Origin of the sequence: Pseudomonas sichuanensis (genome assembly GCF_003231305.1) — a bacterium.
GTDB classification, from domain to species: domain Bacteria; phylum Pseudomonadota; class Gammaproteobacteria; order Pseudomonadales; family Pseudomonadaceae; genus Aquipseudomonas; species Aquipseudomonas sichuanensis.
In genome coordinates, this window is record NZ_QKVM01000018.1 from 1 (window position 1) to 100,212 (window position 100,212).

88 protein-coding genes and 1 tRNA gene are annotated in these 100,212 nt (G+C 64.4%); 41 read left to right on the forward strand and 48 right to left on the reverse strand.

Annotated features, from left to right (window positions below; translation table 11 throughout):
• Positions 1–207 precede the first annotated feature (207 nt).
• The 9 genes from DM373_RS11595 to DM373_RS11635 all read right to left on the reverse strand — a co-directional run bounded on the left by DM373_RS11595 (position 208) and on the right by DM373_RS11635 (position 13,753).
• Positions 208–3,243 (reverse strand): multidrug efflux RND transporter permease subunit, encoded by a 3,036-nt coding sequence (locus DM373_RS11595; RefSeq protein WP_110993713.1) that lies wholly within the window; start codon positions 3,241–3,243, stop codon positions 208–210.
• 13 nt (positions 3,244–3,256) lie between these two features.
• On the reverse strand, positions 3,257–4,399 hold the full coding sequence (locus DM373_RS11600; protein ID WP_110993714.1) for an efflux RND transporter periplasmic adaptor subunit: 1,143 nt from the start codon (positions 4,397–4,399) through the stop codon (positions 3,257–3,259).
• 262 nt (positions 4,400–4,661) lie between these two features.
• The gene (locus tag DM373_RS11605; protein WP_110993715.1) at positions 4,662–5,759 is read right to left on the reverse strand and encodes a DUF1513 domain-containing protein; all 1,098 of its coding nucleotides are present in this window, start codon (positions 5,757–5,759) and stop codon (positions 4,662–4,664) included.
• Between the two features lie 2 nt (positions 5,760–5,761).
• A complete protein-coding gene (locus DM373_RS11610) occupies positions 5,762–6,826 on the reverse strand; it encodes an imelysin family protein (protein WP_110993716.1) in 1,065 nt (354 codons plus the stop codon).
• A gap of 20 nt (positions 6,827–6,846) precedes the next feature.
• Positions 6,847–8,274 (reverse strand): di-heme oxidoreductase family protein, encoded by a 1,428-nt coding sequence (locus DM373_RS11615; RefSeq protein ID WP_110993717.1) that lies wholly within the window; start codon positions 8,272–8,274, stop codon positions 6,847–6,849.
• 252 nt (positions 8,275–8,526) lie between these two features.
• Complete coding sequence (locus DM373_RS11620) at positions 8,527–9,864, reverse strand: imelysin family protein (RefSeq protein WP_110993718.1); 1,338 nt, start codon at positions 9,862–9,864, stop codon at positions 8,527–8,529.
• A gap of 148 nt (positions 9,865–10,012) precedes the next feature.
• Positions 10,013–12,064 carry a putative bifunctional diguanylate cyclase/phosphodiesterase gene (locus tag DM373_RS11625; RefSeq protein ID WP_110993719.1) on the reverse strand — a complete coding sequence of 684 codons (2,052 nt, stop codon included), beginning with the start codon at positions 12,062–12,064 and terminating at the stop codon, positions 10,013–10,015.
• 269 nt (positions 12,065–12,333) lie between these two features.
• Positions 12,334–12,930 carry a superoxide dismutase gene (locus DM373_RS11630; protein WP_110993720.1) on the reverse strand — a complete coding sequence of 199 codons (597 nt, stop codon included), beginning with the start codon at positions 12,928–12,930 and terminating at the stop codon, positions 12,334–12,336.
• Positions 12,931–13,153: 223 nt separating this feature from the next.
• Entirely contained in the window at positions 13,154–13,753 is a 600-nt protein-coding gene (locus tag DM373_RS11635; protein ID WP_110993721.1) for a LysE/ArgO family amino acid transporter, read from the reverse strand.
• Positions 13,754–13,878: 125 nt separating this feature from the next.
• On the opposite strand from DM373_RS11635, the gene DM373_RS11640 reads away from it, so the two are divergent.
• The 3 genes from DM373_RS11640 to DM373_RS11650 all read left to right on the forward strand — a co-directional run bounded on the left by DM373_RS11640 (position 13,879) and on the right by DM373_RS11650 (position 16,723).
• On the forward strand, positions 13,879–14,769 hold the full coding sequence (locus DM373_RS11640) for a LysR family transcriptional regulator ArgP (RefSeq protein ID WP_110993722.1): 891 nt from the start codon (positions 13,879–13,881) through the stop codon (positions 14,767–14,769).
• A 49-nt stretch (positions 14,770–14,818) separates the two neighbouring features.
• Positions 14,819–15,814: an NAD-dependent epimerase/dehydratase family protein gene (locus DM373_RS11645; RefSeq protein WP_110993723.1), complete on the forward strand. Its 996-nt coding sequence runs from the start codon at positions 14,819–14,821 to the stop codon at positions 15,812–15,814.
• Positions 15,815–15,901: 87 nt separating this feature from the next.
• Positions 15,902–16,723 carry an ATPase gene (locus tag DM373_RS11650; protein ID WP_110993724.1) on the forward strand — a complete coding sequence of 274 codons (822 nt, stop codon included), beginning with the start codon at positions 15,902–15,904 and terminating at the stop codon, positions 16,721–16,723.
• 82 nt (positions 16,724–16,805) lie between these two features.
• Here the strand turns inward: DM373_RS11650 and DM373_RS11655 are convergent, their stop codons facing one another.
• Both DM373_RS11655 and DM373_RS11660 read right to left on the reverse strand, forming a co-directional pair.
• On the reverse strand, positions 16,806–18,278 hold the full coding sequence (locus DM373_RS11655) for an inorganic phosphate transporter (protein ID WP_110993725.1): 1,473 nt from the start codon (positions 18,276–18,278) through the stop codon (positions 16,806–16,808).
• 307 nt (positions 18,279–18,585) lie between these two features.
• Positions 18,586–18,792, reverse strand: coding sequence for a hypothetical protein (locus DM373_RS11660; RefSeq protein WP_110993726.1), 207 nt, complete (start codon positions 18,790–18,792; stop codon positions 18,586–18,588).
• Between the two features lie 580 nt (positions 18,793–19,372).
• Between DM373_RS11660 and pcaR the strand changes: the two genes are divergently transcribed.
• The 9 genes from pcaR (at position 19,373) to pcaC (ending at position 29,146) form a co-directional block, all read left to right on the forward strand.
• Positions 19,373–20,242, forward strand: a complete 870-nt coding sequence (gene pcaR / locus DM373_RS11665; RefSeq protein ID WP_110993727.1) for a pca regulon transcriptional regulator PcaR — start codon at positions 19,373–19,375, stop codon at positions 20,240–20,242.
• 384 nt (positions 20,243–20,626) lie between these two features.
• The gene (pcaK, locus tag DM373_RS11670; RefSeq protein WP_110993728.1) at positions 20,627–21,973 is read left to right on the forward strand and encodes a 4-hydroxybenzoate transporter PcaK; all 1,347 of its coding nucleotides are present in this window, start codon (positions 20,627–20,629) and stop codon (positions 21,971–21,973) included.
• A gap of 320 nt (positions 21,974–22,293) precedes the next feature.
• Positions 22,294–23,154 carry a CoA transferase subunit A gene (locus DM373_RS11680; protein WP_110993729.1) on the forward strand — a complete coding sequence of 287 codons (861 nt, stop codon included), beginning with the start codon at positions 22,294–22,296 and terminating at the stop codon, positions 23,152–23,154.
• Positions 23,151–23,930, forward strand: coding sequence for a CoA-transferase subunit beta (locus tag DM373_RS11685; protein WP_110993730.1), 780 nt, complete (start codon positions 23,151–23,153; stop codon positions 23,928–23,930). The genes DM373_RS11680 and DM373_RS11685 overlap by 4 nt, the downstream gene beginning before the upstream one ends.
• Positions 23,927–25,132 (forward strand): 3-oxoadipyl-CoA thiolase, encoded by a 1,206-nt coding sequence (gene pcaF, locus DM373_RS11690; protein WP_208642793.1) that lies wholly within the window; start codon positions 23,927–23,929, stop codon positions 25,130–25,132. Before DM373_RS11685 ends, pcaF begins: the two co-directional genes overlap by 4 nt.
• A gap of 155 nt (positions 25,133–25,287) precedes the next feature.
• Positions 25,288–26,577, forward strand: a complete 1,290-nt coding sequence (locus DM373_RS11695) for an MFS family transporter (protein WP_110993732.1) — start codon at positions 25,288–25,290, stop codon at positions 26,575–26,577.
• A 9-nt stretch (positions 26,578–26,586) separates the two neighbouring features.
• Positions 26,587–27,939, forward strand: a complete 1,353-nt coding sequence (locus DM373_RS11700) for a 3-carboxy-cis,cis-muconate cycloisomerase (RefSeq protein WP_110993733.1) — start codon at positions 26,587–26,589, stop codon at positions 27,937–27,939.
• Between the two features lie 11 nt (positions 27,940–27,950).
• Positions 27,951–28,742 (forward strand): 3-oxoadipate enol-lactonase, encoded by a 792-nt coding sequence (pcaD, locus tag DM373_RS11705; RefSeq protein ID WP_110993734.1) that lies wholly within the window; start codon positions 27,951–27,953, stop codon positions 28,740–28,742.
• 11 nt (positions 28,743–28,753) lie between these two features.
• Positions 28,754–29,146, forward strand: a complete 393-nt coding sequence (pcaC, locus tag DM373_RS11710; protein WP_070093782.1) for a 4-carboxymuconolactone decarboxylase — start codon at positions 28,754–28,756, stop codon at positions 29,144–29,146.
• Positions 29,147–29,226: 80 nt separating this feature from the next.
• Here the strand turns inward: pcaC and DM373_RS11715 are convergent, their stop codons facing one another.
• The gene (locus DM373_RS11715; protein ID WP_110993735.1) at positions 29,227–29,751 is read right to left on the reverse strand and encodes an Mpo1 family 2-hydroxy fatty acid dioxygenase; all 525 of its coding nucleotides are present in this window, start codon (positions 29,749–29,751) and stop codon (positions 29,227–29,229) included.
• Positions 29,752–29,842: 91 nt separating this feature from the next.
• Here DM373_RS11715 and DM373_RS11720 point away from each other — a divergent pair, with 91 nt between their 5' ends.
• On the forward strand, positions 29,843–30,529 hold the full coding sequence (locus DM373_RS11720; RefSeq protein WP_110993736.1) for a Crp/Fnr family transcriptional regulator: 687 nt from the start codon (positions 29,843–29,845) through the stop codon (positions 30,527–30,529).
• Here the strand turns inward: DM373_RS11720 and DM373_RS11725 are convergent.
• The 5 genes from DM373_RS11725 to ttgA all read right to left on the reverse strand — a co-directional run bounded on the left by DM373_RS11725 (position 30,429) and on the right by ttgA (position 38,851).
• Positions 30,429–31,412 carry a LysR family transcriptional regulator gene (locus tag DM373_RS11725; protein ID WP_110993737.1) on the reverse strand — a complete coding sequence of 328 codons (984 nt, stop codon included), beginning with the start codon at positions 31,410–31,412 and terminating at the stop codon, positions 30,429–30,431. The two genes, DM373_RS11720 and DM373_RS11725, sit on opposite strands and share 101 nt — an antisense overlap.
• Positions 31,413–31,594: 182 nt before the next feature.
• Positions 31,595–32,848, reverse strand: coding sequence for an OprD family porin (locus tag DM373_RS11730; RefSeq protein WP_110993738.1), 1,254 nt, complete (start codon positions 32,846–32,848; stop codon positions 31,595–31,597).
• Between the two features lie 250 nt (positions 32,849–33,098).
• A complete protein-coding gene (locus DM373_RS11735; protein ID WP_110993739.1) occupies positions 33,099–34,544 on the reverse strand; it encodes an AdeC/AdeK/OprM family multidrug efflux complex outer membrane factor in 1,446 nt (481 codons plus the stop codon).
• The gene (gene ttgB, locus DM373_RS11740; protein ID WP_110993740.1) at positions 34,541–37,693 is read right to left on the reverse strand and encodes a multidrug efflux RND transporter permease subunit TtgB; all 3,153 of its coding nucleotides are present in this window, start codon (positions 37,691–37,693) and stop codon (positions 34,541–34,543) included. The genes DM373_RS11735 and ttgB overlap by 4 nt, the downstream gene beginning before the upstream one ends.
• Positions 37,694–37,696: 3 nt before the next feature.
• The gene (gene ttgA / locus DM373_RS11745; RefSeq protein ID WP_110993741.1) at positions 37,697–38,851 is read right to left on the reverse strand and encodes a toluene efflux RND transporter periplasmic adaptor subunit TtgA; all 1,155 of its coding nucleotides are present in this window, start codon (positions 38,849–38,851) and stop codon (positions 37,697–37,699) included.
• Positions 38,852–39,107: 256 nt separating this feature from the next.
• Between ttgA and DM373_RS11750 the strand changes: the two genes are divergently transcribed.
• Positions 39,108–39,740, forward strand: a complete 633-nt coding sequence (locus DM373_RS11750) for a TetR family transcriptional regulator (protein ID WP_110993742.1) — start codon at positions 39,108–39,110, stop codon at positions 39,738–39,740.
• A 172-nt stretch (positions 39,741–39,912) separates the two neighbouring features.
• Here DM373_RS11750 and DM373_RS11755 read toward each other — a convergent pair whose 3' ends face one another.
• Positions 39,913–41,364, reverse strand: a complete 1,452-nt coding sequence (locus DM373_RS11755; protein ID WP_110993743.1) for an MDR family MFS transporter — start codon at positions 41,362–41,364, stop codon at positions 39,913–39,915.
• A 488-nt stretch (positions 41,365–41,852) separates the two neighbouring features.
• Here DM373_RS11755 and DM373_RS11760 point away from each other — a divergent pair, with 488 nt between their 5' ends.
• Positions 41,853–42,722 (forward strand): isocitrate lyase/PEP mutase family protein, encoded by an 870-nt coding sequence (locus tag DM373_RS11760; RefSeq protein ID WP_110993744.1) that lies wholly within the window; start codon positions 41,853–41,855, stop codon positions 42,720–42,722.
• Positions 42,723–42,743: 21 nt separating this feature from the next.
• On the opposite strand, the gene DM373_RS28945 is transcribed toward DM373_RS11760, so the two are convergent.
• Together DM373_RS28945 and DM373_RS11765 are read right to left on the reverse strand one after the other, a co-directional pair.
• Entirely contained in the window at positions 42,744–42,917 is a 174-nt protein-coding gene (locus DM373_RS28945) for a hypothetical protein (RefSeq protein WP_167409830.1), read from the reverse strand.
• A gap of 463 nt (positions 42,918–43,380) precedes the next feature.
• On the reverse strand, positions 43,381–44,292 hold the full coding sequence (locus DM373_RS11765; RefSeq protein ID WP_110993745.1) for a LysR family transcriptional regulator: 912 nt from the start codon (positions 44,290–44,292) through the stop codon (positions 43,381–43,383).
• A gap of 104 nt (positions 44,293–44,396) precedes the next feature.
• On the opposite strand from DM373_RS11765, the gene DM373_RS11770 reads away from it, so the two are divergent.
• Together DM373_RS11770 and DM373_RS11775 are read left to right on the forward strand one after the other, a co-directional pair.
• A complete protein-coding gene (locus DM373_RS11770) occupies positions 44,397–45,272 on the forward strand; it encodes an MBL fold metallo-hydrolase (RefSeq protein ID WP_110993746.1) in 876 nt (291 codons plus the stop codon).
• Between the two features lie 28 nt (positions 45,273–45,300).
• Positions 45,301–45,915, forward strand: a complete 615-nt coding sequence (locus tag DM373_RS11775) for an NAD(P)-dependent oxidoreductase (RefSeq protein ID WP_110993747.1) — start codon at positions 45,301–45,303, stop codon at positions 45,913–45,915.
• Positions 45,916–46,102: 187 nt separating this feature from the next.
• On the opposite strand, the gene DM373_RS11780 is transcribed toward DM373_RS11775, so the two are convergent.
• A complete protein-coding gene (locus tag DM373_RS11780; protein WP_110993748.1) occupies positions 46,103–46,978 on the reverse strand; it encodes a LysR substrate-binding domain-containing protein in 876 nt (291 codons plus the stop codon).
• Between the two features lie 112 nt (positions 46,979–47,090).
• Here DM373_RS11780 and DM373_RS11785 point away from each other — a divergent pair, with 112 nt between their 5' ends.
• Positions 47,091–48,728 (forward strand): 5-guanidino-2-oxopentanoate decarboxylase, encoded by a 1,638-nt coding sequence (locus DM373_RS11785; protein ID WP_110993749.1) that lies wholly within the window; start codon positions 47,091–47,093, stop codon positions 48,726–48,728.
• A gap of 97 nt (positions 48,729–48,825) precedes the next feature.
• Here DM373_RS11785 and DM373_RS11790 read toward each other — a convergent pair whose 3' ends face one another.
• Positions 48,826–49,746 carry an AraC family transcriptional regulator gene (locus tag DM373_RS11790; protein WP_110993750.1) on the reverse strand — a complete coding sequence of 307 codons (921 nt, stop codon included), beginning with the start codon at positions 49,744–49,746 and terminating at the stop codon, positions 48,826–48,828.
• A 198-nt stretch (positions 49,747–49,944) separates the two neighbouring features.
• On the opposite strand from DM373_RS11790, the gene DM373_RS11795 reads away from it, so the two are divergent.
• Both DM373_RS11795 and DM373_RS11800 read left to right on the forward strand, forming a co-directional pair.
• On the forward strand, positions 49,945–50,238 hold the full coding sequence (locus DM373_RS11795) for an antibiotic biosynthesis monooxygenase family protein (RefSeq protein WP_110993751.1): 294 nt from the start codon (positions 49,945–49,947) through the stop codon (positions 50,236–50,238).
• Between the two features lie 142 nt (positions 50,239–50,380).
• Positions 50,381–50,614, forward strand: coding sequence for a hypothetical protein (locus DM373_RS11800; RefSeq protein WP_110993798.1), 234 nt, complete (start codon positions 50,381–50,383; stop codon positions 50,612–50,614).
• On the opposite strand, the gene DM373_RS11805 is transcribed toward DM373_RS11800, so the two are convergent.
• Together DM373_RS11805 and DM373_RS11810 are read right to left on the reverse strand one after the other, a co-directional pair.
• Positions 50,615–51,220: a flavin reductase family protein gene (locus DM373_RS11805; RefSeq protein ID WP_110993752.1), complete on the reverse strand. Its 606-nt coding sequence runs from the start codon at positions 51,218–51,220 to the stop codon at positions 50,615–50,617.
• Between the two features lie 119 nt (positions 51,221–51,339).
• Positions 51,340–51,705, reverse strand: a complete 366-nt coding sequence (locus tag DM373_RS11810; RefSeq protein ID WP_110993753.1) for a heme utilization protein — start codon at positions 51,703–51,705, stop codon at positions 51,340–51,342.
• Between the two features lie 341 nt (positions 51,706–52,046).
• On the opposite strand from DM373_RS11810, the gene DM373_RS11815 reads away from it, so the two are divergent.
• The gene (locus tag DM373_RS11815) at positions 52,047–52,799 is read left to right on the forward strand and encodes a COG4705 family protein (RefSeq protein WP_110993754.1); all 753 of its coding nucleotides are present in this window, start codon (positions 52,047–52,049) and stop codon (positions 52,797–52,799) included.
• Between the two features lie 16 nt (positions 52,800–52,815).
• Here the strand turns inward: DM373_RS11815 and DM373_RS11820 are convergent, their stop codons facing one another.
• From DM373_RS11820 to bglX, 5 genes are all read right to left on the reverse strand, one after another.
• A complete protein-coding gene (locus DM373_RS11820) occupies positions 52,816–53,952 on the reverse strand; it encodes a Fic family protein (protein ID WP_110993755.1) in 1,137 nt (378 codons plus the stop codon).
• Between the two features lie 124 nt (positions 53,953–54,076).
• Positions 54,077–55,396: an MFS transporter gene (locus tag DM373_RS11825; protein WP_110993756.1), complete on the reverse strand. Its 1,320-nt coding sequence runs from the start codon at positions 55,394–55,396 to the stop codon at positions 54,077–54,079.
• Between the two features lie 258 nt (positions 55,397–55,654).
• Positions 55,655–56,989, reverse strand: coding sequence for a sigma-54-dependent transcriptional regulator (locus tag DM373_RS11830; protein WP_110993757.1), 1,335 nt, complete (start codon positions 56,987–56,989; stop codon positions 55,655–55,657).
• Positions 56,983–58,740 (reverse strand): sensor histidine kinase, encoded by a 1,758-nt coding sequence (locus DM373_RS11835; RefSeq protein WP_110993758.1) that lies wholly within the window; start codon positions 58,738–58,740, stop codon positions 56,983–56,985. Before DM373_RS11835 ends, DM373_RS11830 begins: the two co-directional genes overlap by 7 nt.
• A 116-nt stretch (positions 58,741–58,856) precedes the next feature.
• Positions 58,857–61,148, reverse strand: coding sequence for a beta-glucosidase BglX (gene bglX, locus DM373_RS11840; protein WP_110993759.1), 2,292 nt, complete (start codon positions 61,146–61,148; stop codon positions 58,857–58,859).
• 200 nt (positions 61,149–61,348) lie between these two features.
• Here bglX and DM373_RS11845 point away from each other — a divergent pair, with 200 nt between their 5' ends.
• The 4 genes from DM373_RS11845 to DM373_RS11860 all read left to right on the forward strand — a co-directional run bounded on the left by DM373_RS11845 (position 61,349) and on the right by DM373_RS11860 (position 64,207).
• Positions 61,349–61,957 (forward strand): TPM domain-containing protein, encoded by a 609-nt coding sequence (locus DM373_RS11845; RefSeq protein WP_110993760.1) that lies wholly within the window; start codon positions 61,349–61,351, stop codon positions 61,955–61,957.
• Between the two features lie 99 nt (positions 61,958–62,056).
• Positions 62,057–63,277 carry a class I SAM-dependent methyltransferase gene (locus DM373_RS11850; RefSeq protein ID WP_110993761.1) on the forward strand — a complete coding sequence of 407 codons (1,221 nt, stop codon included), beginning with the start codon at positions 62,057–62,059 and terminating at the stop codon, positions 63,275–63,277.
• 169 nt (positions 63,278–63,446) lie between these two features.
• Positions 63,447–63,719 (forward strand): hypothetical protein, encoded by a 273-nt coding sequence (locus tag DM373_RS11855; RefSeq protein WP_110993762.1) that lies wholly within the window; start codon positions 63,447–63,449, stop codon positions 63,717–63,719.
• Positions 63,719–64,207 carry a helix-turn-helix transcriptional regulator gene (locus DM373_RS11860; protein WP_110993763.1) on the forward strand — a complete coding sequence of 163 codons (489 nt, stop codon included), beginning with the start codon at positions 63,719–63,721 and terminating at the stop codon, positions 64,205–64,207. Before DM373_RS11855 ends, DM373_RS11860 begins: the two co-directional genes overlap by 1 nt.
• 45 nt (positions 64,208–64,252) lie before the next feature.
• Here the strand turns inward: DM373_RS11860 and DM373_RS11865 are convergent, their stop codons facing one another.
• From DM373_RS11865 to DM373_RS11880, 4 genes are all read right to left on the reverse strand, one after another.
• Entirely contained in the window at positions 64,253–66,805 is a 2,553-nt protein-coding gene (locus DM373_RS11865; protein WP_110993764.1) for a TonB-dependent receptor, read from the reverse strand.
• Positions 66,806–66,922: 117 nt separating this feature from the next.
• Positions 66,923–67,870, reverse strand: a complete 948-nt coding sequence (locus DM373_RS11870; RefSeq protein WP_110993765.1) for a FecR family protein — start codon at positions 67,868–67,870, stop codon at positions 66,923–66,925.
• A complete protein-coding gene (locus DM373_RS11875) occupies positions 67,867–68,400 on the reverse strand; it encodes an RNA polymerase sigma factor (RefSeq protein WP_110993766.1) in 534 nt (177 codons plus the stop codon). The genes DM373_RS11870 and DM373_RS11875 overlap by 4 nt, the downstream gene beginning before the upstream one ends.
• Before the next feature lie 86 nt (positions 68,401–68,486).
• Positions 68,487–69,506 (reverse strand): DUF4917 family protein, encoded by a 1,020-nt coding sequence (locus DM373_RS11880; RefSeq protein WP_110993767.1) that lies wholly within the window; start codon positions 69,504–69,506, stop codon positions 68,487–68,489.
• 164 nt (positions 69,507–69,670) lie between these two features.
• Here DM373_RS11880 and DM373_RS11885 point away from each other — a divergent pair, with 164 nt between their 5' ends.
• Positions 69,671–70,042, forward strand: a complete 372-nt coding sequence (locus DM373_RS11885; RefSeq protein WP_110993768.1) for a hypothetical protein — start codon at positions 69,671–69,673, stop codon at positions 70,040–70,042.
• A 14-nt stretch (positions 70,043–70,056) separates the two neighbouring features.
• Entirely contained in the window at positions 70,057–70,539 is a 483-nt protein-coding gene (locus tag DM373_RS11890) for a hypothetical protein (protein WP_110993769.1), read from the forward strand.
• 90 nt (positions 70,540–70,629) lie between these two features.
• Here the strand turns inward: DM373_RS11890 and DM373_RS11895 are convergent, their stop codons facing one another.
• From DM373_RS11895 to DM373_RS11920, 6 genes are all read right to left on the reverse strand, one after another.
• Positions 70,630–72,345 (reverse strand): SulP family inorganic anion transporter, encoded by a 1,716-nt coding sequence (locus tag DM373_RS11895; RefSeq protein ID WP_110993770.1) that lies wholly within the window; start codon positions 72,343–72,345, stop codon positions 70,630–70,632.
• Between the two features lie 204 nt (positions 72,346–72,549).
• Positions 72,550–72,623, reverse strand: a tRNA-Gly gene (locus tag DM373_RS11900).
• 113 nt (positions 72,624–72,736) lie between these two features.
• Positions 72,737–73,621, reverse strand: a complete 885-nt coding sequence (locus DM373_RS11905) for an alpha/beta fold hydrolase (RefSeq protein WP_110993771.1) — start codon at positions 73,619–73,621, stop codon at positions 72,737–72,739.
• A gap of 447 nt (positions 73,622–74,068) precedes the next feature.
• Complete coding sequence (locus DM373_RS11910; protein WP_110993772.1) at positions 74,069–74,761, reverse strand: pseudouridine synthase; 693 nt, start codon at positions 74,759–74,761, stop codon at positions 74,069–74,071.
• 31 nt (positions 74,762–74,792) lie between these two features.
• Positions 74,793–75,014 (reverse strand): cysteine-rich CWC family protein, encoded by a 222-nt coding sequence (locus DM373_RS11915; protein ID WP_110993773.1) that lies wholly within the window; start codon positions 75,012–75,014, stop codon positions 74,793–74,795.
• Positions 75,004–76,497: a sensor domain-containing diguanylate cyclase gene (locus tag DM373_RS11920; protein ID WP_110993774.1), complete on the reverse strand. Its 1,494-nt coding sequence runs from the start codon at positions 76,495–76,497 to the stop codon at positions 75,004–75,006. The genes DM373_RS11915 and DM373_RS11920 overlap by 11 nt, the downstream gene beginning before the upstream one ends.
• A gap of 212 nt (positions 76,498–76,709) precedes the next feature.
• Here DM373_RS11920 and DM373_RS11925 point away from each other — a divergent pair, with 212 nt between their 5' ends.
• Positions 76,710–77,153, forward strand: coding sequence for a hypothetical protein (locus DM373_RS11925; protein WP_110993775.1), 444 nt, complete (start codon positions 76,710–76,712; stop codon positions 77,151–77,153).
• Between the two features lie 60 nt (positions 77,154–77,213).
• On the opposite strand, the gene DM373_RS11930 is transcribed toward DM373_RS11925, so the two are convergent.
• Entirely contained in the window at positions 77,214–78,320 is a 1,107-nt protein-coding gene (locus DM373_RS11930) for an enoyl-CoA hydratase/isomerase family protein (protein WP_110993776.1), read from the reverse strand.
• A gap of 128 nt (positions 78,321–78,448) precedes the next feature.
• Here DM373_RS11930 and ung point away from each other — a divergent pair, with 128 nt between their 5' ends.
• Complete coding sequence (gene ung, locus DM373_RS11935; protein WP_110993777.1) at positions 78,449–79,141, forward strand: uracil-DNA glycosylase; 693 nt, start codon at positions 78,449–78,451, stop codon at positions 79,139–79,141.
• Positions 79,142–79,252: 111 nt separating this feature from the next.
• Here ung and DM373_RS11940 read toward each other — a convergent pair whose 3' ends face one another.
• The 5 genes from DM373_RS11940 to DM373_RS11965 form a co-directional block, all read right to left on the reverse strand.
• A complete protein-coding gene (locus DM373_RS11940) occupies positions 79,253–80,284 on the reverse strand; it encodes an AbrB family transcriptional regulator (RefSeq protein WP_110993778.1) in 1,032 nt (343 codons plus the stop codon).
• The gene (locus tag DM373_RS11945) at positions 80,277–81,791 is read right to left on the reverse strand and encodes a tripartite tricarboxylate transporter permease (RefSeq protein WP_110993779.1); all 1,515 of its coding nucleotides are present in this window, start codon (positions 81,789–81,791) and stop codon (positions 80,277–80,279) included. The genes DM373_RS11940 and DM373_RS11945 overlap by 8 nt, the downstream gene beginning before the upstream one ends.
• Before the next feature lie 3 nt (positions 81,792–81,794).
• Positions 81,795–82,253 (reverse strand): tripartite tricarboxylate transporter TctB family protein, encoded by a 459-nt coding sequence (locus tag DM373_RS11950; RefSeq protein ID WP_110993780.1) that lies wholly within the window; start codon positions 82,251–82,253, stop codon positions 81,795–81,797.
• Positions 82,254–82,429: 176 nt separating this feature from the next.
• Positions 82,430–83,410, reverse strand: coding sequence for a Bug family tripartite tricarboxylate transporter substrate binding protein (locus tag DM373_RS11960; RefSeq protein WP_110993782.1), 981 nt, complete (start codon positions 83,408–83,410; stop codon positions 82,430–82,432).
• Positions 83,411–83,441: 31 nt separating this feature from the next.
• Entirely contained in the window at positions 83,442–84,731 is a 1,290-nt protein-coding gene (locus tag DM373_RS11965; protein WP_110993783.1) for an OprD family porin, read from the reverse strand.
• Positions 84,732–84,943: 212 nt separating this feature from the next.
• On the opposite strand from DM373_RS11965, the gene DM373_RS11970 reads away from it, so the two are divergent.
• Together DM373_RS11970 and DM373_RS11975 are read left to right on the forward strand one after the other, a co-directional pair.
• Entirely contained in the window at positions 84,944–85,615 is a 672-nt protein-coding gene (locus tag DM373_RS11970; protein WP_110993784.1) for a response regulator, read from the forward strand.
• A complete protein-coding gene (locus DM373_RS11975; protein WP_110993785.1) occupies positions 85,608–86,987 on the forward strand; it encodes a sensor histidine kinase in 1,380 nt (459 codons plus the stop codon). The genes DM373_RS11970 and DM373_RS11975 overlap by 8 nt, the downstream gene beginning before the upstream one ends.
• 105 nt (positions 86,988–87,092) lie before the next feature.
• On the opposite strand, the gene DM373_RS11980 is transcribed toward DM373_RS11975, so the two are convergent.
• Together DM373_RS11980 and ygfZ are read right to left on the reverse strand one after the other, a co-directional pair.
• Entirely contained in the window at positions 87,093–87,899 is an 807-nt protein-coding gene (locus DM373_RS11980; RefSeq protein ID WP_110993786.1) for an HDOD domain-containing protein, read from the reverse strand.
• A gap of 55 nt (positions 87,900–87,954) precedes the next feature.
• Positions 87,955–88,896 (reverse strand): CAF17-like 4Fe-4S cluster assembly/insertion protein YgfZ, encoded by a 942-nt coding sequence (gene ygfZ / locus DM373_RS11985; protein WP_110993787.1) that lies wholly within the window; start codon positions 88,894–88,896, stop codon positions 87,955–87,957.
• A 133-nt stretch (positions 88,897–89,029) separates the two neighbouring features.
• On the opposite strand from ygfZ, the gene DM373_RS11990 reads away from it, so the two are divergent.
• Complete coding sequence (locus DM373_RS11990; RefSeq protein WP_110993788.1) at positions 89,030–89,284, forward strand: FAD assembly factor SdhE; 255 nt, start codon at positions 89,030–89,032, stop codon at positions 89,282–89,284.
• A complete protein-coding gene (locus DM373_RS11995; RefSeq protein WP_110993789.1) occupies positions 89,268–89,720 on the forward strand; it encodes a protein YgfX in 453 nt (150 codons plus the stop codon). Before DM373_RS11990 ends, DM373_RS11995 begins: the two co-directional genes overlap by 17 nt.
• Here DM373_RS11995 and nadB read toward each other — a convergent pair.
• Positions 89,689–91,305 (reverse strand): L-aspartate oxidase, encoded by a 1,617-nt coding sequence (nadB, locus tag DM373_RS12000; RefSeq protein ID WP_110993790.1) that lies wholly within the window; start codon positions 91,303–91,305, stop codon positions 89,689–89,691. The genes DM373_RS11995 and nadB overlap by 32 nt on opposite strands.
• 437 nt (positions 91,306–91,742) lie before the next feature.
• On the opposite strand from nadB, the gene rpoE reads away from it, so the two are divergent.
• The 8 genes from rpoE to era all read left to right on the forward strand — a co-directional run bounded on the left by rpoE (position 91,743) and on the right by era (position 100,200).
• Positions 91,743–92,324: an RNA polymerase sigma factor RpoE/AlgU gene (gene rpoE, locus DM373_RS12005; RefSeq protein WP_010220971.1), complete on the forward strand. Its 582-nt coding sequence runs from the start codon at positions 91,743–91,745 to the stop codon at positions 92,322–92,324.
• A gap of 31 nt (positions 92,325–92,355) precedes the next feature.
• Positions 92,356–92,946 carry a sigma-E factor negative regulatory protein gene (locus DM373_RS12010; RefSeq protein ID WP_110993791.1) on the forward strand — a complete coding sequence of 197 codons (591 nt, stop codon included), beginning with the start codon at positions 92,356–92,358 and terminating at the stop codon, positions 92,944–92,946.
• Positions 92,947–92,957: 11 nt separating this feature from the next.
• On the forward strand, positions 92,958–93,923 hold the full coding sequence (locus DM373_RS12015) for a MucB/RseB C-terminal domain-containing protein (RefSeq protein ID WP_110993792.1): 966 nt from the start codon (positions 92,958–92,960) through the stop codon (positions 93,921–93,923).
• Positions 93,924–94,122: 199 nt separating this feature from the next.
• Entirely contained in the window at positions 94,123–95,523 is a 1,401-nt protein-coding gene (locus tag DM373_RS12020) for a DegQ family serine endoprotease (RefSeq protein WP_425272577.1), read from the forward strand.
• Positions 95,524–95,795: 272 nt separating this feature from the next.
• On the forward strand, positions 95,796–97,595 hold the full coding sequence (lepA, locus tag DM373_RS12025) for a translation elongation factor 4 (protein ID WP_110993794.1): 1,800 nt from the start codon (positions 95,796–95,798) through the stop codon (positions 97,593–97,595).
• Between the two features lie 5 nt (positions 97,596–97,600).
• On the forward strand, positions 97,601–98,455 hold the full coding sequence (gene lepB, locus DM373_RS12030) for a signal peptidase I (RefSeq protein WP_110993795.1): 855 nt from the start codon (positions 97,601–97,603) through the stop codon (positions 98,453–98,455).
• A gap of 160 nt (positions 98,456–98,615) precedes the next feature.
• A complete protein-coding gene (gene rnc / locus DM373_RS12035) occupies positions 98,616–99,305 on the forward strand; it encodes a ribonuclease III (protein ID WP_110993796.1) in 690 nt (229 codons plus the stop codon).
• Positions 99,298–100,200 carry a GTPase Era gene (era, locus tag DM373_RS12040; protein ID WP_110993797.1) on the forward strand — a complete coding sequence of 301 codons (903 nt, stop codon included), beginning with the start codon at positions 99,298–99,300 and terminating at the stop codon, positions 100,198–100,200. Before rnc ends, era begins: the two co-directional genes overlap by 8 nt.
• The last annotated feature ends 12 nt before the right edge of the window (positions 100,201–100,212 follow it).

The window sequence follows — 100,212 nt, forward strand, 5'->3', positions numbered from 1 at the left end:
GAGGCCGCGCGGGCCCGGAAGGCACCGGAGCGAGGGGACCCCGGAGCGCAGCGCAGGGGCCGTATGATGGGAGCGGGCGGCTTTGGTTACTTTGGCCAAGACCAAAGTAACCCGCCGTAAGGGCGGAAAGGTGACTACGCGTCGACATCACAAATGAATGCGCATACATCTATCAAAACAAACACTCCGAATGCCAAAGCCAAAAACTCACCCAGCCAAACCCCGCCCCTTATGCGCCAGCACCGTATAAATACAAGGCAACACAAACAACGTAAACAACGTCCCAATCGACATCCCCGTAGCAATCACCAACCCGATATCGAACCGACTGACCGCCCCAGCCCCGGTCGCCAGAATCAACGGCACCATCCCAAACACCATGGCCGCCGTGGTCATCAGCACCGGCCGCAGACGAATCGCCGCCGCCTCCTCGATCGCCTCACGCACCCCCAGGCCCTTTTCCTCACGCAACTGATTGGCAAACTCGACGATCAGAATGCCGTGCTTGGTAATCAGCCCGATCAAGGTCACCAGCCCCACCTGGGTGTAGATGTTCATGCTCGACACCCCAAGGAACAGCGGCAACAACGCTCCACAGATCGACAACGGCACCGTCACCAAAATCACCAACGGATCACGGAAACTCTCGAACTGCGCCGCCAGCACCAGGAAGATTATCGCCAGGGCCAGGCCAAAGGTCATCCACAGCGCGCTGCCTTCCTGCACGAACTGCCGCGCCGTACCGGCATAGTCGATCGAGAAGCCTTCAGGCGCTTCCTCGCGGGCGATGGCCCGCACGGTGTCCAGCGCCTCGCCCATGCTCACCATCGGCACCCCCTGGATGATCGCCGAATTGAGCTGCTGGAACTGGTTGAGCTGACGCGGCCGGGCGCGGTCGCTGAGGGTGATCAGCGTCGATAGCGGCAACAACTGGCCATGGTCGTTCTTCACGTAGTAGTTGTTCAGCCAGCCGGGGTTGGCACGGTAGGGCCGCTCCACCTGGGCGATCACCTTGTAGCTGCGGCCTTCGAGGGTGAAGCGGTTGATCTCCGCCTCGCCGAGCAGGGTGGCAAGCGTGCCGCCCAGGGCGTCCATCGACACGCCCATCTGCGCCGCCTTGGCACGGTCGATGTCGATCAGCACTTCAGGCTTGTCGAAGGCCAGGTCGATATCGAGGAACGCGAACTTGCCCGAGGCCTCGGCGCGGGCCTTGATGCGCTGGGCCACATCCAGCAAGGCAGGGTAGTCACCGGCGGTGTTGATCACGAACTGGAACGGCAACCCTTCACCGGTGCCGGGCAGCGAGGGCAGGTTGAAGCCGAAGATCTGCAGGCCGCCGATCTGTGAAAGCTCGGCCTGCACCAGCGGCAGCAACGCCATCTGCGTGCGTTTGCGTTCGCTCCACGGCTTGAGCAGGAAGCCGCCAATGCCGGTTTGCACACCATTGAAACCGTTGATCTGGAACGACGAGTAATACTCGGGGAAGGTCCTGAACAACGGCGTGAACTTATCGGTGTAGGCATTGAGGTAGTCGAGGTTGGCGGTCTGCGGCGAGCTGCTCATCATGAAGATCACCCCCTGGTCCTCGTCCGGCGCCAGTTCGTTGCGGGTGAACATCAGCAGCACCGGGATCAGGCACAGGATCAGCACGGCGAACACCAGCACCACCGGGCGGCTGTCGAGGGTGCCGTGCAACAGACGCTGGTAACGCAGCTTGAGGCTCTCGAAGATCAGGTCCAGGCGATGGGCCAGGCCACTGGGATTCTGCTCGTGGCGCAACAGCAGGGCGCACATCATCGGCGACAGGGTCAGGGCGACGATGCCGGAAATGATCACCGCACCCGCCAGCGTCAGGGCGAACTCCTTGAACAAGGCACCGGTCAACCCGGTGAGAAAACCGATAGGCGCATACACGGCCGCCAAGGTGATGGTCATCGACACCACCGGCAAGGCGATCTCCCGCGCGCCTTCCAGCGCCGCCTCGAACGGGGTCTTGCCTTCTTCGATATGGCGATGGATGTTCTCCACCACCACGATGGCATCGTCCACCACCAGTCCGATGGCCAGGACCATGGCCAGCAATGTCAGCAGGTTCAGCGAGTAGCCCATCATCTGCATGAAGAACAGCACGCCGATCATCGACAGCGGGATGGTCACCACCGGGATCACCACCGAGCGCAGGGCGCCGAGGAACAGGAACACCACGACAATGACGATCAACACCGCCTCGCCCAGGGTCTTGATCACTTCATTGATCGAGGCCTGGATGAACAGCGTGGCGTCGTAGGCGATCGACACCTTCAGGCTCGACGGCAGTTCTTCCTCCAGTTGCGGCATGAGCTTGCGCACTTCCTTGATCACGTCCAGCGGGTTGGCCGCCGGGGTGGCCTTGATGCCGATGTACACCGACGGCGTGCCATCGAACGAACTGACCGTGTCGTAGTTCTCGGCGCCCATCTCGATGCGCGCCACATCGCCCAGCAGCACCCGGCTGTCGCCGGCGGTCTTGACCGGCAGGGCGGCGAAGGCATCGGCGGTCTTGAGCTCGGTGCTGGCGTTGATGCTGGTCACCACGTACTCGCCCTTCACCTCCCCGGCGGCGGCGAGGAAGTTGTAACGGCGCACCGCGCTGGTCACGTCCACCGCCGACAGGCCGAAGCCGGCCAGCTTCACCGGGTCGATCCAGATGCGCATGGCGAACACCTGGTTGCCGAGGATCTGCGCTTCGGCCATGCCGGGCAAGGTAGCCAGCTTGGGCTGGATCACCCGCGACAGGTAGTCGGTGATCTGCGGGTTGCTCATCTGGGTGCTGTAGAAACTGATGTACATCAGCGCCGAGGCGTCGGCGGCTTCCTTGCTCAGCACCGGGTCTTCCGAGTCCTGCGGCAGCTTGTTGCGCACCTCGTTGGCCTTGGCCAGCAGTTGGGTGAACAGGCGGTCGGTGTCGGCGCCGATGCGTGCGTAGACCGAGATCACCGAAAAGTTCTGCCGGCTCACCGAGGTCATGTAGTCGATGCCATCGGCGCTGGCCAGGCTCTGTTGCAGCGGTTGGGTGATATAGCCCTGGATGGTCTCGGCGTTGGCCCCGGGGTAGGCGGTGGTCACCGTGATCAGGGCGTTTTCCATGGCCGGGTACTGGCGGATCTGCAGTTTGTTCCAGGCTTGCAGGCCCAGCAGCAGGATCAGCAGGCTGACCACGCTGGCCAACACCGGGCGACGGATGAACGGGTCGGTGAATGCCATGGCCGCCTCCCGTTCAGTCCGCGCCAGGCGCGGCAGGTTTCAGGGCCTGGTCGTCGCTGATACGGACTGCCGCGCCGGGGCTCAGCTTGAGCTGGCCGGCGGTCACCACCTGGTCGCCGGCCTGCAGGCCCTTGCTCACCACCACCCAGCCATCGCGCCGTTCGCCGGTCTGCACCGTGCGCTGTTCGGCAATCAACTGCGGTTGGCCGTCGGCACCGGGCACAGGCTGACCCTCCTCGGTCTTCTTCGGGCTGATGACATAGACCGAATTGCCATACAGCGTGAAGGTGATGGCGTTTTCCGGCACCACCACCTGCGGTTGCGGGTTGGGCAGCAGCAGCTGCAGGCTGGCGAACATGCCCGGCAGCAGCTTGCCGTCGGGGTTGGCCAGGGTGGCGCGGGCCAGCAGGTTGCGCGTGCTTTCCTCGACCTTCGGGTTGATCGCACTGAGGCTGGCGGGGAACGTCTGGCCCGGGTAGGCAGCCACCTGCACCAGCACCTGCTGGCCCAGGCTCAGGTGCGGCAGGGCCTGTTCGGGCACGTTGAAGTCGACGTAGAGGCTGGAAAGGTCCTGCAGGGTGGCGATCACCGTGCCACTGGCGAGGTAGGCGCCGACATCCACTTGGCGAATGCCGATGGTGCCGCTGAACGGCGCGCTGATGCTTTTTTTCGCCAGCGATGCCTTGAGTTGATCGACCACTGCCTGGTTGCGCCGGTACTGGGTGGTCAGGCGGTCGTATTCACCGCGGGAGATGGCCGAGTCGCCGACCAGCTGGCTGCCGCGGCCGAAGTCGACCTTGGCCAGGTTGAGGTCGGCCTGGGCGGTGCCGAGCAGCGCGGTTTCCTGGTCGTGGTCCAGTTGCAGCAGCAGTTGCCCGGCCTTGACCTGCTGGCCCGACTCGAAGTGCAGCGACTTGACCGTGCCGGCTACCTCCAGGCTCAGTTCCACGCCCTGGTAGGCCTTGAGGCTGCCGACCGCCGGCAGGCGCTGCTGCCACTGGCGCAGTTCGGCCTGGGCCGCGGCAACGCTGACCGGCGGCTTGGGTTGGCTGAACATCTGCACCTGCTTGTAGATGGAGAAGGCCTTGATGCCCCCCAGGATCAGCACGATCAGCAAGACAACGGCCAACATGATCAGCATGCGGCGGCGCAACATGGTCCGGTTCCCTGGATGCGAGGTTGTTATGGATTACGCGCGACCACGGGCGATCCTGCCCACGTGCGATGGGGCAAGTATTGTCGGTTTTTCGGAAAAGGGGAGGATTAGGCCGGTGTCGGACCTGTAGGAGCGGCCTTGTGTCGCGAAAGGGCTGCGAGCAGCCCCGACGATTGATGCATCAACTCTGAAGCCCTGGGGCCGCGCTGCGGCCCTTTCGCGACACAAGGCCGCTCCTACACGGATAGCAATGGCTGAAGCTTCAGGCCAGGTGCAGGTGATTGTCCCAGAACGCGGACGGCAGGTTCATCGGTTGCCCGACCAGCTCGGCCTTGCGGCAGTCGTAGTAGCGGCAACGCCCCTGCCCGGAGGTGACGACGAAACCATCCTGCACCGCACCCACCCCGGCACAATCGGGCATCGGCGCATCGAGTTTCACCGCGCCGCTGTCCAGGTCCCAGATGAACAACCGGTTGGCCCGTGGCGCGGTCAGCGCCACCAGGCGAAGGTCGCTGTGGATGGCGACGCTGGCGGTGTACTGGGCCATCGACTGCAGCTGCCGCTCGGGCACCGGGAAGGCCTTGAACGGCTCGCCGGGGCGTTTGATCGCCAGCAGCTCGGCAGTCTCCTCCGAGCCGCCCATGAACTGCTGGCAGGCCGCGATGGTGCCGTCGTCGCCCACCGCCAGGTGGCGCACGCTGTTCATCTGCTGGGCCAGGGTCTCCTTGCTCAGCAGGGTGCCGTCGCGCTGCATCAGCACCAGGCTCGGCTGCATGGCGTCGAGGTTCATCTCTACCCGGCTTTCGGCCTCGGTGCGGATGCCGCCGTTGGCCACCACCAGCGTCTCGCCGTCGGGCAGCCAGGCCACTTCGTGGGGGCCGATGCCGTGGGTCGAGAGCTCGCCGGTGTGCACCAGGCGTTCACCTTCGAAGCGGTACACACCGAGCACGCCACGGCCTGGATCGGTGGTGTCGTTCTCGGTGGTGTACAGCCATTCGCCGCCCTTGTGGATCACCGCATGGCCGTAGAAGTGGCGCTGCGGCTGCGAGCTGACGGTTTGCAGCAGGCGCCCGTCGCGCAGGTCGATCAGGTAGCTTTCGGTGCCGGGCCGGCGGGCGACGAACAGGGCGATGGGCCGTTCGGGGTGGTTGATGATCGCGTGGCAACGCTGGGCCACCTGGGTGCTGAACACCTGGGTGCCGTCCAGGCGAAAGCCGACGGCGTAGTGCTTGCCGTCGCCATCGTCGCGCGCCGAGAGCAGCAAGGGCTCGCTGCCTTTGTTGCGCAGCAGGCTCAAGCCGCCCAGGGTCAGGGCGCTGAGCAGTACGCTACCGAGTTTGATCGCCTGGCGTCGCAGCATGATCAGTCACCGTCGTTGGCGTTGAAGCCCAGCTGAATGTTAAGCGCCTTGGCCAGTTCGCCTTCATGCAGGCGATGGAGGGTGTTCAGGCTGTCGTAGATCTGGTTCAGCGCTTGCTGCCCGGCGTCGTCGGCCAGCAGCTCGCCGAGGGTCTTCTGGTTGTCGGCCAGCAGCTTGAGGGTGGCTGCGTAGGCGTCGTCGATCTTCTGTGCCAGCGCCGCCTGGTCTTTGCCCAGCAGGCCGCGCAGGCCTTGGTTGTCGACCCCGACCCAGACGGTCTGGGCGGCCTTGAGCGACGCTTCCAGGCTCTTGAGCGAAGAATGGCTGCGCCAGGCTTCGGCCTGCAGCGGTTGCGGGATGCCCTTGCTCTGGCGGCCCATTGGCGCACCGAGTTTCTTCTTCAGGGTGTCCAGGCCGGTGACCTGGGCGCGCAGCAGGTCGGCGATCGCTTCGTGGGAGTCGGCATAGCGCTGGTTGGGGAACTTGGTCATCTGCGACAGCATGCCGTCGGTGCTGTTCCAGGTCTTGAGGATGTCCTCGGCCAGGACCTTCTGGTGTTCGCCGATCGCCACCAGCAGTGGGCAGTAACGCGCCTTCTGTTCGGCCGTGGCCATGTCCGGCTTGCTGTCGAACAGGATGTACTCGTAGGCGGACAGGCCGCGCACCACGACGCTGGCCTTGCCCAGTGCCTCGGCATCGACCGGCTTGTCGCCATTGACCAGTTGCTCGACCTGGCGGCCCACCAGGTTTTTCTTGTCTGGCCAGAACTGCACCTGCCAGGCGCGGTTGCCTTCGGCCAGCGGGCCGACCAGCAGCGGTTGCAGTTCGGCCCAGGCTTTCTGCGCGTTGAGGAAGTCGGCGCGGGCGCTGTCCAGCGAGGTCTTGCCTTCGCAGTAGGCCAGGGCGCTGGCGGCCAGAACGCGGTCGGCCTCGACCCAGCGGCTGTAGGTCGGCAGGATCACTTGCTTGGCGATGGCGGCGGAGGTCACGGCTTGCGGGTCCTGCGGCGAGCAGGCGCCGAGGGCGAGTGCGGCGAGGCTGGTGAACAACAGTTTGGGTCGGAACATGCCCGGCTCCTTAGCGCGTTTTAAAGTGAATTCAGGAAGGCCAGCAGCGCGGCGCGCTGCTCGGCGTTGAAGGTCAGTACCTGGTCGCGCGCCGCCTGGGCCTCGCCGCCGTGCCAGAGCACGGCTTCGAGCAGGTCGCGGGCACGGCCATCGTGGAGGAAGCGGGCGTCGCTGCTGACGGTCTGGCTCAGGCCGATACCCCACAGTGGCGGGGTGCGCCAGTCCTGGCCGTTGGCGGCGAACTCGGTGCGCTCGTCGCTCAGGCCCGGGCCCATGTCGTGCAGCAGCAGGTCGCTGTAAGGGCGTATCACCTGGTTGGCCAGTTCGGGCTCGGCGGCATCGGCGGCGGTGGTGAACTGCGGGGTGTGGCAGCTTTGGCAACCGGCCTGGTAGAACAGGTTCTTGCCGGCCAGTACCTGGGGGGCCGCGACGTCGCGGCGGGCCGGCACGCCCAGGTTGCGGGTGTAGAAGGTGACCAGGCGCAGGAGGTTGTCGCTGACCTCTTTTTCGCCATCGGCACCATCGCCATTGGGCGCGGCCAGGCAGTCGAGCTGGGCCGGGGTGCAGTCGTCCTTGGGCAGCAGCGTGCTGGTCAGGCCCATGTCACCGGCGAAGGCATGCACGTTCTGCTGGTTGACGTTGGGTTGCCCGGCCTTCCAGCCGAAGCGGCCGACCACCGTCTTGCCCTGGGCGTCGTCCCAGACCCGGTTGGCACGGCCGCGGATGCCGTCGCGGTTGCGGTCATCCGGGTCTTCGTTGGCCAGGATGTCGGCTTCGGCGATGGCTTCGAGCAGGCCGAGGCCGATCATCGGTGGGGCGATGCGCGCCGAGAAGCGGGTATCGGGATGCATCGGGCCGTAGCCGAGCTGGGTGATCTGCAGGGTCGGGCGGCGCAACTCGACCTGGTGGCCGTCCTTGAAGGTGACGGTCTGGCTGTCGTAGCTCACCCGTACCTTGCCCTCCGGCGCCACGCCGGGCACGGCCATGTCCTGAAGCTGAGTGCCATACACAGGCTCAGGCACCACGCCCAGGCGTTCGATGACATGGGCGTAGTAGGGCTGATCGGGGATCGACAGGCGTACCAGCATCGACACCGCGTTGCTGTCGCCGGGTTCCGGCGGGTGGCCGCGGCCGTCACGCACGTGGCAGTTCTGGCAGGCGTTGGTGTTGAACAGTGGGCCCAGGCCATCACGGGCGGTGGTGGTGGACGGGGCGATTACCCAGGGGCTGCGAAAGAAGCTGTTGCCCACGGCGAAGTCCAGGCGTCGCTCGGGGCTGAGGTTGGCCGAGGGCAGGGAGAAGGCGTTGCGGTCACTGCGCTGCACCGTTGCCTGGCCGCCGGAGAGGGCTTCACCGGGCTCGGCCTGGGTGAAACGCGGGGCGTCGTCACAGGCGGCAAGGGCGAGGGCCAGCAGCAGGGGGCTTAGGCGGAGCAAGGACATCGACAATCCTGGGCGTGGGCGAAAAACCGGCGTGCAAGCTTATCAGGCCGGCTGTTTTTGAATAAGAGCAATTTGCAATTACACGGATGAAAAGAATGTGAAAACTCATCGTTTTCATTACTTTTCTGGCCTTATCGCGGGGCAAGCCCGCTCCCACGCACCCCGCTTGCGTGGGAGCGGGCTTGCCCCGCGATAAGGCCCGCAAACAAAAAAGGCGACCCGAAGGCCGCCTCTTTGCATGAACCGTCAACGCGTCGATCAGAACTCGTGATCAGCGGTGTCCGGGTTCAGGTTGTCGATGCCCAGCTTGCCTGCGGCCTGCTCGATCGCGCCGGTCTGCTTGACCAGCGAGGCGATGGCGTCACGCACGATCTGGTTGCCGGCAGCGTTGTCGGCAGCGATCAACTGGTCGTAGTGCTCGCCTTTGAGCGCGTGGTCGACGATCACCTGCAGCTTGGCTTCGGTGGCTTCCAGGTCGGCCTTGAGGGTGGCGTCGGCGGCCGGGTCGGCCTTGGCCACCAGCGACGACAGGCTCGGGCCGCTCAGCTTGGTGCCGTCGGTGCGGGTGTACTCGCCCAGGTAGACGTTGCGGATGCCCTTGGCGTCATAGAAGTGCGAGTAGTGGGTGTTGTCGCTGAAGCAGTCCTGCTCGTCTTCCGGCGAGTTGGCTTCCAGCGAGACCTTCATGCGCTCGCCGGCCAGTTCGCCCAGCGACAGGCTGCCCATGCCGAACAGCATCTTGCGCAGGCCGTCGTTGACAGGTTCCGCCTCCAGGGTGGCGCGGTAGTTGTCGGCAACGTTGGGTGCCCAGTTGCCGACCATCTCTTCGAGGTCCTTGACCAGCAGCTGGGTGACCGATTTCAGGTAGGCACGGCGGCGATCGTTGTGGCCGCCGGTGGCGCCTTTGCCTTCCAGGTAGTCCGACGCCGGGCGGTTGCCCGCGCCAGGGCCGGTACCGTTGAGGTCCTGGCCCCAGAGCAGGAATTCGATGGCGTGGTAGCCAGTGGCGACGTTGGCTTCGGAACCGCCCAGCTCGTTCAGGCTGGCCAGTTTCTCGGGGGTGATGTCCTTGACGTCGACCTTGTCTTCGCCAACCTGGATTTCGGTGTTGGCGATGATGTTGGCGCTGGCGGCCGGGTTGCCCAGGGCGTGCTCGTAGCTCTTGTCGACGTAGTCGATCAGGCCTTCGTCCAGGGGCCAGGCGTTCACCTGGCCTTCCCAGTCGTCGATGATGGTGTTGCCGAAGCGGAACGCCTCGCTCTGCAGGTACGGTACGCGGGCGGCGGCCCAGGCTTCTTTCGCGGCCTTCAGGGTCTGGTCGTTGGGGCTGGCGAGGAACGCGTCCACTGCGGTTTGCAGCTGCTTGGCGGTGCTCAGCGAGTCGCTGTACACGGCGTAGACCATCTCGGTGTAATGCTTGACCACGGCCTTGCCGGCGGCTTCGTCGACAGCGCCCGGTGCGGCGGCGGCGGTGCTGGCGGCGGCAGGTGCCTGGGCTTGCGGCGCGGCGGCCTTGTCGTTCTTGCCTTCACCGCAACCGGCGAGGGCGATGGCGATGGCGAGCAGACTGGCGGAGGCCAGAGGCATACGAATCATTATTGGTTTCCTGCGTCGTGTGGTTGGACCGTGCGGCGTGGCACGCGAAACCGCAAGATCATGCGAAAGATTTGCATTTGCTGTAAAGGGGCGGGCGCGCATTTCATGCAAACGCCCGTTTGCGGTGCATCGGCAAGTGTGGCGAGGGTTACAGCACCGAGACCTGGTTGCGTTGTGCCTGCTTGAGGAACGCGGTGAGCTCGCGCGACGACAGCGGCTTGCTGTAGTGGTAGCCCTGACCTTCGTGGCAGCCCTGGGCGATGATGTAGCTCTCCTGCTCGGCGGTTTCCACGCCTTCGGCGATGACCTGCATCCCCAGGCTCTTGCCCAGCTGGATGATGGCCCGGACGATGGTGGCGTCGTCGTCGTCGTCGAGCAGGTCCTGGACGAAGCTCTTGTCGATCTTGATCTTGTCCAGCGGCAGCGACTTCAGGTAGCTGAGCGAGGAATAGCCGGTGCCGAAGTCGTCGATGGCAATCAGCGCGCCTGAGCGGCGCAGGCTCAGCAGGTGCTGGGCGGCGGTGCTGATGTCTTCCATCAGGCCGGTCTCGGTGACTTCCAGCTCCAGGCTGCGCGGCGGCAGGCGGTAGGCCTGCAGCAGGTTGTTGACCACCCGCGGCAGCTCGTTATGGTGCAACTGCACGGTGGACAGGTTGACCGCCATGCGCAGTTCGCTGAAGCCCAGGTCGTGCCACTCGCGCAACTGGCGGCAGGCCTGGTCGAGTACCCATTCGCCAATGCTGATGATGTTGCCGTTCTGTTCGGCCAGCGGGATGAATTGGTCCGGCGGCACCATGCCCAGCTCCGGGTGCTGCCAGCGCAGCAGTGCCTCGACGCCGACCACGCGGTGATCGCGGTAGCTGATCTGCGGTTGGTAGACCAGGTACAACTGGTTGCGCGGCAGGGCTTCGCGCAGGTCTTTTTCCAGTTCGCGGCGCCGGCGCATCTCGCTGTCGACGCTGGCGATGTAGAACTGGTAGCGGTTGCGCGAGCGGGCCTTGGCCAGGGTCATGGTCTGTTCGGCTTTTTGCAGCAGCTTCTCGGTGCTGTCGCCGTCCTCGGGGAACAGGGTGATGCCGATGGTGGCGCGCAGGCGGATCTGCTGGTGATCGAGGTCGAATGGCGCTTCGAGGTCGTCGAGGATGCTCTGGGCCAGCTCGGCGGCTTCATAGGGTTGTTCGATGTTGGCCTGGACCAGGGCGAACTGGTCGCCCCCCAGGCGGGCCAGGGCGCCAAGGCGGCCGCTGTGGGCGCGCAGGCGGTCGGCCAGGGCCAGCAGCAGCTGGTCGCCAACCTGGTAGCTGAACTGCTCGTTGATGCCCTTGAAGTCGTCCAGGCCCACGCACAGCACGGCCACGCGCCGTTGCAGGCGGCCGCCGTCGTCGAGGATTTTGTCCAGCTGCTGCTGCAACTGCTGGCGGTTGGGCAGGCCGGTGAGGAAGTCGTACTGGGCCATGCGTTGCAGGCTGTTCTCGGCTTCGTGGCGCAGGTGGGTGTTGCGCTCGATGGACGCCAGCAACTGGTTGGCGGTGTTGACCCAGATGCCCAGTTCGTTCTTCTCGTGGCCCTTGAGCAACGGAATCTGGTGCTGGCTGGGGCGGTCGGGGTTGATCTGGGTGAGGTGCTCGATGATCTTCGACAGCGGCTTGGTCAGCAGCCAGTGGTACACCAGGTACAGCACCAGGCCCATGGCCAGGGCGCGCAATACCCCGGAAATGAAGATGATCACGGCGTTGATCAAAAAGCCTTCGCCGTAGCTGGAGGTGTCGAGGGTGATGCTCAGGTCGCCGTAGTATTCGCTATACGGGCCGCGGCCGACCAGTTGCGTGGTATAGGTGCGTTCCTGGCCAAGGATCGGGTCGGTCAGCCAGCGCATGGACATGTCCTGCAGCGGCCTGGATTTTTCCGCGAGCATGGTTTCGTTGGGGTGGCCGATGGAGGCCATGCGCACCGATTCGTCCTGGAACAGGCCTTCCATCACCTGCATGCCCATTTCCCGGTCGAGGCTGTACACCGCCTGGGTGGAAGGGTCGCGGAACATGTCGAGAATGCGCTGGGCGTCGCTGTTCACGGCCTGGCGGGTCTTGTAGACGTCATAGACGATCTGCGCGCAGCTGAGCACGACACCGACCGCCAACGCCGAGAGCAGCACCACCCTGAGCAACTTCACCGACAAGCTGTTGCGAAATTCCAGCTTCAAAGGGGTTTCCTTAATCCATGCGCATGCCATTATTTTGCCATCAATCCTGGCAACAAGACTATCGACCGATTGCCCGCCCATCGACGGAATTGCCCTTGGCTCTATATCGGTTGAACGGCCATGCGACTTGAGTGCGCTGCATCAACTTTCCAGAAAATTGATGTTAGCGCGCTCTGCGTGCTGAGCAAGAGCACAAAGGCAGACAACGGGCGAAAAAAAGGCGAAAAAAAACCCGGCGGCTGCCGGGTTTTTTCGCAGGGCTTGGCTGATCAGGCCGTGAAGACCTTGCCTTCGAGCTGCTCGGCAACGAACTTCCAGTTGACCAGGTTCCAGAACGCCTCGACGTACTTCGGACGCAGGTTGCGATAGTCGATGTAGTAGGCGTGCTCCCAGACGTCGCAGGTCAGCAGCGGGGTGTCGCCGCTGGTCAGCGGGCAGCCGGCGCCGATGGTGCTGGCCAGGGCCAGGGAGCCGTCAGCCTTCTTCACCAGCCAGCCCCAGCCGGAACCGAAGGTGCCGACCGAAGTCTTGGTGAACTCTTCCTTGAACTTGTCGAAGGAACCGAAAGCGGCATTGATGGCATCAGCCAGGGCGCCGGTCGGCTGGCCGCCGCCGTTTGGCGACAGGCATTCCCAGTAGAAGGAGTGGTTCCAGATCTGAGCGGCGTTGTTGAAGATGCCACCCGAAGAGGTCTTGACGATCTCTTCCAGGGTCTTGCCTTCGAATTCGGTGCCTGGGACCAGGTTGTTCAGGTTCACGACATAGGTGTTGTGGTGCTTGTCGTGGTGAAACTCCAGGGTTTCCTTGGAGATGTGCGGCTGCAGGGCATCGTGGGCGTACGGCAGCGGCGGCAATTCAAAAGCCATGGTGGATCTCCTGATTCAGGTCTGTTCGCGGTTTGCGCAAGGCCGATCACGGGCGGCCCGGTGAGCGTCGGCGAGTTTGTACTCTTTGCGACGCAAGGGCTGGATCATAGCACCCGGTCTTGCGCATAACCACGCAACAACTATAGGGAATAGAGGTTCCAGAGCGGTTGGCGCGGCTGACCGGCGGGCTTTGGCCGCTGTGTGGCTCCCACATTGTGAGCCGTCAGTTGAAGATCAACTGCGCCGCTACCGCGAACATCATCACCGCCACCATCAGGTCCAGCATCCGCCAGGTCGCCGGCCGTGCCAGCCATGGCGCCAGCCACGCAGCGCCCACGGCCAGGGTAGTGAACCACAGCAGCGACGCGCTGGCGGCACCGGCCACGTAGGCGCCAGGCACGGTCTGCTGGGCGCCGAGCGAGCCGATCAGCAGCACCGTGTCCAGGTAAACGTGCGGGTTGAGCAAGGTCACCGCCAGCGCACTGAGCAGCACCGCGCGGCGCGAGCGCACGCCCTGGTTCTGCTGATGCTGCAGGCTCTGCTTGGAGCAGGCGCTGCGCAAAGCCTTGGCGCCGTACCAGATCAGGAACACCGCGCCGCCCCAGCGGGCCACCGCCAGCAACGTCGGGTTATGCGCCAGCACCGTGGCCAGGCCGAACACCCCGGCGGCCACCAGCAGCGCATCGCAGACGATGCACAGCGCCGCCACCGGCAGGTGATGTTCGCGGCGCAGGCTCTGGGCCAGGACGAAGGCGTTCTGCGCGCCGATGGCCATGATCAGGCCGAAGGCCACCAGCATGCCGTTCAGATAGCTTTGCCACATAGCGCCAACACTCCACTGACACCGACGCAGGGGCCGGTGTTGATTGCCAAGAAAGATGTGGCCATTGTGGCGCCCTCGGCTGTATAAGAAAAACAAATAGAGCTGATCACTCATTAGAGAAATCGATGTTCGACTATAAGCTGCTCGCCGCCCTCGCCGCGGTGATCGAACAAGCGGGCTTCGAGCGCGCCGCCCAAGTGCTGGGGCTGTCGCAATCGGCCATCTCCCAGCGCATCAAGCTGCTCGAGGCCAGGGTCGGCCAGCCGGTGCTGGTGCGGGCCACGCCGCCCAGCCCCACCGAGGTCGGCCGCCAGTTGCTCAACCATGTGCAGCAGGTGCGCCTGCTGGAGCGCGACCTGCAGCGCCAGGTGCCGGCGCTGGACGAGGAGGGGATGCCAGAGCGCCTGCGCATCGCGCTCAATGCCGACAGCCTGGCGACCTGGTGGGCGGGGGCGGTGGGGGCGTTCTGTGCCGAGCAGCAGGTGCTGCTGGACTTGGTGGTGGAAGACCAGGATGTCGGCCTCAAGCGCATGCGCGCCGGTGAAGTGGCGGCCTGCCTGTGCGGCAGCGAACGGCCGGTGGCCGGGGCGCGGAGCATGCCGTTGGGGGCGATGCGCTACCGGGCGCTGGCCAGCCCCGCGTTCATGGCGCGTTACTTCCCCAACGGCTTCGAGGTGGCACGGCTGGCGCGCACGCCGGCGGTGGTGTTCGGCCCGGACGATTTCCTGCAGCATCGCTACCTGGCATCGTTGGGCATCCAGGACGGTTTCCTGCACCACCTGTGCCCCTCGTCCGAAGGTTTCCTGCGCATGACCGAGGCGGGCCTGGGCTGGGGGCTTGTGCCGGAGCGCCAGGTGGCCGAGCAGTTGGGCCGTGGCGAACTGGTGGAAATCTGCAGCGATACCCCCATCGATGTGCCGCTGTACTGGCATCATTGGCGTAACGGCGGGCAACTGCTCGCCCAGCTGACCGAGCACCTGCGCCATTCGGCGCGGGACTGGCTGGTGCCCTTGTAGGCCTGGCCGGCGTCTGCTGCATCTGAAATCTGGCAAGGCGGAGTGTTACATGCGAATTCTGGTCACCGGCGCGAGCGGCTTCATCGGCGGGCGTTTTGCGCGCTTTGCCCTGGAGCAGGGTCTTGAGGTACGGGTCAATGGCCGGCGGGCGGAGGGCGTGGAACACCTGGTCAAGCGCGGCGCGCAGTTCATCCCCGGCGACCTGGGCGACGCCGAATTGGCCCGGCGGCTTTGCCAGGGCGTCGATACGGTGGTGCACTGCGCCGGTGCGGTGGGCAACTGGGGGCGTTACCAGGACTTCTACCAGGGCAACGTGGTGCTGACCGAGAACGTGGTCGAAGGTTGCATCAAGGAGCATGTGCGGCGCCTGGTGCACCTGTCGTCGCCGTCGATCTACTTCAATGGCCGTGCCCAGCGTGATATCCGCGAAGAGCAGGTGCCACGGCGCTTTCACGATCACTACGGTTTGACCAAGCACCTGGCCGAGCAGAAGGTATTCGGTGCCCAGGAGTTCGGCCTGGAGGTACTGGCCCTGCGGCCTCGCTTCGTTACCGGGGCTGGCGATGCCAGTATTTTCCCGCGGCTGATGCGCATGCAGCGCAAGGGGCGCGTGGCGATCATCGGCAATGGCCTGAACAAGGTCGATTTCACCAGCGTGCACAACCTCAACGAAGCGTTGCTCAGCGCGCTGTTTGCCGAGGCGCCAGCGCTGGGGCAGGCCTATAACATCAGCAACGGCCACCCATTGCCGTTGTGGGATGTGGTGAATTACGTCATGCGCCAGATGCAGCTGCCGCAGGTCACCCGCTATCGCAGTTTCGGCCTGGCCTACAGCCTGGCGGCGGTCAACGAGGCCGCCTGCCTGCTCTGGCCAGGGCGCCCGCAGCCGACTCTGACGCGTACCGCGATGCAGGTGATGAGCAAGGACTTCACCCTCGACATCAGCCGTGCCCGTCAGTATCTGGACTACCGCCCGAAGACCGACACCTGGGCCGCGCTGGATGAATTCTGTCATTGGTGGAAAGCGCAACCGGGCAATCAGTGAACCTGCTGCCGGGATGATGGTCTGCAGTGCGCCGCCTTGGCGGTTTATACTCATGCCTCTTTGCTACCACAGTGGTTGAATGCACCCATGCGTAACGACGCCCACGACGATTTCGACGACGTGCCCGCCCTGCGCGCCGGCACCCAGGATGACGATGAGCTGTTGCCCGCCCATGTCGCGCGCAGCCGCCAGAAGGCCGCGCAGCCGCGCAGCAATGGCCCGCTATGGGCGTTGCTTGGGGCCTCGTTCATTGGCCTGGCCGGGTTGGGCTGGTGGAGCTTTCAGCAGATATCGCTGTTGGAGCAGCAACTGGTAGCGACCCAGGAAAGCTTTGCCCGTATCAGCGAAGAAGCGGCCGGGCGCCTGCAGGCGATCAGCGGCAAGGTCGACGCGAGCGAGTCGACCAGCACCACCGGCAGCGAAGCGTTGAAGCTGCAGATCCGTCAGTTGCAAGCCAACCTGGCCGAGCAGGGCAAGCAGCAGCAAGGCGTTGCCGGCCAGGCAGGCGACTTGGGCAAGCGCCTGGAGCAGGTACTGGCCGATACCCGTGAGCAGCAGAAAGCAGTGACCGAGTTGCAGGGGCAACTGCAAGCGCAATTGAAGGCCGTGAATACGGAGCTGGCGGCGTTGAAGTCGGGCCAGCTCGACGGTGGCAAGCTCGATGGTCAGTTGAAAAGCCTGGGCAGCGAGGTGGAGGCCCTTAAGAAGCGCAACCCGAGTGCGGCGATCGAGAGCCTGGAGCAGGATGTGCTGGTGCTCAAGAGCCAGGTCGACAACCGCTCGGCGCAATCGGCCGGGGGCGCCTCGGTGCAGGAGTTCGATGCGTTCCGCGGGCAGACCACCCGCAGCATCAATACCCTGCAGAGCCAGATCCAGAACCTGCAGCAGCAGATCAACGCTCGCCCCTGATACTTGTGCTGCCGGGCGCTTGCCCCGCGATTGGACCATGAAAAAAGGCGCCCGAAGGCGCCTTTTTTCATGACTACGGTGTTCAGCTCATGGCTTTGATAGCAAGCCAGAACAGGCCGGCGGACAGGCCCACCGTCGCCGGCAGGGTCAGTACCCAGGCCAGCAGGATGGTCTTCACGGTACCGCCTTGCAGGCCGCTCTTGTTGGCGACCATGGTACCGGCCACGCCTGACGACAGTACGTGGGTGGTCGACACCGGCAGGCTGAAGATGTTGGCCATGCCGATGGCGCAGGCGGCGGTGATCTGTGCCGACATGCCCTGGGCATAGGTCATGCCCTGCTTGCCGATCTTCTCGCCGACGGTCAGTACCACGCGCTTCCAGCCGACCATGGTACCCAGGCCCAGGGCCAGGGCGACGGCGACGATCACCCAGAACGGCGCGTACTCGGTGGTGGCGGTGAGGTCTTTGCGCAGCTTCTCGAGGTCGGCCTTTTCGCGCGGCTCGAGGCCTGGCAGCTTGCCGACCTTCTTCGCCGTGTCGTCCAGGCACAGCAGGTAGCGGCGTACTTCAACGCGCTTTTCGGCGCTCAGTGCGCGGTAGTCGGTCACACCTTGCAGCGACGATTGCAGCGCGGCGATGGTCGGTTCGGTCTGCTGCGGGTTGCAGCTGAACTGCTCCGGCAGGTCGGCCGACTTGGCCTTGCCCAAGGCCAGGTACTCGCCCAGCGTCGCTGCATTGCGCTCGTAGAACTGGCTCAAGTGCATGGTGGCGTCGCGGGTGCGTTCGATCTGGTAGGTGGTGCTGTTCAGGTCGAGCACGAACTTGGCCGGGACGATACCGATCAGTACCAGCATGATCAGGCCGATGCCCTTCTGGCCGTCGTTGGAGCCGTGCACGAAGCTCACGCCCATGGCCGAGATCACCAGCACCAGGCGGTTCCAGAACGGCGGGTGCTTCTTGTCGTCGAGCTTGCGGCGCTGATCCGGGGTCTTGTGCATCTTCGACAGCGGGCGCCACCATTTCAGGCCAAGCAGCACCAGCGCGGCAACGGCGAAGCCGGCCATGGGCGAAAGCACCAGCGACATGCCGATATCGATCGCTTTCTGCCAGTTGACGCCATCGCCCAGCGGGATATCGCTGATCAGCGCATTGGCCAGGCCCACGCCGAGGATCGAACCGATCAGGGTGTGCGAGCTGGACGCGGGGATGCCGAAGTACCAGGTGCCCAGGTTCCAGGTGATGGCCGCGGCCAGCAACGAGAAGACCATGGCCAGGCCGTGGCCGGTGTTCACGTTGATCAGCAACTCCACCGGCAACAGGTGGACGATGGCATAGGCCACGCCGACGCCGCCGAGCAGCACCCCGAGGAAGTTGAACACCCCGGAGAAGAATACGGCCAGGTGCGGTGGCATGGCTTTGGTATAGATGACAGTGGCTACCGCGTTGGCGGTGTCATGAAAGCCATTGATGAACTCGAAGGCGAGAACGAAGGTCAGAGCGAGCATCAGGCTCACGACGACCCAGGCATCCAGTCCGCTGAATAAATCGATCATGAAGGTTGTCTGGCGGTCTTTAGGGGGGCGGGATTATGCCAGAAAACCCTGCAAATCGATGCACCTGCCACAGAACGATGACGGATGACCGCGGGTTCAGGGCCGTGCTCGTTTGCGGAATGCTAGCCGCGAACAGGCAGGAAAAAATCGCTAAATGCCCTAAAAATCAACGATTTGAGTGAAAATCGTTGTGTGGGAATTGGCTCAAACGGCCGTATGAAATTTGTGAAAATCCATTTCACCCACGGTGTTTCGGTAAAGATGCCGCCGCGCCGACGGTCGCTGACTGATGGCGCGGTGATGTCGCTCAGCTGCGTTCGCCGTCGCTGTGCAGATCCTTCTCCATCTTTTCCAGCTCCTGGGCGAACGCCTGGTCGCGAATGCTTGCGCGCTTGCGCCAGGGTTTACGTTCCGGGTCGGGTTGTGCGGCATAGGTGGTGACTTCGCCACCGTATACATCCTTGTAACGTTCAGCCTGTCGCTCGAGTTCCGCGCGCAGTTCTTCTTTCGTCACAGTCATACCTGAAGAGTTTGAAGTTTGGCATTGGCAGAGGCCTGCACATTGGATGTACCGGCGTAGGCGGCCAATGCGAAATGTCCGTCGCAGCGATGCTGGGGGTGGCAAGTTCAAGGCACGCTGAAAGTGCCGTTGTTCAACACCGGGCAAGCCAAACCGGGGCGGTGGCTTGAAGGTCATCCAGCGACGAAAGTTAGCTGATGGATCCACAGTACTGGCGGACAATCAACAGTAGCGATTATAGCAACAGCCCGAACGAAGGCCATCGTTCTTTTCCGCCGGCTGACAATGCGATGCCCTGCAAGTTGTTATCGTCAGCGGCAGGTGAGTCTGCGGGCAAGCACTATAAGTTCAATCCGCCGGGTTTAAAGTTCAGCTCGGGGCGGTTGAAATAAAAACGGCCTCGCGGGTGGGCGAGGCCGTTGCCTGGGACTTCTACGGTGGGTACCTGACCAGTCTCTCCAAAGAAGCCACATGTGGCAGAGGAAAGGTATAAGCAAAAGTGTCAGCGGTCAATTGCGATTATCGGCCGTTCGTTCGATAATCGCACGAACCAGCGATTCTATGAGGTAGCTCCATGAGCGATGAAACCAGCGGCCCGGTGGCCAACGACCCCGCGCGCAGCACCACGCCGGCCATGGCTCCGCCGATCGTGGCGTCGGCGGCCAAGCGCATCCAGGCCTTCACCGGTGACCCGGACTTCATGACTTCTCTGGCCCGCGGCCTGGCGGTGATCCAGGCGTTCCAGGAGCGCAAGCGCCACCTCACCATCGCCCAGATCAGCCACCGCACGGAGATCCCCCGGGCTGCCGTGCGCCGTTGCCTGCACACCCTGATGAAGCTCGGCTACGCGACGACCGACGGCCGTACCTATTCACTGCTGCCCAAGGTGCTCACCCTCGGCCACGCCTATCTATCCTCGACGCCGCTGGCGGTTTCGGCGCAGCCGTACCTGGACCGCATCAGCGACCAGTTGCACGAAGCGGCCAACATGGCCACGCTCGAAGGCGACGACATTCTCTACATCGCGCGCTCGGCCACCGTCGAGCGGCTGATTTCGGTCGACCTGTCGGTTGGCGGGCGCCTGCCGGCCTACTGCACGTCGATGGGGCGCATTCTCCTGGCCGCGCTGGACGATGCCAGCCTGCACGAGTATCTGGAGCGCGCCGACCTCAAGGCCCGCACCAGCCGTACCCTGCACGATGCGCAGTCGCTGCTCGCCTGTATCCAGCAGGTGCGCGAGCAGGGCTGGTGCGTGGTCGACCAGGAGCTGGAGCAGGGCCTGCGCTCGATTGCCGTGCCTATCTATGACGCCTCCGGCCAGGTGCTGGCGGCGCTGAACGTCAGTACCCATGTCGGGCGGGTCAGCCGCAGTGAACTGGAGCAACGCTTCCTGCCGATCTTGCTGGCGGCCAGCCGGGATCTTTGCCATCAACTGTTTGGCTGAGTGCGCAGTCATCCGTGGGAGCGGCACACGGCCGCTCCTACAAGAAGACAGTTGCTCTCACGGCAAGCCTTCGAATGCACCAGAATCGAACAGTACGAAAGTTTCCTGTGCGATAAACGCACAATGTCGTCTTCGACGAATTGCGCAGGCCCGGCCCGCTGATTAATGTCTGTCGCACAAGTCGGCTGTGCCGACCTGACAATAACAACAGGCCAAAAAGGGCTTCTTCGATGAATACGCATCTTTTGCTGTCGCGGCCGCACCCGCGCACGCTACCGCTCAACTCCGGCTGAACCCCGTCCGCTGTTTCCCTGCGAAACTTATCGTTCCTGCGCTTTTGCTGTGCGCAGTAGCCTGCCTGCGCCCATCTTCCGGATAACAACAATGAACAAACCGCAATCAACCGTCGGCAACTGCCTCGACGTTCAGTCGTTCATCAACGACCAGCCACTGTCCCGGTATCAATGGCGCGTGGTGATTCTGTGCTTCTTGATTGTCTTCCTCGACGGCCTGGACACTGCCGCGATGGGCTTCATTGCCCCGGCGCTGTCCCAGGAGTGGGGGATCGACCGCGCCAGCCTCGGCCCGGTCATGAGTGCCGCGCTGATCGGCATGGTGTTCGGTGCGCTGGGCTCCGGGCCGCTGGCCGACCGTTTCGGGCGCAAGGGCGTGCTGGTAGGCGCGGTGCTGGTATTCGGTGGCTTCAGCCTGGCCTCTGCCTACGCAACCAATGTCGACCAGTTGCTGGTGCTGCGTTTCCTCACTGGACTGGGCCTGGGCGCGGGAATGCCCAACGCCACGACGCTGCTCTCCGAGTACACCCCCGAGCGCCTCAAATCGTTGTTGGTGACCAGCATGTTCTGCGGCTTCAACCTGGGCATGGCCGGCGGTGGCTTCATCTCCGCCAAGCTGATCCCGGCCTACGGCTGGCACAGCCTGCTGGTGATCGGTGGCGTGCTGCCGCTGTTGCTGGCCGTGGTGCTGTTGGTCTGGCTGCCGGAGTCGGCGCGGTTCCTGGTCGTGCGCAACCGTGGTACCGACAAAGTGCGCAAGACCCTGGCGCCGATCGCACCCCAGGTGGTTGCCCAGGCGGCGAGCTTCAGTGTGCCGGAGCAGAAGGCGGTGGCAGCACGCAACGTGTTCGCGGTGATCTTCTCCGGCACTTACGGCCTGGGCACCGTGCTGCTGTGGCTGACCTATTTCATGGGCCTGGTGATCGTCTATCTGCTGACCAGCTGGCTGCCGACGCTGATGCGCGACAGCGGCGCGAGCATGGAACAGGCTGCGTTCATCGGCGCGCTGTTCCAGTTCGGTGGCGTGCTCAGCGCGGTGGGCGTAGGTTGGGCCATGGACCGTTTCAACCCGCACAAGGTGATCGGCATCTTCTACCTGCTGGCCGGCGTGTTCGCCTACGCGGTGGGGCAGAGCCTGGGCAACATCACCCTGTTGGCGACCCTGGTGCTGGTGGCGGGCATGTGCGTCAACGGTGCGCAGTCGGCCATGCCGTCGCTGGCGGCGCGCTTCTACCCCACCCAAGGGCGTGCCACCGGTGTGTCGTGGATGCTCGGCATCGGCCGTTTCGGCGCGATCCTCGGTGCCTGGAGCGGGGCGACCTTGCTGGGGCTGGGCTGGAACTTCGAGCAGGTGCTCACCGCACTGCTGGTGCCGGCGGCGTTGGCGACCGTGGGGGTGGTGGTCAAGGGGCTGGTGAGCCACGCCGACGCGACCTGAGGGACTTCTGGTGCAGCACCTTTCGCCGGCAAGCCCTGCGCAGAGGCGGAGGGCGCCGTCTGTAGGAGCGGCTTTAGCCGCGAAGCAAGCGACGCGGTAAATGGCACCGGCTTTGCCGGTGTTCGCGGCTGAAGCCGCTCCTACAGGAATCCTGCCGGCTTGAGACATATGGATAGCAGGATAACAAACGGTTCGATAATCGCACGAAAGTGCGATTATCGGATTGTAACCGCCCCGCCAGTCTCCTTAATCTGGGCCCATCGCAGCGACGCATGGGCCCGCTGCTCACCGACCCGGCTCGTCCTGACCAGGAGTCTCCAATGGCAGCAATCCTCTCGCTTCACGATGCCGTGAAGCAGTTCATCCAGGATGGCGACAGCGTCGCCCTCGAAGGCTTCACCCACCTGATCCCGACCGCCGCCGGCCACGAGATCATCCGCCAGGGCAAGCGCGACCTGACCCTGGTGCGCATGACCCCGGACCTGATCTACGACCAGCTGATCGGTGCCGGCTGCGCGCGCAAGCTGATCTTCTCCTGGGGCGGTAACCCGGGGGTGGGTTCGCTGCACCGCCTGCGCGATGCGGTGGAAAAGCAGTGGCCGCATGCCATCGAGATCGAAGAGCACAGCCACGCCGACCTGGCCAATGCCTATGTCGCCGGCGCCTCCGGCCTGCCGTTCGCGGTGCTGCGCGCCTACGCCGGCTCCGACCTGCCCAAGGTCAACCCGTTGATCAAGAGCGTCACTTGCCCGTTCACCGGCGAAGTGCTCGCCGCCGTGCCGTCGGTACGCCCGGACGTCACCGTGATCCACGCGCAAAAGGCCGACCGCAAGGGCAACGTGCTGCTGTGGGGCATCCTTGGCGTGCAGAAGGAAGCGGCCCTGGCGGCCAAGCGCTGCATCGTCACTGTCGAAGAGATCGTCGACGACCTCAACGCACCGATGAACGCCTGCGTGCTGCCGACCTGGGCCTTGAGCGCGGTGTGCCTGGTACCGGGCGGCGCCCATCCGTCTTACGCCCACGGTTACTACGAACGCGACAACCGCTTCTACCAGGCCTGGGACCCGATTGCCCGCAACCGCGAAACCTTCAGCGCCTGGATCGACACCTACATCCGTGGCACCACCGACTTCACCGACTTCAAGGCCAAGCTGGCCAGCACCGCGGAGGCCGCGCAATGAGCTACTCCACTTCCGAAATGATGACCGTCGCCGCTGCCCGTCGCCTGCGCAACGGTGCGGTCTGCTTCGTCGGCATCGGCCTGCCGTCCAAGGCCGCCAATCTGGCGCGCCTGACCTCGTCGCCCGACGTGGTGCTGATCTACGAATCCGGCCCGATCGGTGCCAAGCCCAGCGTGCTGCCGCTGTCGATCGGTGACGGTGAACTGGCGGAAACCGCCGACACCGTGGTGCCGACCGGCGAGATTTTCCGCTACTGGCTGCAGGGCGGGCGTATCGACGTCGGCTTCCTCGGCGCCGCCCAGGTCGACCGCTTCGGCAACATCAACACCACCGTGGTCGGTGATTACCACGCGCCGAAAACCCGCCTGCCGGGTGCCGGTGGTGCGCCGGAGATCGCCGGTTCCGCCAAGCAGGTGCTGATCATCCTCAAACAGTCGCCACGGGCGTTCGTCGACAAGCTCGACTTCATCACCTCGGTCGGCCACGGCGAAGGCGGCGACTCGCGCAAGCGCTTGGGCCTGCCGGGCGAAGGGCCGGTCGGCATCATCACCGACCTGTGCATCATGGAGCCGGAAGCCGGCACCCACGAGTTTGTCGTGACCTCGATCCACCCGGGCGTGACCCGCGAGCAGATCATCAACGCCACCGGCTGGGCGATCCGCTTTGCCGACAACGCCCAGGAGACCGCGGCGCCGAGCGAAGTCGAGCTGACCGCGCTGCGCGACCTCGAAGCCCGCACCGCCGCCGCCCATGGGCAAGTGGCAGGAGAAGCCTGATGCGTGACGTATTCATCTGTGACGCCATCCGCACCCCCATCGGCCGTTTTGGCGGTGCCCTGGCCGGCGTGCGCGCCGATGACCTGGCGGCAGTGCCGCTAAAGGCGTTGATCGAGCGTAACCCGAGCGTGCAGTGGGACCAGCTCGACGAAGTGTTCCTCGGCTGTGCCAACCAGGCCGGTGAAGACAACCGCAACGTCGCGCGCATGGCCCTGCTGCTGGCCGGCTTGCCACAGAGCGTGCCGGGCGTGACCCTCAACCGCCTGTGCGCTTCCGGCATGGATGCCATCGGCACCGCCTTTCGCGCCATCGCCAGCGGCGAGATGGAGCTGGCCATCGCCGGCGGCGTCGAGTCGATGTCGCGCGCGCCGTTCGTCATGGGCAAGGCCGAGAGCGGTTACTCGCGCAACATGAAACTGGAAGACACCACCATCGGCTGGCGCTTCATCAACCCGCTGATGAAAGCCCAGTACGGCGTCGACGCCATGCCCGAGACGGCCGACAACGTCGCCGACGATCATCAGGTTTCACGCGCCGACCAGGACGCCTTCGCCCTGCGCAGCCAGCAGAAGGCGGGTGCTGCACAGGCCGCCGGTTTCTTCGCCGAAGAGATCGTGCCGGTGCGCATTGCCCATAAAAAGGGCGAGACCGTGGTCGAGCAGGACGAGCACCTGCGCCCGGACACCACGCTCGAAGCGCTGGCCCGGCTCAAGCCGGTCAATGGCCCGGACAAGACCGTCACCGCCGGCAATGCCTCGGGCGTCAACGACGGTGCCGCCGCGCTGATCCTGGCCTCGGCCGAAGCCGTGAAGAAACACGGCCTGACCCCGCGTGCCCGGGTGCTGGGCATGGCCAGCGCCGGTGTGGCGCCACGGGTGATGGGCATCGGCCCGGTGCCGGCGGTGCGCAAGCTGACCGAGCGCCTGGGTGTGGCCGTGGCCGACTTCGACGTCATCGAGCTCAATGAAGCCTTCGCCAGCCAGGGCCTGGCGGTGCTGCGCGAACTGGGTGTGGCGGACGATGCGCCGCAGGTGAACCCCAATGGCGGTGCCATCGCCCTCGGCCACCCGCTGGGCATGAGTGGGGCGCGGCTGGTGCTGACGGCGTTGCACCAGTTGGAGAAGACGGGTGGGCGTAAAGGCCTGGCGACCATGTGTGTGGGGGTTGGCCAAGGGCTGGCGTTGGCCATCGAGCGGGTTTGACCTGTACCGGCCCTATCGCGGGGCAAGCCCGCTCCCACGAAAACACCAATCAGGCTGCGTGGGAGCGGGCTTGCCCCGCGATGGGGTCGAGGCGGAACGAGTGTGTAACCAGGTATGTCTAGAATTACCTGTGACCCTCCAGGAGTAAACGCACCATGACCTCAACCTATTACACCGGCGAAGAACGCAGCAAACGCATCTTCGCCATCGTCGGTGCCTCCTCGGGCAACCTGGTGGAATGGTTCGACTTCTATGTCTACGCCTTTTGCGCCATCTATTTTGCCCCGGCCTTCTTCCCCTCCGACGACCCCACGGTGCAGTTGCTCAACACGGCCGGCGTGTTCGCCGCGGGCTTCCTGATGCGGCCCATCGGCGGCTGGATCTTCGGCCGCCTGGCCGACCGGCACGGGCGCAAGAATTCGTTGATGACCTCGGTGCTGATGATGTGTTTCGGCTCCTTGATCATTGCCTGCCTGCCGACCTATGCCAGCATCGGTGCCTGGGCGCCGGCGCTGCTGCTGTTGGCGCGGCTGATCCAGGGCCTGTCGGTGGGCGGCGAGTACGGCACCACCGCCACCTACATGAGCGAAGTGGCCCTGCGCGGCCAGCGCGGCTTCTTCGCCTCGTTCCAGTACGTCACCCTGATCGGCGGCCAGTTGCTGGCGGTGCTGGTGGTGGTGATCCTGCAGCAGTTGCTGAGCGAAGAAGAGCTGCGCGCCTACGGCTGGCGCATCCCGTTCGTGGTCGGCGCGGTTGCCGCGCTGATCTCGCTGGTGCTGCGCCGCTCCCTGGAAGAAACCAGCAGCGCCGAGACCCGCCAGGACAAGGACGCCGGCTCGGTCAGTGGCCTGTTCCGCAATCACGCCGCCGCCTTCATCACCGTGCTGGGGTACACCGCCGGCGGCTCGCTGATCTTCTACACCTTCACCACCTACATGCAGAAGTACCTGGTCAACACCGCCGGCATGAACGCCAAGAGCGCCAGTTTCGTGATGACCGGCGCACTGTTCCTGTTCATGATCCTGCAGCCGGTGTTCGGCATGCTCTCCGACCGCATCGGCCGGCGTAACTCGATGCTGCTGTTCGGCGCCCTGGGCACGCTGTTCACCGTGCCGCTGCTGATGGCGTTGAAGACCGTGAGCAGCCCGTTCATGGCCTTCGTGCTGGTGACCCTGGCACTGTGCATCGTCAGTTTCTACACCTCGATCAGCGGCCTGGTGAAGGCCGAGATGTTCCCGCCGCAGGTGCGGGCGCTGGGGGTAGGGCTGGCCTATGCGGTCGCCAACGCGGTGTTCGGCGGTTCGGCCGAGTACGTGGCCCTGGGCTTGAAGACCCTGGGCATGGAGAACACCTTCTACTGGTACGTGACCGCCATGATGGCGGTGGCCTTCCTGTTCAGCCTGCGCCTGCCCAAGCAGGCGCAGTACCTGCACGATGATCACTAAGGACGTTGCATGAGCAACCAACTGTTCGACGCCTACTTCACCGCCCCGGCCATGCGCGAGGTTTTCTCTGACCGAGGCCGGCTGCAGGGCATGCTCGATTTCGAGGCGGCCCTGGCCCGTGCCGAAGCCGCCGCCGGGCTGGTGCCGCACGCCGTGGTGCCGGCGATCGAGGCCGCCTGCAAGGCCGAGCGCTACGACGTGCGGGCATTGGCCGATGCCATCGCCACCGCCGGCAACTCGGCGATCCCGCTGGTCAAGGCATTGGGCAAGGTGATCGCCAGTGGCGTGCCCGAGGCCGAGCGCTATGTACACCTGGGCGCCACCAGCCAGGACGCCATGGACACTGGCCTGGTGCTGCAACTGCGTGCGGCGCTGACGCTGATCGAAAGCGACCTCGGCAGCTTGGCCGACACCTTGGCCCGCCAGGCCCTGCAGCATGCCGACACGCCACTGGTGGGCCGCACCTGGTTGCAGCACGCCACGCCGGTGACCCTGGGAATGAAGCTGGCTGGCGTGCTCGGCGCCCTGACCCGTCATCGCCAACGCTTGAAGGAGCTGCGCCCGCGCTTGCTGGTGCTGCAGTTCGGTGGTGCCTCCGGCAGCCTCGCGGCGCTGGGCAGCAAGGCGTTGCCGGTGGCCGAGGCCTTGGCCGAACAGCTGCAACTGACATTGCCCGAGCAACCCTGGCACACCCAGCGCGACCGCCTGGTGGAGTTTGCCTCGGTGCTGGGCCTGATCGCCGGCAGCCTGGGCAAGTTCGGCCGTGATGTCAGCCTGTTGATGCAGACCGAGGCGGGCGAGCTGTTCGAACCCGCAGCGCCAGGCAAGGGCGGCTCCTCGACCATGCCGCACAAGCGCAACCCGGTGGGGGCGGCGGTGCTAATCGGCGCCGCCACCCGTGTGCCGGGGCTGGTTTCGACGCTGTTCAGCGCCATGCCCCAGGAGCACGAACGCAGCCTGGGGCTGTGGCACGCCGAATGGGAAACCCTGCCGGAAATCTGCTGCCTGGTGTCCGGCGCCCTGCGCCAGGCCCAGGTGATCGCCGAGGGCATGGAAGTGGACGCCCCACGCATGCGCCGCAACCTCGACCTCACCCAGGGGCTGGTGCTGGCCGAAGCCGTCAGCATCGTCCTGGCCCAGCGCCTGGGCCGTGATCGCGCCCATCATCTGCTGGAGCACTGCTGCCAGCGCGCGGTGGCCGAGCAACGCCACCTGCGCGCCGTGCTCGGTGACGAACCACAGGTCAGCGCCGAGTTGTCCGCCGACGAACTCGATCGCCTGCTCGACCCTGCCCATTACCTCGGCCAGGCGCGTGTCTGGGTGGCGCGTGCCGTGGCCGAACATCAACGTTTCATTGCCTGAAGGAGACCGCTGTGGCGCACGTGCAACTGGCCGATGGCGTACTGCATTACCAACTCGACGGCCCGGCGCATGCCCCGGTGCTGGTGTTGTCCAACTCGCTGGGTACCGACCTTGGCATGTGGGACACGCAGATCCCGGCCTGGAGCGAGCACTTTCGCGTGCTGCGTTACGACACCCGTGGCCACGGTGCCTCGGTGGTCAGCGAAGGGCCCTACAGCATCGAACAACTGGGTAACGATGTGCTGGCGCTGCTCGACGCGCTGGATATCCCCAAGGCCCACTTCGTCGGCCTGTCCATGGGCGGCCTGATCGGCCAGTGGCTGGGTATCAACGCAGGCTCGCGCCTGCTCAGCCTGACCCTGTGCAACACGGCGGCGAAAATCGCCAATGACGAGGTGTGGAACACCCGTATCGACACCGTGCTCAAGGGCGGCCAGCAGGCCATGCGCGACCTGCGTGATGCCTCCATTGCGCGCTGGTTCACCCCGGCGTTCGCCGCGGCCGAGCCGGCGATTGCCCAACGCATCACCGAGATGCTGGCGCACACCTCGCCTGCCGGTTACGCCGGTAACTGCGCCGCTGTGCGCGATGCCGATTTCCGTGACCAGCTCCAGCGCATCCAGGTGCCGACCCTGATCGTCGCCGGTAGCGCCGATGTGGTCACCACGCCGGAGCATGGCCGGTTCATGCAGGCTGGCATACTGGGTGCCGATTACGCCGAGTTCCCGGCGGCGCACCTGTCCAACGTCGAGGTCGGTGCGCCGTTCAGTGACCGCGTGCTCGATTTCCTGCTGGCTCGCTGAGGACATGCGCCATGGATGAGAAACAACGCTACGACGCTGGCATGCAGGTGCGCCGCGCGGTGCTGGGCGATGCCCATGTCGACCGCAGCCTGGAGAAACTCAACGACTTCAACGGCGAGTTCCAGGAAATGATCACCCGCCATGCCTGGGGTGATATCTGGACCCGCCCGGGGCTGCCACGGCATACCCGCAGCCTGATCACCATCGCCATGCTGATCGGCATGAACCGCAACGACGAGCTCAAGCTGCACCTGCGTGCGGCGGCCAACAACGGCGTGACGCGCGAAGAGATCAAGGAAGTGATCATGCAGAGTGCGATCTATTGCGGCATTCCGGCGGCCAACGCCACCTTCCACCTGGCGGAGTCGGTGTGGGATGAGTTGGGGGTTGAGTCGCGACAATAACGCCATCGCGGGGCAAGCCCGCTCCCACGCTAGATCTCGTGGGAGCGGCGGTGCGCCGCTGCGACTTGCCCCGCGATTTGCTAGACGGCTGCTTTCTTCTGGCGGATGGCCACCGGCCCGGCATTGGCTTCCACGGCCTTCTTCAGGTCGCCACACAATCCGGCCATGAACGCCAGCTCCGCCACCACGAACAACGGCCCGATGATCAGCCCGCTGACATCATCGACAAACGCCGGCTTGCGCCCTTCGTAAGCATGCCCGACAAACTGGATGATCCAGCCCACCACAAAAGCCCCCAGCCCGGCGCTCAGCCACAGCCCGGTGGCCTGCACGGCCAAGGCCTGGCCGGCCCACAGGCACAGCCCCAGCAACAACCCCATCACCAGGCCGAAACGCAGGTCCAGGCGCAGGTAGAACCACACCGACCAGGTGGCCAGCAGCAATGCCGGCGACAGCCACAAACCTGCCAGGTCCCAGCCCGGCCGCGACAGCAGGATGCTCACCGCCAGCACGATCAACGGAATACCGACGAAGTGGGTGGTGATATTGCGTGGGTCGCGATGATAGGCGGCGTATTGACTCAGGTGTTCGACGAGGTTTTTCATTGTTGTTCCTCCATCAGGGGTAGGCGCAGCTTGCCCCGTCCATTCGTCGTCGTCTGTCGCCTGGCCGACAGAGTCCGCTTTGCGAGGTGCCATGCACGATCTGCGTACCCAGTTGCTGCACGGGCAATGGTTCCGGCAGTTGCCCACCAAGGTTCAGGATAGCCTGCTGGCCCTGGCTCGAATCCGCGAGCTGGCGCCGGGGCAATGCCTGTTCCAGCGCGGCGATGCGCCGTGCGGGCTGTATGCGGTGCTCGACGGGGCGATGCGGGTGGGGGCGGTGAGCAGCGAGGGCAAGGAGGCGCTGTTGACCTTGGTCGAAGCGCCGTACTGGTTCGGCGAGATCAGCCTGTTCGATGGCCAGCCACGCACCCATGACGCCTTCGCGGAAGGGGCTACGCGATTACTGTGGCTCCCCCAGGCGCCTCTGCTCGAGTGGTTGGCGCGTGAACCGCAGCACTGGCGCGAGTTGGCGTTGCTGATGAGCCACAAGCTGCGCTGGGTATTCGTCGCCCTGGAGCAGCAGAGCCTGCTGGCCGCAGCGCCCCGGGTCGCCCACCGCCTGCTGCAGATCGCCGAGGGCTATGGCGAGCGCGATATCGCCCAGTGGCGCCTGCAACTGTCCCAGGAGCAGTTGGCGCTGATGCTGTCGCTGTCGCGCCAGACCATCAATCAGATCCTCAGGAACCTCGAACAATCCGGCGTGGTACGCCTGGGCTATGGCGAGGTGGAGATTGTCGATGCGCCGCGGCTGCGGGCAATGGCTCAGCATCCAGGCTGACCAGGGTCTCGATCATCGCCCGCGCCGCCGGCGACAGGCGATAGCCGCTGCGGCTGACCACCCCGCAACGCACGCTCAGCACCTCCAGCCCCGGTGGCAGGTTGCGCCAGTGCAGGCGCACCAGGGTACCGGCGGCCAGGTCCTCGGCCACCGCCTCTTCGCTGGCGCTGCCGACCGCGTCGCTGGCCAGCACCACGCTGCGCAGCACCGCCAGGTGCTCGGTTTGCAGGTGCGGGGTGAAGTCGTTGCGCCCGCTGAGGTTGGCCAGGCGCTTGCGTACCCCGGGGGCGAGCAGGGCGCAGGCCAGGGGGTAGGCGAACAGGTCGTTGGTCGACAGGCTGTCCTTGGCCAGCAGCGGGTGCCCGGGGCGGCAGAAGAACAGGCCGGGGCGTGGGTTGAGCGGTTCGGTGTGAAAGTTCGGGTCGGCCTCGAACGGGCGAATGTCATCGACGAAGAACTCGATCTGCTCGCGGCGCAGGGCCTGGCCCAGGCGCTCGGCGTTGTCCACCAGCAGTTGCGTGCGGATGCCAGGGTGGCGCTCGATGAACTGCTGCAAAGCCTCGGGCACCAGGCGTACCGCCAGGGCCGGGCCACTGCCGAAGTGCAGTTCGCCGGCGTCGAGCTTGGTCATCTGCAACACCTCGTTGTTCAGCTGGGCGGCGCCTTGCACGAGGCGTCGGGCGTGTTGCAGCACCACCTGGCCTTCGGGGGTGGGGGGCAGGGCTTTGTTGCCCCGGTCGACCAGGGTGCAGCCGAGGGTCTGTTCGAGGTTCTGGATGGCCCGGCTGAATGCCGGTTGGGTGATGCCCATGGCTTCGGCGGCGCGGACGAAACTGCGGTACTCGGTGAGGGCGATGAAATAGCGCAGTTGGCGGAGGTCCATGCTCGGGCTCTGGTGCGGGGATCAGGGCTCGGTTTTAGCTTTTGTTACATATAACGTCAAAGAATGTTATTTGATTTAAATATTCCTTTTTGTTCTTTTTAAGGCTGCCGGCCTCATCGCGGGGCAAGCCCGCTCCCACGATGTGGAAAGGGCGTGGGAGCGGGCTTGCCCCGCGATGGGCTTTACAGCAGATTCAACGGGTAGCTCACGATCAACCGGTTCTCATCGAATGCATTGGTGCTGTAGTCCCTGCGCATGGTGGAGTTGCGCCATTTCACCGACAGGTCCTTGAGGGCACCGGACTGCACCACATAAGCCAGCTCGGTCTCCCGCGCCCATTCCTTGCCGTCGTTCACCGTGCTGGTATGCACGTTGTCACCCTTGATGTAGCGGTTCATCAAGGTCAGCCCAGGGACACCGACGCTGACGAAGTTGAAGTCGTGACGCACCTGCCAGGAGCGTTCCTTGGCGTTGTCGAAGCTCGAGTTGTAGCTGTCGTTGGCCAGGGTACCGCCGCTGGTGCCGTTGACCCGCATCCAGGCGTCGTCGCCGCTGACCTTTTGCAGGCCAACATAGAAGGTATGCCCTTTGTAGCGTGCCGAGAGCAGGGCCGAAGCGGTGCGGTTGTCCAGCTCGCCGGCGCGTTCGCTGCCATCTTCCTTGCCGATGAAGTAACCGAGGTTGGCGCCCAGGGTCCAGTCACCCAATGGCTGGCTGTGCACCAGGTTGAGGTACTGCTGGCGGTAGATGTCTTTGAGTTGCGCATCCCACAGCCCAATCATCGTGCGCTTGTCGTTGAAGGTGTATTCACCACCCGCGAAGTTGAAGCGGTCGGAGGTAGCGGCGGCGCGGCCCTGCATGAACATGTCTTCCATGCTCGCGTCGTTGCGCGGGCTGTTGCCACGGAACTGGCCGCCATACAAGGTGAGGCCATCGATCTCCTTGGAGGTGAGCTGGCCGCCACGGAAAGTCTGAGGCAGCGAACGGCCATCGTCGGAACGCAGGATCGGCAGCACCGGCATCCATTCGCCGACCTTCAGTTCGGTCTGCGACAGGCGCGCCTTGAACGCCACGCCCAGGCGGCCGAAGTCATCGGCCGGGCGGCCATCGTCGTGCACCGGCAGCAGGTGCGTGCCGGCGGTGCCTTTGCCGCCGTCGAGCTTCTGCGAATACAGGCCCAGCACATCCAGGCCGAAACCGACGGTGCCCTGGGTAAAGCCGGAGCGGGCGTCGAGGATGAAGCTCTGGGTCCATTCCTCGGCCTTGCCCTGGGGGTAGGCCGGGTCGACGAAGTTGCGGTTGATGTAGAAGTTGCGCAGGTTGAGGCTGGCCTTGGCGTCCTCGAAAAAGCCGCTTTCGGCGGCCAGGGCGGGAAGGGCGCAGGACATGGCCAACAGGCCGGGCAGCAGCTGGCGTGCGGGGTGCAAAGTGCTCATCTGTCGTGGATCTCTTGTTTTTATTGGGCGAGCCGGGGCGCTGCGGGTGCGGGCCGCAGGGGACGGGCGTCTTTGTGAGAACTTGTGCAACGTTGCGTGGGCGATGGTGCGGGGGAGGGTGGGGGCGAGGCAATTCGCCGCAAGCGGAACGGGGCGATTATCGAACGTAATGTTGGTTGCCCCGCGATTGGCCGGTTCAGGCAACAAAAAGCCCACCGCGAGGGTGGGCTTGATGCTGTTGCCGGTGTGATCAGCCTTTTGGCGACTGTACCGACGCTTGCTGGTTGGTCTGCTCGTACCAGCCACCACCGAGGGCCTTGTACAGGTTGACCTCGCTGACCAGCTGCGACAGGCGATCGCCGATCAGCGACTGCTGGGCGCTGAACAGGTTGCGCTGGGCATCGAGGAAGGTCAGGTTGCTGTCGATGCCGATGCGGTAGCGGCGCTCGGCCAGGCGGTAGTAATCCTGGTTGGCGGCCACCAGGTCACGTTGCGCCTGCAACTGCTCTTCGAACGTCTTGCGTGCGGCCAGGCCATCGGCGACTTCCTGGAAGGCAGTCTGGATGGTCTTTTCGTACTTGGCGACGTTGATGTCCTTCTGGATCTTCGAGTAGTCCAGGCTCGCCTTCAGGCTGCCGGCGTTGAAGATCGGCAGGTTGATCTGCGGCTGGAACAGCCAGGTGCCAGAGCCACCCTTGAACAGGCCGCCCATGTCCGGGCTCAGGGTCCCGGCGTTGGCGGTCAGGCTGATGCTCGGGAAGAACGCCGCGCGGGCGGCGCCGATGTTGGCGTTGGCGGCCTTGAGCAGGTGCTCGGCCTCCTGGATGTCCGGACGGCGTTGCAGCAGGTCGGACGGCAGGCCCGCCGGCACTTCGGCCAGCTGGTCGGCGTTGAGCTCCAGCGGCTGGGGCAGGGTGGCCGGCACGCCGGTACCCACCAGCACGGTCAGGCTGTTGAGGTCCTGGGCGACCAGTCGCTGGTACTGCGCGTACTTGACCCGGGCGCCTTCCACGGCGGTGCGTGCCTGGCTGACGTCGAGCGCCGACGCCACACCCACCTCGTTGCTGCGGCGGGTGAGGTTGTAGCTCTCTTCGTAGGTTTTCAGGGTTTCCTGGGTCAGCTTGAGCAGCGCCTGGTCGGCCTGCCAGGTGTAATAGGCGTTGGCCACGCTGGCCACCAGGCTGATCTGCGTGGAGCGGCGCGCCTGTTCGCTGGACAGGTAGGTTTCCAGGGCCTGCTGGCTCAGGCTGCGCACGCGGCCGAACAGGTCCAGCTCGTAGGCACTGACGCCGATCGTTGCCGAGTACTGGCTGGTGATGTCTGCCTCACCGGTTTGCGACACGTTCCCCGGTACCCGCTGACGGCTGCCGCTGCCATTGGCAGAAACAGCCGGGTACAGGTCGGCACGGGCGATGCGGTACTGGGCGCGGTAGGCATCGATGTTCAACGCTGCCACGCGCAGGTCGCGGTTGTTTTCCAGCGAGCTCTGGATCAGCTGCTGCAGCGCCGGGTCGTGGAAGAACTGGCGCCAGCCCTGTTCGGCAGCGGCGACGTTGGCGGTTTCGGTCGGCGAGTACGCAGGGCCTTGCGGCCACTGCGCGGCGACCGGCGCTTCCGGCGTCTGGTAGTCGGGGATCAGCGAGCAGCCGCCGAGAATGAAGGCGGTAACCGCCAGGGACAGCAAAGACTTGGTCATTGCCCAGCCTCATAACGTGGAGTTTCAGGGGTGGCGTCGGCTTTCGGCTCTTTGCTGCCGAACAGCGACGACACTGCTACGAAGAACAGCGGTACCCAGAAGATGGCCAGCACGGTCGCACTGATCATGCCGCCGATCACCCCGGTGCCGATGGCATGCTGGCTGCCGGCGCCCGCGCCGCTGGCGATGGTCAACGGTACCACGCCGAGGATGAACGCCAGGGAGGTCATGATGATCGGGCGCAGACGCATGCGGCACGCCTCGATGGCGGCGTCGTACAGGCTGCGGCCCTGCTCGTGCAGTTCCTTGGCGAATTCGACGATCAGGATCGCGTTCTTGGCCGCCAGGCCGATGGTGGTCAACAGGCCGACCAGGAAGTACACGTCGTTGGACAGCCCGCGCATGCTGGTGGCGATCAGCGCACCGATGATACCCAGGGGCACGACCAGTACCACGGCGATCGGGATCGACCAGCTTTCGTACAGCGCTGCCAGGCAGAGGAACACGAACAGGACCGAGAGGGCGAACAGCGCCGGCATTTGCGAGCCGGAGAGTTTTTCCTCGTAGGACATGCCGGTCCAGGAGTAGCCGATACCGGCTGGCAGTTCGCCGGCGATGCGCTCGACTTCGGCCATGGCTTCACCGGTGGAGTAGCCCGGGGCCGGGGCACCGAGGATCTCGACCGCTTCAACGCCGTTGTAGCGCGACAGTTTCGGCGAGCCGTAGGTCCATTCGCCCTTGGCGAACGAGGAGAACGGCACCATCTCGCCGGCGCCATTGCGCACGTACCATTTCTGCAGGTCTTCCGGGCTCATCCGCGCGTTGGGCGCGCCCTGGATGTAGACCTTCTTGACCCGGCCACGGTCGATGAAGTCGTTGACGTAGTTGCCGCCGAGGGCGATCGACAGGGTGCTGTTGATGTCGGCGATGGTCACGCCCAGGGCGCTGGCACGTTCGTCATCGATGGTCAGCTGGTACTGCGGTTCGTCGTTCAGGCCGTTCGGGCGCACTGCGCTGAGGATCTTGCTCTGCGCGGCCTTGGCCAGGAACTGGTTGCGCGCTTCCATCAGCTTGACGTGGCCGACACCGGCGCGGTCCTGCAGGAACACGTCGAAGCCGGTGGCGTTACCCAGTTCCAGCACCGCAGGCGGGGCGAAGGCGAACACCATCGCGTCACGGAAGCTGAAGAAGTGCTGCTGGGCGCGTTGCGACAGCTTGAACACGCTGTTCTCGGCCGAACGTTCGCCCCACGGCTTGAGCATGATGAACGCCATGCCCGAGCTCTGGCCGCGGCCGGCGAAGTTGAAGCCGTTCACGGTGAACACAGAAGCCACGGTGTCGGCTTCTTCCTTGAGCAGGTATTCGCGCATCTGGTCGACCACCACCTGGGTGCGCTCGGCACTGGAGCCGGCCGGGGTCTGCACCTGGGCGAACAGCACGCCCTGGTCTTCCTCGGGCAGGAACGCGGTGGGGATGCGGGCGAACAGCCAGATCATGCCGACCACGATCAGCGCGTAGGCCAGCAGGAACGGCACCTTGTTGCGCAGGATGGTACCGACGCTGCGCTCGTAGCCGACCACGCTGCGGTCGAAGTTGCGGTTGAACCAGCCGAAGAAGCCGCGCTTGGCCACATGGTGCTCGCCCTTTTTCAGCGGCTTGAGCATGGTGGCGCACAGGGCCGGGGTGAAGATCAGCGCGACCAGTACCGACAGGCCCATGGCCGAGACGATGGTGATCGAGAACTGACGGTAGATCACACCGGTGGAGCCGCCGAAGAAGGCCATGGGCAGCAGTACCGCCGACAGCACCAGGGCAATACCCACCAGCGCGCCCTGGATCTGCTCCATCGAGCGCTTGGTCGCCTCCTTGGGCGGCAAGCCTTCCTCGGACATGACCCGTTCGACGTTCTCCACCACGACGATGGCATCGTCCACCAGCAAGCCGATGGCCAACACCATGGCGAACATGGTCAGGGTGTTGATGCTGAAGCCGGCCGCCGCCAGGATGCCGAAGGTACCCAGCAACACCACGGGTACGGTCATGGTGGTGATGATGGTGGCGCGGAAGTTCTGCAGGAACAGGTACATCACCAGGAACACCAGGACCACGGCTTCGATCAGGGTGTGGATAACCCCGCTGATCGATTCGGTGACCACCGGGGTGGTGTCATACGGGAACACGGCCTTCACGCCAGGCGGGAAGAAGGGTTCCAGGTCGCTGATGGTCTTGCGCAGCGCCTTGGCGGTATCCAGGGCGTTGGCGCCGGTGGCCAGCTTCACGGCCAGGCCGGAGGCGGGTTTACCGTTGAACTGGGCGCTGACGGCGTAGTTCTCGCCGCCCAGACCGACCTGGGCGACATCGCCCAGGCGCACCTGGGAGCCGTCGCTGTTGACCTTGAGCAGGATCTTTTCGAACTGCTCGGCGGTCTGCAGGCGGGTCTTGCCGATGATGGTGGCGTTGAGCTGGGTACCTGGCAGGGCCGGCAGGCCGCCGAGCTGGCCGGACGACACCTGCACGTTCTGCGCGGCAACCGCGGTGCGCACGTCGACCGGGGTCAGCTGGAACTTGTTGAGCTTGGCCGGATCGAGCCAGATACGCATGGCGTACTGTGCACCGAACACCTGGAAGTCACCCACGCCTGCGGTCCGCGAGATCGGGTCCTGCATGTTGGAGACGATGTAGTTGGCCAGGTCGTCCTTGGTCATGCCGCCGTCTTCGGACACCAGGCCGATCACCAGCAGGAAGTTCTTCACAGCCTTGGTGACGCGGATACCTTGCTGCTGTACCTCTTGCGGCAGCAGCGGGGTGGCCAGGTTGAGCTTGTTCTGCACCTGCACCTGCGCGGTGTCGGCGTTGGTGCCCTGCTCGAAGGTGGCAGTAATGGTCATGCTGCCGTCGGAGTTACTTTCCGACGACACATAACGCAGGTTGTCGATACCGTTGAGCTGCTGCTCGATCACCTGCACCACGGTGTCCTGCACCGTCTGCGCCGAGGCGCCCGGGTAGGTCACGGCGATGGCGATGGCCGGCGGCGCGATGCTCGGGTACTGGTTGATCGGCAGCTTCAGGATCGACAAGGCGCCGACCAGCATGATCACCAGGGCGATCACCCAGGCGAAGATCGGGCGATCGATAAAGAACTTCGACATGGTTTACTCCGCTTTGGCGTCTGCTTTCGCCGCGTTGGCCTGATCGGGGCCGGCCGGCTTCTTGACGTTGGTGGCTTCGCTGACCTTGACCTCGACGCCTGGGCGTACGTATTGCAGGCCTTCGGTAATCAGGCGGTCACCCGGGTTCAGGCCTTCCTCGATCAGCCAGTCGCTGCCCAGGGTACGGCTGGCCTTGAGCTGGCGCAGTTCGACCTTGTTTTCCTGGTTGACCACCAGTGCGGTCGGCGCGCCCTTGAGGTCGCGGGTCACGCCCTGTTGCGGGGCCAGGATGGCGTTGGCATTGACCCCGGCCTTGAGGCGGGCGTGCACGAACATGCCCGGCAACAGGGTGTGGTCGGGGTTGGGGAAGATCGCGCGCAGGGTCACGGAGCCGGTGGTTTCGTCGACTGCAACTTCCGAGAACTCCAGGCGGCCCTGCTGCTTGAACAGGCTGCCGTCTTCGAGCACCAGCTGCACTTGCGCGGCGTTGTCACCGGCCTTCTGCAACTGGCCGCTTTCCAGGTCACGGCGCAGCTTGAGCAGCTCGGCGGTGGACTGGGTGACGTCGACATAGACCGGGTCGAGTTGCTGGATGGTGGCCATGGCGTTGGTCTGGCCATTGCTCACCAGCGCGCCTTCGGTGACCGAGGAACGGCCGACGCGGCCGCTGATCGGTGCCAGAACCTTGGTGTAGCGCAGGTCGATCTGGGCGCTCTTGAGCGCGGCTTCTGCCTGCAATCGTTTGGCATTGGCATCGTCGTATTCCTGCTTGGAGACGGCCTGCTCGTCGATCAGTTGCTTGTAGCGTTCGGCCAGCGAGCGGGTAGCCTGCAGGTTGGCCTGGGCGTTGGCCAGGTTGGCCTCGTAGACGGCGGGGTCGATCTGGTAGAGCTGCTGCCCTTCCTTGACGTCGCTGCCTTCCTTGAACAGGCGCTTGAGGATGATGCCATTGACCTGCGGGCGGACTTCGGCGATGCGGTAGGCCGTGGTGCGCCCCGGCAGTTCCGAGGTCAGGGTGAAGGACTGGGGTTGAACGGTGACGACGCCGACCAGAGGAGCCTGCGGCGCAGGCGCGGCTTCTTCTTTCTTACAGCCACTGAGCAGGGTTGCCAGGGCCACGGCGGAAACCAGGGCGGTTACGGCTGGCTTGAATTGCATGAGGATCCTCGGGTCGCTGGAGCAAGGGAGCTCAAGAATAGTGGAAGTGTCTTGTCAGAAAAACGCTATCCGGTGGATTAATAGCTTGCTACCGAATATACTTACATTCATGCTTGTTTGTAAATACCGCCGGTGGATTGCATACCCCCCCACCGCGAACCGCTCAATTACCCCGGGAACGGCCCCTGAAGAGGCGACCCCGGCCTGATTCCCGCCCGCCAGAAGTGCGTGCGGGGCCTGAAGAGGTTGTGTTGCCATGGTCCGTCGAACCAAAGAAGAAGCCCAGGAAACCCGCGCCCAGATTATCGAGGCGGCGGAAAAGGCCTTCTACAAGCGCGGGGTTGCGCGAACCACACTGGCCGATATCGCTGAGCTCGCGGGGGTGACCCGTGGCGCGATCTACTGGCATTTCAGCAACAAGGCCGACCTGGTCCAGGCGCTGCTCGACTGCCTGCACGAAACCCACGACCACCTGGCCCGGGCCAGTGAGAGCGAGGATGAACTCGACCCGCTGGGTTGCATGCGCAAATTGTTACTGCAAGTGTTCAACCAACTGGTGCTGGATGCCCGAACCCGGCGTATCAATGAAATCCTGCACCACAAGTGCGAGTTCACCGACGACATGTGTGAGATTCGCCAGCAACGGCAGAACGCGGTACTCGACTGCCACGTAGGTATAGCCCTGACCCTGACCAACGCCGTGCGGCGTGGGCAATTGCCTGCCGACCTCGATTGCGATCGCGCTGCCGTGGCGATGTTTGCCTATGTTGATGGCCTGATTGGGCGCTGGTTGCTGCTGCCGGACAGTTTCGACCTGCTGCGCGATGCCGAAAAGTGGGTGGACACCGGGCTGGATATGCTGCGCTTGAGCCCAAGCCTGCGCAAATGACACTTTGTGAAGGATTGTGAGGAAGTGTGGGTTGCTCGGCATTAAATAGGGATTAACAACCGGGGCTGCCGCGCAGCCCATTCGCGGCACAAGGCCGCTCCTACAAGGGATCGCGCACTTCTGTAGGAGCGGCCTTGTGCCGCGAAAGGGGGGCGAAGCGCCCCCGGCGATCTCAGCGCCCGCGCAGTTGCCGATCCGGCAACGCCAGCGCAGCCAGCAACCCAAGCAGCGAAGCCCCTGCACTGGCCAGCAACAGATTCCTGAACGTTTCCAGCAAGCGCGCCTGGGTCTCAGGGTCTGCCTCACCTGCCTTGAGGCTGCCCAGCAGGGGATTGCCCAGCAGCTCGAAACCACCCTGCTGCAACAACGCCAGCAGCAGGCTGGACATGCACGCCACCCCCATCGCCCCGCCTAGCGAACGGAACAGGTTGGTGGTGCTGGTGGCCACGCCGATGTCCTTCGCCTCCACTGCACTCTGGGTACCCACCAGCGAGGTGGGGAACTGCAACCCGCAGGCGATCCCGGTCAGCAGCATGAACAATGCGCTGAGCCAACCCGATTGCGGCGGTGTCAGGGCCATGGCGGCGATGGCAGCCGGCATCAGCAGCGCGCCGGTCAGGATCTGTGGCTTGAAACGCCCGGTGCGGCTGGTCATGCGGCCACCGGTGAACGCGCCGAGCGGCAGCCCCATGGCCAGCGGCAGCAGGTGCAGTGCGGCGCTGTCGGCGCCGGCCCCGGTGATGCCCTGGTAACGCAGGGGCATGAGCATGGTCAGCGATATCGACTGAAAGCTGGCGAAGAAGATCACGCACCAGCACAGCACCGCGACCCGGTTGCCGAACAGGCTCATCGGCAGCAGTGGCTCACGGCAGCGTCGCTCATGGGTGACGAACACCAGCAGCCCGAGCAGCGCGCCGCCCAGCAGTACCAGTACCGGTGTCGACTGCCAGGCATGCCCCTGGCCGACCAGGGTGATGCCCAGCAGCAGGCTGCCCAGGCCAATGATCATCAACACCGCGCCCAGGTAGTCCACCTGAACCTCGCGGCGTTTCACCGACAACCCGTCGAGGGCACGGTGGATCGCCCACAGCGCCACCAGCCCCAGCGGCAGGTTGATCCAGAACACCCAGCGCCACGACAGGTACTCGGTCAGCCAGCCGCCCAGCACCGGCCCGGCGACACTGGCCAGGGCGTACATGCTGCTGAAATAGCCCTGGTAGCGGCCGCGTTCGCGCGGCGGCACGAAGTCGCCGATGATCGCCTGGCTCACCGACACCATGCCGCCTGCGCCGATGCCCTGCAGCACCCGCGCCAGCACCAGCTGCGGCATGTCCTGGGCCAGGCCGCAGGCGATCGAGGCGAGGGTGAACAGCGCGGTGCCGGTGAGGATCATGCGTCGCCGGCCATACAGGTCGCCGAGCTTGCCGTAGATCGGCACGGCAATGGTCATGGCCACCATGTAGCCGGAGATGACCCAGGCCAGCAGGCCGACATCGTTGAACTGGGCGGAGATCGCCGGCAGCGACACGGCGACGATGGTCTGGTCGAGGGCACCGAGGAAGATCGCCAGCATCAGGGCGGTCAGTACGCTGCGAAGAACGGTAGGGGGCAGGGCGGCGGTCACAAGGGCACCTTGTTGTCATTGCCAGTGACGTGGGCGCTGGTTCGTGGGAGCGGCGGTGCGCCGATGCGACTTGCCCCGCGATGTCGTCGCAAAGGCCATTGCCATCGCGGGGCAAGCCCGCTCCCACAAAACCCGCGTCCAGCATCTGAAGCTGAGAGCTGAGGAAGGAAAGATTGTAACCTGAGTTGAGTAGCTTCCTATGTACTCTGTGCATCCCCTATGCAAGATCGGCATTGGCGCATTCATCCAGTGCTGCATGGCTGCGTGATATCGTGCAAAGGTCGCAGAGGCTGAAATCCGGGGCCTGCACCAGCATGGTGCAGCGTTTTGCCGCAGGGTTTCGCGTTGCTGTATTTCCACACCTTTTATTCCTCTGCCTGCATGACGAGCATGACCGCCCCGATGGCGACGGTTGGATCAGTCAGGTAGACCCGATACAGGGGTCGGTTGTCAGCCGTTCAACATTTCTTATTACAAGCGGAGTGATCATGCCCAAGGCTTCCCACCACGATCTGCGTTTTGCCTTCCGCGAACTGCTCGCTTCAGGTTCGTGCTATCACACCGCCTCGGTCTTCGACCCCATGTCTGCGCGGATCGCCGCCGACCTTGGCTTTGAAGTCGGCATTCTCGGCGGCTCGGTTGCCTCGTTGCAGGTATTGGCTGCGCCGGACTTTGCCCTGATCACCCTCAGCGAGTTCGTCGAGCAGGCCACCCGTATCGGCCGCGTTGCCCAGCTGCCGGTGCTCGCCGATGCCGACCATGGCTACGGCAACGCCCTCAACGTCATGCGCACGGTGATCGAACTGGAGCGGGCCGGGGTGGCTGCCCTGACCATCGAGGATACCTTGCTGCCGGCCCAGTTCGGCCGCAAGTCCACTGACCTGATCCCGGTGGAAGAGGGCGTCGGCAAGATCCGCGCTGCATTGGAAGCCCGCGTCGATTCGGCCATGGCGATCATTGCCCGGACCAACGCCGGGGTGCTGAGCACTGAAGAAATCATCGTGCGCACCCAGAGCTACCAGAAGGCCGGTGCCGATGGCATCTGCATGGTGGGGGTGAAGGACTTCGAGCAACTGGAACAGATCGCCGAGCACCTGAACGTGCCGCTGATGCTGGTCACCTACGGCAACCCGAACCTGCGTGACGACGAGCGCCTGGCGCGCCTGGGCGTGCGCATCGTGGTCGACGGCCACGCCGCCTACTTTGCCGCGATCAAGGCCACTTACGACTGCCTGCGCCTGCAGCGTGGCCAGCAGCACAAGTCGGACAGCCTTAACGCCACCGAGCTCTCGCACACCTACACCCAGCCGGAGGACTACATCCGTTGGGCCAAGGAATACATGAGCGTCGAGGAGTGACCGGCGCGCGGCGCCGTCGCGTTATCTGACGGCACTCAAGGTTGCGGTGTGGGGCACGCAGTGTTCCAGCGCGCAACTGGCCGCGGTATTGGGTTGGCTGCGCAGCAGCTCGACCCGCCAGCAGGCCGAGCCGTAGAGCCCCACGACGGCGGCCAGGGCAAAGACCAGCGCGCAACGCCTGGACTTGATACTCATGGTGCTTACCTCCTGTTTTTGTAACAGGTGATAACGGTAAGCATAGGTCTGTCCCGGATATCTGCACTGTACTCATTGCCAGCGAGCCCGCGTGCTGGTGGGGTGAACCGTTCACGATTTGCAGCGCCTATGAGATCGAGCGCCGCCCGCGCGGTGCATCGCGGGACAAGTCGCATCGGCGCACCGCCGCTCCCACATCTGTTTCGGGCCAGTCTCTCCTGGACCTTCACCTTGTCCGCCTTGTTGGTACGACGCGGTTTCAGTATGGGCGTTGCCGCCGCCCCACATGACTCAAGGCATGCACCAAGGCAGGCGCCGGTACTTTCACAGGACTCATTGGCCCGAAACAAATGTGGGAGCGGCGGTGCGCCGATGCGACTTGTCCCGCGATGCGCCGCGCGGGCGGCGCTCGATCTCGAGAGCGCTGCAAGGCTATCGCCCTACACCTGGCACCCACCCACCCCTAAAGCCCCAACCCCCGATCCCACTCCGGCTCATCCCCAAACCGCTCCACCAGAAAGTCCAGCATGCTGCGCAAGGTCGCCGGCATGTGCTTGCGCGAAGTGTACACCGCGTTCAGGTTCAGCTCCCGTGGCCGTGCCTCGGGCAGCAGGCGCACCAGTTCGCCGCTGCGTAGCGCACTGGCCGCCTGGTAAGTGGGCAGCATGGCGATACCGGCGCTGGCCAGCGCGGCCTTCTGCAGGGTCATGGCCTCGTTGGCGCTGATATTGCCCTGTACCGGCACGGCGACACTCTGCCCGTCCACCTCGAAATGCCACAGGCTATGGCCGAAGTAGGCATGGGTCAGGCAGTTGTGCCCGCTCAGTTCCTCCACCCGCATCGGTGTGCCGTGCTCGCGCAGGTACGCGGGGCTGGCGCAGACCACCGAGCGGCACACGCTCAGGCGTCGGGCGATCAGGTTGGGGTCGACGTCGTTGCTGGTGCGGATCGCCAGATCGATGCGTTCGTCCACCAGGTTGACGGTGCGATCGAGCATTTGCAGCTCCACCTTCACCCCGGGGTAGCGCTTGACGTAGGCCGCCAGCGCATCCACCAACTGAGCCTGGCCGAACGAGGTGCTGACGCTGATGCGCAGCTCGCCGCGGGGGGCATCATCGGGCTGGCGCACGGCGTGTTGCAGGTCGCCGGCCAGTTCCAGCAGCTGCCGGCAGCGCGGCAATGTCTCCTGCCCGGCGGCGGTCAGGCTGAGCTTGCGCGTGGTGCGCTGCATCAGCCGGGCGCCGACCCAGTCCTCCAGCTCCGCCAGGTAGCGCGATACCACTGGCCGGGAAAGCTCCAGATGATCCGCCGCCGCAGACTGGCTGCCCAGGTCGACGACGGTGACGAAGACGCGCATGGCGTTCAGACGGTCCATGATTTGCCCGATTTCAGAAATGAACTATGTCGCAGCATCGCATTTTTTGTAATGAATCGGGCAACTAAGCTGTGCTCCATCGACTCACTCATCAGGAAGCAACCATGTCACTGTTCACGCCCCTGCGCGGCCTGCTGCTGGCCTGCGTCACCCTCGCTGGCCAGGCCATGGCTGCCGATCCGCTCAAGCTCGACGTCTACAACCCTGGCCATGACGCCATCTTCCCGGTCAGCTCGGTGATCGTCAGTGGCGAACACGACGCGATCCTGGTCGATGCGCAATTCGGCAAGGGCCAGGCCGAGCAGGTGGTCGAGCGCCTGCGCAAGAGCGGCAAGCAACTGACCACCATCTATATCAGCCACGGTGACCCGGACTACTACTTCGGCCTGGACACGCTCACCCAGGCGTTCCCCAAGGCCCGGGTGGTCGCGTCGGCCGCCACCGTTGCCCATATCCGCAACACCATGGATGCCAAGCTCGCCTACTGGGGCCCGCAAATGGGCGCCGACAAACCGGGCAAGCTGGTCGTGCCAGACGTGCTCGACGGCCATCAGCTGAAGCTCGAAGGCCAGGCGCTGGAAGTCGTCGGCCTGGACGGCCCGCAGCCGGATCGCAGCTTTGTCTGGATCCCATCGATCAAGGCCGTGGTGGGTGGCGTGGTGGTGTCCGAGCACATCCATGTGTGGATGGCCGACACCCAGACCGCGCAATCCCACGCCGACTGGTTGGCAACCCTGGCCAGGATCGAGCAACTGGCGCCGCGTACCGTGGTCCCCGGGCACTACCTGGGCGACAGCAGCCGTTCACTGCAGGCCGTGCGCTTCACCGCCAACTACATTCGTGACTTCGATACCGAAACCGCCAAGGCCGGCAACGCCGACGCACTGATCGCGGCGATGAAAAAGCGCTACCCGAACCTGGCCGACGAAAGCTCCCTGGAACTGGGAGCCAAGGTCGCCAAGGGCGAGATGAAGTGGTAATTCCATTCAACCTGTTGGAGTGTTTCCCATGAGCAAGATCGCAATCATCGGCGCCACCGGGCGTGCCGGCAGCCAACTGCTGGAAGAGGCCCTGCGCCGTGGCCACAGCGTGGTCGCCATCGCCCGTGATCCGTCCAAGCTGCAAGGCCGCGAAGGCGTGACCGTCAAGGCGCTGGACGCCAAGGACAGCGCCGCCCTGCAGGCGGCGGTCAGCGGCTGTGACGCGGTGCTGAGCGCCGCGCATTTCTCCACCCTTGAACCCCAGGCCGTCATCGAGCCGGTCAAGCGCGCCGGGGTGAAGCGCCTGCTGGTGGTCGGCGGTGCCGGCAGCCTGCTGCTGCCGTCCGGGCAGCGGGTGATCGACAGCCCGGATTTCCCCGAGGCCTACAAGGCCGAGGCCAATGGCGGCGTGCGTTTTCTCGATGCGTTGCGCCAGGAGCCGGCGCTGGACTGGACCTTTCTGTCGCCGTCGGCGGAGTTCGTCGAGGGGGAGCGCAGCGGGCACTACAAACTGGGCAAGGATCACCTGTTGATCGGTGCCGAGGGCAAGAGCTGGATCACCTTCGCCGACTATGCGATCGCGATGATCGATGAGCTGGAGAAGCCGGCGCACTCGAAGGCGCGGTTCACCGTCGGCTACTGAGTCGCCTGTATTGGCCCTATCGCCGGCAAGCCGGCTCCCACAGGTACAGTGCCGGCCTTGAGAGGCACACGATCCATGTGGGAGCTGCGGTTCGCCGCTGCGACTTGCCGGCGATGAGGTCAGAGCAAGCAGCACAAGGCTCATGTTCCTACCCGTGGCAGCGGGGGCGCAACGCGCCCCTGGTGTTCTAGTGCCTAGCACGCTCCTGCAACCACTCCATCAATTCGACCAACCCCGCCGCCATGGTCTTCGACGGGCTCACCAGGTAATACCCTTTGCCGGTCGTCACCTTAAGCCCGAACGGCATGCACAACCGCCCGCCGCGCAGGTCATCGCCGATCAGCGCCCAATCGCCGATGGCGATCCCCGTACCCTGCGAAGCCATGGCCATCGCCATGTCCAGGGTCTCGAAATGCTGCTTCGGCCCTTGTGGCTCGAACCCGGCTCCTGCCGCCTGCAACCACAGCCGCCAGTCATGTTCGTCCCGCGAGGGGTGCAGCAGCATGTGCCGCGTCAGGTCCTGCAATTGCTGCAACGGCAATGGCCCGTTCAGCAGCGAGGGCGCGCAGACCGGCGTGAGTTGTTCATCGAACAGTTTGCGCACCTGCAGCCCATGGTTCGGCACGGCGCCATACACCACGGCCGCATCGAAGCCTTCATGGCGGAAGTCCACACCGTGCTGCACCGTGGTGGTCAGCTCCACCGGCACGTCCGGGCGCAAGGCCTGCCACTCCATCAGGCGTGGCAACAGCCAGCGCATCACGCAGGTTGGCGCCTTGAGCTGCAACGTGCTGCTGCGCCCGCCGACCTCGCGCACGCCTTGCTCGACCAGGGCGAAGATCTGTTGCACTCGAGGCAGCCAGTCCTGCCCTTCGCGGGTCAGTGCCAGGCCACGCGCCTGGCGCTGGAACAACGGGTAGCCCAGGTGCTCCTCGAGCCCGGCGATCTGCCGGCTGACCGCACCCTGGGTGATATGCAGCTGCTGCGCGGCGCGGGTGAAATTGCAGTGTTGGGCGGTCACCAGGAAGGTATGCAGGGCGGGCAGGGGCGGTAGGCGTTTCATCGTGGTAAGCCATGATGTGAAGTCATGGCTAGTATGTGTTTTTTTGCATTGTGGCGGTAGCCGCGGATTGGTTCCATGAACACCGATTTCAACAAGATTCGGGTATTCGATCATGGCAACCTGCGGCGAAGTGTTGGTCAAACTCCTCGAAGACTATGGCGTTGACCATGTCTTCGGTATTCCCGGTGTGCATACCGTAGAGCTGTACCGTGGCCTGGCGGCGTCGTCCATCCGCCACATCACCCCGCGTCACGAGCAAGGCGCCGGGTTCATGGCCGATGGCTACTCGCGTACACGCGGCAAACCGGGGGTGTGCTTCATCATCACCGGCCCAGGCATGACCAATATCACCACTGCCATGGGCCAGGCCTATGCCGACTCGATCCCGATGCTGGTGATCTCCAGCGTGCAGTCGCGCAGCCAGCTCGGCGGCGGGCGCGGCAAGTTGCATGAGCTGCCCAACCAGTCCGCCCTGGTCGCGGGCGTGGCAGCCTTCTCGCAAACGCTGATGAGCGCCGACGACCTGCCCCAGGTGTTGGCCCGGGCCTTTGCCGTGTTCGATGGCGCGCGGCCACGCCCGGTGCATATCGAGATTCCGCTGGACGTGCTGGTCGAGCCCGCCGATCACCTGCTGGCGGCGCGGCCCATCCGTACCAGCCGCGCGGGCGCTGCGCCGCAGGCAGTACGGCAGATGGCCGAGCGCCTGGCCAAGGCACGTCGGCCACTGATTCTCGCCGGGGGTGGTGCGTTGGCGGCTGGCGCGGCGCTGGCCCGACTGGCCGAGCACTTGCAGGCGCCAGTGGCGCTGACCATCAATGCCAAGGGGCTGCTGCCGGCGAACCACCCTTTGCAGATCGGTTCGACCCAGACGCTGCCGGCTACCCGTGCGCTGGTCGCCGAGGCCGATGTGGTGCTGGCCATCGGCACCGAGCTGGCCGAGACCGATTACGACGTGACGTTCAAGGGCGGCTTCGAGATCCCCGGCAGCCTGCTGCGCATCGATATCGACCCGGACCAGACGGTGCGTAACTACTTGCCCGAGCTGGCGCTGGTGGCCGATGCCGAGCAGGCCGCCGAGGCGCTGCTCGCAGCCCTGCAAACGCAACCGCAGCCACCCCGCGACAGTGAGTGGGGCGCCGCGCGTGCCGCGCGCCTGCGCCAGGACAATGAGGCGACCTGGGACCCTGTGACCCTGAGCCAGACGCGCCTGCTGACCGGCATCCTGGAAACCTTGCCCAATGCCATCCTGGTCGGCGATTCGACCCAGCCGGTGTACACCGGCAACCTGACCCTGGACATGGCTCATCCACGCCGCTGGTTCAATGCGTCGACCGGTTACGGCACCCTCGGCTATGCCCTGCCCGCTGCCATGGGCGCCTGGCTGGGCAGCGCCGAAGTGCCCGCCCGGCGAGCGCCGGCGGTGTGCCTGATCGGTGACGGCGGCCTGCAGTTCACCCTGCCGGAACTGGCCAGCGCGGTGGAAGCGCAGGTGCCGCTGATCGTGCTGCTGTGGAACAACCAGGGGTATGAGGAAATCAAGAAGTACATGGTCAACCGGGCTATCGAGCCCGTGGGCGTGGATATCCATACCCCAGACTTCATCGGCGTGGCGCGGGCGTTGGGGGCCGAGGCCGAGAACGTGGGTGATGTCGCGCAGCTGCAGGCGGCGCTGGGGCGGGCGGTGGAGCGTCGCGGGCCGACATTGATCCAGGTGGATCAGGCGCAGTGGCAGGCTGCTGTGGTGGGTTAAACCGTTGTGATCCATCGCGGGGCAAGCCCGCTCCCACGAACCCTTGAGCGCTTTCCAAGGGCGTCGTGGGAGCGGGCTTGCCCCGCGATGTGTTCACTCAGCCAGCGCTGGCACGCAACCGCGCCACATCTCTGATCGGCGGCGCGCCATACAGCCGGCTGTATTCACGGCTGAACTGCGATGGGCTCTCATACCCCACCCGATACCCCGCCACCGCCGCTTCCAGCCCGTCATTGAGCATCAGCCGCCGCGCCTCTTGCAGGCGCAACTGTTTCTGGTACTGCAACGGGCTCATCGAAGTCACCGCCTTGAAGCGGTGATGCAGGGTCGAGGTGCTGAGGTTCACTTCGCGTGCCAGGTCTTCGATGCGCAGCGGTTGCTGGTAATGCTGGTTGAGCCAGCTGATCGCCTGGCACACCCGGTGGGTCTGGCTGTTGGACAGGGCGATCTCGTACAGGCGGTGGCCCTGCGGCCCACGCAGCAGGCGGTAGAGAATCTCGCGGCGGATCAGCGGCGCGAGGATCGGGATATCGCGCGGGGTATCCAGCAGGCGGATCAGGCGCAGCAGGGCATCCAGCAGCTGCGGGTCGCTTTTTTCGACGAACAGGCCGCGGCCGGAAGGCAAGTTGGGCACCACCATCGGGCTGCTTTCGGCGATCAGCTGGCTGATCTGCGCCGGGTCGATGTCCAGGCGCAGGCCGAGGGCCGGGTGTTCCGGGCTGGCCTTGAGCAGCGCGCCGCTGATCGGCAGGGTCACCGACACCACCATGTAGTTCAGTGGGTCGTAGGCATAGTGCTCATCGCCCAGGATCAGGGTCTTGCTGCCCTGGGCCAGGACGCACAGGGCCGGCTGGGCCAGGGCGGGCATGCCGCGAATATCCTCGCGGTAGCAGGTGAGGTAGAGGTCATCGATGGGCGAGGCCGGGCCATAGGGTTCACCGGCATGGCGCAGGATCAGCCCGGCCAGCTCCTGGCGCTGCTGTTCCAGGGAGGGTTCAAGGGGCGGGGGAGTGGTCATGGCGGGTTTCCTCTGCTGACCGACGCAGCATAGGTTTGGGCAATGCCGGGCGCTAGTCGGATGCTGCAGATCGATTGCCTGATCCTGCAGCGCTGCAGGATCAGGCAATCGGCCGGCAGTAATGGCCTAACGTCGCGCGAGGGGTGGCCCCTAACCTTGGCAGCCTGTTTCTCGCCCCTGGCTTCAAGGAGATCGTTCATGACCCTTCAGCAACCGGTCACTCATTTGGCGTTCATCCGCGCCAGCAACGGTCGTTCCGCGGAACTCGGCGTACGCCTGCGCGACTTGCTCGAGCCTACGCGGCGCGCGCCGGGTTGCCTGGCGTTCAGTGTGCAACGCTCGCAAGTCGATGCCGACCTGTGGCTGCTCAGCGGCAGCTGGTGCGACCAGCAGGCGATGAGTGGCTATTTCGCTTCGCCGACGCTGAACGTGTTCGGTGAGCTGGTGCAGGCGCAAGTGGTCAGCAGCCTGGACCTGCATACCTTTGCCTGATCTTGCGGCCCAATTGCCGACAACCCCATATCCCGTTGACTTGCACATTCCCTGTGGGAGCCGGCTTGCCGGCGATGGGGCCGGAACAGGCAACCCTGTCAGGTGTACAATGCCGCCCTCGATCACACAGGCGCAGAGCAGCATGGCACGTAAAGAGTTCCCTCACTTCGAAGCGGTTTCGGCAATGGTCCCGGTGGAAGGCGGCGGCTACAACGCGGCGATTGCCGTGAAGGCCCTGAACATGGGCGGTGCGCCGCGCTTCCACAAGGTCCTCGAGGGCCAGGTGTTCACTTCCGCCATCGCCGCCGACGCGGCTGCCTGCGCCGAACTCGAACGCCTGCAGGGCGTGGGTGAGGAAGGCGAACTGATCTTCTGATCAGACCTGCGGGCGGCTCATCTTGAACAGCTCGCCCAGCGCGAAGTAGTCCGCCGGGCCGCCGCCACGCAGGATCGGTTCGGCGGCGGCGGTGTTGTAGATGCCGTCCTTGAGCAGGTGTTCGGCAATGTGCACGGCCACCACTTCGCCAAGGATCAGCCAGCTGGGCACCATTTCCTGGTCGGCCCGCTTGAGCTGGACGATCTGGCTCACCTTGCATTCGAAACTCACCGGGCTTTCGCCCACCCGTGGCACCTTGACCAGGTTCGAGGCCGCTGGGGTAAGGCCGCTGAGGACGAACTCGTCGACTTCCGCCGCCACGGCGGCGCAGCTCTGGTTCATTTGTTCGGCCAAGGGCCGGGTGGCCAGGTTCCAGACGAACTCGCCGGTCTGCTCGATGTTGTTCAGGCTGTCTTTGCGCCCGACGCTGCAGAAACCGATGATCGGCGGGATGTAATTGAAAGCGTTGAAGAAGCTGTAGGGCGCCAGGTTCAGGCGGCCTTCGCGGTCGTGGCTGGAGATCCAGCCGATGGGCCGGGGGCCGACGATGGCGTTGAACGGGTCGTGGGGCAGGCCGTGGCCTTTGGCGGGTTCGTAGTAGTACATCTGCGCAAGGCCGCGAGGCCCTTCCTGGTTGGGAACGAGGCGCCTAGTGTGCCAAGGCTTTGCCTGGCTGGAAATGATCAAGCCCGGCCGAAGCCGGGCTGGTTGCACGCTTTCAGCAATCAGCTGAAGCGGTGAGCGTTGGTGCGGTCGAAGCCGTTTTCGGCAAAGCGTTGGCCGTTGGTGCGGTCGAAGCCATCTTCGGCAAAGCGTTGGCCATTGGTGCGGTCGAAGCCATCTTCGGCAAAGCGTTGGCCATTGGTGCGGTCGAAGCCGTCTTCGGCGAAGCGTTGGCCATTGGTGCGGTCGAAGCCGTCTTCGACGAAGCGTTGGCCACCGGTGCGATCAAAACCATCTTCTGCGTAGCTGTTCGACTGGCTCTGGACGGCGGCGAAGGTGTGGGCACTGGTACGGTCGAAACCGTCTTCAGCGAAAGCGCCAGTGGTCAGAACCGAGAGGGTCAGGGCGAGGATCAGTTTGTTTTTCATGGTCGTTGCTCCGGTGGATCAGTGGGTTGTTTGTTTCTATGGGTTCAATGCTACGCCGATTAAATTGATTAAAAAGCGCAAAAAGTAACGTAAAACAATCGATTTAATCGATTTGTTTGGGCGTGCTTGTTCCTCGTCGAAAGCAGTGTCTGGCCTTGTCAGGCCATGCGAACGATGTGGCTTTTTCAGTCGGCCAAGCATGGCGGGTGGGAATTAATGCCGAATTAACAGCTCACGAGCATTCGTCGTGCGCGGCCAACGCTTTTTTCATACAACTCCAACCGATTTTTCAGACAGCGCTCTTCACCATCGCCGCACTCAAAACCTGGAGCGGCACAACGATGAACAAACTCCCGCAAATCACCCTGGCCTTCTGGGTCATGAAGATCTGCGCTACCACACTCGGCGAGACGGCGGGCGACCTGCTGTCCATGACCCTGAACATCGGTTATGCGATGAGCTCGCTGCTGTTGATCAGCGTGTTTCTGCTGACCCTGGTCACCCAGCTCTACTCGCGCCGCTACAACCCGATGCTCTATTGGCTGGTGATCCTCTCCACCAGCACTGCCGGCACCACCATGTCCGACTTCATGGACCGCACCCTGGGGCTGGGTTATGCAACAGGCTCGGCGCTGCTGATCGGCATCCTGCTGCTGACCTTCGCGGTGTGGCGCCTGAGCGGCAACCCGCTGGATGTCACCCGTATCAAGAACCGCAGCGGCGAGTTGTTCTACTGGGTGGCGATCCTGTTCTCCAACACCCTCGGCACTGCGCTGGGCGACTACCTGGCCGACGATTCGGGGCTGGGCTTCGCCGGCGGTGCGCTGCTGATCGGCTCGGCAATCGCCGTGGTGGCGGCTGCCCGCTACTGGACGAAGATTTCCGGCGTGGTGCTGTTCTGGATCGCCTTCGTGCTCACTCGCCCATTCGGTGCGACCCTGGGCGACGTGCTGACCAAGAGCCACGAGAAAGGCGGGCTGGACTTCGGTACCGTGGGTTCTTCGATGGTGCTCGGCGGGGTGCTGCTGGTGCTGGTGCTGGCGGCCACGTACTACCAGCGTCGTGAGCCGTTGCCGGTGCTTGAGCGCTCGTAAGCCTGGGCTGCCAGGCTCAGATGCCTTGCGTTTTGACGGTGTAGCGGGTGCTGCGTCCACCACCCGGCAGGCGAGTCAGGCAGCCATTCTCCAGCAGATCGGCCAGATGGCGTGTGGCGGTGGCCTTGGAAACCTTGGCCACTGCCTGGTACTGGCTGGCGCTGATGCCTTCTTCGAAACCGCTCGGGCCGCCATCGAGCAGACGGTTGAGTACTTTGATCTGCTCCGGCGACAGGCCATCGCCCCGGTGCGCTTGCCAGAAGCGTGCCTTGATCAGTACCCGGTCGATGCGCAGCAGTGCCTGTTCCAGGCTGCGCTGCAGCGTGACGAGAAACCATTGCAGCCATTCGGTAATGTTCAGGCTGCCTTTCTGGCTGCGTTCCAGCACCGCGTAGTAGCCAGCACGATCTTCCAGGATGCTGGCAGACATGGCGTAGAAACGAATGGCTTGCTGTTCGCCTTGCGCCAAGGCCAGGTCGGTCAATGCCCGGGTAAGGCGGCCGTTGCCGTCGGCGAACGGGTGCAGGGTAACGAACCAGAAATGGGCAATGCCTGCTCGCAGCAGCGGGTCGAGTTGATGTTCATTGCGGCTGGTTTCGAACCAGTCGAGAAATGCCTGCAGCTGCACTTCCAGGCCCGCGCGAGGGGGCGCTTCGAAATGTACCCTGGGTTTGTCGATACGCCCGGATATCACCTGCATGGGGGCCTCATCGCGCAGTTCGCCCACGGGCAGGGCAGGGGTGAGTCCGCCAGCGTTATCGGGGAATAACCACCGGTGCCAGGTGAACAGCCGCTGTGGGTCGAGCGGGCGGTCGTAGCCTGCGGTGGCGTCGAGCATCAGCTCGGCCAGGCCTTCGCTACGGGCGCTGGTCGGCCCGGGCTCATCAATGCCCAGGCGCCGCGCCAGGGAAGAACGTACAGACTCGACATTGAGATGCTCACCTTCGATGGCCGATGAGGTGACAATGTTCTGCAACAAGGTATCGAGGGTGTCGCTGCTGGCGTCCAACGCAGTGACGGCACCGGCTCTGCCCAGCAGTTGCCCCTGCGTTTCGACGCAGTGACGCAGCAGTGTCGTGAGCGGTTGATTGTCCCAGCGAAAGGCTGGCCATTCCGGCTGCTGCCAGATCCAGAGAGGCGTTGTGGTGTCCATGAGCCGAATAATAGCGTTATTCGGCTCATTTGGTGAGCCGAATAACGCTGCTATTCGGCTCACAGCCAATAAAAAGGGGCGCCTCGTCAGCCGGAGCGCCCCTTGTTCATTGCCGTGCAGCCAATCAGTCGGTGGTGATTCGCGAATGCTGCTTGGTGTCCTTCATGGTCGCGTATACCAGCAGCGAGCAGGCGATGCAGCCGGTGACGTACCAGTAGAAGCCGGTTTCCATGCCGTTGCTCTTGAACCACAGGGCCACGTACTCGGCAGTGCCGCCGAAGATCGATACGGTCAGCGCGTACGGCAGGCCGACGCCCAGGGCGCGGATTTCGGTGGGGAACAGCTCGGCTTTGACCACGGCGTTGATCGAGGTGTAGCCGCTGACGATGATCAGCGCGGCCATGATCAGGAAGAACGCGCCCCACCAGGTCTGCACGGTGTGCAGGGTGCTGAGGATCGGTACGGTGAACAGGGTGCCGAGCACGCCGAAGGCGATCAGGATCGGGCGACGGCCGATCTTGTCGGATAGCCCGCCGATGATCGGCTGCAGGCACATGAACAGGAACAGCGTGGCCGCCGAGATGGTGGTCGAGTCGCTGATGCTCATGCCCACGGTGTTGACCAGGTACTTCTGCATGTAGGTGGTGTAGGTGTAGAAGGCCAGGGTGCCGCCCATGGTCAGGCCGACCACGGTCATCAGCTCTTTGGGATGGCGCATCAGGGTGCGCATCAGGCTTTCTTTGGACTTCTCTTTCTTGGTGAAGGAGGCGGTCTCTTCCATGCCACGACGCAGGTACAGGGCAACCACCGCGCACAGCGCGCCGATCACGAAGGGTACGCGCCAGCCCCAGGCATACAGCTGCTCGGTGGTGAGTGTCTGCTGCAGGATGATCAGCACCGCCAGGGCGATGAGCTGGCCGGAAATCAGGGTCACGTACTGGAAGCTGGAGAAGAAGCCACGGCGTTCCTTGCTGGCCATCTCGCTCAGGTAGGTGGCCGAGGTGCCGTATTCACCGCCCACCGACAGGCCTTGCATCAGGCGTGCGACCACCAGCAGGACCGGTGCGGCAACGCCGATGGTCTCGTAACCGGGGGTGAGGGCAATGACCAGGGAGCCGGCGCACATCAGCAGCACCGAGGCCATCAGCGCGGCCTTGCGACCTTTGCGGTCGGCGTAGAGGCCCATCAGCCAGCCACCGATCGGGCGCATCAGGAAGCCCACGGCGAAGATCGCAGCGGTATTGAGCAGTTGTGCGGTGGTATCGCCGGCGGGGAAGAACGCTTTGGCGAAGTACAGCGAGAACGCGGCGTAGACGTACCAGTCGTACCATTCGACCATGTTGCCGATGGAACCACTGAAGATCGATTTGAGGCGGCTGGCGGTGGTTTTTTCCGCGGCGGGCGCGGCGGCCGCCCCGCTGGGCAGGGTGCTGGCGTTATCCATCAGGGATACCTTCTCGTTGTTTTTGTGGAGTGCGCTCGGGGCGCAACTTGAGAAGGGTTTTGCAGGAGCTGTGCCAAATGGGTGCGGGGTGATCCATTCGGGGGCATCGCGGGGCAAGCCCGCTCCCACGCAGGCCATGTATCACCTGCGTTATAGCGATCACCGTGGGAGCGGGCTTGCCCCGCGATGGGGCCGCAACATACCCATGGCATGAGCGGGTTTTTGCTCATCTGCCCGATTCGGTAAGCGGAAATCCGCTCATTCGCTGCCGAGATAATCCTCACGCGCCAGTCCATGGCGCTGCATCTTCTCGTTCAGCGTACGCCGTGGCAGTTGCAACGCCTCCATCACCCCTTTTATCTCGCCCTTGTGCTGGCGCAGCGCCGCACGCAGGCACTGGGCTTCGAAGGCTTCCATCTGTTCGCCCAGCGACTGCCCGCCTGGCAGGCTCTCAAGGTTCGGCGAATCCAGCCCCAGGGCATGACGCTCGGCAGCATTGGCCAGCTCACGCACATTGCCCGGCCAGTCGTGGGCCAGCAGCTGCGCCAATCGCCCGCCACTGACCGGTGGGGCATGGCGGCCCAGGCGTTCGGCGGCCGTGCGAGCGAAGTGTTCGAACAGCAGCGGGATGTCTTCACGCCGCTCGCGCAGTGGGGCCAGGCGCAGCTCGGCAACGTTGAGGCGGTACGCCAGGTCTTCGCGAAAGCGCCCGGCACGGGCCTCTTCAAGCAGGTCCGGCTTGGTCGCGGCAATGATGCGCAGATCGACGGCGATGCTCTGGTTGGCCCCCAGGCGCTCGAGCTTCTGTTCCTGGATCACCCGCAGCAGCTTGGCCTGCTGGGCCAACGGCATGCTTTCGATTTCGTCGAGGAACACGGTGCCACCGTTGGCGTACTCCAGCTTGCCGATGCGTTTGCCCTGGGCGCCGGTGAACGCGCCGCTCTCATGGCCGAACAGCTCGGCCTCGAACAGGGTTTCGGGGATCGCCGCGCAATTGAGCGCGACGAAGGGTTTATCTGCGCGCGGGCCGAAATCGTGCAGGCAGCGCGCCACCCGCTCCTTGCCGCTGCCGGTCTCGCCACGGATCAGCACGTTCACCGGCAGGCTGGCCAGGTCCAGCACCTGCCGGCGCAGCTGTTGCAGCCCCTGGGACATGCCGAGCAGGCTGGTTTCGAGCTGCGCCTTGAGGTCGGCCTGCTCATGCAGGCGGCGGTTCTCCAGTACCAGCCGGCGTTTTTCCAGGGCGCGGCCGAGGCTGCCCAGCAGGTGCTGCGGGGTGAAGGGTTTTTCCAGGAAGTCGTAGGCGCCGTTGCGCATCGCCTCCACCGCCATTGGCACATCGCCATGGCCGGTAAGCAGGATCACCGGCAGGTCGGGGTCATCCTGTTGCAGCCGTTCGAGCAACTGCATGCCGGACAGCCCGGGCATGCGCACGTCGCTGAGGATCACCCCGGGGAAGTTGCGCGGCAGCTGCGCCAGGCAATCCTCGCCACGGGCGAACAGTTGCACGCTGAAGCCCGACAGGCTCAACCACTGTTCGACGGCGGTGCGGATACTGGCTTCGTCATCGACGACGATCACTGAATTCAACATACCGGCTCCAGGTCACGGGGTAGCGTCAGGCTGAAACGCGCGCCGCCCGGCAGGTTCTCGACCTGCAGGCAGCCGCCGGCATCGACCACGATGCCGTAGGAAATCGCCAGGCCCAGGCCCAGCCCTTCACCCACAGGCTTGGTGGTGAAGAACGGGTCGAACACCTTGGCCAGGTCGGCCGGCTCGATGCCGCCACCGGAGTCGAGCACGCTCAGGCGCCACTGGCCGTCGTCGAGTTCGATGCGGATCTCCAGGCGTTTGTAGCGCTTGTCGGCCATGGCGTCGAGGGCGTTGCGCAGCAGGTTGATCAGCACCTGCTCAAGGCGGATCGCATCGCCGCGGACCCAGGCCGGACGGGCCAGGTACAGCGCCACCTCGACCGCTTCGGCGTGGATGCGCGCATCGAGCAGGTGCAGCGCCTGGTCGACCACTGTGGCCAGGTCCAGGCGCTCGCGCAGCCCGCCGGGGCTGTTGCGGGCGAAAGTCTTCAAGTGGCCGGTGAGCGCGGCCATGCGCGTGAGCATCTGCTCCAGCGGCTCCAGGGCCTGGCGCGCCTGGTCGTAACGGCCATGGTCGAGCAGCAGGCGCAGGGTTTCCAGCTGCATGCGCTGGGTGGTCAGCGGCTGGTTGATTTCGTGGGCCAGGGCGGCGGACATCTGCCCCAGCGCCGCCAGCTTGGCCGATTGCACCAGGCCTTCCTGGGCGGTGCGCAGTTCGCGGGTGCGCTCCTCGACCTGGCGCTTGAGCTCTTCGCGGCTGCGCTGGCGCAGGCGGGCCAGGCGCAGGCGCTGGCTGACGAACAGCGCGGCGAACACCAGGGTCAGCCAGATCGCGGCGGCGGCCAGGGCGGCGTTGCGGCCATCCTCGGCGACCTGTGGCTTGCGCAACAGGTGCAGGGTCCAGCCTTCGGCTTCCAGCGGCAGGCTTTCCCAGAGGTATTCGGCGGCGCCGTCAGGGCCCTGCACGCGGGTCAGGTGGCTGTTGTCGGCGAAGCGGGTCAAGGCCTGGTGCTGCAGGGGCACCAGCGGCTGCTTGTCGTATTGGCGGGTTTCAGCCAGTTCGGCGCGGTCGGCGCCGCTCAGCGGTTGCAGTTCGCGGTAGCGCCAGCCGTCCTGGTTGGCGATGAAGGTAATGCCACGGGCGTCGCTGACCAGCAGGATATCGCTGCCCTGGCGCCACTCGCGTTCAAGTTCCGGGAACTCCAGCTTGACCACCATGGCGCCGAGGAAGCGGCCATGTTCGTCGTTGACCGCGCTGGCCAGAAAATAACCCGGCACGCCGCTGGTCACGCCGACCGCGTAGAAGCGGCCGCTGCCTTGGCTGCGGGTCTGTTTGAAATAGGGGCGAAAGCCGTAGTTGGAGCCGACATAGGTGGTCGGCAGGCGCCAGTTGCTGGCCGCGATGGCCAGGCCGGTGCGGTCGAGCAGCTCCAGGGTGGAGGAATTGGCGGCGCCGTTGATGCGCTCGAGCTTGTGGTTCAGGGCACTTTGCACCGGGTCGGTGACCGGGCCGCGCAGGGCGTCGATCAGTTCCGGGTCCAGTGCCAGTACCGCAGGCAGGGCGCGGTAACGCTCGATCAGGGTGTGCAGGGTGTTGGCGTACAGGCCCAGTTGTTGGCTGGCCCGCTGCGCGTCGGCCCGCATGGCCTCGCGCTTGGCCTGGTGCATGGCCCAGCCGGCGCTGAGGCCGGTGCCGACCAGGATCAGCAGGATGATCAGCCCCAGACGCAGGGCGCGGAAGGAAGAGGGCATGGGGCGGATCCGGGGTGTAGGTTTTCAGGTCCGGCCTCTTCGCGGGTAAACCCGCTCCCACAGGTATCGAGAAGCCTGTGGGAGCGGGTTTACCCGCGAAGAAGCCAAAGCAGGTGTCAGAGCAGTTCGAAGCTCTGCTGCTGCACCGCCTGCGAGTCCAGGCCGATCTGCACATTGAACTGACCAGGCTCGGCCACCCGCTGCAGCTGGCCATTGTAGAACTTCAGGTCTTCTTCACTGATGTCGAAGGTCACGGTGCGTGCTTCGCCGGCCTTGAGCATCAGCTTCTGGAAGTTCTTCAGTTCTTTCACCGGGCGGCTCATCGACGCGCTCTGGTCCTGCAGGTACAGCTGCACCACGGTCTCGCCGTCACGTTTGCCGGTGTTCTTCACCGTGATCTTGGCCTTGAGGGTTTCGCCGCGCTTGAGCTCGGTGCGCGACAGGGTCAGGTCGGTCAGGTCGAAGCTGGTGTAGCTCAGGCCGTAGCCGAACGGGTACAGCGGGCCGTTGGGCTCCTCGAAGTACTGCGAGGTGTAGTTGCCCGGCTTGCCGGGGGTGTACGGGCGGCCGATGCGCAGGTGGTTGTAGTACATCGGGATCTGCCCGACCGAGCGCGGGAAGGTGATGGCCAGGCGGCCCGACGGGTTGTAGTCGCCGAACAGCACGTCGGCGATGGCGTTGCCGCCTTCGGTGCCGCTGAACCAGGTTTCAAGCAGCGCATCGGCCTGTTCGCGTTCCCAGGCGATCGACAGTGGGCGGCCGTTCATCAGCACCAGCACCAGCGGTTTGCCGGTGGCCTTGAGCGCCTTGATCAGGTCGCGCTGCACCGCCGGGATTTCCAGGGTGGTGCGGCTCGACGATTCGTGGGACATGCCACGGGACTCACCGACCACGGCCACCACCACATCGGCCTGCTGGGCGGCCTTGACCGCTTCGTCGATCAGCACGGCGGCCGGGCGCAGGTCGTTGACGATTTCCGGAGCATCGAAGTTGAGGAAGTTGAGGTAGTCGAACATGGCCTTGTCGCCGGTCACGTTCGAGCCTTTGGCGTAGACCAGCTTGGCCTTGCCCTCGACGGCGCGGCGCAGGCCTTCGCGTACGGTGACCGAGTGCTGTGGCTTACCGTCGGCGGCCCAGCTGCCCATCATGTCGATGGGGGCGTCGGCCAGTGGGCCGACCAGGGCGATGGTGCCGGCCTTTTTCAGCGGCAGGGTCTGCTCGCGGTTTTCCAGCAATACCAGGCTGCGGCGTGCCACGTCGCGGGCGGCGTCGCGGTGCAGGCGGCTGTCGGCGTAGTAATCCTGAAGGTCAGTCTCAGGCTTGCCGATGCGCACATAAGGGTCCTTGAACAGGCCCATGTCGTACTTGGCGCCCAGCACTTCGCGCACCGCCTGGTTCAGCTCGCCCTGGGTCACTTCGCCGGACTTGAGCAGGCCTGGCAGCTCTTCGCCGTACAGGGTGTCGTTCATGCTCATGTCGATGCCGGCCTTGATCGCCAGCTTGGCCGCTTCGCGACCGTCGCGGGCCACGCCATGGCGGATCAGTTCCTGGATGGCGCCGTGGTCGCTGATGGTCACGCCTTTGAAGCCCCACTCCTTGCGCAGCAGGTCGTTCATCAGCCAGGTGTTGGAGGTGGCCGGCACGCCGTTGATCGAGTTCAACGCCACCATGACGCCACCCGCACCGGCGTCCAGCGCGGCGCGGTAGGGCGGCAGGTATTCGTTGTACATCTTCGGCAGGCTCATATCGACCGTGTTGTAGTCGCGTCCGCCTTCCACCGCGCCATACAGGGCGAAGTGCTTGACGATGGCCATGATGCTGTCGGGCTCGGCCGGGCTCTTGCCCTGGAACGACTTGACCATCACCTGGCCGATCCGCGAGGTGAGGTAGGTGTCTTCGCCGAAGCCTTCACTGGTGCGGCCCCAGCGTGGGTCGCGGGCGATGTCGACCATCGGCGCGAAGGTCATGTCCAGCGAGTCGGCGGCGGCCTCGATGGCCGAGGTGCGGCCGACCTTGGCGATGGCGTCCATGTCCCAGGTCGCGGCCAGGCCCAGGCCGATCGGGAAGATGGTGCGCTCGCCATGGATGGTGTCGTAGGCGAAGAACATCGGGATTTTCAGGCGGCTGCGCATGGCGGCGTCCTGCATCGGCCGGTTCTCGGGGGCGGTGCGCGAATTGAAGGTGCCGCCGATGCGCCCGGCGGCAATCTCTTCGCGGATCTTCTCGTGGGGCATTTCGGGGCCGATGCTGATCAGGCGCAGCTGGCCGATCTTTTCGGCCTCGGTCATCTGGCTGACCAGATGGTCGATGAATGCCTGCTTGTCTTGCAGGGGCGGGGCGGAGGGGGCGGCAAGGGCCGCCTGACTGGCAAGGCCCATGGCCAGGCCCAGCAAAGACAGTTTCATCATCAATTCCGTTGTTGAGTAGGGCGGTTGGCCGAGAACTTTCGTACGCCTGTTGTTATGAGGTCCGCTGGCGATTTTACGGATCATTCGTCCATGATCCGACGCAGCCGCGGATTATGCCTTATATGAAGCGCTTGTTGAGATACACTCTCGCCACCCCGATGCCGGGATAACAATGATAAGAACGCTCAAGAGACGATGGCATGACCGAATACGAACAGCGCCAGATCGCCGAGGCGATCGCACGCGTCGAGCGGCGCACCGACGCGGAGCTGGTGACCGTGCTGGCGCGCCGCGCCGACGACTATCCCTATCTCCCCCTGCTGTGGGCGGCGCTGCTGGCGCTGGTCATCCCGCTGCTGCTGCACCGCTGGCAGGGCGGGATCGGCCTCAACGGCCTGCTGCTGGCGCAGATGCTCACCTTTGTCGCCTTGTGCCTGTTGCTGCGCCATCCACGCCTGGCTGCCTGGCTGGTGCCGGCGATCCTGCGCCGACGACGTGCTTCCGGGCTTGCCCGGCAGCAGTTTCTCGAACTCAACCTGCAGCGCACCGCCGGGGCTACCGGGGTGCTGATCTTTGTCAGCGAGGCCGAGCGGCATGTCGAGATCCTGGTCGATGAGGGGATCGCCCGGCACCTGCCGGACCAGGCCCGCGAAGCGATCGTTGCGCGGTTCACCGAGCAGGTCTGCCAGGGCCGTACCTTGCAAGGTTTCGTCGACTGCATCGAGGCGTGCGGCGAACTGCTCAGCGAGCATGTGCCGCCCACCCATGCGCGCAACGAGTTGCCCAACCGCCTGGTGATCCTCGATTGAGCCGCGCCCATCGCGAAAACCTTCGCGATGGGCGGCCAGCGACGTAGAATGCGCGGCATTGCGCAACGCGCTCCCCGCATTCCGAGGCACCCGCTCCCCATGTCGTCCACTACTTCCGCCCCCACCGCGCCGGATGCGCGCGCCCAGTTCCTGAGCCTGCTGGCCGACGCCCTGGCCGATGGCAGCCTGGCCAAACTGGTGCTGGCCCGCCACGTGGGGGCCGACCAGACCCTGCAGCGGATCATTGCCAAACCGGTGCAGCTCAAGGGCGAGGCCTGCCTGCAACTGGTCTACCGCCACCAGACCCGCGACATTACCCGCAACCTGCCACTGGGCCAGGCGCAGGCACTGGTGGCCGAACTGCTGCCGGAGAGCTTTCGCAACGCTCACCTGTTCACCGGTGCGGGTGAAGTGCAACTGGAGTTCAGCAAGAAGGGCAAGCCGATGCTGCGCCGTCACCTGGCTCAACAGGCGCCCCGTGAGGCGGCGGCAGGTGGGCATGACCGCGAGAAAAAGCGCTATCTGGAACTGTCGCGGCCCTTCCTGCGCGACCTTGGGGTGACCGACGCGCAAGGCGCGTTGATCCCGTCGATGTCGCGCAAGTGGAAGCAGATCAACAAGTTCATCGAGGTCTTCGACCACGCCCTGGCCAGCGCGCCGGTGGCGGCCGATCAGGCCTTGCGGGTGGCCGACTTCGGCTCGGGCAAGGGCTACCTGACGTTTGCCATGCACGACTACCTGCGCAACACCCTCGAGCGTGAGGCACAGGTCACCGGCGTCGAGCTGCGCCCGGACATGGTCGAGCTGTGCAATGCCGCTGCCGCGCGCCTGGAGCACCCGGGGCTGGTGTTCGAGTGCGGCGACGTGCGCAGCGTGGTGCCCGAGGCCATCGAGGTGATGATCGCCCTGCATGCCTGCGACATCGCCACCGACTACGCCATCCACACCGGCATCCGCTGCAACGCGGCGATCATCATGTGCTCGCCGTGCTGCCACAAGCAGATCCGCCCGCAACTGCACAGCCCAGGGCTGCTGCAGCCGATGCTGCAGTACGGCCTGCACCTCGGGCAGCAGGCCGAGATGCTCACCGACAGCCTGCGCGCGCTGTACCTTGAGGCCTGCGGCTACGAGACCAAGGTCTTCGAGTTCATCTCGCTGGAGCACACCAACAAGAACAAGATGATTCTTGCGGTCAAACGCCGGCAGGCGCAGGACAACAGTGCGCTGTTGGAAAAAATTGCCGAGCTCAAGGCGTTCTATGGGGTGCGTGAGCATTGCCTGGAAAGCCTGTTGCGCGCGGATGGGTTGATTGCCGGGTGACATGCCTGGGGCGTCGGCTTCGCTGTTTCGTATAGGACATCTCCGGTAAGGCCGCTTCGTGGTTTTGAATGACCCAAGCGGGCCTAGGCTGGCTTGAGAAAACGTTCGTCGGCAACTGTTGGTTGTCGATTGACAACCTATTTCTCTTGCCCATACTGGCGCCCAGCCAATGGCCCGACCCGTTCACCCCAGCAAGGAAGTTGAACACACCCTGAAACACGCCGAGGCGCAGGGTTGGCGAGTCACGGTGGGCGGTGGCCATTGCTGGGGGCGTATCTACTGCCCCTTGAACGATCGCGAATGCCGTTGTGGCGAGTTCTGCATCACCAGTGTGTGGAGCACGCCCAGAAACCCTGGCACCTTTGCCCGCATGCTGCGACGCGTGGTGGACAACTGCACATCGGCGCGCCCGCACACCCAGACGAATCCGGAGCCCAAGTGATGGAATACGAATTCACCCTTAAATACCAATTGGCCGGTGACGAAGACCTTGACGCCCTGGTCGAGCGCCTGGGGCAGGGCGGCTGCGATGATGCGGTGGTCGGCATCGGCCAGCCAGGCCGGCTGGCGTTGGCCTTTGCGCGGCAGGCCGATTCTGCCCTTGAAGCCCTGCAAAGTGCCCTGGCCGATGTGCAGCGCGCTGTGCCGCAGGCTCGGCTGATCGAGGCCACCCCCGACCTGGTCGGCCTGACCGATGTGGCACAACTGGTGGGCGTGTCGCGACAGAACATGCGCAAGCTGATGCTGGCCCATTACCGCAGCTTCCCGGCGCCAGTGCATGACGGCAGTACGGCGCTCTGGCACCTGGCCGATGTCCTGGCCTGGATGCAGACGCGCGGAACCTATCCCGTGGCCCAGACCATCCTGGACATGGCCTTTGCAGCAATGCGCGTAAACGTCGCCAGCGCCTACCAGCGGTTGGCCGAGTAAGCAGCACAAACCCTCGCGGACCTGCCCGCGAGGGTTTCGCCCCTATCAGAAGAACCGCGTAACGCTGATCTTGGCGTTGCGCCCCACGGTGTACGCGTTTTCTCCCGACAGTTCCGGACGAATCGCCTTGTTGAACAGGTTATCCACGGTCAGGTTGACCTCTGTGCCTTTCAGGTAGCGTTGCTGCGGCTTCCAGTTGGCAAACAGACCGTGCAGCGCGTACTTTTCGTTGCCGAAGTTGTCGTAGTAGCGGTCACCCAACGCACTGGCCGGGCCATCGAAATATTTGTCGCTGGGCAGGTGGCGGGTGGCACCGACGAATTGTGCGGTCCAGCCAATCCGGGTGTCCCAGGCAGGGATCTTCACGCCCAGGGTGGCGATCCATTTGGGCGCCGGCACATCCTTGGCCCATACATCCGGCCCCCAAGGGTTGGTGTAGGCACCCTCGTGACGGCCCTCCATCCAGGCGTACGACAGCGCGCCGAACATATAGGTGGCGTCGTAGAAGCTTTCGACCTCGAAGCCCTTGTAGTTGGCGTCCCCGATGTTGCGGTAGTTGCCCATCAAGCCGTTGCCGCAGGTATTGGCGATGCTCCCGCCGGTGACCAGCTGCTGCGGGCAGCCGATGCCGGTGGCCTTGAAGATTTCGTTGGTGATCTTGTTCTGGAACACGGTGGTGCGGATCTGCGCGCTGTCGCCCTGGGTAAGCACATTGGCGAAGTTGCTGATGCTGCCGACACGAATGCCGGTGATGCGTTCAGGGTCCAGGTCACGGCTGGTGGCGGTGCGGCTGCCCAGTCCCTGTACCTCGTACTGCTCGTCCAGCACCGGGGCACGCCAGGTCTTGCTGTAGTCGGCGAACAGTGCGGTCTGGTCGGTCATTTTCCAGAACAGCGACAGGCGCGGCGACCAGCCACTGTAGGTCTTGGCACTGTAGTCATGCCCGGCCGCCGGGTTGTTGTAGTAGGGCGCGTCGTTGGGTTTGCCGCGATTGGTGATGTGGTCGTAGCGCAGCGACGGGGTGATGGTCAGGTCGCCCAGCGTGATGGCGTCCTGCAGATAGTAGCCCTGGCTGTCGACCTTGCCGCTGGGCATGAAGTACGGCTGGTAGTTGCCGTAGTTGTATTTGGGCACCAGGTAACTCTTGCCGGGCATCCACATCTGCGTATCGCGATCGTGGCGGCGCACCTGCACGGCGCCGGTAAGTGCGTGTTCCAGTGGGCCGGTGAGGAAGGTGCTGGTGTTCTTCACTTCTAGCGTGCGGTCCTGGTATTCGGTGTCCATCTTGCGGCCACCGGTGGCGGGCTGGAAGAACGCGGTGGCATCGCGCTCGTCGGTTTGCCGGGTGTCGGACTCGGAGTATTTGACCTGCAAGTCCATCCAGGGGTTGTCGATCGGCTGGTACCGGTAGGTGGCCGACCAGGTGGTGTCGACGGTATCGCGGTTGGCCAGGAAGCGCTTCAGCGCACCCTCGTAACCGTATTTCCTGATGTCCGCCGCCGAAGGCGGTGCGGGGTAGGCGGTGGCCGCAAAGGTGGTCCAGCGCTCGCTTTGCGAGCGCGACCAGGAAAGCCCCAGGCTGTGCTCGTCGGTGAAGTGGATGTTGGTCTTGAGCAATGCCCCGTCCAGATCCAAGGCACTGTAGGGCACGCGCTGCGGGTTGATCGGCCAGCGACCGGTCGGATCGGGCAAGCTGTCGGCCATCTTCAGGTTGCCGCCATCGCGTTTGGTGAAATACACCAGGCCGTCGATGCGGCCATCCTCGGTGCGCCCGAACAGGGCCGAGCTGTAGATCTGCTGATGGTCGTTGCTGGCGTAGCCATACTTGACCATGGCGCCGCTGTTGCGGCCTTCCTGCAGCAGGTCGCCGGCATCCTTGGTTTCCATGTTGACGCTGCCGCCAAAGCCGCCGTTGCCGGTCTTGACCGAGTGCGGGCCCTTTTCGACCTCGATGTGCTTGATCAGCTCGGGCTCAATGAAGATGGTGCCTTGCTGGTAGCGCTCGAAGCCGCTCTTGGTCGCACCATCGACGGTCATCGGCACGTCTTCGGCATCGCCCAGGCCCCAGATGTTGATGGTCTGACCGCCGGGCTTGGCCGAGCCGCCCATGTTCACCCCAGGCAGGGTCGCCAGCACGCTGGGGATATTGCTTGGCTGGTAACGGTCAATCTGTTCCTGGTCGAGGGTCGAGCGCCCGACGCTGCTGGCGTCGACCTGTTGCCCGTCGCCGACGATGCTCAGGGCGCCAAGCTGGATGCTGTTGTCGGCACTGGGGGCCTCTTCACGCAGGCGAACCACGAAGGTGTTGCCCATGCGTACCACGTTGAAACGGCTGCCGACCAGCAGTCGGGCGATGGCCGCCTCGGCCTCGAAGTCGCCCTTGAGCGCTGGGGCCAGGGCTGTGCCGAGCTGCGCTTCGTCGAACAGCAACTGCACCTTGGCCTGTTGCGCCAGTTGGCTCAGCGAGCGTGCCAGTGGCTGCGCGGGCAGGTCGACGGGCATCGGCGCGGCTTGGGCGCCCAGGCTCATGGTCAGGCACAGGGCAAGCAGCGTAGGACGGGCGGGCAGGTGGTGTAACGGACGCAACGCGGACAACATGAATTCCCCCAAACGGCAAAAGGCCGAAAAAACCTGCCGTCATGGGGCAGGCGGGGAAGAAGACGTGGTGTTGAGAAAAAACCTCACCTGCGAATGATAAGAATTCTTAAATTATTTTTACCGACGCTCGATGCGCAGCCGACCGTCAGCCAGCAGTGTGTTTTTTACTGGCAACAGGGCCGGCAAGGCATTGAGCAGTGCGTCCGGGTCATGCACGTCGAGGTTGCCGGAGACCTTGTAGCGGCCCAGTGCTGGATCCGCGAGCAGCACCGGCTGCTCGCGGTAAAGGCTCAGCTCGTCGATCAGGCTGGCCAGCTCGCGGTTGCGAAAGCTCACCTGGCCGTTGCGCCAATCGGCAATGGGCTGCTCACTCAGCGTTTGCTGCGCAAGGGTACCGTGGGCCAGGTCGTAGGTGGCACCCTGCTGGGCGCTCAGCAGCAAGGGCGCGTGGCGTTCACCTTGTACTTCGAATGCAACCTGGCCATGGGCGACGCGCACTTCCAGTTCGCGATCGCCGCGCCGCAGGTCGAAGCCGGTCCCGACTACCCGCACTCGGGCGCTGCCGGCATCGACGAACAAAGGCCGCTCCTTGTCGCTGGCAACCTCGATGTAAAACTGGCCATGGTCCAGGTGGATCACCCGCTGCTCGCTGTTGAAGTCCAGGCGCAGCCGGGTCTGGGCGTTGACGTACAACTGGCTGCCGTCGGGCAAGTGCAGGTTCTGCATGCCCTGGCTGGCGGCGATGTGCTGGGTGAGCGCGGCGCTGCCCGCTCCGGGGTTGCCCACGAGCAGCATGCACAACAACGCTGCCGCTGCCGCAAGTGCCGGGCGCAAGGGCGAGGCGCGTCGCTCCGGCAGGGGCACTGGGCGGCTGGCTTGCTTGAGCGTTGCCAGGTCATCCCACAGTTGCTCGAACTGGCGGTAGGCGCGGGCATGCTCGGCAGTCTGCATCCACTGGGCAAAGGCGTCGCGCTCAGCCTTGGACGGTGTGTTGCGGTTGCGGCTGAACCAGCTTGCCGCCTGCGTGTCGACCAGGCTTGGGTCGAATTCGTCGGTAGGGGTCATGGGGACTGCTCCGTGCCGGGCTTACTGTCCAGGTGTTGCTTGCACTGCAGCAGGGCGGCGGCGATGTGTTTCTCGACCATGCTGACGGAAATGTTCATGCGCTTGGCGATCTCGGCCTGGGTCAGGCCCTCGAAGCGATGCAGCATAAGCGCTTGCCGGCGCCGCGGCGAGAGCTCGCCGAGTACCTGGCGCAGTTGTGCCAGCCGCTGCTGGTGCTGCGCGTGATCCAGCGGGTCGTTGCCGGCCTGGGTCTGTTCGTCGACCGAGGCGTCGTCTTCAAGCACGGCGTGGCGAACTTTTTGCCGGCGCCAGTGATCACTGAGCAGGTTGCGCGCTACTTGGAACAGGAAGGCTCGAGGCTGCTCCACCTTCGCCCGCTCACGGTAACCCAGCCATTGGGCGAACACATCCTGGGTCATGTCCGCGGCATCGCTGGCATTGTCCATGCGCTTGCGCAGGAAGTGCAGGATCTCGGCGTAGAAACCACGACAGGTTTCCTGGGCGAAAGGGTCGGGTTTCAGGCGCTGCATGCACGCTTTCCGGGGCTGGCCAGGGGGAAAGGGTGCGGATCTTATCGATAATTATTTACATTTGCAAAGCGCTGCCCGCCGCAGGCTCATTGTCGGTTGTTTCGCTCAGGTGGCACCGCGATCGCCAATTCGGCCAGCCCCAGCGGATGGCTGGATGCGTCGAAAAAGTGCAGCGATGTAGCGGCAAGGTCGGCGAACCGGTCAATGAAATGCTGTTTCTGGTTGATGATGGATGCAGCGTTAAGCGGCCTGACGGCGATCGCCAAATGCTGTGGGCGAGCGTACCGGATAGCGTCGAGCAGGTGCTGGTCGCTGGCATCCAGATGCTGGCCGAACAGGCAAATCCCCTCGTCCTCGCTGGCCAGTTGCCCCAGGCACCAGGACAGGTAGTCCGAGTTGCGGATGGCGCGCTGTTTCTCGTCGCTGCGTGCTTCGTTGACGAACAGCGGCACCTCGCCGGGAATGTTGACGGCGAATCCGTCCAGCAATTCTGCGCATTCGGCGCTGCGTTGGCGGGTAGTGCCGTCTGGTAGCTTGAGCAGGTGCAGGCCGCCATGCAGGTGCATCACCCGGGTGCCTTCGCTGCGGGTGCGGCGCACGTCGAAGAAGCCCTGCTCGTCGAACAGCGCGGCAAAGCCCTGTGGAGCATGTTGCACGGCCCATGGCAGGACCAGGTCGTAGTTGCTGGTGTAGACGCTGCGAAAGCCACGCAAGGCCTGGTTGATCGAGGCCAGGGTAGCCGCCGGCATCAATGGCCACGGCAGGTGCACGGTGCGCACGGCGTGAATCAGCGCTTCCTTGATCGAGTAGTAGCGGTTCAGCGGCGCGGTGGAGTTGATGGCCAGCGCGGCGTTGGCGCGGACGGTGTGGTTGAGGGTACTCAGCAACGGTTCGAACAGCTCTGTGTCGAGCGACTTGAACAGCGCCTGGTCACTGACCGCCAGGCCTTTTTTGCGGCCGGCACGCTGGGCTTCTTCGTACAGCGAGAAATAGCCGAACGGTTTCCACAACGCCCGGCTGGCACCGTTGCCCAGCAACAGGGCGGTGCACGGGTGGCGCTGGTTGAGGTCGGCCCAGGCGGGCAAGTGGGCGTCGAGTGCGGGCATGGGCGGTCCGTTGGGCATGGCTCAAAACGCGGCGACTTTAGCATGCCGGGCCAACGGTGCGGCGCTCGCCGCTCAGGGAGGCCCCGATGGTGCACGGCAACCGTTGATGGCAGAGTGCCTACCGCCTGCGCGCCCGTGCAGGCGACCCAACACAAGGAACTCGTGTGAAATTCAGCAATCTGGCCGCGTTTGCCGGCAGTCTCTTCCTGGCCTCGGGTGCCTGTGCCCAGGACATTTCCACGCTGTATCAAGTTTATGAGCAGAAGGGCTATTCCACGCTGAGCATGGAGGAGCTGCACCAGCCTGTGCAGATCACGGCGGTGGCACTGGGTGTCTCGACCAACCTCAAGGGCGCGCCGATCCTGGCTGCCGGTGATGATGATGGCTATGAACTGGCCCGCCTCAACGGTGCCGACGAGGCTCAGCAAGCGTTGATGAAGGCGATGCGCCCTGGCCAGAAATTCGACGCGCAGTGCGTGCTGCAGTTCACCTCTGGCAGTGACTTCATGGCGTTCGAGCAATGCACGTTCAACTGAACAAGGATGGTTTCATGAAAGGATCTCTTCGCTTCATCACGCTGCTCGGCAGCCTGACTGCATTCAACGCCATGGCCGCCGATTCGGCCCAGGTTGCCTTGTTCACTGCGTTGGCGCAGTGCCAGGCCAGCGCGCAACAGGTGGAGGCGTTCAATCAGCTGGCGGATAGCGGCCAATTGACCTTCACCAAGGACGAAGCCCACAGCCCGTGGGGCGGTGCTGCCTGGCAGGTCACGCCGGCATTGAGCATCAATGGCGTGTCGTCCGCCACCCTGGTGATGACCGACCGCTACAGCTTCTACCTGCAGACCAGCAGCAGCGCGCCGCTGGCCGATGCGGCCAAGCTCGCCAGTGCCCTGAAACTGAAGAAGACCCTCGATACCGACGGCTACGTCGACTATCAGCGAGTGCTCGACAGCAAGGGCACGTTGCGGGTGGTCTCGACCGAGGACAAGGCGCGTGACCTTTACGTCGGCTGCAGCTATCCGCAGGCCTGAGGCCGCTGCGCAATTGCAGGCCCGGATTATTCGGGCCTGCGCTTGGCGAGGGGTTTGCTCGCTGCTGCGGCATCTGCGTCGCGCAATGCTCTAGTCCCTTGCCTCTGCGCGGTCCACTGGCGCTTGCCGATTCCTGTTGCGCCATACCCGATAAGCCCTGATCCCAGCACGCACCGAGCCGAACAGCAGTTTATCCTCCATCTCCCGTGCCATCCCCGAGCGCACCAGCATGCGCAGGAAGGTGCCACGGGCGCGGGCGATGGCGAAGTGGATACCCTGGGCGGTGAGGGTGTCGCGCACCTCGCGCAGGGCGGCGATGCCGCTGACGTCGATACTGGTCACGGCTTCGGCGTCGAACAGCACCGCCTGGGGCTTGTCCACCCCCTGCACGGCGTCGAGCAGGCGCATCTTGAAGTAGTCGGCGTTGAAGAACAGGATCGCGTCGTCGAAGCGATACACCACCAGGCCTGGCACGGTACGGGCGTCCTTGTGCTGGCGCACGTCCACCTGTCCCTCGACACCCGGCAACCAGCCGAGTACCGCGTCGGTCGGCTGGTAGATGCTGTAGAGCAGGCGCAGGATGGCCAGGGTCACGGCAAACACGATGCCCGGCAGCACGCCCAGCCCCAGCACCCCGACCGTGGTCAGCAGGCACAGCCAGAATTCGAAGCGGCTGAGCGTGCGGATGGTCTTGAGCGACTTGATGTCGATCAGCCCCCAGCCGGCCATCAGCAGTACCGCCCCCAGCGCCGCCTGTGGGATCCAGGCCATGGGGGCGGTGAAGAACAGCAGGATCAGGGCAATCACCAGCGCGGCGATGATGCCCACCAGCTGGCTCTTGCCGCCGACCATGTCGTTGACCGCGGTGCGCGAGTCGGCGCCGCTGATGGCGAAGCCCTGGGAAATACCGGCGGCCAGGTTGCTCACCCCGAGGGCGACGAATTCATGGTTGGCGTTGATTGCATAGCCATGCCGGGCGGCAAAGCTGCGGGCGGTGAGCATGGCGCTGCAGAAACTGATGGTGGCGATACCCAGGGCGTCACGCAGGAGGCTCTTGGTTTCCGCCAGGTTGCTTTGTGGCCAGGCCAGCTCCGGGATGCCCGCCGGCACCGGGCCAAGGATCGCCACACCATAACGGTCCAGGCCGAGCAGCCCGGCCAGGGCGGTGAACACCACCACGGTCACCAGCGCGGCCGGCAGGCGCGGGTAACGGCGGGGCAGCCAGATCAGCAATGCCAGCCCGGCCAGGCCGATCGCCAGCGTCAGCCAATGGATCTCGCCCAGCCGCTGCAGGAAGTTGATCAAGCTGAGGATGAAACCGTCGCCCTCGATCTTGAAACCCACGACTTTGGAGAGTTGCCCGGCGAGCAGGCTGAGGCCGATGCCGTTGAGGTAGCCGATCAGGATCGGCCGCGAGAAAAAGCTGGCGATGAAGCCGGCACGCGCCGCCCCGGCGGCGATCAGCATCACGCCCACCAGCACGGTGACGATCACCGACAGCTCGGCGATGCGCTGCGGGTCGCCCATGGCCAAGGGGGCCACAGCACCGCCGATCATCGCGCAGGTGGCGGCATCGGGCCCGACCATCAGTTGCCGCGAACTGCCGATCAAGGCATAGACCATCATCGGCAACACGCAGGCGTACAAGCCGTACTGCGGCGGCAAGCCGACGATCTGGGCGTAGGCGATGGCGATGGGGATCTGGATCGCGGCCACCGAAAGGCCCGCCTGCAGGTCGGCGTGGAACCACTCGCGGCGGTAGTGCAGCAGGTTGGCCAGGCCCGGTAGCCAGCGGGAGAGAAACATGCGCAGTCCTTTGGAAATGTTTCAGAAAGCTTAGGTGTTTTTGCGTGCTGCGAAGCACCGGGCATTGAAGCCAATCGGGCACGGCATGGCCATGGGCCAGATCAATGAATAGTGCGCAAATGCAGGCGGCAGAAACGAAAAAAGGAGCCAAGGCTCCTTTTTACAGCGATGACGTCACTGGAACGCCATGCGGGGAATGCGATGTGGAGCGGGTAGAGGGAATCGAACCCTCAACTAAAGCTTGGGAAGCTTTCGTTTTGCCACTAAACTATACCCGCGTCGGCGCCCGACTTTTTACCATAACCCCCTGCCAATTAATAGCCCAATGTCATAAAAGGCTGTCGGCAGCCTGCTGCCTGCGGGTAAGCCAGGCATGCAGGTGCCGTTGCGCTTAGATGGCCAGTGCATGCTGCCCCTGCGTGTGGGTGTAGCGTTGACGGGGCTCGCGCACGGTCGGCTTGAGGAAACCGAGCATGACCGAGCGGGTATCCTCACTGGCGCTCTTGTGCTCCATGTCGAGGAAGTGGCCGGCTCCGCGGATCACGCTGAAGTGGCTTTGCCCCACATGTTTGCTGAACTGCCGCGCATCTTCGACGGTGGTGTATTCGTCACGGTCGCCGTTGATGAACAGCACCGGGATGTCGATGTTGCGCGCGACCTTCAGCGCCCGCTCCAGGTCGTGATCGAGCACTTGGTTGATGTGGAAATGCATCTGCGCGTACTCGTGGCTGTCCAGGCTGCTGACATGCCGGTAATTGAAGCGCTTGAACAGCGACGGCAGGTATTTGCCGATGGTGTCGTTGACCAGGTTGCCCACCTGGTAACGATCGCAGGCGGCCAGGAACTGGCAACCACGCTCCAGGTAGTCGCGCATCGGCTCGTTGATCACCGGCGAGAACGAACTGACGATGGCCTTCTTCACCAACCGTGGCTGGTGCGCCAGCGCCAGCAGGGCGCAGGCACCGCCCCAGGAGAACGACATCACGTGGTCGGCGTGGAAGTGCTCGATCAGCTCAAGGAGGATGTGCGACTCGGTCTCCTTGGTGATCAGCCGTTCCTGGCGGTTGTGGGGCTTGGACTTGCCGGCATAGGGCTGGTCGTACAGCACCACGTTGAATTGCGGGTGCAGGCTGCGCACTGTCTGTGCAAAGGACGCCGTGGTGGCCAATGATCCATTGATCAGGATGATGGTCTTTTCGGCGCCTTCCGCGCGATGGAACTCCGTGTAAACCCGGTACTGACCTTGGATATCAAGTACAGCAATTTCTGGCCTCATGTCATCGACTCCTGGCGCAAAAAAGGGTATTCGCGTCACCTGTTGGTCTGCGTGGCTGGTTCGTGAACTCGCGTTCGAATCAACCGCGCAGGCCGTTAGGGTGCACGTGCTTTATGACAGGTAGGCATTTGCCTGGAAGAAAACCGGTGGGCCCTTGTGTCGATCCCTGACGCGTGTGTCGACGGTATTGTTGTAGCGGGCGATTTACCGTGCCCCAAGGTGTCGAGACCCTGGGTGGCCGGCAAAAAGGTGTCTTGGACTGCGTTTGTGACCGGCGAGTCACGGGCAGACCGACAAGTTGGCAGTCAAGCAGCGCAGGGCCGATCGCGCAAGTGAGTTTCGGGGGATATTTTGCAGCAAACCGCTGGGCGGTCGGTGTAGTGGAAAAGTGCCGGGGCTACCCAATCGTTTGCGCGAAAAACGCCTGCGCAGAGCCTTCGCAGCCGCTCAGAAACAGGCGATTTCTGCGGCCGAAAGGTCCCGGTACTGGCCCGGCAACAAGGCCGGATCCAGCGCGATCATCCCCATGCTTTCCCGGTGCAGCCCCAGTACCTTGTTCTGGAAGTGGCCGAACATGCGCTTGACCTGGTGATAGCGGCCTTCGACGATCGAAAGCCGCGCTTCGCGGGGGCCGAGAATATCCAGCTGCGCAGGCTGGGTGGTGAGGTCTTCGAAGGCGAAATAGAAGCCTTGGCGAAACTTCTCGACGTAGTGGGCGCCGATCTCGTCTTCGGTCTGTACGTGGTAAACCTTGGCCAGCTTGGTCTGTGGCTGGGTCAGGCGGCGCGACCACTGGCCGTCGTTGGTCAGGATCAGCAGGCCGGTGGTGTTGTAGTCCAGGCGCCCAGCAATGTGCAGGTCGTCGCGCCATGCGGGCGGCAGCAGGTCGAGCACGGTGCGGTGCTGCGGGTCGCTGGTGGCGCTGACGCAGCCCATGGGCTTGTGCAGCATCAGGTAGCGCGCCGGGCGGCCGGCCTGCAGCAGTTGTTCGTCCACCTCGACACGGCTGAACTCGCGTACCTCGTGCAGCGGGTCGGCGGTGATCACGCCATCCACGCGCACACGCCGCTGCACCAGCAGCAGGCGCACTTGCTGGCGGTTGAAGCAGGGCAGGTTGGCGAGGAAACGGTCGAGGCGCATGGCGGCAGGTCGCGGCAGATCGGCGCGCAGTCTAGCGAATCGCGGGCGATTGCGCTGCCTTGAGTTGCTCGTCCACTTTCGCGCACTGCGGGCACAGGCAGGCCTGGTTGCGCAGTTCGGCAGGCAGGGCTTCGATGATGGCCGGGTCGATGCTCACCGCGAAGCACCAGCACCCTTGGGTGGCGCTGGCCGGGTTGGCCAGGCCGCACTGGTTGGCGGCGCCGCAGGCAGGGCAGTGCAGGTTACTGGTCATGGTCGGGTCCGGGCATCTGGCTGCAGACGCGGTTGCGTCCGCCTTGTTTGGCACGATAAAGCGCGTGGTCGGCGCGGCTCAGCAGGCTGTGCAGGGTGTCGTCGCGCTGCAGGCCGGCGAGGCCGATGCTGACGGTAAGGCGCAGCGGTTTGTCGGCATAACTGAAGATCAGTTGCTCGGTGCGCCGGCGGATCTTTTCGGCCACTTCGACGGCCTGGCGCCCTTCGGTTTCGCGCAGCAGCACGATGAACTCCTCGCCGCCCCAGCGGCAGAGTATATCGGACTGTCGCAGGCTGCCCTGCAGCACGTTGGCGAACTGGCGCAGCACTTCGTCGCCGGCCAGGTGGCCGTGGGTGTCGTTGAGTGCCTTGAAGTGGTCGAGGTCGATCAACAGGGCGACCAGCGGTGCACTGATGCGTTGCGCCTCGACCAGTGCCTGGCCGGCCAGCAGGTCGAAGCTGCGCCGGTTGGGCAGGCCGGTGAGGCTGTCGAGGGTGGCCAGGGCCTCGGCGTTGTCCTGATGGCGCTTGATCATGGCGTTGAGCAGCGACAGCACCACCAAAGTGATCATGGCGCAGATCGCCAGGTTCAGGTACAGCGACTGGCGGATGCGGTCCAGGGCACTGGTCTCGCGCTTGTCCACCAGCAGGTACCAGTCCAGTTCGGGCAGCGCGCGCACGTTCAGGAAGTGGCTGTGGCCGTCGTTGTCGTAATACTCGTGGCTACCAGCGGCAGGGGTCGGCATGCGCGCCAGCAGGTCCCGCCACTGGCTGCTGTCACTCAGCTGCTGCCCTGCGCGAAGGCCATGGGGGCCGCCGTCAGAACCGGTCAGCAGCACCTTGCCCTGGGCATCGGTGAACAGCACCGAACGATGGTAGCGGCGCTGGTAGTCATCGATCAGGCGCACCACCGACTCGACGCTCAACCCCACGCCCACGGCACCGATGAAGCGCTGCTGGTAGTCGAGCACTCGGTAGTTGATGAAAACCGTGAGCTTGTCCTGGTTGGCCATGTCCACGTCGACATTGATCTCGTAGGGCACGCTGGCCTCGCGCAGGCGGAAGTACCAGGCATCGCGCCAGGCATCGGCCTTGACCTGCTTGAGTACACCTTTGGCCTGGTAATAGGTGCGGCTGCGCTCGGCGACCAGGAAACTGGTGAAGGTGCCCTGGCTGCCCATCACCTCGCCCAGGTAGCGGGTGATGCGGGTGGGGTCCTGTTCGCCGCCCAGCAGCCAGTCCCGCAGGAAGGTGTCCTGAGCCATCATCGACGAGATCAGCACCGGGCGGATCAGGTCTTTCTGGATTTCCGAATAGACGGTGTCGGAGGTCAGCGGCAGCTCGGTGTTGACGATGCCGTCGCGGATTGCCCCGCGCGAGGCGTAGTAGCTCAGCAGCGAGGTGGCGAGGAAGCCGCAGCCCAGCAACAGCAGCAGGGTGAAGATCAGCGAGCGTTGCGAGAACAGGGCGGAAGGCGAGGGCATGATCGTCCCGTGATGTGTGCCGGTGGCGACATTCTAGTGAGATGACCGAAAAATGACTGCATGTTTTTCAGGGTTATAGGGGATGTTTCAATTTGTTGCAGAAATGGCACTGAACCCTGGCCGGACTGTCTTATGCAGTGTCGATCAACGCATCGTCGTCGACGCTCGCCAGCGCCGCTGTGTCGGGCACCCCTGCGGTCCAGGAGGCCGCCATGTACCCACGAATCCTGATCATTGTCCTGCTCGGACTGCTGACTTCTGCCTGCGCCCCCTACTACGAGAGCGACGGCTACTACCGCAGTGACTACTACACCAGCGACCGCTACGTGTACCCCGGCTATTACCGCCAGGACCGCTACTATGTAGCCCCGCAACCGCGCTACTACTACCAGCCAGCACCGCGCTACTACCGTCCGGCGCCGGTGCCGCAGTACCGGCCCTATCCGGCACCTGGCATGCAGCCGAGCTGGCACGGCAACCCGCGCAACGACTATGGCAACCGCCAGCGGTATGACTATGGGCGGGACCGGGATCGGCAGGACTACCGCAACGACAACCGTGGCGGCCGAGGGGATCGCTGGCATTCCAATGGGCAGGGCCATGGTGACCGCGGCCCGGACGGCGGGCGGGGTGGGGATCGCAACTGGCAGCGTTGAGGACCAATGGGCCATCACAGGGCAAGCCGGCAGGCCGTACCGACTTGCCCTGTGATGCTTCTACGCTAGATCGGCCAGCGGGTGCCGTCCCTCCCAGGCCTTGCTGAAATGCGCCGCCACCACCGCCGCGGGCACCTGCGCCACGTCCGGCCAGTGCCAGTGCGGCGTGTTGTCCTTGTCCAGCAATCTGGCCCGTACCCCTTCGCTGAACTCGGGGTGACGGCAACAGTTGAGGCTCAGGGTGTATTCCATCTGGAACACCTGCGCCAGCGACAGGTGGCGGGCCCGGCGGATCTGCTCCCACACCAGGTGCGCGGTCAGCGGGCAGCCCTCGTGCAGGCGCTGACCTGCTGCGGCCAGCAACGGGTCGGCATGCCGGGCCAGGCCGGCCAGCGCACGCCAGGCCGCTACCGGGTCGGCCACATCGAGTACTTCGTCGATCACTGCCCGGCGCGCCAGCCATTGGCCCTCGGGCAGTTCGGCGCAGGCCCGGTGCTGTTCGGCCTTGAGCAGGCTGTTGAGCTGCAGGTCGGTCTGTTCCTGCCAGTTCAGTTGCAGCAGCTCCTCCACCAGCGCTTCTTGTTGATGCTCGCCAAAGAAACGGTCGGCCAGACCCAGGTCCAGGGCGTCACGGGCATTGATTGGCGCGCCGGTGAGGCCGAGGAACAGGCCGAGCTTGCCGGGCAGGCGCGAAAGGAACCAGCTGGCGCCAACGTCCGGATACAGGCCGATGCTGATCTCGGGCATGGCCAGGCGGCTGCTGGGGGTGACGATGCGCACCGCCGCGCCCTGCAGCAGCCCCATGCCACCACCGAGCACATGGCCATGGCCCCAGCACAGCAGGGGCTTGGGGTAGGTGTGCAGGCGGTGGTCGAGGCGGTATTCGCTGGCGAAGAACGTGGCGGCCAGCGGCGGTATGCTGCCGGGATGCTCGCGGCAGGCTTGTACCAGCGCACGCACGTCGCCCCCGGCACAGAAGGCTTTGGGCCCATTGCCGCGCAGCACTACGCAGACGATGCCGGGATCGTGGGCCCAGGCGTGCAGGCGCTCGTCGAGCACCTCGATCATCGGCAGGGTCAGCGCATTGAGCGCCTTGGGTGCATCCAGGGTGGCGATGCCGATGCGGGCGCCATCGGCGCCGGTGAGTACCTCGCATTGAATGGACATGGACTACCTCGCGCAAGTCATCCCACCAGTATGGCCCGCGCTGCTGAAGCTGCCGGTCGTCGGTCGGATCGATTGACAAGCCGGCGCGGCTTTCCTAGTGTCGCGCCACTTTGCTTCTGGATGGCCCCATGACCGACGATGACCGCATCAAACTCGAACCCAGCTGGAAGGCCGCGTTGCGCGCCGAGTTCGACCAGCCCTACATGCACCAGCTGCGTGAGTTCCTGCAGGGTGAATACGCCGCCGGCAAGGAGATCTACCCGCCGGGGCCGCTGATCTTCAATGCGTTGAACTCAACGCCGCTGGAGCAGGTGAAGGTGGTGATCCTCGGCCAGGACCCGTACCACGGCCCCGGCCAGGCCCATGGCCTGTGCTTCTCGGTGCAGCCGGGCGTGCCTACGCCGCCGTCGCTGGTCAACATCTACAAGGAGCTGCAACGCGACCTCAACCTGCCGATCCCCAACCACGGCTACTTGCAGAGCTGGGCCGAGCAGGGGGTGCTGCTGCTCAACACCACCATGACCGTGGAGCGGGCCAATGCCGCCTCGCATGCCAAGAAGGGCTGGGAGTTCTTTACCGACCGGGTCATCCAGGTGGTCAGCGAGCAGTGCCCGAACGTGGTGTTCCTGCTGTGGGGCGCGCATGCCCAGAGCAAGCAGAAGCTGATCGACGCCAGCAAGCACCTGGTGCTCAAGTCGGTGCACCCGTCGCCGTTGTCGGCCTATCGCGGGTTCTTCGGCTGCGGGCATTTCAGCCGGGCCAACGGCTTCCTCGAGCAACGCGGGATGGCGCCGATCAACTGGGCGTTGCCGCCGCTCTGATCGATCGCGTCGCCTGCTTCGCGGGTAAACCCGCTCCCACAGGGATCGCGCAAATTCCGAAGACTGCGCAGTACCTGTGGGAGCGGGTTTACCCGCGAAAAGGCCAGCAGATTATTCCTGGCTGGCGTTCCAGCGCCTGAACAACGGCTCGGCCAGGAACAGCACGAACAACAAGCGCATTACCTGCAACGCCGTCACCAGCGGCACCGACAGTTGCAGGGTCTCGGCCGTCAGGCTCATCTCGGCAATCCCCCCCGGCATCATCCCCAAGGTCAGCGAGCGCAGGTCCAGGTGGGTGAGCAGGCTCAACCCCCAGGCCGCACCTGCGGCAACCAGCATGCACAGTGCCGTGGCCAGCAGGGTGCGGCCGAGAAACGACGGCGCCCGGCGGAAAAATGCACGGTTGAAGTGGCAGGCCAGGCCGCTGCCGATCAGCCACTGGCCGATCTGGCTGGCGCCATTGGGCAGGCCGATCTGCAGGTTGCCGGCCAGGCTCACGCTCGCCGCCACCAGCAACGGCCCGAACAACCACGGGTTGGGCTGGCGCAGCCGTTGCCAGATCAACGCGACCACCACGGCCAGCGGTGCGATCAGGGCCAGCCAGCCCCAGCTGACGCTACCGGCGTGGTTCAGCGCCACCCCATCACCGAGCAACAGCTTGAACAGCGCCGGCACGCACAGCACCACCGCCAGCACCCGTAAGCTTTGAGCGGCGGCCACCTGGCTGAGTACTGCGCCATTGCGCGCGCCAAGGTTGACCATCTCCCCCGAGCCGCCCGGCATGCTGGCAAAAAACGCCGTGGCGCGGTCCTCGCCGGTACGCCGCAGCAGCCACACGCTGATCACGCTGGACAGCGTGGTAATTACCGCGCCGAAGAAGATCAGCGCGAAGTGCTCGGCAACCTGCTCGATCACCGCCGGGGTGAAGTGCAGGCCGATGCCGATACCGATGATCCACTGCCCGCACTTGCGGCCATTGGGGATTTCGCTCAACTGCCAGGGGGTCAGGCAGCGCACCAGGATGATCGCCAGCAACGCGCCGACCATCCATGGCAAAGGCCAGCCGACCTTGCTGGCGGCAAAACCGCCAGCAAGACCGACCAGCCCGGTGGCCCAGAACAGGGGGAGACCGCGGTCAGGCATCCGCCATCGCCCGGCGCTGTTGGGCGCGTTTGCGCCAGATGCGCAGCAGCGGCAGGGTCAGCATCAACACCGTCAGCACCCAGACCGACATGCTGATCGGGCTCGACCAGAGGATGCCCAGCTCGCCGTTGGAGATCGACAGCGCGCGGCGCAGGTTCTGTTCCATCAGCCCGCCGAGGATGAAGCCCAGCAGGATCGGCGACAGCGGGAAGTCCAGCTTGCGCAGGATGTAGCCCATGATGCCGATGCCGACCATCAGGAACAGGTCGAAGGTGGTCGCATGCACCGCGTACACGCCGATCGCGGTGATGATCGCGATCACCGGCACGAGCGCCCAGTTCGGTACGGCGAGGATGCGGGTAAAGATGCGAATCATCGGGATGTTCAGGATCACCAGCATGATGTTGGCGATGAACAGCGAGGCGATCAGGCCCCAGACGATGTCCGGCTGCTGTTCGAACAGCAGCGGGCCCGGGGTGATGTTGTACAGGGTCAGCGCGCCGATCATCACGGCAGTGGTGCCCGAACCCGGTACGCCCAGGGTCAGCATCGGTACCAGGGCGCCACAGCAGGAGGCGCCGATGGCGGTTTCCGGGGCGGCCAGGCCACGGGCGTCGCCCTTGCCGAACTTGCCTTTTTCACCCGCCATGCGTTTTTCGGTCATGTACGCCACGGCACTGGCCAGGGTCGCGCCGGCACCCGGCAGTACGCCCATGAAGAAGCCCAGCAGGCCGCAGCGGATGTTCACGGCGAACACCGACGCCGCTTCCTTGAGGTTGAACAGCATGCGCCCGGTGGCCTTGACCGCCACGTGGCCATGGTGGGTCTTCTCCAGCAGCAGGAGGATCTCGCTGATCGAGAACAGCCCCAGCACCAGCACCACGAACTGGATGCCGTCGGCCAGGTGCACGCTGTCGCCGGTGAAGCGGTACACGCCACTGTTGGCGTCGATACCCACCGCCGACAGGAACAGGCCGATCAGCGCGGCGATGAAGGTCTTCAACGGCTTGTCGCCGGCCATGCCGCCGAGGGCGACGATGGCGAACACCATCAGCACGAAGTACTCCGCCGGGCCGAAGGCGATCGCCCATTTCGCCAGCAGCGGAGCGAACAGCACCATGCCGCAGGTGGCGATGAAGGCGCCGATGAACGAACTCCAGGCCGACAACGACAGCGCCACACCGGCCAGGCCCTGGCGGGCCATGGGGTAGCCGTCGAGGGTGGTCATCACGGTGGAGGCTTCACCGGGGATGTTCAGCAGGATCGAACTGATGCGCCCGCCGTATTCGCAGCCCAGATAAACGGCGGCCAGCAGGATCAACGCCGACTCCGGCGGCAGGCCGAGGGCGAAGGCGATGGGGATCAGCAGGGCCACGCCGTTGATCGGGCCCAGGCCCGGCAGCAGGCCGACCACGGTGCCGATCAGGGTGCCGGTGAGGGCGGTGACCAGGTTGTACGGGCTCAGCGCGACGCCGAAGCCCTGGCCGAGATAGCTCAAGGTATCCATGTGTCAGTTCTCCAGTACGCTCAGCAGGCCAAGGGGCAGGGGCACGTCCATCACGCGGTCGAACAGCCAGTACAGCAGCAGGCTCATGCCCACCACCACGATGGCGCTGTGCAGCCAGCGGCCGCCGTACAGGCGGGCCATGGGGATGCCCACCAGCACGGCGCTGAGGATGAAGCCCAGGGCCTCGAAGGTGCTGGCGAAGACGATCAGCAGGCCGACACAGGCGGCGATCTTGATCAGGGTTTCGCGGTCCAGTTCAGGCTCGTCGTCCTTGCGTACGATGGGCGTGGGGCGGATGGCCAGGTACAGCAGGCCTAGGCCCATCAGGCCGAGCATCAGCAGCGGGTAGGCGCGCGGGCCCACCGGTTCATAGGAAAACGCGGCCTGGTAGGGCCAGGCCATCACGGCCAGGGCGGCGCACACCGCCAGCAGGACCAGGGCGAAGAGGCGTTGCAGGATCATGGGAGAATCCTCGGTAATGTTCGACACGGCGCGGCCCCTTGTAGGAGCGGCCTTGTGTCGCGAAAGGGCTGCGCAGCAGCCCCAGCGATTCATGCGTTGATGCTCAGAACCTGGGGCCGCTTCGCAGCCCTTTCGCGACACAAGGCCGCTCCTACAGAGGGAGCTGTGTTAGTGGCTTACTGGATCAGCCCGAACTCACGGGCCAGCGCCTTGTAATCGGCCACCTGCTTCTTCACATAGCCGTCCAGCTCTTCGCCGGTCATGGCGAACGGGAACAGCTCGCGCTGGTCGCGCAGCTTGGCGAAGTCTTCCGAGGCGAGCATCTTGTCGAACGAGGCTTTCCACCAGGCGTAGTCTTCGTCGCTGACCTTCGGCCCCAGGTAGAAACCGCGTACCACCGGCCAGACGATGTCGTAGCCCTGCTCCTTGGCGGTGGGGATGTCTTTCATTTCCGGCTCGTCCAGGCGCTTCTCGGAGAACACCGCGAGGATGCGCATGTTGCCGCTCTGGATGTGCGGCATGGAGTCGGAGATATCGGTGGAGCCGACCTGGATATGGCCGCCGAGCAGCGCGGTGGCGATTTCGCCGCCGCCTTCCAGGGCCACGTAGCGCAGGTCGCGCGGGTTGATGCCAGCGGCCTTGGCGATCAAGGCGGTCTGCATCCAGTCCTGGCTGCCGACGGTGCCGCCGGAGCCGATCACCACCTTGCTCGGGTCTTTTTTCAGGGCCGCGACCAGGTCATCGAGGGTCTTGTAGGGCGAGTCGCTCTTCACCGCGATGGCGCCATAGCTGGTGCCCACGGCTGCCAGCCATTTCACCGCGTTCTCGTCAAAACGGCCGAACTTGCCCTGGGCCAGGTTCAGCAGCGAGCCGCTGGACCAGGCCACCAGGGTGCCGGCGTCGCCTGGCCGCTGGGCAACCACGGCGTTATAGGCCACCGCGCCGACACCGCCGGGCATGTAGGTCACGCGCATCGGTTTGCTGAGGATCTTTTCCTCCACCAGGGCGCTCTGCACCAGCTTGCAGGTCAGGTCGAAACCGCCGCCGGGCGAAGCCGGGGCGATGCATTCGGGGCGTTTCGGTTCGGCGGCCAGGGCATTGCCGGCCAGCAGCAGGCAGCCGGTTGCGAGGGCGAGGCGGCGCAGTGAAAAGGTCATCGTCTATCTCCGTGAGCTTTGTTGTTATGAGTTACCACAGAGCTACGCTGTAGCTCACCAGCAGCCGTACCTCGTCCGCGTCGCGGGCGAAGTTGGAGCGGAAGGTGGCGTTGCGCAGGCGTACGGCGACGTTTTTCAACGGGCCGCTTTGTACCACGTACTTGAGTTCGGTGTTGCGTTCCCACTCCTTGCCCTCGCCACCGGCGGCGCGGCTGACGTTGTCGCCGTTGATGTAACGGGTCATGAAGGTCAACCCGGGCACGCCCAGGGCTGCGAAGTTGTAGTCGTAGCGTGCCTGCCAGGAGCGCTCGTCGGCGCCGGCGAAGTCGTTGATCTGCACGAAGTTGACGAGGTAGGGGTCGGCGCCGTCGACATAGGGGAAGGCGCTGTCGCCGCTCAGTTGCTGCCAGCCGGCGCTGAACTTGTGCCCGCCCAGGCCATAGCCGAGCATGCCGCTGAAGGTGGTGTTGTCGATGCGCCCGGCCTTGGCCTGGCCGGCTTCGTCGCTCACCGCCAGGCGCAGGTCGGCGCTGAAGGTGCCCGGGCCCCAGGGCTGGGTGGCGAGCATGCCGATGAAGTGCTGGCGGTAGATATCGTCCAGCTGGGCGAAGTGGTAGCTGCCGGTGATGCGGTCGGTGAACTTGTAGTCCAGGCCTGCCAGGTCGAGGTTGTCGGCGCTGAAGCTGCCGCCGAAGCGGCCGTTCTTGTTGTTCAGCGCCAGGTCTTCCCAGTTGGTGTCGTTGCGGTCCTTGGCCTTGTCCAGGCGCCCGCCGGTGAAGGTCAGGCCCTTGATCTCGTTGGAGGTGACCAGGCCACCTTCGAAGGTCTGCGGCAGGATGCGCCCGTCGTTGGGCTGCAGGGTGGGCAGTTCTGGGATCAGAGTGCCGATTTTCAGTTCGGTCTTGGACACCTTCACCTTGCCGGTCAGGCCGAGCTTGGAGTACTCGTCGGCCGCCTTGCCGTCGTCATGGGTGGGCAGCAGGCCGGTGTCGGTGCGGTCGGGGCTGGAGTCGAGCTTCACGCCAAGCATGCCCAGGGCATCCAGGCCAAAGCCCACGGTGCCTTCGGTGTAACCGGATTCGAAGTTGAGCATGAAGCCCTGGGCCCATTCGTCGCGCTTGGATTGCTGCGCGCTGGTGCCGTCGCGAAAGTCGCGGTTGAAGTACATGTTGCGGGTTTCGAAGGTGGCGGTGCTGTCTTCGAAGAAGGCGGCCTGGCTCAGGGGCGCGACACCGGCAAGGGCGACGGCGCTGGCGAGGGCGCATGGGCGGGCGGCGAACGAACGGGAAGGCGCGAACGCCTGCGGCTGCATGGACAGCATCGTCGGTGACTCCAATTATTGTTCTTATTAATTGCACCTTGCTGGTGCTTTTGGCGGCGCGCGGGGCGACCGTGGTGCGATGCTAGGCAATCAACCTTTCGCTAACCTTTCAGCGTGAAAGGTTTGCTGCTGGGGCTTCACAGGCCCGGTGACGGCGGTACACTCCGCGCAAAAATCCGCGCAAAAAGCCCTGCCCGGGCTGGGAGAATCCGATGCGTGTGCTGCTGGTCGAAGACCACCTGCAACTGGCCGAAAGCGTGGCCCAGGCCCTCAAGAGCCAGGGGCTGACCGTGGATGTGCTGCACGACGGCGTGGCCGCCGACCTGGCGTTGGCCAGCGAGGACTACGCTGTGGCGGTGCTCGATGTCGGCCTGCCGCGCATGGATGGCTTCGAGGTGCTGGCGCGCCTGCGTGGGCGCGGCAAGACCGTGCCGGTGCTGATGCTCACCGCGCGCAGCGATGTGAAGGACCGGGTGCACGGCCTTAACCTGGGCGCCGACGATTACCTGGCAAAACCTTTCGAACTGACCGAGCTTGAGGCGCGGGTCAAGGCGTTGCTGCGCCGCAGCGTGCTTGGCGGTGAGCGCCAGCAGCGTTGTGGCCCGCTGGTCTATGACCTCGATACCCGGCGGTTTTCCCTCGAAAACGAGCCACTGACGCTCACCCAGCGCGAGCAGAGCGTGCTCGAAGCCTTGATCGCCCGCCCGGGCCGGGTGATGAGCAAGGAGCAGCTGGCGGCTCAGGTCTTTGGCCTGGACGAAGAGGCCAGCCCCGATGCCATCGAGATTTATATCCACCGGCTACGCAAGAAGCTCGATGGTCAGCCGGTGGCAATCGTCACCTTCCGTGGCCTGGGCTACCTGCTTGAGCACCGCGATGCGTGACAACGGCAGCCTGCGCGGGCGCCTGCTGGGCAACCTGGCACTGCTGCTGGTGGTGCTGATGCTGGCCAGCGGCCTGAGCGCCTACTGGAATGGCCGTGAAGCCGCCGACACCGCCTATGACCGAACCTTGCTGGCTTCGGCGCGAACCATTGCCGCCGGGCTCTCGCAACGCGACGGCACGCTCAGCGCCGATGTGCCCTACGTGGCCCTTGATACCTTCGCCTACGACAGCGCCGGGCGCATCTACTACCAGGTGCTGGACATTCACCAGAAGCTGATCTCGGGTTATGAAAACCTGCCGCCGCCGCCACCGGGTACGCCGCGCACCGACGACTACCCGGCCTTGGCGCGTTTCTACGACGCCACGTACCAGGGCCAGGATGTGCGGGTAGTCAGCCTGCTCAAGGCGGTCAGCGAACCGAACATGAATGGCATGGCCGAGATCCGCGTGGCCGAAACCGAAGAGGCGCGGGTACGCATGGCCCGCGGCCTGATGGCCGACACCCTGCTGCGCCTGGGCATGCTGGCGCTGGGCGCGCTGGTGCTGGTGTGGTTCGCGGTCAGCGCCGCGCTGCGCCCACTGGAACGCCTGCGTGGCGCGGTGGAAGAGCGCCAGCCGGACGACCTGCGGGCCTTGCCGGTGGTGCAGGTGCAGCGCGAACTCGGGCCGCTGGTGCGTGCGCTCAACCACTTCACCGAGCGCTTGCGTGGGCAGTTCGAGCGCCAGGCGCAGTTCATCGCCGATGCCGCCCATGAGTTGCGCACTCCGCTGGCGGCGCTCAAGGCGCGGGTCGAACTGGGCCTGCGCTCGAAGAATCCCGAAGAGTGGCGCCAGACCTTGGACGCCGCCGCCCAAGGCACCGACCGCCTGACCCATCTGGCCAACCAGTTGCTGTCGCTGGCACGGGTGGAAAACGGCGCACGGGCCATCGCCGAAGGCGGCGCCCAGCGCCTGGACTTGAGCCAGTTGGCCCGTGATCTGGGCATGGCCATGGCCCCCCTGGCCCATGCCCGCGGCGTGTCGCTGGCGCTGGAAGCCGAGGCGCCGGTATGGCTCAAGGGCGAGCCGACCTTGCTCAACGAGTTGCTCAGCAACCTGGTGGATAACGCCCTGGCCCACACACCGGCGGGTGGCGATGTGATCCTGCGGGTGCTGGCACCGGCGGTGCTGGAGGTCGAGGACGATGGGCCGGGGATTCCCGAGGAGGAGCGCGAGCGAGTGTTCGAGCGCTTCTACCGGCGCAGCGCGCAGGGCAGCGGGCTGGGCTTGGCCATCGTCGGCGAAATCTGCAGGGCGCACCTGGCGCAGATCAGCCTGCATGATGGCGAGCGGGGCGGGTTGAAGGTGCGGGTGAGTTTTATCGCCGATTAGTAGGCGTTGGTAATCCTATCGCGGGGCAAGCCCGCTCCCACGCAGGATGTTGTTGGCGTGGGAGCGGCGGTGCGCCGATGCGACTTGCCCCGCGATGCGGTTGATTCAGCGCAACATGTTCCGCGCTTCCAGCAGATCATCGACGTTCAGCTCGGTCCCGTAGGGCAGGCCCAGGTGCCGGTAGGCGGGCAGCGCCGCCAGCGGCCGGCTGCGCCCGCGCTGGCTGATGCAGCGGGCGACCTGCACCACATCGATGTAGTCGACCTGGTCGGTGCGCCGGTCCAGGTCCTGGACCTGGCCTGGCAGCTTGACCAACTGCTCGGGGAATTCCCAGGCACTGAGGATCTTGTCACCCAAGGCTGGCTGGATCTGCTCGATCACGTAATGCAGGCACACCGGGTCCGAGAGCAGTTCGTTGTGCTCCTGGGCATAGATCAGCACCGGCAGTGCGCCGATCTGGTGAACTAGGCCGCCAAGCGCGGCCTGGTCGGGTTTGAGCTGGGTGTAGCGGCGGCACAGTTCATAACTGATACCTGCGACTTCAAGGCTGTTGGCCCAGATATCGCGCAGTTTCTGTTCGACCGCCGGGGCGCGGGCATGGAAGATCTGCTCGATCACCAGGCCAATGGCCAGGTTACAGCTGTAGTTGATGCCCAGGCGGGTGATGGCGGTGTGCAGGTCGGTGACTTCAACCGCGGCGCGCAGCAGTGGGCTGTTGACCACCTTGATCAGGCGCGCCGACAGGGCGGCGTCGCGGCCGATCACCTTGCTCAGGGCCGAGACGCTGATTTCGCTGTCCTCGGCGGCTTCGCGGATGCTCAGGGCGACTTCCGGAAGCGTCGGCAGGACGAGGTCGTCGTTGTCGATGGCAGTGAGCAATTGCGCTTGGACCATCTCGGCCAGCTTGTTCATGGACTTCTCTACGGCAAAGGTGATGCGGCCCCGCCGCGTGGGCGGGGCGGGCTGGTCAGCGTTGGATTTCCCGGTCGCGGTCCAGTTCGTAAGGCAGGTCGAGCAGCGCCAGGCGCGGGCCTTCGAGGCTGCCCAGGTGCAGGTTGTCGTCGGCCACTGCGTCGGCGCTGAGCACGGCCAGCAGCTCGACGCCGTTGCCCGCACTGGCGGCGATCACCACTTCACCAACCGACGAGCCGTGGGTGGGCGAGAAGATCTCGGCGCCTGGCGCCGGCACGTCGGCCTGGTCGAGCGCGAGGCGGTACTGGCGGCGCTTGAGCTTGCCCAGGTACTGCATGCGGGCGACGATTTCCTGGCCCGTGTAGCAGCCTTTCTTGAAGCTCACGCCATCGACTGCCTGCAGGTTGATCATCTGCGGGATGAACAGTTCGCGGGTCGGGCCCATGACCTGGCCGATGCCGGCGCGGATCTGGCCCAGCAGCCAGTCGTTCAGCGTGCCCTCGGGCAGGTTGGCGGCGAGTGTTTCGCGCACTGCCGTGGCCTGTTCGGCGGGCGCCCACAACTCCACCCGGCCAGCCGAGACACGCAGGGCGATCAGGTTGTCATGACGCACGGTGGCACCAGCGGCTTGTGGCACGTTCATGCCCAGGGCCTGCAGGGCAGCTTCGCCGTGCTGCAGGCCAAAGCGTGCCCAGGCAGCGCTTTCGTCGCTCAGGGTGGCCTTGGAGAACACGGCGTACTTTTTCAGGTCGGCCATTTGCGCGTCGAGCAGTTCGCTGGCCATCGCCAGCAGGTAGCCATTGCCTTGCGGGAGGATGCGGAAGCTCGACTGCATCCGGCCCTTGACCATGCAGCGCGCGCCGAGGCCGGCGTGCTCATCGCTGAGGTAGTTGAGGTTGCAGGTCAGTTGGCCTTGCAGGAACTTGCCGGCGTCGGACCCGCGCACGGCGAGGATGCCCTCGTGGGCGAGCGTACAGAAAAAAGCGGAATCGGCCATGGGTCATCGCGGTAGCTAGAGACTGGCGGCCATCATAGAACGCCAGTAACAAAATAGGTAGGTGACTAGACCAACGCCCGGTGTCGCTTCGTGCGCCGCACGGTATACTGCCCGACCATTCGAGGAGGGCCCCATGGTCGAACAAACTGAACTCAACCGGCTTTTCTGGCACAGCCGCCGTGGCATGCTGGAACTGGACGTGCTGCTGGTACCTTTCACCCAGGAGGTCTACCCCAGCCTGAGCGAAGCCGACCGTGAACTCTACGTGCGCCTGCTGAGCTGCGAAGACCAGGACATGTTCGGCTGGTTCATGGAGCGCAACGAGTCCGAAGACCCGGAGCTGCAGCGCATGGTCCGTATCATCCTGGACCGTGTCCAGCCCAAGTGACCGTTTCGAGTGCCGTTGGCAGGGCTCACGCCTGCTGCTGACGGCCTACCTCGCCAGCCAGGCGCTGGCGATCATCACCCTGGCCGTCATCGCACTGCCGTTGTGGCTGCGCGGCCTGGTGTTCTTCGCTTGCCTGGCGCATGCCTGCTGGGCCATTCCCCGCCGTATCCTGCTCACGCACCCCGATGCGATCACCGGCTTGCGCCGCGACCCGCGTGGCTGGCGTTTGTACAGCCGTGCCCGTGGCTGGCAGGCGGTGCGGTTGTGCCGCGACAGCATTGCCCGGCCAGGTTTCGTGGTGTTGCGCTTCGTGCGCAAGGGCCGCTGGCTCGGTGAGAGCCAGTGCATCGTGAGGGATGCACTGGCCCCTGAGGCGCATCGGCGCTTGCGCGTGCGGCTGAAGTTCAGCCGGCGAAGGTGGGCGGCTGCAGGATAGTGTCGTGGGCCTCGGGCAACATGCCCGGGTAGTCGAGGGTGTAGTGCAGGCCGCGGCTCTCTTTGCGCTGCATCGCCGAACGGATCATCAGCTCGGCGACCTGGGCCAGGTTGCGCAGTTCGATCAGGTCGCGGCTGACCTTGTAATTGCTGTAGAACTCGTCGATTTCGTCCAGCAGCATGCGCACGCGGTGCTCGGCACGCTGCAGGCGTTTGCTGGTGCGCACGATGCCGACATAGTCCCACATGAAGCGCCGCAATTCGTCCCAGTTGTGCGCGATGATCACGTCCTCGTCAGAGTCGGTGACCTGGCTTGCGTCCCAGCAGGGCAGGGCGCGGGGCATGCTCACCTGGTCGAGGTGCGCCTCGATGTCGGCGGCGGCGGCGCGGCCGTAGACGAAACATTCGAGCAGCGAGTTGCTGGCCATGCGGTTGGCGCCATGCAGGCCGGTGAAGCTGGTTTCGCCGATGGCGTAAAGGCCGGGTACGTCGGTGTGGCCGCGATCATCGACCATGACCCCGCCGCAGGTGTAGTGGGCCGCTGGCACCACCGGGATCGGCTGGCGGGTGATGTCGATGCCGAAGGTGAGGCAGCGCTCGTAGACAGTGGGGAAGTGGCTCTTGATGAACTCGGCCGGCTTGTGGCTGATGTCCAGGTACACGCAATCCACGCCCAGGCGTTTCATCTCGTGGTCGATGGCGCGGGCGACGATGTCCCGTGGTGCCAGCTCTTCGCGCGGGTCGAAGCGGGGCATGAAGCGCTCGCCATTGGGCAGGCGCAGCAGGGCACCTTCGCCGCGCAGGGCTTCGGTCACCAGGAAGCTCTTGGCTTGCGGGTGATACAGGCAAGTGGGGTGGAACTGGTTGAACTCCAGGTTCGCTACTCGGCACCCAGCCCGCCAGGCCATGGCGATACCGTCGCCACAGGCGCCGTCGGGGTTGCTGGTGTACAGGTACACCTTGGCCGCGCCGCCCGTGGCCAGCACGGTGAAGCGGGCGCCGAAGGTGTCGACCTCGCCGGTGTTGCGGTCCAGGACATAGGCGCCCAGGCAACGGTCGCCGCTCTGGCCCAGGCGGCGCTCGGTAATCAGGTCGACCGCGACGCGCTGCTCCAGAAGCTCGATGTTCGGCCGCTGGCGCGCCTGGTCGAGCAAGGTCTTGAAGATCGCCGCACCGGTAGCGTCGGCGGCATGGATGATGCGCCGGTGGCTGTGGCCGCCCTCGCGGGTGAGGTGAAACTCGAAACCACCGTCGTCGACGCTGTAGTGCTCGTCACGGGTGAACGGCACGCCTTGTTCGATCAGCCATTCGATCGCTTCGCGGCTGTGTTCGACGGTGAAGCGCACCGCGTCTTCGTGGCACAGGCCGCCGCCGGCATTGAGGGTGTCCTCGACATGCGACTGCACGGTATCGGTGTTGTCGAGCACGGCGGCCACGCCGCCCTGGGCCCAGAAGGTAGAGCCGTTGGCCAGGTCGCCTTTGCTGAGTACGGCGATGCGCAGGTGGCCGGGGAGGTTCAGTGCCAGGCTCAGACCAGCCGCACCACTGCCGATCACCAGGACATCATGTTGGAATTGTTGGCTCATGTCGGGACACTAGTAATCTTCGAAGGGGGCACGGCACAATAGTCAAGCGCAGATGGCATTGTGAAACTATCGTGAAACCGGGCCGGGATGCCTTTATAGCAGCCCCGGGGGCTTGATTTCCAATGGCGCTTGCGGGGCAAAGACGATCTTTTTGGGAACTTTCCTCTACCCCAGGAAATCCTAAGAAGGCTGTACGCACGCCACATTTTGCCGCGGCGACGCAGGGCGGCAGCCCTTTGCTTGGGCTCAGACCTGCGTACTGAAACCTGATTATCGACGCAGCCGGCCGTGACCGCGCTGCGCCTTTCGTGCGAGCCGACCAAGGGCCGCAGGAAACTTGCTTGGAGGGGAGAACTTTTGCGTAAAGCCCGAGTCTATGGTTGCAAGCCTGAACGATGCTTGTCGCAACGCTCCTTCGAGTTCACTGAGGAGTGTTCATGCTAACCCAGGAAGAGGATCAGCAGCTTGTCGAGCGCGTGCAGCGCGGCGACAGGCGAGCGTTCGATCTGTTGGTGCTGAAGTATCAGCACAAGATTCTCGGGTTGATCGTGCGTTTCGTACACGACACCCATGAAGCGCAGGACGTGGCGCAGGAAGCCTTCATCAAGGCATACCGGGCGCTGGGGAATTTCCGCGGTGACAGCGCGTTCTACACGTGGCTTTACCGCATCGCCATCAACACGGCGAAAAACTATCTGGTGTCTCGTGGAAGACGGCCGCCAGACAGCGATGTGAGCTCCGAGGATGCGGAGTTTTACGACGGCGATCATGGTCTCAAGGATCTCGAGTCCCCAGAACGCGCGTTGTTGCGGGATGAAATCGAAGGCACTGTCCATCGCACCATCCAGCAACTGCCGGAAGACCTGCGCACGGCGTTGACGCTGCGCGAGTTCGATGGACTGAGTTACGAGGACATTGCCAGTGTCATGCAATGTCCTGTGGGTACCGTGCGCTCCCGGATTTTCCGCGCTCGGGAGGCCATAGACAAAGCCCTGCAACCGCTGTTGCAGGAAACCTGAGACAGCGGCGACAGCCAAGAGAGGAACCGCCATGAGTCGTGAAGCTTTGCAGGAATCGCTGTCCGCGGTAATGGATAACGAAGCGGACGAACTGGAACTGCGTCGTGTGCTCAATGCCGTCGACGATTCCGAAACCCGTGCCACCTGGTCGCGCTACCAGGTCGCTCGCGCAGCGATGCACAAGGAACTGCTGTTGCCCAAGCTGGATATCGCCTCGGCGGTTTCCGCGGCATTGGCCGACGAGGCGGTGCCTGCCAAGGTCAAGCAAGGCCCGTGGCGCAGCATTGGCCGCCTGGCCGTGGCTGCCTCGGTGACCGTTGCCGTGCTGGCGGGTGTGCGTTTCTACAACCAGGACGAGATCACGGGTGCCGAACTGGCTTCCCAGCAGCCTGCCCAGCAGGGGCTGAGCATGCCACAGGCACAGGGCCCCGCCGTTTTGGCAGGCTATAGTGAAAGCAGCGAACAACCCACCGGGCCGATGGCCAACGGTGTGCTGCAGAACCAGGCTGGCTGGGATCAGCGTCTGCCAGGTTATCTGCGCCAGCATGCCCAGGAATCCGCGCTCAAAGGCACCGAGACCGCTCTGCCTTACGCACGCGCTGCCAGCCTGGAAAACCGCTAGTAAGGAGGATCATGCGCGCGCTACCTCTCCTGTCGCTGCTGCTTGGCAGCAGCCTGACGGTGCAGGCCTACGCGGCCAACTCCACGCCCGAGGCGAGCGAGTGGCTGAACAAGCTGGCACAGGCTGAACAAAGGCAGAGTTACCAGGGGTCGTTCGTCTACGAGCGCAATGGCAGCTTCTCCACCCACGATATCTGGCATCGCGTCCAGGACGGCAAGGTCAGCGAGCGGTTACTCCAGCTCGATGGCGCTGCCCAGGAAATCGTGCGTGTCGATGGCAAGGTGCAATGCGTCAGTGGCGCCTTGGTCAGCGGTGTGACCGCACCGCCCGACGCCGCCCCGCGCATGCTCGATCCGTTGAAGCTGATGAGCTGGTACGACCTGAGCGTGGCAGGCAAGTCACGCGTCGCCGGGCGCGACGCGGTGATTGTGACCCTCACCCCGCGCGATCAGCACCGCTACGCCTTCGAACTCCACCTGGACCGCCAAACCGGCTTGCCGCTGCGCTCGTTGATGCTCAATGAAAAGGGGCAGCTGCTTGAGCGCTTCCAGATGACCCGCCTGGACACCGATGACCTGCCGAGTGATGCCGATCTCAGTGCCAGTGCGGCCTGCAAGCCGATCGAGCGGGTGGTCGCCAGTACTTCGCAGGCCGTTGCCGGCTGGCGTTCGGACTGGCTTCCGCCAGGCTTCGAACTGATCAACAGCAGTGTGCGCCGTGACCCGGACCGCAAAAGTACTATCAGCAGCCTGATGTATGACGATGGCCTGACGCGCTTCTCGGTGTTCCTTGAACCGATCAGCGACAATTCAGGCACCGATACCCGCACTCAGCTCGGCCCGACCGTCGCGGTCTCGCGCCATCTAAACACGCCCAAGGGCAAAGTGATGGTCACCGTGGTCGGAGAGATTCCACTGGGGACCGCCGAGCGTGTGGCGTTGTCTATGCGGGCCCAGGATGCTCAGGCGCGTCAGTAACGGCGCTTTATGAAAGTTTCTGTTACACAGTGCTGACAGGAAATTAACCCATTGTCATTTGCAATCCAGCCGTAAATTTTCTATAGGTCAGGCTCTTCTGGGAGTCTGGCCTTTTCTGCGTTTGCTGGGCCTAACTGCTAACTACGCTCGTTGTAACGGGAGCCGTATGTCAATACCACGCTTGAAACCCTACCTATCGATGTTCGCCGCTGTGCTGATGCTCGGCCAGGTGCTCACCGCCCAAGCCCAGGAAGCCTTGCCCGATTTCACGACCCTGGTCGAGCAGGCTTCGCCGGCGGTGGTCAACATCAGTACCAAGCAGAAACTGCCGGACCGTCGCATCGCCGCCGGGCAGATGCCCGACCTCGAAGGCCTGCCGCCGATGTTCCGCGAGTTCTTCGAGCGCAACATGCCACAGCAGCCGCGCTCGCCCCGGGGTGATCGCCAGCGCGAAGCGCAGTCTCTGGGCTCGGGCTTCATCATTTCCAGCGATGGCTATGTGCTGACCAACAACCACGTGGTCGCCGACGCCGACGAAATCATCGTTCGCCTCTCCGACCGCAGCGAGCTGCAGGCCAAGCTGGTCGGCACCGACCCACGCACCGACGTGGCCCTGCTCAAGGTCGAGGGCAAGAACCTGCCGACCGTCAAATTGGGCGATTCGGAAAAGCTCAAGGTGGGTGAGTGGGTACTGGCCATCGGTTCGCCGTTCGGCTTCGACCATTCGGTGACCAAAGGTATCGTCAGCGCCAAGGGCCGTACCCTGCCCAACGACACCTATGTGCCGTTCATCCAGACTGACGTGGCGATCAACCCGGGCAACTCCGGCGGCCCGCTGTTCAACATGAATGGCGAAGTGGTAGGTATCAACTCGCAGATCTTCACCCGTTCCGGCGGGTTCATGGGTCTGTCGTTCGCCATCCCGATCGACGTGGCGATCGACGTTTCCAATCAGTTGAAGAAAGACGGCAAGGTCAGCCGCGGCTGGCTGGGCGTGGTGATCCAGGAGGTCAATAAGGACCTGGCTGAATCCTTCGGCCTCGACAAGCCGGCTGGCGCCCTGGTAGCCCAGGTGCTGGAAGATGGCCCGGCGGCCAAGGGCGGCCTGCAGGTGGGCGACGTGATCCTGAGCATGAACGGCCAGCCGATCGTCATGTCGGCCGACCTGCCGCACCTGGTTGGCAGCCTCAAGGATGGCGCCAAGGCCAAGCTTGAGATCATTCGCAATGGCAAGCGCCAGAACCTTGATGTCACCGTCGGCGCCCTGCCGGATGAAGAGGCTGACATCGGTACCGGTGCTCAGGGCAGCGTCGAGCGCAGCAGCAACCGTTTGGGTGTTTCCGTGACCGACCTGTCCGCCGAGCAGAAGAAGTCGCTGGAGCTCAAGGGCGGCGTGGTGATCAAGGAAGTCCAGGACGGCCCGGCAGCGTTGATCGGCCTGCGTCCGGGCGATGTCATCAGTCACCTGAACAACCAGGCCATCGGCTCGGCCAAGGAATTCACCGAAATCGCCAAGGACCTGCCGAAGAACCGTTCGGTGTCGATGCGCGTGCTGCGCCAGGGGCGTGCAAGCTTCATCACCTTCAAGCTGGCTGAATAAGCTGATTGTGAGGCAGGAAAAGGGCAGCTTCGGCTGCCCTTTTCCGTAACGGTCAATTTCACAAAGCTCTACGTGGGAGCGGGCTTGCCCCGCGATGAGGCCCGATCAGGCACCCGCACTGTCTGATCAGGCCTCATCGCGGGGCAAGCCCGCTACCACAAGGGATGTAGACAGGCCGATAGAGGAATCTCCCATATCCCTGCGGCTTGAGGTACAATTCCCGGCTATTTTTCGGCGGGCGTCCGGCTCGCAGCCTTTTCGAGTGTTGACCCGTGAGTGATTTGAGTCATATCCGCAATTTCTCCATCATCGCCCACATCGACCATGGCAAGTCGACGCTGGCCGACCGTTTCATCCAGATGTGCGGTGGCCTGACGGCGCGCGAAATGGAGGCCCAGGTCCTCGATTCCATGGACCTGGAGCGCGAGCGCGGGATCACCATCAAGGCCCACAGCGTCACTCTGCACTACAAGGCGCAGGACGGTAAAACCTACCAGCTGAACTTCATCGACACCCCCGGCCACGTAGACTTCACCTATGAAGTTTCGCGTTCGCTGGCAGCGTGCGAGGGTGCGCTGCTGGTGGTCGACGCCGGCCAGGGCGTCGAGGCCCAGTCCGTGGCCAACTGCTACACCGCCATCGAGCAGGGCCTGGAAGTCATGCCGGTGCTGAACAAGATGGACCTGCCCCAGGCCGACCCGGATCGCGTCAAGGACGAGATCGAGAAGATCATCGGCATCGACGCCACCGACGCCGTGGCGTGCAGCGCCAAGAGCGGCATGGGCGTGGACGAGGTGCTCGAGCGCCTGGTACAGACCATCCCCGCGCCGCAAGGCGAGATCGACGCGCCGTTGCAGGCGCTGATCATCGACTCCTGGTTCGACAACTACCTGGGCGTGGTCTCGCTGGTGCGCGTGCGCCAGGGCCGCGTCAAGAAAGGCGACAAGATCCTGGTCAAGTCCACCGGCAAGGTGCACCTGGTCGACAGCGTCGGCGTGTTCACGCCCAAGCACACCCAGACCGCCGACCTCAAAGCCGGTGAAGTGGGCTTCATCATCGCCAGCATCAAGGACATCCATGGTGCGCCGGTCGGTGACACCCTGACCCTGTCCTCGACCCCCGAAGTCGAAGTGCTCGCAGGCTTCAAGAAGATCCAGCCGCAGGTGTACGCCGGCCTGTTCCCGGTAAGCTCCGACGACTTCGAGGACTTCCGTGACGCGCTGCAGAAGCTGACCCTGAACGACTCGTCGCTGCAATACATGCCGGAGAGCTCCGACGCCCTGGGCTTCGGCTTCCGTTGCGGCTTCCTCGGCATGCTGCACATGGAGATCATCCAGGAGCGCCTGGAGCGCGAATACGACCTGGACCTGATCACCACCGCGCCAAGCGTGATCTACGAGCTCGAGCTCAAGACCGGCGAAACCATCGTCGTCGACAACCCGTCGAAGCTGCCTGATGTGTCGTCCGTCACCGACTTCCGCGAGCCGATCGTCACCGCGACCATCCTGGTACCTCAGGAACACCTGGGCAACGTCATCACCCTGTGCATCGAGAAGCGTGGCGTGCAGCGCGACATGCAGTTCCTCGGCAGCCAGGTGCAGGTGCGTTACGACATGCCGATGAACGAGGTGGTGCTGGACTTCTTCGACCGCCTCAAGTCCACCAGCCGCGGCTACGCTTCGCTGGACTATCATTTCGACCGCTACCAGTCGGCCAACCTGGTCAAGCTGGACGTGCTGATCAACGGTGACAAGGTCGATGCCCTGGCACTGATCGTGCACCGTGACAACGCCGCCTACAAAGGCCGTGCGTTGACCGAGAAGATGAAGGAGCTGATCCCTCGGCAGATGTTCGACGTGGCGATCCAGGCAGCCATCGGCGGCCAGATCATTGCGCGGACAACCGTCAAGGCGCTCAGAAAGAACGTACTGGCCAAGTGCTACGGCGGCGACGTGAGCCGTAAGAAAAAGCTGCTGGAGAAGCAGAAAGCCGGTAAGAAACGCATGAAACAGGTCGGCAACGTGGAAATTCCACAGGAAGCCTTCCTCGCCGTGCTCAGGTTGGATAGCTAGGTCCTATGTCGCTAAATTTCCCGCTGTTGCTCGTCATCGCCGTTGCCGTCTGCGGCCTGTTGGGTCTGATCGACCTGCTGTTCCTGGCCCCGCGCCGGCGCGCGGCGATCGCCACCTATCAGGGCAGCGTCAGCCAGCCAGAAATGGCCGTGGTCGAACGCCTGAACAAGGAGCCGTTGCTGATTGAGTACGGCAAGTCGTTCTTCCCGGTGCTGTTCATCGTGCTGGTGCTGCGCTCGTTCCTGGTTGAGCCGTTCCAGATCCCGTCGGGCTCGATGAAACCGACCCTGGAAGTGGGCGACTTCATCCTGGTGAACAAGTTCTCCTACGGCATCCGCCTGCCGGTGATCGACAAGAAGGTCATCGAAGTCGGTGACCCGCAGCGCGGCGATGTCATGGTGTTCCGCTACCCCAGCGACCCGAACGTCAACTACATCAAGCGGGTGATCGGCCTGCCGGGCGACCAAATCCGCTACACCAACGACAAGCGCCTGTTCGTCAATGGCCAGGCGGTCGCCGAGCAACTGGTCGGCAGCGAGCCGGGTACCTTGGGCAGCGCCGAGCTGTACAAGGAAAAACTCGGTGAAGTCGAGCACCTGATCCGCAAGGAAATGACCCGCTACCGTATGCCGCCGGACCAGCAATGGACCGTGCCGGCCGGTCATTACTTCATGATGGGTGACAACCGCGACAACTCCAACGACAGCCGCTACTGGGATGATCCGAACATCCCCAAAGAGCTGCACGGCATGGTCCCTGACCGGAACATCGTCGGCAAGGCGTTCGCCGTATGGATGAGCTGGCCTGAGCCGAAACTCAGCCACCTGCCCAATCTGTCGCGGGTCGGCCTGATCCACTAAGTATCGACGGCGCTGTCTGCGGACAGCGCCGATTGCTTTTCTGACATAGGCTGTGTTCTCAGGGAATGAGAGGTTTCGCCATTTTGATGCCGGACCACAGCCAAACCGTCTTTCAGGATGTTGATTTGAACAACGCGTTGAACATTGTACGGGTGGCCCCATGAGTGCTTCCCTTGCCCGCCTGGAGCGCAAGCTCGGCTACACCTTCAAGGATCAGGACCAGATGCTGCTGGCCCTGACCCATCGCAGTTATGCCGGGCGCAACAACGAGCGCCTGGAATTCCTTGGCGATGCCATTCTCAACTTCGTGGTCGGCGAAGCGCTGTTCGAGCGTTTCCCGCAGGCCCGGGAAGGCCAGCTGTCGCGCCTGCGGGCACGCCTGGTCAAGGGTGAAACCCTGGCCCGCCTGGCCCGTGGCTTCGACCTTGGCGAGTACCTGCGCCTGGGCTCGGGCGAGCTCAAGAGCGGCGGTTTCCGCCGCGAGTCGATCCTCGCCGACGCCCTCGAAGCGCTGATCGGCGCCATCTACCAGGACGCCGACATGCAGACTGCGCGCGAGCGCATCCTGGCCTGGCTGACCGACGAGTTCGAAGGCCTGACCCTGGTCGACACCAACAAAGACCCCAAGACCCGCCTGCAGGAGTTCCTGCAGTCGCGTGCCTGCGAGCTGCCACGTTACGAAGTGGTGGACATCCAGGGCGAACCGCACTGCCGGACCTTCCTCGTCGAATGCGAAGTGGTCCTGCTGAACAAGAAAAGCCGTGGCCAGGGCGTAAGCCGGCGTATTGCCGAACAGGTCGCCGCCGCCGCCGCATTGATCGCCCTGGGCGTGGAGAATGGCAATGACTGAGAACACTTCGACCCGCTGCGGCTATGTCGCCATCGTCGGCCGCCCCAACGTCGGCAAGTCGACGCTGCTCAACCACATCCTCGGCCAGAAGCTGGCGATCACCTCGCGCAAGCCGCAGACCACCCGCCACAACATGCTCGGTATCAAGACCGAGGGTGATGTGCAGGCGATCTACGTCGACACCCCCGGCATGCACAAGGCGAACGACAAGGCGCTCAACCGCTACATGAACCGCAACGCCTCGGCGGCCTTGAAAGATGTCGACGTGGTGATCTTCGTGGTCGACCGCACCCGCTGGACCGATGAGGACCAACTGGTGCTCGAGCGCGTTCAGTACGTGACCGGCCCGGTGATCCTGGCGGTCAACAAGACCGACCGCATGGACGAGAAGGGCGACCTGATCCCGCATCTGCAGTGGCTGCAAGAGCAACTGCCGAATGCCGAGATCGTGCCGATCTCGGCCCAGCAGGGGCACAACCTCGAGTCGCTGGAAGCGCTGATCGCCAAGCATCTGCCGGAGAACGAGCACTTCTTCCCGGAAGACCAGATCACCGACCGCAGCAGCCGCTTCCTGGCCGCTGAGCTGGTACGCGAAAAGATCATGCGCCAGCTGGGCGCGGAGCTGCCGTACCAGATCACCGTGGAAATCGAGGAATTCAAGCAGCAGGGCCATGTGCTGCATATCCATGCGCTGATCCTGGTCGAGCGTGACGGCCAGAAGAAGATCATCATCGGCGACAAGGGCGAGCGCATCAAACGCATCGGCTCCGACGCGCGCAAGGACATGGAAACGCTGTTCGACGCCAAGGTGATGCTCAACCTCTGGGTCAAGGTCAAAGGCGGCTGGTCCGACGACGAACGCGCCCTGCGTTCGCTGGGCTACGGCGACCTGTAACCGTCAGGCGCG

Bases quoted from the DNA above. Each gene is read 5' to 3' on its own strand.
- DM373_RS11845 (WP_110993760.1), top strand. From the start codon at position 61,349: ATGACCGAATACGAACAGCGCCAGATCGCCGAGGCGATCGCACGCGTC.
- DM373_RS11735 (WP_110993739.1), bottom strand. From the start codon at position 34,544: ATGACCAAGTCTTTGCTGTCCCTGGCGGTTACCGCCTTCATTCTCGGC.
- DM373_RS11770 (WP_110993746.1), top strand. From the start codon at position 44,397: ATGTCACTGTTCACGCCCCTGCGCGGCCTGCTGCTGGCCTGCGTCACC.
- DM373_RS11975 (WP_110993785.1), top strand. From the start codon at position 85,608: ATGCGTGACAACGGCAGCCTGCGCGGGCGCCTGCTGGGCAACCTGGCA.
- DM373_RS11780 (WP_110993748.1), bottom strand. From the start codon at position 46,978: ATGAAACGCCTACCGCCCCTGCCCGCCCTGCATACCTTCCTGGTGACC.
- pcaK (WP_110993728.1), top strand. From the start codon at position 20,627: ATGAACAAACCGCAATCAACCGTCGGCAACTGCCTCGACGTTCAGTCG.
- DM373_RS11655 (WP_110993725.1), bottom strand. From the start codon at position 18,278: ATGATCGATTTATTCAGCGGACTGGATGCCTGGGTCGTCGTGAGCCTG.
- DM373_RS11680 (WP_110993729.1), top strand. From the start codon at position 22,294: ATGGCAGCAATCCTCTCGCTTCACGATGCCGTGAAGCAGTTCATCCAG.
- DM373_RS11800 (WP_110993798.1), top strand. From the start codon at position 50,381: ATGGCACGTAAAGAGTTCCCTCACTTCGAAGCGGTTTCGGCAATGGTC.
- DM373_RS11640 (WP_110993722.1), top strand. From the start codon at position 13,879: ATGTTCGACTATAAGCTGCTCGCCGCCCTCGCCGCGGTGATCGAACAA.
- DM373_RS11795 (WP_110993751.1), top strand. From the start codon at position 49,945: ATGACCCTTCAGCAACCGGTCACTCATTTGGCGTTCATCCGCGCCAGC.
- ttgB (WP_110993740.1), bottom strand. From the start codon at position 37,693: ATGTCGAAGTTCTTTATCGATCGCCCGATCTTCGCCTGGGTGATCGCC.
- rnc (WP_110993796.1), top strand. From the start codon at position 98,616: ATGAGTGCTTCCCTTGCCCGCCTGGAGCGCAAGCTCGGCTACACCTTC.
- DM373_RS11920 (WP_110993774.1), bottom strand. From the start codon at position 76,497: ATGCCCTCGCCTTCCGCCCTGTTCTCGCAACGCTCGCTGATCTTCACC.
- DM373_RS11790 (WP_110993750.1), bottom strand. From the start codon at position 49,746: ATGACCACTCCCCCGCCCCTTGAACCCTCCCTGGAACAGCAGCGCCAG.
- DM373_RS11860 (WP_110993763.1), top strand. From the start codon at position 63,719: ATGGAATACGAATTCACCCTTAAATACCAATTGGCCGGTGACGAAGAC.
- ung (WP_110993777.1), top strand. From the start codon at position 78,449: ATGACCGACGATGACCGCATCAAACTCGAACCCAGCTGGAAGGCCGCG.
- DM373_RS11765 (WP_110993745.1), bottom strand. From the start codon at position 44,292: ATGGACCGTCTGAACGCCATGCGCGTCTTCGTCACCGTCGTCGACCTG.
- DM373_RS11750 (WP_110993742.1), top strand. From the start codon at position 39,108: ATGGTCCGTCGAACCAAAGAAGAAGCCCAGGAAACCCGCGCCCAGATT.
- DM373_RS11760 (WP_110993744.1), top strand. From the start codon at position 41,853: ATGCCCAAGGCTTCCCACCACGATCTGCGTTTTGCCTTCCGCGAACTG.
- DM373_RS11650 (WP_110993724.1), top strand. From the start codon at position 15,902: ATGCGTAACGACGCCCACGACGATTTCGACGACGTGCCCGCCCTGCGC.
- DM373_RS11930 (WP_110993776.1), bottom strand. From the start codon at position 78,320: ATGTCCATTCAATGCGAGGTACTCACCGGCGCCGATGGCGCCCGCATC.
- DM373_RS11720 (WP_110993736.1), top strand. From the start codon at position 29,843: ATGCACGATCTGCGTACCCAGTTGCTGCACGGGCAATGGTTCCGGCAG.
- DM373_RS28945 (WP_167409830.1), bottom strand. From the start codon at position 42,917: ATGAGTATCAAGTCCAGGCGTTGCGCGCTGGTCTTTGCCCTGGCCGCC.
- DM373_RS11805 (WP_110993752.1), bottom strand. From the start codon at position 51,220: ATGTACTACTACGAACCCGCCAAAGGCCACGGCCTGCCCCACGACCCG.
- era (WP_110993797.1), top strand. From the start codon at position 99,298: ATGACTGAGAACACTTCGACCCGCTGCGGCTATGTCGCCATCGTCGGC.
- ttgA (WP_110993741.1), bottom strand. From the start codon at position 38,851: ATGCAATTCAAGCCAGCCGTAACCGCCCTGGTTTCCGCCGTGGCCCTG.
- DM373_RS11700 (WP_110993733.1), top strand. From the start codon at position 26,587: ATGAGCAACCAACTGTTCGACGCCTACTTCACCGCCCCGGCCATGCGC.
- rpoE (WP_010220971.1), top strand. From the start codon at position 91,743: ATGCTAACCCAGGAAGAGGATCAGCAGCTTGTCGAGCGCGTGCAGCGC.
- DM373_RS11725 (WP_110993737.1), bottom strand. From the start codon at position 31,412: ATGGACCTCCGCCAACTGCGCTATTTCATCGCCCTCACCGAGTACCGC.
- DM373_RS11970 (WP_110993784.1), top strand. From the start codon at position 84,944: ATGCGTGTGCTGCTGGTCGAAGACCACCTGCAACTGGCCGAAAGCGTG.
- bglX (WP_110993759.1), bottom strand. From the start codon at position 61,148: ATGATGAAACTGTCTTTGCTGGGCCTGGCCATGGGCCTTGCCAGTCAG.
- DM373_RS11645 (WP_110993723.1), top strand. From the start codon at position 14,819: ATGCGAATTCTGGTCACCGGCGCGAGCGGCTTCATCGGCGGGCGTTTT.
- DM373_RS11775 (WP_110993747.1), top strand. From the start codon at position 45,301: ATGAGCAAGATCGCAATCATCGGCGCCACCGGGCGTGCCGGCAGCCAA.
- DM373_RS11820 (WP_110993755.1), bottom strand. From the start codon at position 53,952: ATGGACACCACAACGCCTCTCTGGATCTGGCAGCAGCCGGAATGGCCA.
- DM373_RS11895 (WP_110993770.1), bottom strand. From the start codon at position 72,345: ATGTTTCTCTCCCGCTGGCTACCGGGCCTGGCCAACCTGCTGCACTAC.
- DM373_RS11610 (WP_110993716.1), bottom strand. From the start codon at position 6,826: ATGTTCCGACCCAAACTGTTGTTCACCAGCCTCGCCGCACTCGCCCTC.
- DM373_RS11950 (WP_110993780.1), bottom strand. From the start codon at position 82,253: ATGATCCTGCAACGCCTCTTCGCCCTGGTCCTGCTGGCGGTGTGCGCC.
- DM373_RS11880 (WP_110993767.1), bottom strand. From the start codon at position 69,506: ATGCCCGCACTCGACGCCCACTTGCCCGCCTGGGCCGACCTCAACCAG.
- DM373_RS11925 (WP_110993775.1), top strand. From the start codon at position 76,710: ATGTACCCACGAATCCTGATCATTGTCCTGCTCGGACTGCTGACTTCT.
- pcaC (WP_070093782.1), top strand. From the start codon at position 28,754: ATGGATGAGAAACAACGCTACGACGCTGGCATGCAGGTGCGCCGCGCG.
- DM373_RS11730 (WP_110993738.1), bottom strand. From the start codon at position 32,848: ATGAGCACTTTGCACCCCGCACGCCAGCTGCTGCCCGGCCTGTTGGCC.
- DM373_RS11910 (WP_110993772.1), bottom strand. From the start codon at position 74,761: ATGCGCCTCGACCGTTTCCTCGCCAACCTGCCCTGCTTCAACCGCCAG.
- DM373_RS12015 (WP_110993792.1), top strand. From the start codon at position 92,958: ATGCGCGCGCTACCTCTCCTGTCGCTGCTGCTTGGCAGCAGCCTGACG.
- DM373_RS11635 (WP_110993721.1), bottom strand. From the start codon at position 13,753: ATGTGGCAAAGCTATCTGAACGGCATGCTGGTGGCCTTCGGCCTGATC.
- DM373_RS11870 (WP_110993765.1), bottom strand. From the start codon at position 67,870: ATGACCCCTACCGACGAATTCGACCCAAGCCTGGTCGACACGCAGGCG.
- DM373_RS11835 (WP_110993758.1), bottom strand. From the start codon at position 58,740: ATGCCCTCTTCCTTCCGCGCCCTGCGTCTGGGGCTGATCATCCTGCTG.
- DM373_RS11965 (WP_110993783.1), bottom strand. From the start codon at position 84,731: ATGCTGTCCATGCAGCCGCAGGCGTTCGCGCCTTCCCGTTCGTTCGCC.
- DM373_RS12020 (WP_425272577.1), top strand. From the start codon at position 94,123: ATGTTCGCCGCTGTGCTGATGCTCGGCCAGGTGCTCACCGCCCAAGCC.
- DM373_RS11990 (WP_110993788.1), top strand. From the start codon at position 89,030: ATGGTCGAACAAACTGAACTCAACCGGCTTTTCTGGCACAGCCGCCGT.
- DM373_RS11605 (WP_110993715.1), bottom strand. From the start codon at position 5,759: ATGCTGCGACGCCAGGCGATCAAACTCGGTAGCGTACTGCTCAGCGCC.
- DM373_RS11600 (WP_110993714.1), bottom strand. From the start codon at position 4,399: ATGTTGCGCCGCCGCATGCTGATCATGTTGGCCGTTGTCTTGCTGATC.
- DM373_RS11620 (WP_110993718.1), bottom strand. From the start codon at position 9,864: ATGATTCGTATGCCTCTGGCCTCCGCCAGTCTGCTCGCCATCGCCATC.
- DM373_RS11715 (WP_110993735.1), bottom strand. From the start codon at position 29,751: ATGAAAAACCTCGTCGAACACCTGAGTCAATACGCCGCCTATCATCGC.
- DM373_RS11850 (WP_110993761.1), top strand. From the start codon at position 62,057: ATGTCGTCCACTACTTCCGCCCCCACCGCGCCGGATGCGCGCGCCCAG.
- DM373_RS11630 (WP_110993720.1), bottom strand. From the start codon at position 12,930: ATGGCTTTTGAATTGCCGCCGCTGCCGTACGCCCACGATGCCCTGCAG.
- lepB (WP_110993795.1), top strand. From the start codon at position 97,601: ATGTCGCTAAATTTCCCGCTGTTGCTCGTCATCGCCGTTGCCGTCTGC.
- DM373_RS11915 (WP_110993773.1), bottom strand. From the start codon at position 75,014: ATGACCAGTAACCTGCACTGCCCTGCCTGCGGCGCCGCCAACCAGTGC.
- DM373_RS11785 (WP_110993749.1), top strand. From the start codon at position 47,091: ATGGCAACCTGCGGCGAAGTGTTGGTCAAACTCCTCGAAGACTATGGC.
- nadB (WP_110993790.1), bottom strand. From the start codon at position 91,305: ATGAGCCAACAATTCCAACATGATGTCCTGGTGATCGGCAGTGGTGCG.
- DM373_RS11875 (WP_110993766.1), bottom strand. From the start codon at position 68,400: ATGCAGCGCCTGAAACCCGACCCTTTCGCCCAGGAAACCTGTCGTGGT.
- DM373_RS11825 (WP_110993756.1), bottom strand. From the start codon at position 55,396: ATGGATAACGCCAGCACCCTGCCCAGCGGGGCGGCCGCCGCGCCCGCC.
- DM373_RS11855 (WP_110993762.1), top strand. From the start codon at position 63,447: ATGGCCCGACCCGTTCACCCCAGCAAGGAAGTTGAACACACCCTGAAA.
- DM373_RS11945 (WP_110993779.1), bottom strand. From the start codon at position 81,791: ATGGATACCTTGAGCTATCTCGGCCAGGGCTTCGGCGTCGCGCTGAGC.
- DM373_RS11865 (WP_110993764.1), bottom strand. From the start codon at position 66,805: ATGTTGTCCGCGTTGCGTCCGTTACACCACCTGCCCGCCCGTCCTACG.
- ygfZ (WP_110993787.1), bottom strand. From the start codon at position 88,896: ATGGCCGATTCCGCTTTTTTCTGTACGCTCGCCCACGAGGGCATCCTC.
- DM373_RS11695 (WP_110993732.1), top strand. From the start codon at position 25,288: ATGACCTCAACCTATTACACCGGCGAAGAACGCAGCAAACGCATCTTC.
- DM373_RS11890 (WP_110993769.1), top strand. From the start codon at position 70,057: ATGAAAGGATCTCTTCGCTTCATCACGCTGCTCGGCAGCCTGACTGCA.
- DM373_RS11595 (WP_110993713.1), bottom strand. From the start codon at position 3,243: ATGGCATTCACCGACCCGTTCATCCGTCGCCCGGTGTTGGCCAGCGTG.
- DM373_RS12010 (WP_110993791.1), top strand. From the start codon at position 92,356: ATGAGTCGTGAAGCTTTGCAGGAATCGCTGTCCGCGGTAATGGATAAC.
- DM373_RS11905 (WP_110993771.1), bottom strand. From the start codon at position 73,621: ATGAGGCCAGAAATTGCTGTACTTGATATCCAAGGTCAGTACCGGGTT.
- DM373_RS11830 (WP_110993757.1), bottom strand. From the start codon at position 56,989: ATGTTGAATTCAGTGATCGTCGTCGATGACGAAGCCAGTATCCGCACC.
- DM373_RS11960 (WP_110993782.1), bottom strand. From the start codon at position 83,410: ATGACCTTTTCACTGCGCCGCCTCGCCCTCGCAACCGGCTGCCTGCTG.
- DM373_RS11980 (WP_110993786.1), bottom strand. From the start codon at position 87,899: ATGAACAAGCTGGCCGAGATGGTCCAAGCGCAATTGCTCACTGCCATC.
- DM373_RS11940 (WP_110993778.1), bottom strand. From the start codon at position 80,284: ATGCCTGACCGCGGTCTCCCCCTGTTCTGGGCCACCGGGCTGGTCGGT.
- DM373_RS11815 (WP_110993754.1), top strand. From the start codon at position 52,047: ATGAACAAACTCCCGCAAATCACCCTGGCCTTCTGGGTCATGAAGATC.
- pcaR (WP_110993727.1), top strand. From the start codon at position 19,373: ATGAGCGATGAAACCAGCGGCCCGGTGGCCAACGACCCCGCGCGCAGC.
- DM373_RS11685 (WP_110993730.1), top strand. From the start codon at position 23,151: ATGAGCTACTCCACTTCCGAAATGATGACCGTCGCCGCTGCCCGTCGC.
- DM373_RS11810 (WP_110993753.1), bottom strand. From the start codon at position 51,705: ATGAAAAACAAACTGATCCTCGCCCTGACCCTCTCGGTTCTGACCACT.